Below are 112680 nucleotides of genomic sequence, written 5' to 3'. Positions count from 1 at the left end.
ACCCTGCTCGTCCACTCGCGCTACATCGACGACCACAACACCTACGGCGCGTACGCCGCGGCCACCCTGCTCATGGGGCTGGCCGTGCTCACGCTGCTCGGCATGACAGCACTCGACCGCAAGAGGAGCAAGACATGATCAGCGTCATCGGAGCCCGCAGGAGCTATGGCGACTTCGCCGCGCTCGACGACGTCACCCTCGACATCCCGGCCGGCTCGCTCACCGCCCTGCTGGGCCCGAGCGGCTCGGGCAAGTCGACCCTGCTGCGCTCCATCGCCGGGCTCGAGCAGCTCGACGGCGGCCGCATCGTCATCGCCGGCCGCGACGTGACCGGGGTGGCACCCCAGAAGCGGGGGATCGGGTTCGTCTTCCAGCACTACGCGGCGTTCAAGCACATGACGGTGCGCGACAACGTGGCGTTCGGGCTCACCATCCGCAAGCGGCCCAAGGCCGAGATCGCCCGCAAGGTCGACGACCTGCTCGAGATCGTGGGCCTCGACGGGTTCCAGCACCGCTACCCGGCGCAGCTGTCGGGTGGGCAGCGCCAGCGGATGGCGCTGGCCCGGGCGCTCGCGGTCGACCCCGAGGTGCTGCTCCTGGACGAGCCGTTCGGCGCCCTCGACGCCAAGGTGCGGGCCGACCTCCGGCAGTGGCTGAGGCGGTTGCACGACGAGGTCCACGTGACCACCGTCCTGGTCACGCACGACCAGGAGGAGGCCCTCGACGTGGCCGACCGGATCGCCGTGCTCAACAAGGGGCGGATCGAGCAGGTCGGCGACCCGGTGACCCTCTACGACCGCCCGGCCAACGACTTCGTCATGTCGTTCCTCGGCTCGGTGGCCCGGCTCGGCGGCGCCCTCGTGCGCCCGCACGACATCGCCCTCGACCGCGACCACGAGCGAGCCCGAGCCGCCGACGCGCGGGTCGGCGGGTCGCCCGGGGTCGTCGAGGCGGTGGTCGAACGCGTCGTCCGCCTGGGCTTCGAGGTGCGAATCGACCTGCGCGCCGACTCGGGCACCCGCTTCGCCGCCCAGGTCACCCGCGCGGAGGCCGACGCCCTCGGGCTCGTGGAGGGTGAGACGGTGTACGCGCGGGCCACGACCGGACCCGACGCGGCCGAGATCCACCCCGCCCTCGCCATCTGAGTCGCGGCCCACCCGGGGCCCCTGGAGCGGCGCCCGCCCACAGCCATGGGTATGCCGCGTGCCCCGGCTCCGCGGCGGTGCGACAGAATGCGCTCGTGGACATCTCGGCACGCACGGAGTACGCGGTCCGGGCCATGCTCATCCTCGCGGAGGCGGCGACGACATCGGCGGGCCCGGTGAGCGTCGAGACGCTCTCCTTCCGCCAGACCCTCCCGCGCAAGTTCCTCGAGGCGATCGTGGCCGACCTGCGCACCGCCGAGCTGGTCAAGAGCACCCGCGGCGCGCGGGGTGGCTACTCGCTGGCCCGCGAGCCCCGAGACATCTCGCTGGGCGAGGTGTTCCGGGCCGTGGACGGGCCGCTCGCGGAGGTGCGCGGCCTGCGGCCGCACGAGACGGCATACGAGGGCGTGGCCACGCACCTGCCCACCGTGTGGGTGGCGCTGCGCGCCAGCCTCCGCTCGGTGCTCGACGAGACCAGCCTCGCGGACGTGCTGTCGGGGGAGCTGCCCGACCGGGTGGTGACGCTGGCTGCGGACCCGGACGCGTGGCGCAGCCGATGAGCGAAGGCGCCCCGATCGACGAGACCTCGGCCGAGGTGGGCCCGGGCATCGACCCCGAGGACCTCGCCATCGCCCTGCGCGTCCTCGAACAGCTCGCCGAGATCGACGGCGACCACCCCGACATCCAGACGGTCAAGCGGGCGACGGGGCGGATGTACAAGCGGGTCCGCAAGGCTCGCCGCCGCGAGGCCAAGCAGCCCCAGGTCGACCACGACGAGGCGATCCTCGCGCAGACCGCCACCGGCTCACCGATGCGGATCGACGACGAGACCAAGGGCATCCCGCTCGTCTCGACGACCCGGGGAGCCCACGCGGGGGAGCTGATCAAGCCGCGGGGCTGCTACATCTGCAAGAGCGAGTACACCCTGGTCGACGCGTTCTACCACTGGCTCTGCCCCGACTGCGCGGCCCTGAGCCACACGAAGCGTGAGCAACGGACTGACCTCACCGGCAAGCGGGCCCTGCTCACGGGTGGCCGCGCCAAGATCGGGATGTACATCGCACTGCTCCTCCTGCGCGACGGCGCGCACCTCACCATCACCACGCGCTTCCCGCATGACGCAGCGAGACGCTTTGCGGCACAAGAGGATTCGGCTGACTGGATCCACCGGCTCAAGGTCGTCGGCATCGACCTGCGCGACCCCACCCAGGTCGTCGCGCTGGCCGACGAGGTCGCCGCCGCAGGTCCGCTCGACATCCTGGTCAACAACGCGGCCCAGACCGTGCGCCGCTCGCCGGGCGCCTACTCCCACCTGGTCGAGGGTGAGTCGGTGCCGCTCGAGGGCGACGTCGTCTACCCCGAGCTCGTCACCTTCGACCGGATCAGCGAGGCTCACCCGGCCAACCTCCTCGGCACGTTGCAGGAGCAGAAGGTCGCGCACCACGAGGGTGAGTCCGAGCAGGAGGCGGCGCGCGCGCTCGCGCAGCGCTCGGCCGCGTCGATGACGTCGCTCGCACTGACGGCGGGCCAGGCTAGCCTCGAGGCGCACCTGGCCGGCACGGCGGTCGACGCCGGCGGACTGCTGCCGGACACCCAGCTCAACAACTCGTGGACGCAGAAGGTCGAGGAGGTCGACCCGCTCGAGCTGCTCGAGGTGCAGCTCTGCAACTCGACCGCGCCGTTCATCCTCGTGTCGCGGCTGCGACCGTCGATGCGCGCCGCCGTCGCGGCCGGCGCCCGACGCGCGTACGTCGTCAACGTCTCGGCGATGGAGGGCCAGTTCTCCAGGCGCTACAAGGGAGCCGGGCACCCGCACACGAACATGGCCAAGGCGGCGCTCAACATGCTGACCCGCACGAGCGCCGGCGAGATGTTCGAGACGGACAAGATCCTGATGACCGCGGTCGACACCGGCTGGATCACCGACGAGCGGCCGCACCACGAGAAGCTGCGGATCGCCGCCGAGGGCTGGCACGCGCCCCTCGACCTCGTGGACGGCGCGGCCCGCGTCTACGACCCCATCGTGCGGGGCGAGGCCGGGGAGGACGTCTACGGCTGCTTCGTCAAGGACTTCGAACCCAGCCCCTGGTGAGGCCGGCGCCGTGGACGAGCTGACCGCATACCTGCTCGACGCCTTTGGGCTCGGAGGCGGCGGGGCCGCGGCCCGACTCACCTTCGTGGCCCGCGGTGCGGAGGGCCGGGTGAGCCTCCTGGAGTGCCACGGACTCCGGTATGCCGTGAAGCAACCCTTCGCGGCCGATGCCGGCTTCCCGGACCTGGCGGCTGGGGAGGAGGTGGTCCGCCGCGAGGCCGGTCACCTCACGCACTTCGCGCAGGCCGGCATACCCGTGCCCGTCCCCGTCGCCGACCGGGACGGGCGGTTCCTCGTGCCCGTGCCCGTGACGCTGGGTGGGGGTCTCGTGCGGCTCAGCACCTGGGTGGACGGCACCGCACCGCGGGCCGACTTCGTGCCCGGCCTGCACGCGACCGAGCTCGGCACGCTGCTCGGGCGGCTGCACGCTGCGGCGCCGGCGACCGACGACCCGATCGGCTGGTGGTACCGGACCGTCCCCGAGGCGCAGGTCTGGGCTGACCTGGTGGAGCGGGGGACCGACCAGCCGTGGCACGACGCCCTCGTGAGGCGGGTGGCGGACCTCGAGCGACTCTGCGACCTCGTGCGGGCCGTGCCTGCCCCGACCGGGCCGTTCGTGGTCGGCCACCGCGACCTGCACCCCGACAACCTCCTGGTGACCACCGACGGCCAGCTCGTCCCGGTGGACTGGGAGGACGTGGGCCCGGTGCTCCCCGACCGGGAGCTGGCCAAGGTGCTGGTCCAGTGGCACGTCGACGGGGAGGAGGTCGACGCCTCGGCAGTGCGCCGGACCGTCACCGCCTACCGCGCAGCGGGCGGTACCGGTGCCGTGCACGGGCTGGACTCGTTCACCATGCTGCTCAGTGGGGAGCTCAACTTCCTCGCCCGACAGGCCGCTGCGTCCCAGGCTCCCGCCACGGAGGACGCGCACCGCCGGCACGCGGTGGCCGAGGTGCAGGAGTGCCTGCTGTGGCTGCCGTCGTTAAGCACGCTCCAGCACGTGCTCGACGTCGTGCTCGACCTGATGGCCGCCGGCTGAGCCTGCATGGTCGGGGCATCCCCACGGATCTGGCAGAATGGTCGGCTGTACCCGTCCAGGCACGGGCCCGGTCACAGACTGCGGCCTCCTGGCTGGAACGCCTACACCGAGTTCCGGTACCCCGCGTGAATCCTGCGCGGTCTTGCCGTGCTCACAACCAGAAACAGGAGACACCACCACTGTGGCCGTCAAGATTCGTCTCAAGCGCATGGGCAAGATCCGTGCACCGTTCTACCGCGTCGTCGTCATGGACTCGCGCGCCAAGCGCGATGGCCGGGCCATCGAGGAGATCGGCAAGTACCACCCCACCGAGGAGCCCTCGGTCATCGACATCAACTCGGACCGCGCGCAGTACTGGCTGGGCCAGGGCGCGCAGCCGACCGAGGCCGTCGCGGCACTGCTCAAGGTGACCGGCGACTGGCAGAAGTACAAGGGTGAGCCCGGCGCCGAGGGCACGCTCAAGGTCAAGGCTGCCAAGCCGTCCAAGAAGGAGCTGTACGACGCGGCCATCGCCGCGGCGGGCAAGTCCGAGGCCGGCACCGACGGGGCGACCACCCCGAAGAAGCGCGCTGCCAAGAAGGCCGACGAGACCCCCAAGGCCGACGAGACCCCCAAGGCCGACGAGACCAAGGCTGACGACACCAAGGCTGACGTGGCCCCCAAGGCCGACGAGCCCAAGGCCGACGAGCCCAAGGCCGAGGCCACCGAGGCTGTCACCGATGCTCCCGTGGCCGACGAGGCCAAGGCTGAGACCGAGGAGGCCCCCGCGGCCGCCGAGGCCGACGCCGCGGACAAGGCCTGACCGTGCTGGAAGAGGCGCTCGAGCACCTCGTGAAGGGCATCGTCGACCACAAGGACGAGGTTGCCGTGCGACGCAAGGAGCTCCGCCGTGGTGAGGTGCTCGAGGTGCGGGTGCACCCCGAGGACCTCGGTCGCGTGATCGGTCGCTCCGGTCGCACCGCGAGCGCCCTGCGCACCGTCATGGGTGCGCTGGCCGGCGGCCAGAACGTCCGGGTCGACATCGTCGACACCGACAAGGTCCGCTGAGCGCTCACCCGCGCTGACACGCACACCGAGCTCATCGAGAAGGGCCACCGGGTTTCCCGGTGGCCCTTCTCGCTTCGCGGCATCGTCGCGGTCGATGGCTCGCCGCACCACTGGCTCCCACCGTGGAGCCAACCCCTGAGAGGATCACTCCATGCCTGCCGACTCCAGACTGCTCGTCGCCCGCATCGGCAAGCCACACGGCCTGCGCGGTGAGGTGACGGTGCAGACCCACACCGACGACCCCGAGGCGCGCTTCGCGCCGGGTGTCGCCTACGCCACGGAGGCCGCACCCGGGTCGGGCGTCCCGCGCTCCCTCACCCTGCGCACCGCGCGGCTGCACCAGAAGGTCTGGCTGCTCGGCTTCGAGGAGATCCCCGACCGCACCGGCGCCGAGTCGCTGCGGGGCACCCGCCTGTTCATCGATGCCGAGGCCGCGGCCGAGGCTGCGGCCGACGAGGACGACGCGTGGTACGAGGACGAGCTCGTCGGGCTCACCGCCGTCGACCCCGCGGGGACCACCCTCGGTGAGGTCACCGGCCTGCGCACCGGCGCGGCGCAGGACCAGCTGGTGCTGCGGCTGACCGGCGGCGCCGAGGCACTCGTCCCGTTCGTCGAGGCAATCGTCCCCGAGGTCGACGTCGACGGCGGCCGGGTCGTCGTCGACGCACCGCCCGGGCTCCTCGAGCTCAACGCCGACTGACGGCGGACCCCCGTGATCCTCGACGTCGTCTCGATCTTCCCCGAGTACCTCGCGCCGCTCGACCTCTCGCTGATCGGCAAGGCCCGCCGCGACGGGCTGCTCGACCTGCGCGTCCACGACCTGCGCGACTTCACCCACGACCGGCACCACTCGGTCGACGACACCCCCTACGGCGGTGGTGCCGGCATGGTGATGAAGCCGCAGCCGTGGGCCGAGGCCCTCACGCACGTGGTCGCCTCGGGTGCCGACGGGCCCCGCCCGCGGCTCATCGTCCCGGGTCCGGGAGGTAGGCCGTTCACGCAGGCCCTGGCGCGCGAGCTCGCCGAGGAGCCGTGGCTGGCCTTTGCCTGCGGACGCTACGAGGGGATCGACGAGCGGGTCTACGAGTACGCCGCGGACGAGCTCGGGCTCGAGGTGTCGGTGGTCTCGCTCGGCGACTACGTCCTGAACGGGGGCGAGGTGGCGGTGCTGGCGATGGTCGAGGCGGTGGCCCGCCTGCTGCCCGGCGTCATCGGCAACGCGGAGTCCCTGGTCGAGGAGTCCCACGAGGACGGCCTGCTCGAGTACCCCGTCTACACCAAGCCCGCCGCCTGGGAGTCGAGTGGCGGCGTGACCCGGGCGGTCCCGCCGGTGCTGCTCTCGGGGGACCACGGGGCGATCGCCGCGTGGCGCCACCAGCAGCGACTCGAGCGCACGGCAGCTCGCAGGCCGGACCTGCTGCACTCCTCGGCGGCGCTCACGACCGATGGCCTCACGATCACCGTCGCCCAGCCGTCCGATGCCGCAGAGCTGACCACCCTGCAACGGGCCTGCTGGGTGAGCGAGGCGAGGGCCAACGCCACCCACGACATCCCGCCCCTGCTCGAGTCCGTCGACGACGTCGCACGTGGACTGCAGGAGTGGCAGACCTGGGTGGTGCGCGTCGGCGGCCGGCTGGTGGCCTCGGTGCGGGCGCGGTCACACCCCGACGACGCGGCCACCTGGCAGATCGGCCGGCTGATGGTCGCCCCCGATCTCCAGGGCCGTGGCCTGGGGCGCGCGCTGCTGGAGCACGCGGAGGCGCAGGCGCCGTCGGGCACGGCGGCATACTGGCTGAACACCGGGACCGGCAGCGAGCGCAACCTGCGCACCTACCGCAAGGCCGGCTACCGGGTGCAGCCCGGAGCGGGCGCCTTCCCCGGCGCCGTGGACCTGCTCAAGCGGCGTCGCTGACGCGCTCGCTGGCGTAGAGCCGGTAGAGGCAGTAGGCGGCCACGGCGCACAGCAGGTGCCAGGCGGCGTGGCCCTGCAGGAGCGAGCCGGGGTGGCAGAGCGACGACCCGTCCTTGGCGAGGTTCCAGATCGCGAACGCCAGGGCGAGGGCTCCGGCCGACGCCAGCCCCCAGCCGACCTGGCGTCGCGCGGCGCCCCGCCGCCACAGCACGGCCTCACCGGTCAGGGCCACGAGCAGGAAGAGCCCGAACGCGAGGTTGGCGGCGATGTCGACCACCGGGACGTGCCCCGGGATGCGTTCGACGAGCTCGCAGACCAGCACGACGCCGACGAACGACGCCGCGAAGAAGCCGGTGCCGCGGCCCAGCACCCGGGTGACCGCGTAGGACGAGGCGAAGGCAGCGATGAGGTACATGCTGAGCAGGTCGAGGTGGCCACCGAGCGCGCTCTGGGTCGCGTGCATCGCCGCGCTCGCCGGCCCGAGCAGCACCACGACCACGCCGAGGGCCGCCGCGAGCCGCGGGTTGGCCGCGATCGTCGTCCCAGGTGCTCCGGCCCGCCACGCGATGGCCAGCCCGGCGAGGACGAACCCGGCGTTGCTGAACGTGTTGGCGGGCTGGCGGACGACGGCGTCGCGCGCCGCCTCGCAGAACCGGTCGCCGCGACCGACGTCGGGGCCCAGCCAGCCGTGCAGCACCGCGAGCCAGAGCAGGCCCACCGAGACGACCGCGACAGCGCCCGCCAGCGCCAACGGTCGCAGGTCGCGCTGCGCGTGGGTCGCCATGGTGGCGAGTATGCCGCCGCGGGTCACCCCGGGCGGGTCGGTGCGTCAGTCGACGAGGCTCGTGGCCAGGTCGTCGGGGAGCAGCCGGCGTCCGGCGAGCAGGTGCTCGGCCACGAGGACGGTGACGGTCTGCGCGGCCATGATCCCGAAGAGCACCAGCACCTGGGCCGTCGCGGCCTGCGCCGGGGTGCCGCCGCCGAGCATGACCCCGATGAACGCGCCGGGCAGCGTGACCACCCCGGTCGTCTTCACCTGGTCGAGCCCGGGGAGCAGGGCTTCGGGGGCGCGGCGGTGGACGATCTCGCGGATGGCCTGGCGGGGGAGCAGGCCCACCGACAGGCTGGCTTCGTACTGGCTGTGCTCCTCGCGCAGCGCGGCGAAGGCGCGACGGCCGACGAGGGTGTGTGCGGTCATCGCGTTGCCGACGATGATGCCGGCCACCGGGATGACCGCGATCCCCGTCGCGGGGATCGTGCCGGTGGCCAGCACGATCGCCAGCACGGGGAGCACGCCCGAAGCCATCGCCAGCGCTGCCCAGGACCAGGCCCTCGGCGCCTCGACCCGGCGTGACGTGGTGAGCACCCCCATCGCGAACATCACGCAGACCAGCGCCACCGACCACGGCAGGCTGTCGACCACGGCGGCGATGAGCACCGCGGCGAGCCCGAGCTGGGCGATCGCCCGCACCGCGGCGACGAGGACCGGGCGCTCGAGGCCGTAGCCGGCGAAACGGTGCGCGGCCAGCGCGACCGCCAGCAGCAGGGCCAGTGCGAGGCCGACAGGCCAGCCGGGGTCGATGCTCACAGCATCACGGTATGCCGCGGCGCCGCGGCGAGGACGCAGGCGGGTGCAGCGGGCGCCCCGCGAAAAAAGCCCGCGAGAGCGGGAATGTCTTCTGTATCGTTCTACTTGAACGATTTAGTACAACGATCCAGAAGCCAGTTCAGAGCGTCGAAGGAGGCCGGGAGCCATGGGAAACGTCACCCTCAGGTCCGTCGCCGAGGCCGCCGGTGTCTCCGTGTCCACCGTCTCGAACGCCTACAACAAGCCCGACCAGCTCTCCGCCGAGGTGCGCCAGCGCGTGCTCGAGACCGCCAAGACGCTCGGGTATGCCGGCCCCAACCCGGCCGCGCGCAGCCTGCGGTCCCAGCGGGCACGGGCGATCGGGCTGGTCTTCACCGAGCGGCTCAGCTACGCGTTCTCGGACCCCTACTCGGTCGGCATGCTGGCCGGGCTCGCCGAGGTCGCCGAGGAGTTCCAGACCGGGTTGCTGCTCATCCCGCTGCGCCCGTTCGACCCCGAGCGTCCCGAGGAGGTCGAGGCCAGCGCCGAGGCCATGCGAGCCGCCGTCGTCGACGGGCTGCTCGCCTACTGCCTCGACATCGACCACCCGGCCCGCGAGATCGCGGTCGACCGTGGCCTGCGGATGGTGGCCACGGACGACAAGGACCCCCGGATGGACGGGCTCGTCCTCATCGACGAGCGCGGCGCCGCCCGGCAGGTCGGCGAGCACATCCGCAGGCTCGGCCACCGCAGCGTCGGCATCGTCGTCGACAGCAAGGTCGACTCGTCCGCCGTGGTCGAGGTCGACGACGTGCAGCACCGGTCCATGTCGTTCTCCTGGGACCGCTACGACGGCTTCCGCGAGGGACTCGGCCCCGACGTCAGCGTGCAGACGGTCGCACCCCCCGGCCACAACTCGGTCGAGGCCGGTCGCTCCGCCGGGGCTCACCTGCTCGACCGACAGGACCGACCCACCGCGATCATCACGGTCAGCGACGTGCTGGCCCTCGGGGTCCTCGACGCCATGCGCCAGCGCGGCCTGACGCCGGGGCGCGACATGTCGCTCTCCGGCTTCGACGACATCCCGGCAGCGGCCGATGCCGGCCTGACGACCGTGCGCCAACCGATCGCCGAGCGCGGGCGGATCGCCGGCCGGATGCTCCTCGACCCCGACTACACCGAGCGCCGCATCGTGCTCCCCACCGAGCTCGTCGTGCGGTCCAGCACCGGACCCGCCACGACGTCACCGACGCGCTGACAGATCCGTCAGCGTCCACAGCGCTACCGCACCCTGAAGGGAGAAGGACATGAGCGACTACATCGCCCTCACCATCAACAGCAACGCAGGCGCCGCCCTGGCCCGGTCGGCCCGCCCGGACGCCCCCGTCGTCGACGACGGCTTCAGCGCCAGTCCGGCTCGCCGGCCCGTGCGTCGTTCGTTGGCGAGCACGCTGCGCACCGCCGCAGCGGGTCAGCGCCGCCTGGCCGACCGGCTCGACCCGGCCTGCCGTCCGGCGCACGCCGGCGCCTGACGCCCGAGGCGGGTGTGCCGGGTGGCCCGGCCACACGGCATACCCGGTCGTCCAAGGGTCGCGACGATTTCTGTCGCGACCCCTGTGCGTGGCAGAATGGCTCCTCGCGCCCGCGTGAACCAGCGGCCCCTGCCACAGGGGGAGTGTCCGGACAGCATCTCCGGCCACGTGGTCGGTCCACGCACACGGCGCACCATCATCAGCAGCACCACCCAACACCCTGGGCGACCTGTGGCGCCGAGAAGAAAGCGAATCTGCCATGCAGCGTTTCGACGAGATCGACAAGGCGTCCCTCCGCGACGACATCCCGGCCTTCCGCGCCGGTGACACCGTCAACGTCCACGTCAAGGTCATCGAGGGCACGCGCTCGCGTGTCCAGGTCTTCAAGGGCGTCGTGATCCGTCGCCACGGCGGTGGCCTGGGCGAGACCTTCACGGTCCGCAAGGTCTCCTTCGGCGTCGGCGTCGAGCGCACCTTCCCCCTGCACACCCCGGTGATCGACCACATCGAGGTCGTCACCCGCGGTGACGTCCGTCGCGCGAAGCTCTACTACCTGCGCGACCTGCGCGGCAAGGCCGCCAAGATCAAGGAGAAGCGCGAGACGACCCCCGCCAAGTAAGGCGGAATCATCTCCCCCTCAGCGCGTCCCGGCGCTCGTCGCCACAGCCCTGAGGGTTAGGCTCCGGAGCGATGAACCCCGGACCGGAAGCACCCCAGCAGGACCCGGCCGCCGCACCAGTCGAGACTGACGCGGCGGCCGAGTCCGAACGCCCCCGAGGCGGCCCGTCGTGGCTGCTGCTCGGCGGCGTCGCCCTGCTGGTGATGCTGCTGGTCCGGGGTTTCCTCGTGCAGTCGTTCTACGTGCCGTCGGGCTCCATGGAGCCGACCATCGAGCCGGGCGACCGGATCCTGGTCAACAAGCTGGCCGACGGCGACTCGGTCCGCCGCGGCGACGTCGTCGTCTTCGACGGCACCACGACCTTCGCCGCGGCCGACCTCACCCCGCACCAGGACGACGGCGCGATCGGCAGGGTCCTGGGCGACGCGGCGTCGTTGGTGGGCGTCCACCTCGGCGAGCAGGACTTCGTCAAGCGGGTCATCGGCCTGCCGGGCGACCACGTGGTCTGCTGTGACCGAGGCAGCCTGACGGTCAACGGCAAGGTCATCGACGAGACCTACGTCATGCCCGGCGACAAGCCGAGCGAGCTGGAGTTCGACGTCACCGTCCCCGCCGGCCGGCTCTGGGTGATGGGCGACCACCGCAGCGACAGCGCCGACTCGCGCTCGCACCTGGGTGACCCGGGTGGCGGCACGGTGCGGCTGTCCGACGTCATCGGCCGGGCCAGCGCCACCTACTGGCCCCTCTCGCGGCTCGGCCGCTTCGAGCGCCCGGACGCACTGGCCGACCTGCCCCGCGTGGGTGAGCCGTGAGCGGCACCCCGCGCGAGGGTGACAGCGGCTGGCTGAGGTACGAGGCCGACCAGCCCGACCCGACCCCCGCCGAGGCCGACTCGCACGACTCGGCCTGGCTGCGCAACGACCTGCCCGACCCCGGCGTCGCGCCGACGGTCGCGGCCCAGGCCGAGGACTCCACCCCGGCGCACCGGTCCTCGGCGACGCAGCCGCTGCCCAAGGAGGGCGAGCAGGGGGTGGCCGGCGACCAGCGCTCGGAGCGCCGAGGCGGCGACCACGAGGAGTCGGTCGGAGGGCTCGCGGTGCTCGGCGCGGCCATCAAGGAGTTCGCCATCGTCGTGGGGATGGCCCTCGTGCTCTCCTTCATCGTCAAGACCTGGCTGCTCCAGGCGTTCTACATCCCGTCGGGGTCGATGGAGGACACGCTCGTCCTCAACGACCGCGTCATCGTCAGCAAGCTGACGCCCGGCCCGGTCGACCTCAAGCGCGGCGACATCATCGTGTTCGCCGACCCGGGCCAGTGGCTCGACGAGGCCCCGAAGGCCCAGCAGGGCCCGGTCGCGACCGTGGTCACCGAGACGCTCACGTTCGTGGGCCTGCTGCCCGACAACGCCGAGAACCACCTCATCAAGCGGGTCATCGGGCTGCCCGGTGACCACGTCGTCTGCTGCGACGAGGGCGGCCGGATCACCATCAACGGCACGGCGATCAAGGAGCCCTACCTCAAGCCGGGCGACGCCGCGAGCGAGCAGGACTTCGACATCACCGTGCCGAGCGGACGGGTGTGGGTCATGGGTGACCACCGCTCGAACTCGGCCGACTCGCGCGTCCACGACGGGCCGGAGAACAACGGCAGCCAGGGTTCCGTCGACGAGCGGCTCATCGTCGGCCGTGCCGTGGCCCTCGTCTGGCCGCTCGACCACCTGACCTGGCTGTCCAACCCCACCACGACCTTCGCGAAGGTCCCGGCTCCCTCGCCCGCCACCGCCACCACCGACTCCCAGGGCACCGGCACCACTGGCGACGAGGGTGACGGTCCCGGCGGCGGCGAGGTGGGCGGCACCGACACACCGACCGGGTCGGGCTGAGCGATGGCCCAGCCCGTGCGCAGTCGCAAGCCGAACCTCAGGGTGGAGCGCCAGCTCCAGCGTGACGGTCACCGCGTCCTCGCCGGCATGGACGAGGTGGGTCGCGGTGCGCTCGCCGGACCGGTGACGGTCGGCGTGGTGCTCATCGACGAGACGTGCCGCAGCGCGCCCACCGGGGTCAAGGACTCCAAGCTGCTGACCCCGGCCGCGCGGGTGGCCATGGTCCCGCGGATCCGGCGCTGGGCCCTGGCCTACGCGGTCGGGCACGCCTCGCCCCGGGAGATCGACGAGATCGGCATCATCGCCGCCCTGCGGCTGGCCGGCTGCCGGGCCCTGGCCGCGGTCGACGTGGTCCCCGACCTGGTCATCCTCGACGGCAACCACGACTGGCTCACCGCTCCCGACGAGGTGGGGCTGTTCGCCTTCACGTCCCACGACGCTCCCGTCACCCCGCCGGTCACGACCATGATCAAGGCCGACCTCAAGTGCTCGTCCGTCGCCGCCGCGTCGGTGCTCGCGAAGGTGGAGCGGGACGGGATGATGGTCGACGTGGCGCCGGAGCACCCGGCCTACGGGTGGGAGGAGAACAAGGGGTATGCCGCGCCGGAGCACCTCGCGGCACTCGAGGCGTTCGGGGCGACGGACCTGCACCGACGGTCGTGGCGGCTGCCGGGAGTGACGATGGATGATGAGAGCGTTCGGCAGGGTGAGCAACCGGAGATGAGCACGCGATGAGTTCTGAGGACCTCGAGAAGTACGAGTCGGAGATGGAGCTCCAGCTCTACCGCGAGTACCGCGACGTGGTGGGCCTGTTCTCGCACGTGGTCGAGACCGAACGCCGGTTCTACCTGTGCAACTCCGTCGACGTGAAGGTGCGCTCCGACGGCGGTGAGGTCTACTTCGACGTCACCATGCAGGACGCCTGGGTCTGGGACATCTACCGACCTGCGCGGTTCGCCAAGCAGGTCCGCGTCGTGACGTTCAAGGACGTCAACGTCGAGGAGCTCGCGAAGGCCGACCTCGAGCTGCCCAAGGGGCAAGGCTTCTAGCTGTGCTGTCGAGGCACGGTGGTGCGGTTCTGGCGCTGCCAGCTGCCGGATCCGCGGCCGTATCCGGGTCGGCTGTCCCCGGTAGGGCGGCTTTGCCGAGCCTGTCCACAGGGGCGGTCCCCGCCCATGTCGGTCTCCGCCCACGCGGGCTTGGGTTGGGCGCATGGCAGACAGGGCGGATCCGCGCAGGGCGTTGGGGGAGTATGGCGAGCGGCTGGCCGAGCGGTACCTGACCGACCGCGGGCTGGCCGTCGTCGACCGCAACTGGCGCTGCGCTCGCGGCGAGCTCGACCTCGTGGCCAGGGACGGCGACTGCCTCGTCTTCTGCGAGGTCAAGACCCGCCGCACCGAGCGCTTCGGTTCGCCGGTGGAGGCAGTCACCGCGCGCAAGGTGGCGCGGCTGCGCCGGCTCGCGGCGGCCTGGCTGCAGGAGAACGGGGAACATCCCGCGCACATCAGGATCGACGTGATCGGCATCCTGCGACCGGCCGAGGGGCGCGCTGTGGTCCGACACCTGCAGGGGGTGGAGGGATGACGTTCGGCCGCACCCGATCGGTCACGCTGGAGGGGCTGGCCGGGTCCGTCGTGGAGGTCGAGGCGCACCTGTCCGGGGGCCTGCCCGCCTTCATGCTGGGCGGGCTGCCCGACACCGCGTGCGCGCAGTCGCCCAACCGGGTCAAGGCGGCGGCGGCCAGCATCGGGCACTCCCTGGCGCAGAGCCGGATCACGGTCAACCTGTCGCCCGCGTCGATCCCCAAGAACGGCAGTGGATTCGACCTTCCCATCGCCATCGCCGTGGCGACGGCCCTCGGCCTGGTCCCGCCCGAGCGGGTGGGTGACGTGGTGCACCTGGGGGAGCTCGGGCTCGACGGGTCGATCCGCTCGGTGCGCGGTGTCCTCCCGGCGGTCCTGTGCGCCGCCCGGGCCGGGTGCCGAGACGTGGCGGTCCCGGTCGACAACGCTGCCGAGGCGCGCATCGTGCCCGACATCCGGGTGCATCCCGTGGCCCACCTGGCTGATCTGATCGCGGCGCATGCAGCCGGGGTCGAGACCTTGGGGGTCAGCGCCCCGGAGCGGGCACCACGACTGTCGGTTGCGAAGGTCACGCCCGACCTCGCCGACGTCGTCGGCCAGGAGGAAGCCCGGACGGCGCTCGAGCTGGCGGCTGCCGGTGGACACCACCTGTTCCTGCTCGGACCACCCGGCTCCGGCAAGACGATGCTGGCCGAGCGTCTGGTGTCGATCCTCCCGCGCCTGAGTCGAGAGCAGTCGATCGACGTCCTCGCCGTGAAGTCACTCCTCGGGGTGACTGCTGCCGAGCTGTCCCTCGAAGGGCTGCCGCCGTTCGTGGCACCACACCACAGCGCCACGCAGGCGGCCATCATCGGGGGCGGGAGCTCGGCCGTGCGTCCCGGCGCGATCACGCTGGCGCACCACGGCGTGCTCTTCCTCGACGAGGTGCCTGAGTTCAAGGCGGCGGCCCTGCAGTCGCTGCGGCAGCCGCTGGAGTCCGGTCGGGTGGTCGTCTCCCGGGCCAAGGCGAGTGTGCAGTTCCCGGCCCGGTTCCAGCTGGTGATGGCCGCGAACCCGTGCCCCTGCGGTCTCGGCTTCGGCAAGGGGGTTGGCTGCTCGTGCACTCCCTTGGCCAAGCGCGGCTACCTCGGTCGGATCTCGGGGCCGCTGCTCGACCGGGTCGACCTCCAGGTGCAGGTGCCCGCCATCACGCGTTCCTCGCTCGCGGGCCACGCGGGAGAGAGCAGTGCGACCGTCGCCGAGCGGGTCCTTGCCGCGCGGAAGGCCCAGGCCGAGCGATGGGCCGGCACGCCGTGGCGACTGAACAGCGAGGTGCCCGGTTCGACGCTGCGGCGCGGCCGGTGGCGTCTGTCTCCCTCGGTCACCACCGACATCGACCGGTCCCTCGACCGGGCCCAGCTGACGTTGCGTGGGTATGACCGGGTGATGCGGGTGGCGTGGACCGTCGCTGACCTCGGCGGTCGCCTGACCCCCACCCGCGACGACGTGGGCACTGCCCTGACCCTGCGCAACCAGGGCCCGGTGGCGGCATGACGTCGGGGATCGCACCGGTGCGCGGTGACCGTGCCGCGCGGGTGGCCTGGGCCAGACTCGTCGAGCCGGGCGATGAAACCGTCGCCGCCCAGATCGCCGCAGTGGGAGCGGAGGAGGCGCTGCACGCAGTGGCTGCCGACACGATCCTGGGTGCCCGGATGGCCGAGCGCGCGGCGGAGCTCGATGTCGACCGTGACCTGGCCATCGCCCGGCGGTTGGGCGCCCGGCTCGTGGTGCCGGGCGACGAGGAGTGGCCGCTGGGCCTGCACGACCTGGCGGCTCCACCGATCTGCCTCTGGGTGCTCGGCCACGCGAGCCTGGGTGAGGTGGCGACCCGGAGCGTCGCCGTGGTGGGGGCTCGCGCGGCCACCGGCTACGGCGTCCACGTGGCGAAGGAGCTCGGCGCCGGGTTGGCGGAGCGGGACTTCGCCGTGGTGTCGGGCGCCGCCTACGGCATCGACGGTGCGGCGCACGAGGGCGCGCTGGCGGTCGACGGGGTGACCATCGCCGTGCTCGCCTGTGGCGTCGACCGGGCTTACCCAGCGGGGCATGCCGGGCTGCTGCAGCGGGTGCAGGAGGACGGCCTGGTGGTCAGCGAGGTGCCGCCCGGCTCGGCCCCGACCAAGTGGCGGTTCCTGAGCCGTAACCGGGTGATCGCGACGTTGACCCAGGGCACCGTGGTGGTCGAGGCAGGGCTGCGCAGCGGTTCGCGCAACACCGCCCGGCACGCGGACGAGCACCTCAGGGTCGTCTGTGCCGTGCCGGGGCCGGTGTCGTCGGCGGTGTCGGCGGGATGCCACGAGCTGGTCCGTGGGGGCGCGACGCTGGTCACCGATGCGGGGGAGGTCGCGGAGGCGGTCGGGCCGATCGGTGAGCTGGCCCCGCGCAAGGAGGGGGAGGCGCTGCCCGGCGACGACCTCGAGCCGAACCACCGGGTCGTCCTCGCGGCGCTGCCGGCTCGCAAGCCCGCGACGACCGAGGAGCTGGCCCGCCTGAGTGGGCTCAGCAGCACCGAGGTCCGGGGTGCCCTCGGTGCCCTGGACCTTGCCGGCCTCGCCCAGCGGCAAGGGGACGGCTGGCGCAGACCGCTAGGACGGTGAACCTGCGGAGGCTCGGCGCGCCCGTGCGTCCAAGACCTCTGCGCGGGAGCGGACGGCTGGCACAATGACGCCGTGCTCGCAGCCGAGGTCGCCTCCTCCCAACAGGCCCAGTGGGACCTGGTGCGCGACTACCTCGCCTCGTACGCCGAGAACCGGCCGGTCCGGAAGGTGACCGTGGTCGGCAACGCGCCGCTGGGCCCCAACCCCGAGCGGGTGGCGCAGATCGACAGCAGCGACTTGGTCTTCCGGATGAACTCGATGGCCCTGGACGACCCGGGCACCCCGCCGTGTGTCGGCACCAAGTGCCACGTCCTGGTGGTGTCGCGGTACGCGCCGGTGACGCCGTGGATGTTCCAGGACTACCGGCAGCGCGCCTACCTGATCCCGCAGGCCGGCTACGGGCTGCGCTACATCCTCCATCCGCAGCCGACCTTCTGGCCCTCGGACCTCGGCACCATGCCGGTCCCCAACGCCCCGGTCATCACCCGGCTGCTCGACCAGCTCGACCCCGACCACGTGCCCAACCAGCTGATCCCCACTTCCGGGACCATCTCGTGCTTCCTGGCGCACGAGATGTTTCCCGAGGCCGAGATGTTCGCGACCGGCTTCTCGTTCCTCGACGGGGTGCAGCGGGACTCGTGGCGCTACCAGAGCGGCGGAGGCAGCCCCGTCATCCCCGCCCACCAGCTGGGCCTGGAGGCACGACTGCTCCGCTCATGGATCGACGACGGCACCATGCGGATGCTGCCGTGAAAGAGGAGAACATGTCCGGAACAGATGCGCGGCCCGACGGCGCAGGAACCCCGACGCCCGGCGCCTACCGACGAGCCCGGCGTGCCTTCGGGCGGTGGCGCCGCAGCGTCGCGGACCCCAACAACCTCGCCGCGAAGGTGGACAAGCAGCGGGCCCAGCTCGACCGGCAGGCCACCCAGATCGCCGAGCTCAAGTCGTCGGTCGCGGCCCTGGGCAAGCGCCTGCACCCCGTCGAGCACGCGTCGGCCCACCGCGAGGTGGAGCACGGTGGGCTGGCCATCCAGATCGGCATCGTCGAAGAGCGCCTCGGCAAGATCGAGGAGGGCCTGCGCAGTGCCGAGTTCGTGGGCGACGACGCCGAGCGAGCCGAGGCACGCAGCCTGGTCGAGGCGGTGCGGCGCGAGCACGAACAGGTCCGCGTCCGCATGCAGGTGATCGCCCAGTACGAGGAGCGGCTCCGGCGTCTGGAGGACGCCGTCGTCAAGACGTACGACGGAGACGTGCGCCACCCCTTCTGATGCGACCCGTGGCGTGCGGGGTGGCGGCTTGTGTGCCGCTCGTGCGTTTGCGACGGTGACGGCGTGAGTGAGTCCCTGCTGCAGACGTTGGCGGCCTTCGAGCGCCACCTGCGCAGCGAGCGCGGCCGCTCGGAGCACACGACTCGGGCCTACCTCGGCGACCTCCGCGGACTCCTGCGCTTCCTCCAGGACGAGTGCGGCATGACCGACCTGGCCGACGTGGGGCTGCGCGAGCTGAGGGCGTGGCTCGCGGCGCAGGCTGAGTCGGGGGCGGCTCGGTCGACCATCGCCCGGCGTTCCGCTGCCGCCCGCACCTTCCTCGGGTGGGCGACCAGGACCGGGCGGATCGCCCAGGACCCGTCACTGCGTCTGGCTGCTCCCAAGCGCGCGGGTCACCTCCCGGAGGTGCTGCGCCAGGGCGACGCCACGGCGCTGATGGACCTCGCGGCGGTGGCCAGCGACGACCAGGACCCGATGCACCTGCGCGACCGCGCCGCCGTCGAGCTGTTGTACGCCAGTGGGATCCGGGTCGGTGAGCTGACCGCCCTCGACGTCGACGACCTCGACCTCGCGGGAGGCGTGGTGCGGGTGATGGGCAAGGGCGGCAAGGAACGCACGGTGCCCTTCGGTGCGCCGGCCCGCGAGGCCGTCGAGGCCTGGCTGGCCCTGGGTCGCCCCCAGGTGGTCGTCGCGGGCAGCGGCCCGGCCCTGCTGCTGGGCCGACGTGGACGACGAGCCGACCCCCGGCAGATCCGGGCCGCTGTCCACGAGCTGCTCTCACACCTGCCTGACGCCCCGGACCTCGGGCCGCACGGCCTGCGGCACAGTGCTGCCACCCACCTCCTCGAGGGCGGGGCGGACCTGCGCCTGGTGCAGGAGCTCCTGGGCCATGCCTCACTCGCGACGACGCAGATCTACACGCACGTCTCCGTGGACCGGCTCAAGGCCTCCTACCGACAGGCCCACCCGCGTGCGTGAGCACCGCGGTGACGCCGGGTTCGGGATCGTCGTCGGGCGTGCCGTGCCGGCGGGGGCCGCCCGAAGGGGGGAAGATGGGCGCCGAAGACGTTCATCCGACCCCCGGGGTCCGCGACCCGAGAGGAGCTGTGCAGCGCGTGCGTGAGGATCTGCCGGCAACCCGCAGGGCCCGCCGGCACCGACGTCGGCCCAGCCGTCAGGTGCGCCTGCGCCGCACCATCACGGGAGCCGTCATCCTGGTCCTCGTCGCCGTCGTCACCGTGCGGCTCACGAGCGGGGACGACACGACGCTGATCGAGGCCGCGGGCTCGTCCGGGAAGGCAACGACCTCGGCATCGAGCACGACCCAGAACCCCGACAACGAGGACGGCTCGCCCAGCACCGAGACCGCGAAGGCCGGCACCACCAAGGTCCCGCAGAACGGCAACGGCAAGATCACCGTGGTCGCCGTGCCGCAGGCCGCTGTCGCGGACACCGGCCGCACCGTCAAGTACACGGTCGAGATCGAGGGCGGCCTCGGTGTCGACCCGGCCGAGGTCGGCGCCACCGTCGAGTCCGTCCTGCTGGATCCCCGGGGCTGGCAGAAGGTCGACGGCGTCCGCTTCGTCAACGTGACCCCCGCCCAGGCGGCCAACGGCGCCCACGTCGACGTGCGGGTCACGCTCGCGAGCCCCGGCCTGACCGACAAGCTCTGCGCGCCGATGCGGACGCTCTCCCAGGTCTCCTGCTGGAACGGCGAACGCTCGGTGCTCAACTACCGCCGCTGGGCCCTGGGCGACGACAGCTACGGCTCCGACGTCGCGCGCTACCGGATCTACCAGGTGAACCACGAGGTCGGTCACGGCCTCGGCCACCAGCACCGCACCTGCCCCGGCACGGGCAAGCGCGCCCCCGTGATGGTGCAGCAGACCCTCGACCTCGGTGGCTGCAAGGCGTGGCCCTACCCGTCGGGGGCCTGAGCCAGCGGAAGCAGTCGCACCCGACGCCCGCCCGTGAGGAACACCAGCGGGTCGAGGTAGGCCCGGCCGCGGACGGCGCCGAGGTGCAGACAGGCCGGCCGGCAGTGGGAGCCGATGGCCTCCAGCTCGCCCAGGGGTGACCCTCGCGCAACCACCTCACCGACGGTGACCGACGCGTCGACCGGCTCGTAGGTCGAACGCACGCCGGACGGATGCAGGACCGTCACCGTCCCGCGACCGGCGATCCGGCCCACGTGGGCGACGGCGCCCGCCTCGACCGCCAGCACCTCCTGTCCCGTCGACCCGGCCAGGTCGATGCCACGGTGGCCGGCGCCGTACGCCGACACCGGCGGCACGAACGGCCGCACGACGGTCGGCCTCGGCGCCAGCGGCCACCCCCATCGGCCCCGGAGCGACGGGGGAGAGCGCGGCACCGCCACGGCGGCGGACCCGGTCTGCGCTTGGTGCGTTTCGGCCGGGACCCGGTGTGCTCCGGCCGAGGGGGAGCCCGGAGCGACGGACGCTCCCGCCGGCTGGCCGGCGCCGGGCTGTGCGGGCCACCTCAGTCCGGGCGGCGCAGGGAGCGACAGCCCGATCGAGGCCGCCACGACAGTCGAGACCGGGAGGAGCAGTGCGCTGCGCATCCCGCCACCCTGCTGGGTCCGCCCTCGTCCCGCGACGGAGCGCTCGCCGCCCTGTGGACGGCCATGACCTCCCTGGTCGCCTGTGGACGCAACGGGGTCCGACGCGGGCGGATCCCGGCTCCTCGAGTCAGAGTCGGCTGAGCCGGCTCACGGCCTCGTGCAGCACCTCGTCGCGCTTGCAGAACGCGAACCGCACCAAGGTCCGGGCGGCGTCCGCGTCGTCGTGGAACACCGACACCGGCACCCCGACGACCCCGGCTCGCGCGGGCAGCTCTCGGCAGAAGGCCAGGGCGTCGACGGCCCCGAGCGGTGCGGCGTCGGCGACGACGAAGTACGTGCCGGCCGGAACCGACACCTCGAGCCCGGCTGACCGCAGGCCCGCCACGAGCAGGTCGCGCTTGGCCTCCAACGAGCTGGACAGGCCGGCATACACCTCGTCGTCGAGACCGAGGGCGACGGCGACGGCGGGCTGGAACGGGCCGGAGCCGACGAAGGTGAGGAACTGCTTCACGGCCCGCACCGCCGCGACGGCGGCCGCCGGGCCGCTCACCCAGCCGACCTTCCAGCCGGTCGCGGAGAACGTCTTCCCCGCGGACGAGATCGTCAGCGTGCGTTCCCACATCCCCGACAGGGTGGCGACGGGGACGTGCGTCGCGCCACCGAAGATCAGGTGTTCGTAGACCTCGTCGGTGACGACCCAGGCGTCGAACTCCCTTGCGAGGGAACAGATCAGGTCGATCTCCGAGCGGCTGAACACCTTGCCCGTGGGGTTGTGCGGGGTGTTGAGCAGGACCATCCGCGTGTGTGGGGAGAACGCCGCGCGCAGCGACTCCTCGTCGACCGCGAAGTCCGGGAAGCGCAGCACCGAGGTGCTCCGCACTGCGCCCGCGAGGGCGATCGACGCGGCATACGAGTCGTAATAGGGCTCGAAGGTAACCACCTCGTCGCCGGGCTCGCACAGCGCGAGGATGGTGGCCGCGATGGCCTCGGTGGCGCCGACCGTGACCAGCACCTCCGAGCGCGGGTCGACGTCCAGCCCGTAGAACCGGGACTGGTGCGCGGCCACGGCAGCGAGCAGCTCCGGCACCCCGGGGCCGGGTGGGTACTGGTTGCGTCCGCCGTCGATCGCGGCCTTGGCGGCCTCGAGCATCTCGCGGGGGCCGTCGGTGTCGGGAAAGCCCTGCCCCAGGTTCACGGCGTCGTGCTCGGTGGCCAGCGCCGTCATCTCGGCGAAGATCGTGGTGCCGAACGGGGCCAGTGCGGGTTTGCCGGGTGGTCGAGCCATGCGCCCGAGCGTATGCCGCGCGGCCGGGTCCGCGGCGGACCTAGCCGCGCTCGTCCGAGTGGGCCTCGTCGGCGTGCGCGATGTGCCCGAGCTGGCGCCAGATCAGGACCAGGGTGATGCCGGACCCCACGAACGCGAACCAGAAGGGAGCGGCGAGGCCCCACTGCTCCGCGACGACCCCACCCAGCCCCTGGCCGACGACGAGCCCGAGGAACAGGCCGACGACGTAGACGCTCCCGACCCGTCCCTGGAACTCCTGCGGCACCGCGCGTTGGCGGACGGCTTGGGAGACGGTGCCCCAGACGAAGGCGTAGCCCCCGAAGACGACCATGATGGCGATCGCCAGCCAGCCCACCGTGGTCAGTGCGAGGGCGAGGTGGGTGAGCACCTCGAGCAGCAGGCAGCCCCGCATCAGGGTGGCGAGGGGGATCTTGCGCTCCAGCCAGCCGTAGGCGCTGGTGCTGACCAGCCCACCCGCAGCGGCGGCGGTGGTGAGCAGGCCGAACCCGACCTCGCCCAGGTGCAGCCGGTCGAGGGAGTAGAGGACGAGGACCGACCAGGCGGCCCCCCAGGTGATGTTGAACGCGAAGATCACCAGCGCCAGCGTGCGGACCGGGGCGTGGCCGCGGATCCAGCGCAGTCCGTCGGCGATGTCGCGGCGGACGTGCGTCTCGGGGACACCGCGGACCCCGCCGCGGGGCGTGGCGATGCGGGCCACCAGGACGACACCGAGGGCCACGCACGCCACCTGCACGACGAACGGCCAGACCATCCCCGCCGCGAAGAGGAAGGCCCCCAGCGGGGGACCGACGAGCTGGTTGGCCGTGAGGAAGCCGGCCTGGAGGCGGGCGTTCCCGATGCCGAGGTCGGCCCTGTCCACGAGCATCGGCAGCAGCGTCCCGGTGGTCGTGTCGGCGAACACCTCGGCCACGCCGTAGACGAACATCGTCGCCAGCACCAGCCCGATCGAGATCTGCCCGGTCACGATGGTCACGCACAGGACGGCGACGACGGCCGCCCGCAGGAGGTCGGCCACGATGACGACCCGGCGCCGGTCGAGCCGGTCGGCCACCGCCCCGGCCCACAGCCCGAAGAGCAGCCAGGGGAGCCGTTGGAGCACGGCGGCCAGGGCCACCAGCACGGCGTTGCGCGTCTGCGAGGCCACCAGGAGGGGACCGGCCGCCAGGGCGATCCCGTCACCGATGTTGCTGACCCACGACGACGCGAGCAGCCACCGGAAGCTGCGCCCCAGCCGTGGCGGCGCGACGACGTCCAGAACCCTGCTCACAAACGGGCGAGCCTACCCGGGTCCGCGATTTCTCGATCACCACCGTGAGCACGTACGATGGTCGGCGGTCCACGTGTGCTCGCACGCGCAGACCTATTTCGCGCGTCTTCCACCCGCTGACTCGGCTCGCCGACGAAACGGGGGCGCACCACAGCAGTCCGGAGAGTATGCCGGTGGGGTGCGTTGCAGGCGCCAGGCAGGTGGTCGCACCTACGCGGCACACCGACGCAACTGACAACGACACAAGGAGACACGGCATGGCCGTCGTTACCATGCGCCAGCTCCTCGAGAGCGGCGTCCACTTCGGGCACCAGACCCGTCGCTGGAACCCCAAGATGAAGCGCTTCATCATGACCGAGCGCAATGGCATCTACATCATCGACCTGCAGCAGTCGCTGACCTACATCAACAACGCCTTCGAGTTCGTCAAGGAGACGGTCGCCCACGGTGGGTCGATCCTCTTCGTCGGCACGAAGAAGCAGGCCCAGGAGCCCATCGCCGAGCAGGCGACGCGCGTCGGGATGCCCTACGTCAACCACCGCTGGCTCGGTGGCATGCTCACCAACTTCAACACGATCTCCAAGCGGCTCACGCGCCTCAAGGAGCTCGAGGAGCTCGACTACGACAACGTCGCGGGCTCGGGCTACACCAAGAAGGAACTCCTGATCTTCAAGCGGGAGAAGGACAAGCTCGAGAAGACCCTCGGCGGCATCCGCAACATGGCCAAGGTCCCCTCGGCCGTGTGGATCGTCGACACCAAGAAGGAGCACCTCGCCGTCGACGAGGCGCGCAAGCTCGGCCTGCCGGTCATCGCGATCCTCGACACCAACTGCGACCCCGACGAGGTCGACTACAAGATCCCGGGCAACGACGACGCGATCCGCTCCGTCACCCTGCTCACCCGCGTGATCGCCGACGCCGTCGCCGAGGGCCTCATCGCCCGCAGCTCCGGCAAGTCCGGCGAGCCGGCCGAGGGTGTCGTCGCAGGCGACGAGCCCCTGGCCGAGTGGGAGCGCGAGCTGCTCGGTGGCGACGCTGCCCAGGCCGCGGAGTCCGCAGCACCGGAGGCCGGCGAGACCGCCGCTGCCGACGCGACCGAGGCCGCCCCGGCCGAGGCCGCTGCGGTCGAGGCTCCCGTCGAGGCTGCTCCGGTCGAGGCCGCAGAGGCCCCCGCCGCGGAGGCCACCCCGGCCCCTGCCGTCGAGGAGACCGCTGTTCCCGAGGCTGCTGCCGAGACGCCGGCCGACGCCGACGCCAAGGCCTGAGCCGCACCTGCCCTCCAGTCGGACGGCTCCGGCCAGACGCGACCACGTCTGGCCGGGGCCGGTCCGGCCCAACCGTGAGAGAAGAGCTGAGAATCACCCATGGCGAACTACACCGCCGCTGACATCAAGGCCCTGCGCGAGTCCACCGGCGCGGGCATGCTCGACGTCAAGAAGGCGCTCGACGAGGCCGACGGCGACCGTGCCAAGGCCACCGAGATCCTTCGTGTGAAGGGCCTCAAGGGCGTCACCAAGCGCGAGGGCCGCACCACGTCCAACGGACTGGTCACCGCCCAGGCCGGTGACGGCGTGGGCACCCTCGTCGAGGTCCTGTGCGAGACCGACTTCGTCGCCAAGGGCGAGAAGTTCATCGCCCTGGCCGCCCAGGTCCTGGCCCAGGCCGTGGCCTCGGGTGCGGCCGACGCCGACGCGCTGCTCAAGAGCTCGCTCGAGGACGGCTCCACCGTCCAGGAGCTGCTCGACGGCGCCAACGCGACCATCGGCGAGAAGATCGAGGTCAAGCACGTGGCCCGTGTCGAGGCCCCGGTCGTCGTGTCCTACCTGCACAAGACCAGCCCCGACCTGCCTGCGCAGATCGGCGTGCTCGTCGGCGCAGAGGGCAGCGACGAGCAGGTCGCGAAGGACGTCGCGATGCACATCGCCGCGTTCAGCCCGACCGTGCTGACCCGTGACGAGGTCGACGCCGAGACGGTCGAGAACGAGCGTCGCGTCGCCGAGGCCACCGCGAAGGAGGAGGGCAAGCCCGAGGCCGCCCTCCCCAAGATCGTCGAGGGTCGCGTCAACGGGTTCTTCAAGGAGAACGTCCTGCTCGAGCAGGCCTTCGCCAAGGACGCCAAGAAGACGGTCGAGAAGGTCCTGGCCGAGGCCGGCACGAAGGTCACCTCCTTCGTCCGCTTCCGGGTAGGCGGCTGACCGCGCTCCACGCACCACACGACGAGGCCCCTCACCGGTTGGTGAGGGGCCTCGTCGTGTGTGGGGTATGCCGCGGGCCTGCCCTCGCGGCTAGCTCGCCGCCTTCTTGACCAAGGTGGCGATCTGCTTCTCGAGGGCGGGAGTCAGCTTCCTGAGTGCATAGCCGATCGGCCACATGTCGCCGTCGTCCAGCTTCGCGCTGTCGTTGAACTCGAACGTCGCGTACCGCGCCTTGAACTTGCTGGCGGGCTTGAAGAACGCCACCGCTTTGCCGTCGCGCTTGTACGCGGGCATGCCGTACCACGTCGAGGGCTCGAGCTGCGGAGCCGCCTTGGTGATGATCTCGTGCAGGCGCTCGGCCAGCTCGCGGTCCTCCGGGGGCATCTCGGCGATCTTGTCGAGGAGGTCCTGCTCGCCACTGGCGCTCTTGGCCTCCTTGGCCCGCTCCTTCATCGCGGCGCGCTCGTCGGCGGTGAACCCGCTCTTGCTCCCCGCGGTCCTGGTGGTGGTGGCCTTCGTGGCTGTCGCAGTCTTTCTGGTGTTACTGGTCGCCGTGGTCGGCATGATGGGTCCCTCCCGGGTCGTCGTGGTCTGTCCTGACCATTCTGGGAGTCCGGGGACCTCCGGCGCTTCTCGAAAACTGATCACTTGTACCGCATACTCGCTTCATGGGGAGACGAGCGAAGCAGACGCCACCGGCACCCGAGCAGACCAGGGTGCAGCCCGACTTCACCCACCTGCCCGAGCGGATCGCACCCGAGGACATGACCACGACGCACGACGTGGACCCGGGTCCCGACCCCCGCGGGGGGCGCGACACCGACACCGAGTTCATGCTCCGCAACGCGGGTTTCTGACCCTCCGCGGGCGCGCCGGGGCGCGTCGGGTCAGAAGATGCGCACCCGTTCCTGGGGGGCGAGCCACATGCCGTCACCCTCGGTGACCCCGAAGGCGTCGTGGAACTCGTCGCAGTTGCGCACCGCGTTGGCCCGGACCTCGGTGGGGGAGTGCGGGTCGATCGCGAGCAGCCGCTTGGCCTCCTCGGTCCTTGCCTTGCCGGACCAGACCTGGGCCCACCCGAGGAAGAACCGCTGGGGTCCGGTGTAGCCGTCGAGGTCGGGCACGTCCTGGCCCTCGGTGGCGATCCGGTAGGCGGAGTAGCCGATGGCCAGGCCACCGAGGTCGCCGATGTTCTCGCCGACGGTGAGCGCGCCGTTGACCTTCTCGTCGGGGGCCGCGATGGGCGAGAGCGTGCTGAACTGGGCGATGAGGGCCTGGGTGCGCTCGTCGAACCGGGCTCGGTCCTCCTCGGTCCACCAGTCGCGCAGCGCGCCGGTGGAGTCGTAGCGCGACCCCTGGTCGTCGAAGCCGTGGCCGATCTCGTGACCGATGACCGCGCCGATGCCGCCGTAGTTCACTGCGTCGTCGGCGTCCAGGTCGAAGAACGGCGGCTGCAGGATCCCCGCGGGAAAGACGATCTCGTTCATCAGCGGGTGGTAGTAGGCGTTGACCGTCTGCGGCAGCATCAGCCACTCGTCGCGGTCGATCGGACCGCCGAGCTTGGCGAGCTGGCGGCGCAGCTCGAACTCGTTGGCGCGACGGACGTTGCCCACGAGGTCGTCGTCGATGGTCAGCGAGGAGTAGTCGCGCCAACGGTCGGGGTAGCCGACCTTCGGGGTGAACGAGGCCAGCTTGGCCAGGGCCTGCTCCCGGGTCTGCGGGCCCATCCAGTCGAGGCCCTCGAAGGAGCGCCGGAACGCCTCGACGAGGTTCGCGACCAGGTCGAGCATCCGCTGCTTGGCCTCCGGCGGGAAGTACTCGGCGGCGTAGAGCTGGCCGACCGCCTCGCCGATCGAGCCCTCGACGAGCGAGACCCCGCGCTTCCAGCGCTCGCGGTTCTCGGGGAGGCCCGAGATGACCCGGCCGGTGAAGTCGAACTCGGCGTCCACGAGCTCCTTGGACAGCAGCGGAGCGGCGGAGCGGACGACGTGGAAGGCGAGCCAGTGCTTGAGGTCGTCGAGGCTCGTGTCGTCGAGGAGGGTCGACAGCCCCTCGAGGTAGGAGGGCTGGCCCACGACGACCTGCGCGAAGGCGTCACGGGCGCCGAGGGAGTCGACGAAGGTGTCCCACCCGAGGGTCGGAGCCAGACCCTGCAGCGCGGCATACCCGAAGGGGTTGTAGCTCTTGACCGCGTCGCGGGTCGCGACGTTGTCCCAGTGGTGGCCGGCCAGCCGGGTCTCGAGGGCGACCACTCGCGCCGCGGGTGAGCCCTCGTCCGTGGACCCGCCGCCGATGCCCGCGAAGTCGAGCATGCGGGCCACGTGCGGGAGGTATGCGGCGAGGATGGCCGCGTGCCGCTCCTCGCGGTAGTAGGACTCGTCGGGAAGGCCGAGCCCACCCTGGCCGAGGTAGAGGACGTACTCCTCGGGGTTCTTGGCATCCGGCGCGACCCCGAAGTCGAAGAGGCCGGGGCCCCCCTCGCGCTGGAGACGCCCGAGGACCCGGGACAGGTCGTCGAGGCTGCCGATCTGCTCGACTGCGGCGAGGTCGTCCGCGATCGGCGCGAGGCCCAGCTCGTCGGCCCTGGCCTCGTCCATGAACGACCGGTAGAGGTCGCCCACCTTGCGGGTCGGCGAGCCGGGGGGTGCGTCCGTCTCGGCCGCAGCACGCTCGATGATGGTGCGGACCCGCTCGTCGGACTGCTCCCGCAGCATGTCGAAGGTGCCGTAGCGACCCCGGTCGGACGGGATCTCGGTGTCGCGGACCCAGGTGCCGTTGGCGTGCCCGAACAGGTCGTCCTGGGGGCGGACGGAGTCGTCACGGTGACCGGGGAGGATGCCTGACCTCATGCGCGTGTCTTCCTTCACTGCGTCGATGACCTTGCGATGGGGACACCCTGCCACGCAGCACGGACAGGCGTGCAACCGGCGGCGTGTGTCCCGCGGGAGTGTGGAAGGATTCGGTGACCGCCCCACACCTCCAGGAGGATCTGTCGTGACTTCTGCCCCCGAGCAGACCGCCCCAGCCGGATCCACCACCCCCCGCCGGCGGGTGCTGCTCAAGCTCTCCGGCGAGGTCTTCGGCGGTGGTCGGGTCGGACTGGCTCCCGAGGTCGTGCGGGGGATCGCCCAGCAGATCGCGCAGTCTGTCAACGAGGGCATCCAGGTGGCCGTCGTGATCGGTGGCGGCAACTTCTTCCGGGGCGCCGAGCTGCAGCAGCAGGGCATGGACCGCACCCGCGCCGACTACATGGGCATGCTGGGCACGGTGATGAACTGCCTCGCGCTCCAGGACTTCCTCGAGAAGGAGGGCATCGAGACCCGGGTCCAGACCGCGATCACGATGGGTCAGGTCGCCGAGCCGTACATCCCGCGCCGCGCGATCCGCCACCTCGAGAAGGGCCGCGTGGTCATCTTCGGCGCCGGCGCCGGGATGCCGTTCTTCTCGACCGACACGGTGTCGGCGCAGCGCGCGCTGGAGATCAAGTGCGACGCGGTGCTGATGAGCAAGAACGGTGTCGACGGGGTCTACGACTCCGACCCGCGCACCAACCCCGACGCCAAGAAGCTCGACGAGATCAGCTACGCCGAGGCCCTCCAGCAGGGTCTGCGCGTCGTCGACGCCGCGGCCTTCAGCCTCTGCATGGAGAACAAGCTGCCCATGGTCGTCTTCGGCATGGAGGGCGAGGGCAACGTCGTCCGGGCGCTGCGCGGTGAGAGGATCGGGACGCTGGTCACCCCCGGCTGAGTCGGCGGCACGCCGACCCACCCACCAGACTGACCACACCACGACCGGCGCAGCCCCTCCGGGGAGCGCCCGAGAAGGAGCGGGACATGATTGAAGAGACTCTCCTCGAGGCCGAAGAGAAGATGGAGAAGGCCGTCGAGGTCGCCAAGGAGGACTTCGCGGGCATCCGCACGGGTCGCGCGACGCCGGGCATGTTCAACAAGCTCATGGTCGACTACTACGGCGCCCCGACGCCGCTGCAGCAGCTGGCGTCGTTCCAGACCCCTGAGGCCCGCACCATCCTGATCACGCCGTTCGACAAGTCGGCGATGGCGGAGATCGAGAAGACCCTGCGCGACTCCGACCTGGGCGTGAACCCCAGCAACGACGGCAACATGATCCGCTGCGTCCTGCCCCAGCTCACCGAGGAGCGGCGCAAGGACTACATCAAGCTCGCCCGGCACAAGGGCGAGGACGCCAAGGTGTCGATCCGCAACATCCGCCGCAAGGCCAAGGACGAGCTCGACAAGCTCGTCAAGGACGGCGAGGTCGGCGAGGACGACGGCACCCGCGGCGAGAAGGAGCTGGACGCGACGACGAAGAAGTACGTCGACAGCGTCGACGAGCTGTTGAAGGGCAAGGAGGCCGAGCTGCTCGAGGTCTGAGCCGCTCGCCCCACCACGAAGGAATGAACACGCCATACTCCCGTAGCTCACGGCGCGAGGCCGCCCACCCGGTCCCCGATGCCGGGGGCTCCGGCACGCCCGCCGGGCCGCCCACGCGTCGTGGTGCCGCAACGGCCCCGGCCCAGCGGCCGTCGAAGGCGGGCCGCAACCTGCCCGCCGCCATCGGGGTGGGTGTGGGCCTGGGCGTCCTCATCATCGGCTCGCTGATCCTGCGCAAGGAGCTGATGCTCGGCATCGTCATCGTGGCCATCGTCGTCGGCGTCTGGGAGCTGCGGCGTGCGCTCGCCCAGGTCTCGATCCACGTCCCGCTGGTGCCGAGCCTGGTCGGCAGCGTGAGCATGCTGGTGTCCGCCTACGTGGGTGGGGGAGAGGCCCTGATCATCACGGTCGGGCTGACCTGCGTCGGCATCCTGCTGTGGCGGATCGCCGACGGGGTGCTCGACGCGGTGCGCGACATCGCGGGTGGCTTCTTCGTCGCGGTCTACCCGTCGTTCCTGGCCGGGTTCGCCGCCCTCATGCTGGCTGCCGACGACGGGGCCCGACGGATCGTGGTGTTCATCCTGGTCACGGTGCTCAGCGACGTGGGTGGCTACGCGTTCGGCGTGCTGCTGGGCCGGCACCCGATGGCTCCCTCGGTGAGCCCCAAGAAGTCCTGGGAGGGTTTCGCCGGGTCGGTGCTCACCTGTGTCGTGGGCGGCGCGATCGCGGTCGTGCTGCTCCTCGACGGGCCCTGGTGGGGCGGTGCCGTGCTCGGGGCCTGCGCGGCGATCGCTGCCACGGTCGGCGACCTCACCGAGTCGACCGTCAAGCGCGATCTCGGCATCAAGGACATGAGCACGATCCTCCCCGGCCACGGCGGGGTGATGGACCGGCTCGACTCCCTGGTCGTCGTGGCTCCCGTCGCCTGGGCCCTGCTGGCCTGGGTCGTCCCCCCGGGCTGAGGTCACCGCACGTCGAGCGGGTGTGAGGTCACGGCCGACACCTGAGAGACTGGGTGCACCATGACCACCGACCTCCCTGCGCCCACCAGCGAGCGTCCCCAGCCGGGACAGCTGACCTTCTCCGCCCCGCGTCGGGGCAAGCCGCCGCGCCACCTCGCCGATCTCTCTCCGGCGGAGCGCAAGGAGGCGGTCGAGGCGTTGGGGCACAAGGGGTTCCGGGCCAAGCAGCTGTCGACCCACTACTTCGAGCGGCTGGTCGAGTCGCCGGAGGAGATGACCGACCTGCCCAAGGCGATCCGCGACGACCTCGTCGCCGACCTGCTCCCGACGCTGCTCACCCCGCTCGTGCAGCGCACCGCGGACGACGGCATGACGATCAAGTCGGCCTGGAAGCTGCACGACGGAGCCATCGTCGAGTCGGTCCTGATGCGCTACCCCAAGCGGGTCACGATCTGCATCTCCAGCCAGGCGGGCTGCGGCATGAACTGCCCGTTCTGCGCCACGGGTCAGGCCGGACTGACCCGCAACATGAGTGCCGCCGAGATCGTCGAGCAGGTCGTCAGCGGAGCCAGGCTCCTGCGCAGCGGTGACCTCGCGATCGGCGGCGCGGCTCGCGGCGCGGCCACCGGCCCGGCGGCACAGGACGACCACGTGGCCGAGCTCGGCGAGGAGGACGACACCGAGGGCGGCAGCGAGGGTGACACCGGGCCGACCGGTCCCACCCGCATCTCGAACGTCGTCTTCATGGGCATGGGCGAGGCGCTGGCCAACTACAAGGCGGCGATCGGTGCCATCCGCCGGCTGACCGATCCCGCGCCCGACGGGCTCGGCATGTCCGCGCGTGGCATCACCATGTCGACCGTGGGGCTCGTCCCGGCGATCGACAAGCTGGCGGCAGAGGGCATCCCGGTCACGCTGGCGCTGTCGCTGCACGCCCCCGACGACGAGCTGCGCAACGAGCTCGTCCCGATCAACACCCGCTGGAGCGTCGACGAGGCCCTCGACGCCGCCCACCGCTACTACGAGGTCACGGGTCGCCGGGTGAGCATCGAGTACGCGCTCATCAGGGACATCAACGACCACGCCTGGCGCGCTGACCTGCTCGGGAAGAAGCTCAACGCGCGCGGCCGTGGCTGGGTGCACGTCAACCCGATCCCGCTCAACCCCACCCCCGGGTCGAAGTGGACCGCGTCCCGGCCGGGCGTCGAGCAGCAGTTCGTCGAGCGCCTGCGCGCCCACGGCATCCCCACGACGATCCGGGACACGCGGGGCCAGGACATCGATGGGGCCTGCGGCCAACTCGCTGCCTCCACAGCGTGATGCTGCCTAGACTCGACAGGTGAGCTCACGCCGACTGGCGATGGTGGTCTCTGCCACGGCTGTCACGGCCGTCGCGGTGACCTTTGCCGTGGTGCTCACGGGCGCGTTCGCCGGTCGGGAAGGCAAGGCGGTCCCCGCTGCGCTCACCACGTCGCCGCACGGCCACAGCGTCGCCGTGACGGCGCCACCCGAGGCCCCGCTGCGCGCGGGGGAGCGCTTCGTCACGCTCCGGATGCCCACGGCATACACCCCGAAGGCACCGGCGGGGCCGGGCACCGACGACTACCGCTGCTTCCTGCTCGACCCCCGCCTCACCGCCAAGTCGGTGGTGACGGGCATCAACGTCCTGCCGGGCAACCCCGACGTCGTGCACCACGTCATCCTGTTCCGGGTGCCGGCCGAGAAGGTGGCGCGGGCCGAGGAGATGGACCGCCTCCAGGTCGGCCAGGGCTGGACCTGCTTCGGTGGCACCGGTGTGGAGAGCCAGGGCGCTGGACTGAACAGCGCCCCGTGGCTGGGTGCGTGGGCCCCCGGCGGTGGCGAGCGGGTGCTCGCCCCCGACCTCGGTATGCCGGTCGAGGCCGGTTCGCGGATCATCATGCAGGTCCACTACAACCTGCTCGCCGGCCGGACCCCTGACCAGAGCGCCGCCAAGCTGCGGGTCGCGGCCGACGACGGGAAGCGCAAGACGCTCCAGACGGTGCTGCTGCCGGCGCCGGTCGAGGTGCCCTGCCGACCCACGCACCCCGGCCCGCTCTGCGACCGGAAGGCCGCGATGGCCGACGTGCAGCAGCGCTTCGGGATCGCCGCAGGGCGCACCGGCGATGCGCTGCACCTGCTCTGCCCCGGCAACAAGGCCGGCCCGACCCAGACCTGCACGCGCCCCGTGACCCAGGCGTCGACGATCCGTGCCGTGGCCGGTCACATGCACCTGCTTGGCACGAAGATCTCGGTCACGGTCAACCAGGGCAAGGCCGACGAGCGCACCATCCTCGACATCCCGATCTGGGACTTCGACGACCAGGGCAGCCGGCCAGTGCAGCCCGCGGTGAAGGTGGGACCGGGCGACACCCTCACCGTCTCCTGCACGCATGACCAGCGGATGCGCGACCTGCTGCCGTCGTTCGAGGGGATCCCGGAGCGCTACGTCGTGTGGGGCGAGGGCACGACCGACGAGATGTGCCTCGGCATCGTCATGGTCACCCGGCCCTAGCACCACTGCTGCGCACCTAGGCTGACCCGCGTGAGAGCCAACCCCGTCGGAGCCGTCGAGCCGGGACGCGAGTTCGTCCTGACCGTCTCGTGTGCCGATCGCCGGGGCATCGTGCACGCGGTGTCGGGGGTGATGCTCGAGCTGTCGATGACGATCCTCGACAGCCAGCAGTTCGCCGACACGACGGCGGGGGAGTTCCACCTGCGGATGCACCTGGCGCGCGAGGGTTCGGCGCTCGCGGTCGAGGACCTCGACGCCGCGATGCACGAGGTCGCCACGGAGTTCGCCATGACGTATGCCGTGCACGACCTGTCCCAGCGGCGGCGGGCGCTCGTCCTGGTGAGCCAGCAAGGGCACTGCCTCAACGACCTGTTGTTCCGGGTCGAGAGCGGGTCGCTGCCGCTCGACGTGCCCGCCATCGTCTCGAACCACGAGGACTTCCGCGGCCTCGCCGAGTGGCACGGGATACCGTTCCACCACGTGCCGGTCACGCCCGAGACCAAACCGGCGGCCGAGTCGGAGCTGCGCCGGCTGGTCGAGCTCTACTCCGCCGACACCATCGCCCTGGCGCGCTACATGCAGATCCTGTCGAGTGGGCTGTGCGCCGACTTCCCGGGGCGGATCATCAACATCCACCACTCGCTGCTCCCGAGCTTCAAGGGCGCCAAGCCCTACAGCCAGGCCCACGACCGCGGGGTCAAGGTGATCGGCGCGACGGCCCACTACGTGACGGCCGACCTCGACGAGGGGCCGATCATCGAGCAGGACTTCCGCCGCGTCGACCACCGGATGAGCCCGACCGAGCTCGCCTCCGTGGGGCAGGAGCTGGAGGCGATGGCGTTCGCGAGGGCGCTGCGCTGGCATGCCGAGCACCGCGTGGTGTTGCGAGGCCGCCGGACCATCGTCTTCGACTGATCTCTCCGACTGCGCTCAGCTGTCGGCGAGGGCGTACGCCCTCGGGCCAACCATCCGCACTCCGCTTCGCTCCGCGCTCCCGCCAGGCCCTCCACGGCCCTTCGGGCGCGCCCCCTCACCTCCGCGCTGTTCAGGCGGGTGGGACGAGGGCTTCCAGGGCTGCGGTGGTCTGCGCCGACGGGATGAAGCCGGTGCGGGCTGCCCCGGTGACCCAGAGCTCATCGAGGCACCCGGTGGCGAGCATGCGCTCGTCGCCAGCGCTGGTCACACCCACGACCGTGTAGGTCCACGGACCCTCGGAACTGCAGGCGCCGTTCCCCGTGAAGAAGCCGCCCCAGTCCGAGGTGAGGTCCGAGTTGAGCGCGGCGAGCGTGTCGCTGGGCAGGGCGATGGAGCGGTAGCTGCGTGTCGTCATGGGTTGGATCGGGCGCATCGGGTCCCCGGCGACGAAGTTCGGCTTCAGGCAGAACGTCGCAGCGACCAGTGGGGAGTGCAGCAAGTGGGTGCGGGAGGACGTGTGGGTCCGCAGCCAGGTCTCGTCCGTGCGGCAGTCGAGAGCGGCGCTCGGTGTCGAGGCGGGGAGCGCGTCGACCTCCTCCCCGGCGAGGAGGTCGAGGAACGAGGCCAGCGCGTAGGCGCCACCGCACGTCATCTCGGTGCTGCGGTAGGCCTCGACGCGACCCGACTCGTCCTCGAGCGCGAGGGTGAAGGCGGGGCCGGGGCGGATCCGGCCGCAGGCCTGGCCGTTGGTGCCGGACACCGCGAGGCCGCGCAGGCGTGAACCGGTGACCTCGGTCGCGGGCAGCTGCCAGCCGTCGTCGGTGCCGACGACAGACGACGTGGTGGCCATCGAGGCTGGCTGCCGGGGCGACGGGTCGGGACACACCCAGGCGGCGACTGCGTCGGCCGTGTCAAGGAGATCGCTCCCCGGCAGGTTGGTAATGGTCGCGGGCCGCGTGCAGTCGGCCGGGGTCAGGGACGGCCCGGCTGGCACCACCCGTGCCGGCGGGTCGAACGAGGCCACGAGCACGGTGGCGAGGACGAGGGTGGCCGCGGCCGCGGTGGCGATCCCGAGCTGGCGGACCCGTCGAGCGCGGGTTGCGTAGCGGCGTGCGCCGTGGGCCAGACCTTCGGTGGTCGGGTCGTCCGGCGCGAGGTCGTGGAGCGCCTGGCGGAGCCGGGTGTCGAGGTCGCTCATCGGAGTTCTCCCTCGGTGACGGCGAGTGCGGGGCACTGGCGCAGGGTCGCCAGCGCCCTGGCGGCCTGGCTCTTGACGGTTCCCACGGTGCAGCCGAGCAGCTCGGCGGTCTGGGCCTCGGTGAGGTCCTCGAAGTAGCGGAGCACGACGACCGCGCGTTGCCCCTTGGGCAAGGCAGCCAGGGCGGTAAGGAGGTCTCGCCGCTGGTCCAGGTCGCGGTCGGTGGTCGGCTGCTCGGGCAGTGCGGCTGTGGGGTACTCGCCGTTCCAGCGCCGGCGCCACCAGGCGATGTAGGTGGTGAGCATGACCTTGCGGACGTAGGCCTCGCGGGGCCCGGCGGCGACGGAGTCCCAGCGGGGCCAGGTCTTGCCGAGCGCGGTCTGGACGAGGTCCTCGGCCCGCTGGCGGTCGCCGGTGAGGAGGAACGCGGTGCGCAGCAGGCTCGGGCCGCGTGCGGCGACGAACGAGTCGAACTCGCTCGTGTTGGCAACCGTGGCTGCGCGGGGTACTTCGCCCATGCCGTCCTCCTCTCGCTCACACAGGAAGAGCGGCGAGACCACCTCCAAGGTTGTCACCGGCGGCCTGAAATCCGGCACACGGGGTCAAGGCAGGTGAACGACGCCGAGATGGCGAGGGGTCAGCGGGGCTGGATGAGGTCCCAGGCGTTGCCGTACAGGTCCTCGAAGACCGCCACGCTGCCGTAGGTCTCGTGTCGGGGCTCCTCGCGGAAGCGCACCCCGGCGGCGAGCATCCGGGCATGGTCGGCCGCGAAGTCGTCGGTCGCGAGGAAGTGCATCACCCGGCCACCGCCGGGGTCGCCGACCCGGGCCTCCTGCTCCGGAGTGCTCGCCCGCGCCAGAAGCACCTGCGTGCCGTCGGACCCCGCTGGGCGGATGACGACCCATCGGGTGCCGTCGCCACGATCGGTGTCCTCCACCAGCTCGAAGCCGGCCCGTTCGCGGAACCACTCCAGCGCTTCGTCGTACTCGCGGACGAGCAGGGTCACGAGGCTCAGGTGCTGGGGCATTCAGCCATCCTCGCGCACGGCTCGCCGGAGGGCGCGCAGGTACCCGACGGCGACGACCCGCTGCAGCCGCCACGTCACCGGTCCGCCCAGTCGGGTGAGCCAGAGGTCGGCGCGCGCGTAGGCGCGGATCACCGCCCACACCTCGTCGCCGCGCCGTTCGACCAGGAAGCCCTCCTCGCCGCTCTCGACGTGCCCCTCGAGCGTGCCGTAGCCGAAGCCGGTGCGGTCGGCCGTCTCCAGCGTCCACACGATGCGACAGGGCACGCCGAGAAAGACCAGCCGGCTCAGCACGTCGACGCCCACCGCCGCGCGCGGAGCCGTCGCCCGCGGCCGGAGTCCGACACCGCGTTGCGGCGCATAGGCCATCAGCGCCTCGCTCGCTGCTCGGTATGCCGCGTCGCCGGCTCCCAGCCGCCGCTCGACCTCGAGGTGGTGGAACCCGGGAGGCAGGGGTCCGTCGAGGGTCAGCCCGCGCGGCTCGTAGGTCAGCTCCAGGTCGGCCAGGTCCGCCAGCCTCACGACTGGTCCCCCCGGTCGCCGGGTTCGGGGGTTGGGTGAGGAGCGTCGTCGATCGCTCGGTCGAGGATGATCGCGGCCGCCTCCTCGGGGGTGTCGACCAGGTGCACCACGGCCTCCATGCCTCGCTCCTGACCGAGGGCTCGCACCGCGGCCCAGACCGGCACGGTCTCCGACCAGTACTCCTGGCCGACCAGCACCAGTGGGGCGAGGGTCGACTCGGCGGGGGCGTAGAACAGCGGCGTGACGGCCTGGAAGATCTCCTGCACCGTGCCCGCGGCACCCTCCAGCACGACCAGCCCGGCGGCCGCGCGGGCCAGCAGCCCGTCCTCGCGGATCGCGTTGGAGAAGTACTTCCCGATCCCGTCGCAGAAGATGTTGGGCGGCTCGTGCCCGTAGAACCAGGTCGGGATGCCGAGGCTGCGCCGCTCGTCGGAGGCGGGGAGGGCGGAGCGCACCTCGAACGCCAGGCTGACCCAGTCGGCGACGGACGGGCGGAACGTCGGCACGGCGGCCAGGCGGTCGAGGGCCGTGCCGAGCGACTGTTCGTCAGCGGCCAGCGCGCCGAGGTTGGCGGCCTCCATGGCGCCGGGCCCGCCACCGGTGGCGACGACCAGTCCCGCCGCGGCGAGCGACCGACCGAGCCGTGCCGCCGCGGCATACGCCCTCGTGCCCCGCGCCAGCGCGTGCCCACCCATCACCCCGGCGACCGGGCGACCTGCCGTGAACTCGTCGAGGGCGTCGCTGATCGAGTCGTCGTGGATGGCGCGAAGGAGCGTGACGAACGCGTCGTGGTGCACCGCGCCGTCGCGCATCCACTGGTAGGCAAGGAAATCCGGGGTGGACTCATAGCCGCCGGCGTCGAGGCCGGCGTAGAGCTCGGCGGCGGTGTAGAGCGTCGCCCGGTAGGGGTCGACCGGCGCATGCGGGTCGGTGGGGAAGACCAGCGCGCGGTGCGCACCGAAGTGCGCGCTGAGCGTGGTGGACAGGTGACCGCCCAGCACCACGAGCCCCTCCACGTCCGTGCGGGCGAGCAGGCGGTCCTCGTATGCCGTGAGGTCGAGGTCCTGGAACCGCAGCCCGGTCAGGGGGCGGCCGGAGTCGAGCACCGCGTCGAGGTCGGCGAGGTCCTCGACCTCAGGGTCTGGGGTGCCGCCGTCGCCCTGCATGGTGCCGACTCTAGACAGGTCGGCCGTGCGCCTGGCGGGGTCGGGCCTCCTAGAGTCGGGCCATGGCAGACCTGTTCTCGCAGACGGTGGCGACCGACGCCTGGCGTGCCGAGGCGACGCGCTGGATCAGCGACGAGCTCTCCGGCGTCGGACGACAGGTGACCGGCGACATCGTCCAGCGGCGGATCAGGCCGTGGTCGACCCAGCTCGTCGTGCCGAGCGACCAGGGCACCGTGTGGTTCAAGGCCAACTGCCCGTCATCGGCCTACGAACCCGCCGTGCACCGGGCGCTCGCGGACCTCGAGCCGGCCGAGGTGGAGGCGCCGTTGGCGGTCGAGGCGGCCCGTGGCTGGATGATGACCGCCGACCGCGGCACGACGCTCGGCGACAGCCACGATGCGAGCCTCTCGGAGTGGCAGGCAGTCGTGACGCTCGCCGCCCGGGTGCAGCGCCAGGTCGCCGACCACGGGGATGTGCTGGTCGGCGCGGGGCTGCCCGACTGCTCCCCGGCCACTGTGCCGGCGCGCTACTCCTGGCTCGTCGACCAGCTCGCCGCGCTCCCGACTGACCACCCGTCGCACCTGCCCGCCGATGAGGCTGACACGCTCAGGGCGAAGACAGCGGTGGTCGAGGAGGCCGTGGCGGCACTGCTCGCGGCGCCGCTCCCGGCCAGCCTGCAACACGGGGACCTGCACCCGGGCAACGTCTTCGTCGTCGATGGGAGCCTGCGCTTCTTCGACTTCGGCGATGCCCAGTGGGCCCACGTGCTGGAGGTCCTCGCCGTGCCCTACGGCTACTCCACGCGCGTCACCCACCACCCGTGGCCGGACCTGTTGGACGCCTACGCGCAGGTGTGGGCGGACCTGCTCGACCGCGACGCGCTCGAGGCGCTGATGGTGCCGGCGATGGTCACCCACGCGGTGAACCGCTCGTTCACCTGGCTCGGCGCCATCGAGGGTGCCCAGCCGGAGGAGCTCGCCGAGTGGGGCGACTCGGCGCTCTATTACCTGCGGCTCACCCACGAGCCGTTTCCGCCCGAAGACCCCGAGAACGGGCCGTGACGAGCCCTACCCTGAGGCCATGACGAAGGTCCTCGGGTGGGTGGTGCTGCTGGCAGCAGGGGTCATCAGCCTTCCCCTCGCTGCCACCTTCCTCGACGACCAGGGCAACGAGAACTGGATCCTGCCCGTCGACGTGGCCGTGGTGGCGCTGCTCGGTGCACTCCTCGGCGCGAGGCTGCCCGGCTTCGTGGGCGGAGCAACGCGAAGGCGGGTCCTCGTCGGGGCGGCGTACGGCGTCGCCGCGGCCGCCGTGGGCGTGCTGCTCTTCTTCCTCCTGCTCAGCGGTTTCGAGGGTGCCTGACCCTAGAGGTTGCCGAGCACCCGGTCGACGGCGATCTCGATGACCACGCGCTCAGGGTTCTCGCGCGGCACGCGGTAGCGCGCGGCATACCGGAGCTCGGCGTCGGCCACCGACTCCCGGTCGGTGAGCACCCTGGCCGGGCCCTCGAACGACAGCCAGTGCCGCCCGTCGACCTGGCACACGACGGCGCGCCCGCCACGGGCGGCGTTGCGCGCCTTGCGGCTCGGACCGCTGGTGATCACGCGGACGACCAGGGCCTCGCGGTCCCACGTGAAGCCCACGGGCACCACGTGGGGCGACCCGTCCGGGCGCAACGTGGTCAGCGTGGCCAGGTGCCGTGCCGTCACGAAGTCGAGGGCGGCGGGGGACAGGTCTGCGGGCGCGGTCGACACGGACCGAGTCTCCCGCATCCCTTCGTGTCTCAGTGCCCGGTCACGGCGCCGAGCAGTGCCGCGAGCCGCGCCGGGTGGCCGGTGCGGGCTTCCTCACGGTCGGCGGCGTGCGCCAGCCGCAGCCCGGCATTGATCCCGGCCCAACGGGCGGGCTCGGGCTCCCACTTGCGGCTGCGGTGGCCCACCCACGGCAGCTGGGTCAGTGCCGTCGAGCGGCCGGTGACCAGGTCGGCCAACGTCCGTCCCGCCAGGTTGGTGGCCGCGACGCCGTCGCCGACGTAGCCGCCGGCCCACCCGAGCCCGGTGCTGGGGTCGTGGCCGACCGACGGGTGCCAGTCGCGCGCGATGCCGAGCGGGCCGCCCCAGGCGTGCGTGAACTCCACGTCGCCGAGCTGGGGGAGGAGGTCGGTGAGGGTCGCGCGGAGATCGGCGAAAACCGTTGCCTCGTGGTCGAACTCAGGCTTGATCCGCGATCCGAAGTGGTACGGCGCCCCCCGACCGCCGAAGGCGAGCCGGTCGTCGACGGTCCGCTGGCCGTAGATGATGACGTGCCGGTGGTCGCTGAAGACCTCACGCTCCGCGAGCCCGATCCTCGACCACTGCTCCTCGCTCAGGGGCTCCGTGGCCACCATCAGCGAGTAGACCGGGGCGACGGTGCGGCGCTCGCCGGGCAGCAGGGGGGTCCACGCCTCGGTGGCCCGGATGACGTGTGGCGCCGAGACCTGCTCGCCGCCCTCGAGCACGACGTGTCCGGGCTCGATCGCCTGCACCCGCACACCCTCGTGCACCTGGGCGCCCTGCGACCGGACCGTGGCTGCGAGACCGTCGACCAGACGCCGGGGGTGGACGCGAGCGCAGTGCGGGGTGAACGTGGCCCCCACGACCCGGCTCGCGGCCAGGCGTTCGGAGGCTTCGGACGCGTCGAGCCAGCGGGTGCCGAGGCCCCACTCCCGGGCCTCGTCGACCTCGGCCCGGGCCCTGGCTGCCTGTGCGGGTGAGCGCGCGAGGGCGATCGCCCCGCCCTTGCGGAATCCGCAGTCGATCGCCGCGGATTCCGTTGCCCTGCCCACCTCGTCGACGGTGTTCTGGAGCTCGGCAACCATCGCCCGAGCCGCCTGCGCGCCGCTGCGGCGGGCCAGCGTCCGAGGACCGACCGGCCAGAGGGCCGACACCCAGCCACCGTTGCGTCCGCTCGCACCGAAGCCGACGTGCTCCGCCTCGAGCACCACGACGTCGAGCGCAGGGTCGGCCAGGAGGAGGTAGTGCGCGGTCCACAACCCGGTGAAGCCACCACCGACGATGACCACGTCCGCCCGCGCAGGTATCGCACCCAATTGGAACGTCGTCTGCGGGCGGCGCCCACCCGCGGGCGGGACGGCCGCAGGTTTCGTTCCATCTGGGTGGGAAACCTGCGGTGCGGAGAGCCCGTCCGCCGGCGACGCGGCATACGGGCTCTCCCACCAGAGCGGGTGGCTCACGAGGTGCTGGTCTGGCTCAGAGGTGCTTCTCGGCGCCGGTCAGGACCGACCGCAGCCGCGACTCGATGTCGTCGAACTCCGGCTGGCCGATGATCAGCGGCGGCGCGAGCTGGATCACCGGGTCGCCACGGTCGTCGGCGCGGCAGTAGAGGCCGGCGTCGAAGAGCGCCTTGGACAGGTACCCACGCAGCAGCCGCTCGGACTCCGCGTCGTTGAAGGTCTCGCGGGTCTCCTTGTCCTTGACCAGCTCGATGCCGTAGAAGTAGCCCGCCCCGCGCACGTCGCCGACGATCGGCAGGTCGAGCAGCTTCTCGAGCGTCGCCCGGAACTTGGGGGCGTTGTCCTTGACGTGCTGGTTGAGCCCCTCACGCTCGAAGATGTCGAGGTTGGCCATGGCGACGGCCGCGCTGACGGGGTGTCCACCGAAGGTGTAGCCGTGCGGGAAGTACGTGGTCCCCTTCTTGAAGGGTTCGAACAGCCGGTCGCTCGCGATCATCGCGCCGATGGGGGAGTAGCCGGAGGTCATGCCCTTGGCGCAGGTGATGATGTCGGGGACGTAGCCGAAGTCGTCGCACGCGAACATCGAGCCGATCCGGCCGAACGAGCAGATCACCTCGTCGGACACCAGGAGCACGTCGTACTCGTCGCAGATCTCGCGGACCCGCTCGAAGTAGCCGGGCGGGGGCGGGAAGCAGCCGCCAGAGTTCTGCACGGGCTCGAGGAAGACTGCGGCGACCGTGTCGGGGCCCTCGAACTCGATGGCCTCGGCGATCCGGTCGGCGGCCCACCGGCCGAAGGCCTTCTCGTCGTCGCGCAGGTGGTCCGGCGCGCGGTAGAGGTTGGTGTTGGGGACCTTGAACGCGCCGGGCACGAGCGGCTCGAACATCTCCTTGGCCGCAGGGATCCCGGTGATCGACAGCGCACCCTGGGGGGTGCCGTGGTAGGCCACCGCCCGGCTGATCACCTTGTGCTTGGTGGGCTTGCCGGTCAGCTTGAAGTACTGCTTGGCGAGCTTCCAGGCCGTCTCGACGGCTTCACCGCCGCCGGTCGTGAAGAACACGCGGTTGAGGTCGCCGGGGGCGCCGTTGGCCAGTCGCTCGGCCAGCTCGATCGCGCGGGGGTGCGCGTAGGACCAGAGGGGGAAGAAGGCGAGCTCCTTGGCCTGCTTCGCCGCGGCCTCCGCCAGCTCTTCCCGGCCGTGGCCGACCTGCACGACGAACAGCCCGGCGAGGCCGTCGATGTACTCGTTGCCGCGGTCGTCCCAGATCTTGTGGCCCTCACCGCGCGTGATGATCGGCACGCTGTGCCCGAGACCGCCGTCGGAGCGGTCCTCGAAGACCGAGTGGCGGGTGAAGTGCATCCACAGGTGGTCACGCGCGGCCTCGCTGTGCAACGTGCCGAGTGGCGTGTGCGAGTCGCTGGACGGTTCGAAGATGGACAGGTCAGTGGTCATCGAGTACCCCAGTTGTAGTGCTGCTTGTTGAGTTTCAGGTAGACGAACGTCTCGGTGGTCTGCACCCCGGGAAGGGTGCGGATGCGACGGGTGAGCAGGTCGAGCAGCTCGGCGTCGTCCTCGCAGACGACCTCGGCCAGCAGGTCGAAGGACCCCGCCGTCGTGACGACGTAGGACACCTCCGACATCGCCGTGAGGGCGTCACCCACCGGCAGGAGGTCGCCGTCGACGCGGATGCCGATCATGGCCTGCCGGCGGAACCCCACCTGCAACGGGTCGGTGACTGCGACGATCTGCATGACCTCCTGGTCGAGGAGGCGCTGGACGCGCTGGCGCACCGCCGCCTCGGACAGTCCCACCCGCTTGGCGATGGTGGCGTAGGACTGCCGACCGTCCTCCTGCAGCAGCTCGATGATGGCCTTCGACACGTCGTCGAGGCGCACATCGGCGCTGGTGCTGGGGAGTCGGGTCACGCTGGTCATGGTGGTCCCCAGTTGCGGATAAAGCAAGTCCCCACACGACGGAATCAGTCGCACCCGATGGCTTTCGACAATGTTTTCCGTATCTTGACAGGCCGAACCTATTGAAATCCATCGTCAGGCGGCTACAGTGCCAGACACCGGAATCAGCACCCGATCCGCATTGGAGCACATCAGTGACTGCCACGTCCGCGGCCCCCCGCGTCCTGCGCAACTTCATCAACGGCGAGTACGTCGAGGCGCAGACCGATGCGACCACCGACCTCGTCAGCCCCGTCACCGCCCAGGTCGTCGCGAAGGCCCCGGTCTCCACGGCTGCCGACGTCGACGCCGCCTACTCCTCGGCCAGCAAGGCGTTCGCAGAGTGGGGCCAGACCACCCCGAGCGAGCGCCAGCAGGCGCTGCTCAAGTTCGCCGACGCGATCGAGAAGCGGGCCGACGAGTTCGTCAAGCTCGAGTCCGAGAACACCGGCAAGCCCTGGGCCCTCACCGCCTCCGAAGAGCTGCCGCCGATGGTGGACCAGATCCGGTTCTTCGCCGGCGCGGCCCGCGTGCTCGAGGGTCGGGCGGCGGGGGAGTACATGAAGGGCCACACCAGCTGGATCCGGCGCGAGCCGATCGGCGTCGTGGGTCAGGTGACCCCGTGGAACTACCCGATGATGATGGCGGTCTGGAAGATCGGACCCGCCCTCGCGGCAGGCAACACCATCGTCCTCAAGCCGTCGGACACCACGCCCGAGACCACCCTCCTGCTGGCGGAGATCGCCTCGGAGTTCATGCCGTCCGGCACGTTCAACGTCGTCACCGGTGACCGTGAGACCGGCCGTGCGGTCGTCGAGCACAAGACGCCGGCGCTGGTCGCCATCACCGGTTCCGTGCGGGCCGGCATGCAGGTCGCCGAGAGCGCCAGCCGCGACCTCAAGCGGGTCCACCTCGAGCTCGGCGGCAAGGCACCGGTCATCGTGTTCGACGACGCCGACATCGAGGCCGCCGTCGAAGGCATCGCCGTCGCCGGGTACTTCAACGCCGGCCAGGACTGCACCGCCGCGACGCGCGTGCTGGCGGCCCCCCACATCCACGACGACTTCGTCGCCGCCCTCGGCGAGTACGCCAAGAACTCGGCGAAGGTCGGCCTGCCGGACGACGAGGACGCCTTGCTCGGGCCGGTCAACAACCGCAACCAGCTCGAGCGGGTGCAGGGCTTCCTTTCCCGCCTGCCTGACCACGCCTCGATCGCGGCCGGTGGCCACCGGCTCGACGCCCTGGGTGACGGGTTCTTCCTCGAGCCCACCGTGCTGTCCGGTCTCAAGCAGGATGACGAGGCGATCCAGGACGAGATCTTCGGGCCGGTCATCACCGTGCAGCGGTTCACCGACGAGGCCGAGGCGATCGCCTGGGCCAACGGGGTCGACTACGGGCTGGCCTCCAGCGTGTGGACCAAGGACTTCGGCCGCGCCATGCGGGTCTCCAAGGCCCTCGACTTCGGCTGCGTCTGGATCAACACGCACATCCCGATCGTCGCCGAGATGCCCCACGGCGGCTTCAAGAAGTCCGGTTACGGCAAGGACCTGTCGATGTACGGCTTCGAGGACTACACCCGCATCAAGCACGTCATGGCCAACATCGACAGCTAGGCCCGCCCACCCAGGCCACCGACACCGTCGCCGGCGGCCACTGACCCAGGAAACCGGAACACCCCTGACCCGGACTTCTCCGAGAACGCCACCCTCACCCGCAGGAGCACCCCCATGAACGACAAGACCCCGACCCCCATGCAGGCCGCCTTCCTGCGCGGCGCCCTCAGCCGCCGGACCCTCATGACCGGCGCTGCCGGGCTGGGCGTGACGGCGCTGGCTGCCTGCGGATCGAAGGGCCGTAGCCCTTCGAACAGCGCGAGCGGCTCGGCCACGCCGACGGCCAAGGCCGCGCAGGACATGTCCGACACCGACAAGCTCATCAACTGGTCCAACTGGCAGCAGTACATCGACGTCTCGGACGACGAGAAGAGCCGCCCGACCCTCGACGCCTTCACCAAGGCGACCGGCATCAAGGTCAACTACACCGAGGACTACAACGACAACGACGAGTTCTACGCGAAGGTCCGTCCGCTGCTCGCCGGTGGACAGGACACCGGCCGCGACGTCTGGTGCTCCACCGACTGGATGGTGGCGCGGCTCATCCGCCAGGGCTACGTCCAGCCGCTGGACAAGGCCAACATCCCCAACGCCAAGAACCTCGAGGCTGCCTTCCAGGACGTGTCGTTCGACCCGGGCCGGAAGTACTCCCTGCCGTGGCAGGCGGGCTTCGCCTGTATCGGCTTCAACACCAAGGCGACGGGTGGCAAGAAGGTCACCACGATGACCCAGCTGCTCACCGACCCGGCGCTCAAGGGCAAGGTGACGCTGCTTTCCGAGATGCGCGACACGGTCGGTCTGGTGCTGCTCGACCAGGGCAAGGACCCGTCGAACTTCACCAAGGCGGACTTCGAGGCCGCCATCGCGATGATCCAGAAGGCCAAGGACGCCGGCCAGATCCAGAAGTTCACCGGCAACGACTACACCGACGGCCTGAGCGCCGGCGACATCGCCGCCTGCGTCGCCTGGTCGGGCGACGTGGCATCGCTCAGCCTCGACGCCCCGGAGCTGGAGCTCACGCTCCCGGAGGCCGGTTACACGCTGTGGTCGGACAACTTCGTGATCCCCGCCATGGCCAAGCACAAGAAGAACGCCGAGAAGCTCATCAACTACTACTACGACCCGAAGGTGATGGCCGAGGTCGAGGCCTGGGTCAACTACATCTCCCCGGTCGCCGGCACCAAGGAGGCCGTCGCGGCCATCGACAAGGACCTCGGCTCCAACCAGCTCATCTTCCCCTCCACCGAGACCCTGTCGAAGGCGAAGAAGTTCCGGGACCTCAGCGCCCAGGAGGAGTCCGAGTTCACCCGCATGTTCACCAACCTGGCGACGGGCTGATGACCACGCAGACCACGGGAGACCTGAAGCTGTCGGGTCTGACCAAGGAGTTCGACACCTTCACCGCGGTGCACCCGATGGACCTCGTCATCCCGCAGGGCTCGTTCTTCGCCCTGCTCGGGCCGTCCGGCTGCGGCAAGACGACGACGCTGCGGATGGTGGCCGGCCTCGAGCAGCCGACGGCAGGCCGGATCCACATCGGGGACACCGAGATCACCGACACCAAGGCGCACCAGCGCAACGTCAACACGGTGTTCCAGTCGTACGCCCTCTTCCCGCACATGAGCGTGCTGGAGAACGTCGAGTTCGGGCTCCGTCGGCGCGGCGACAAGAACGCCGTCGCCAAGGCCAAGGAGGCGCTGGAGCTGGTCCAGCTCGGCGAGGTCGCGAGGAAGAAGCCGGCCCAGCTGTCCGGCGGGATGCAGCAGCGGGTGGCCCTGGCGCGGGCAGTGGTCAACCGCCCGGACGTGCTCCTGCTCGACGAGCCGCTCGGCGCCCTCGACCTCAAGCTGCGACGGCAGATGCAGATCGAGCTCAAGCGCATCCAGCAGGAGGTCGGGCTGACCTTCATCCACGTGACGCACGACCAGGAGGAGGCCATGACCATGGCCGACACCATCGCCGTGATGAACGCCGGGCGGATCGAGCAGCTGGGTGACCCGGCCAGCCTGTACGAGCGGCCGGCCTCCACCTTCGTCGCCAACTTCCTCGGTCAGTCGAACCTGCTCAAGGCGACGGTGACCGGTCCCGCCCAGAACGGCGAGGTGCCGGTCACGGCATACGACACGGCGCTCACGGTCGCGGCAGACCACGTGCCGGACGGCGTCAAGGAGGTCTGGCTGGGCGTGCGGCCCGAGAAGCTGCGCATGGGCGAGCACGGTGGGCCGAACCGGCTGCACGGCACGGTGACCGACGTGTCCTTCACGGGCGTGGCCACGCAGTACCTGGTCCGTATGCCGTGGGGCCGCGAGCTCACCGTCGTCCAGCAGAACGACGGGTCCGACCGCGCGCGCCCCGGCGAGGACGTCACCGTGTCCTGGGCCGCCGAGCACGGGTTCGCACTCGACGCCTCCCAGGCGGCGGACGCGGGCGTCGAGGAGGAGGGGTAGTGGCCGAGGGGGCCGCGGTCGTCGGCACCGGCGCACCGGTCCGCAAGCCGGTCCGCCGCGGCCGCTGGGTGCCCTACGCCCTGCTCGCCCCCGGCCTGTTGTGGCTCGTCGTGTTCTTCGTGGTCCCGATGATCACCCTGGGCTCGCAGTCGCTGCAGGAAGGCAACATCGACGAGGGCTACGTCTTCACAGGCAACGTGTCCATCTACGCGGACGCCGTCCAGCGGTACTGGCCACACCTGCTCCGCTCGGTCGGCTACGCGGGGACGGCCACGGTGCTGGCGCTGCTCCTCGGATACCCGCTGGCGTACTTCATGGCGCAGAAGGCCGGACGCTGGAAGAACATCCTGCTCATCCTCGTCATCGCCCCCTTCTTCACGAGCTTCCTCATCCGCACGCTGGCCTGGCGCAACATCCTGTCCGACGACGGGCCGGTGGTGGCCTTCGCCCAGTCGATCGGGTTCACGAGCCTGCTGCAGGCGATCGGCCTGACCTCCAACGACACGTTGCTCGCGTCGAAGTTCGCGGTCATCTGCGGTCTGACGTACAACTTCCTGCCGTTCATGATCCTCCCGCTCTATGCTTCGTTGGAGCGCCTGGATCCCCGCCTGGTGGAGGCGGCTGGCGACCTGTACGCCTCACCGCGAGAGGCGTTCCGCAGGGTCACCTGGCCGCTGTCCCTGCCGGGAGTGGTCGCTGGCACCCTGCTCACCTTCATCCCTGCTGCGGGCGACTTCATCAACTCGAGGCTGCTCGGGAACACCGAGACCGTGATGATCGGCCAAGTCATCGACAGCCAGTTCCTGCGGGTGCTCGACTACCCGCTCGCGGCGGCGCTGTCGTTCATCCTGCTGACCATGATCGTCGTCCTCGTCACGTTCTACGTGCGCAAGGCCGGCACCGAGGAGCTGGTCTGAGTGGTCGTGCTGTCCTGGATCCGCCGGCACCTGCTGGCCTTCGCCGCCCTGGCCGTCCTGACGCTGCTGCTCGTGCCCAACGTCGTGGTGGCCGTGTTCTCGTTCAACGACCCGGTCGGCAAGTTCAACTACAACTGGGCCCGGTTTTCCACCGACGCGTGGACGCACCCCTGCGGCTCGCCCGGCATCTGCGAGTCGCTCGGGCTGAGCCTGCGGATCGGGGTGACCGCCTCGCTGATCGCCACCGTGCTCGGCACGATGGTGGCCCTCGCGCTGGGTCGCTACCAGTTCCGGGGGCGCGCGGCGACCAACCTCCTGATCTTCGTGCCCATGGCCACCCCCGAGGTGGTGATGGGGTCCAGCCTGCTCACGCTCTTCCTCATGCTGGGCATCCCGGCCGGGGCGCTGGCGATCCTCATCGCCCACATCATGTTCTGCGTCTCGTTCGTCGTGGTGGCGGTCAAGGCCCGGGTGGCGACGCTGGACCCACGCCTTGAGGAGGCGGCCGCTGACCTCGGGGCGACCCCAGCCCAGACGTTCCTGCGGGTGACGTTGCCGCTCGCGGCTCCGGGCATTGCGGCCGGGGCGCTGCTGGCCTTCTCCCTGAGCTTCGACGACTACATCATCACCAACTTCAACGCCTCACCCAGCTCGATCACCTTCCCCATGTTCGTGTGGGGGGCGGCCCAACGCGGGGTCCCGGTGCAGGTCAACGTCATCGGCACGGTCGTGTTCCTCGCGGCCCTGCTGTTCGTGATCGCCGGCCAGGTCCTCAGCAACCGACGACAGAGAGCAGTCTGACTCCGTGCGCATCCTCATGATCGGCGCCGGTGGCGTCGGCGACGCTGCCGCGCGCATCGCCGTCGAGCGGGACTTCTTCGACCAGCTCGTGGTGGCCGACTACGACCTGTCGCGGGCCGAGGCGACCGTGGCGGCGGCGGCCGCTCGTCGCCCCGGCGAGTCCCGGCTCGTGGCGGCGCAGGTCGACGCCTCCGACGAGGTGGCGGTGGCCGCCCTGGCCGGGCAGCACGGTGCGACCCACGTGTTCAACGCCGTCGACCCGCGGTTCGTCATGCCGATCTTCCGAGGCGCCCTCGCGGCGGGGGCGAGCTATCTCGACATGGCGATGAGCCTCTCGCGGCGCCACCCCGACGAGCCCTACGCGAAGGTGGGGGTCAAGCTCGGCGACGAGCAGTTCGCGATGGCCGACCAGTGGGAGGAGTCCGGCCAGCTGGCCCTGCTGGGCATGGGGGTCGAGCCCGGGCTCTCCGACGTGTTCGCCCGCTATGCCTCCGACCACCTGTTCTCGAGCATCGACGAGCTCGGCACCCGGGACGGTGCCAACCTCGCCGTCTACGACGAGGACGGCAACGAGACCTTCGCCCCGGGCTTCTCGATGTGGACGATCGTCGAGGAGTGCCTCAACCCGCCGGTGGTGTGGGAGAAGGCGCGCGCCAGCGCTGGGGGAGGGGTCGAGTCGGGTTTCTTCACGCTGCCCGCGTTCAGCGAGCCGGAGGTGTTCGACTTCCCGGAGGGCATCGGCCCGGTGGAGTGCGTGCACGTCGAGCACGAGGAGGTGCTGCTCATGCCCCGCTGGCTGGATGCCGAGCGGGTCACCTTCAAGTACGGCCTCGGCGACGAGCTGATCACCATCCTGCGTACCCTCCACACGCTGGGGCTCGACGGCACCGACCCGGTGCGCGTCAAGGGCGTCGAGGTGTCACCCCGGGACGTGGTCGCGGCGGTCCTTCCCGACCCGGCCACCATCGGGCCGCGGATGAAGGGCAAGACCTGTGCCGGCGTCTTCGTCACGGGCACGGGGAAGGACGGGAAACCTCGCCGCACCTACCTCTTCCACGTGTCCGACAACGAGGAGACCATGGCGGAGTACGGCGCGCAGTGCGTCGTCTGGCAGACCGCCGTCAACCCCGTCGTCGCTCTCGAGCTCGTGGCGACCGGAGTCTGGAGCGGTCGTGGTGTGCTGGGTCCGGAGGCGTTCGACGCGAAGCCGTTCCTCGACCTCCTCGCCGCCCCCAAGCCGGTCGGCTACGGTTCCCCCTGGGGCCTGGAAGACCGCTGATTCCCATGGCCCGCAACGGGACTAGGTTGGCTCCATGACGAGATACGGCCAGCAGTACGGCCCGGACTTCACCTTCCTCGGCGTGGACCGCTGCGACCTCGACGACGAGGCCACGTATGCCGGGGCCGACGTCGTGATCCTCGGTGCGCCGTTCGACGGCGGCACCTCCCACCGGCCGGGCACGCGCTTCGGTCCGCAGGCGATCCGGATGACCGACTACCTGCCCCACGACGGTTCGCGCCCGTCGCTGGCGCTGCGCACCGACGGGCTGGTCGACCTCAGGGTGGTCGACGCGGGCGACGTCGAGATGTACTCCGGCGACATCGAGCGGTCCCTGCCGAAGCTCGAAGCCGCCGTCGAGCGCGTGACCCGCGCGGGCGCCATACCGGTGGTCCTCGGAGGTGACCACTCGATCGCGTTCCCGGACGCCAAGGGAGTCGCCAACGTGCTCGGCCACGGCCGTGTGTCGATGATCCACTTCGACGCCCACGCCGACACCGGCGACATCGAGTTCGGGTCGCTGTGGGGGCACGGCCAGCCGATGCGCCGGCTCATCGAGTCCGGAGCGCTGCGGGGCGACCGGTTCCTCCAGATCGGGCTGCGCGGCTACTGGCCGCCGCCCGAGACCCTCGACTGGATGGCCGGGCAGCAGATGCGGTCGTTCGAGATGACCGAGATCGTGCACCGTGGGCTGGACGAGGTGCTCACCGAGGCCTTCACCATCGCCACCGACGAGTGCGAGGGGGTCTTCCTCTCGGTGGACATCGACGTCTGCGACCCGGGCCACGCGCCCGGCACGGGCACTCCCGAGCCGGGTGGGCTGTCGGCCCGACAGCTCCTCGACGCCGTGCGGCGGATCTGCCTGGAGCTGCCGGTGGTGGGCGTCGACGTCGTCGAGGTCAGCCCGCCCTACGACCATGCAGACATCACCGCAGCCCTTGCGAACCGCGTCGTCCTCGAGGCGCTGTCGGCGATCGCGCGCAAGCGTCAGGACGAGCGCGACGGCACCCGGTGGGACCCTTCGCAGCCGCTGCTGTCGGGGCGCAACGCCGCCATCCCGCAGGGTCACATCCCGCACCAGCACACCCACCAGACCCACGACCAGTCACCCGAACAGGCGCGCGACCACACACCGGAGGAACAGGGCTGATGGCCACCACGCAGAAGTCCCTCATCGACTCGGTCCCCAAGGGGCTGTTCATCGGCGGCGTGTGGCGTGACGCCACCGGGGGTGCCACCCTCGCGGTCGAGGACCCCTCGAGCGGGAGCACCCTGACCCACGTCGCCGACGCGACCGTGGCGGACGGAAAAGCCGCCCTGGACGCGGCCGTGGGGGCGCAGGCGGAGTGGGCGGCGACCCCGCCGCGCGACCGCGGTGAGATCTTGCGCGCGGCCTTCGAGCTGATCACCGAGCGGGCTGAGGACTTCGCCACGCTGATGACACTGGAGATGGGCAAGACCCTGGCCGAGTCGCGCGGCGAGGTGACCTATGGCGCCGAGTTCTTCCGCTGGTTCTCCGAGGAGGCCGTCCGGATCCACGGCCGGTGGTCCACCGCACCCAACGGCGCGACTCGGTTGCTCACGATGAAGAAGCCGGTCGGGCCCACGCTGATGATCACCCCGTGGAACTTCCCACTGGCCATGGGCACCCGCAAGATCGGCCCGGCCATCGCGGCCGGATGCACCATGGTCGTCAAGCCGGCCAGCCAGACCCCGCTGACCATGCTCGCCCTCGCCGAGCTGCTGCGGGAGTGCGGCCTGCCCGCCGGCGTGCTGAACGTCATCACGACGAGGCACACCGGTGACGTGATGGAGCCCCTCATCCGCGACCCGCGGTTGCGCAAGCTCACCTTCACCGGGTCCACGGGAATCGGTCGCAAGCTCGTGGAGCAGTCGGCCGAGCAGCTCCTCCGGGTCTCGATGGAGCTCGGCGGCAACGCGCCGTTCATCGTGTTCGAGGACGCCGACCTCGACCGCGCTGTCGACGGGGCCATGCTCGCCAAGATGCGCAACATCGGAGAGGCCTGCACGGCGGCCAACCGGTTCTTCGTGCACGAGAGCGTCGCCGAGGAGTTCGCCCAGAAGTTCGCCGCCCGGATGTCCGGCCTCACCATCGGCAAGGGCACCAAGAAGGGGGTCGACGTCGGCCCGCTCATCGACGCCAAGGCGCGCGACGGGGTGACCGAGCTCGTCGAGGACGCCAAGGCCAAGGGCGGCACCGTCGTCACCGGCGGCGGCCAGGTCAAGGGCCGCGGCTACTTCTTCGAGCCCACCGTGATCACCGGGGTGCCGATGAACGCGCGAATGATGAGCGAGGAGATCTTCGGGCCGGTGGCACCGATCACGACGTTCCGCACGGAGGCCGAGGCCATCGCCAAGGCCAACAGCACCGAGTTCGGGCTGGCGTCGTACGTCTTCACCAACGACCTCAGCCGGGTGATCCGGGTCAGCGAGGCGCTCGAGTACGGGATGATCGGGATCAACCAGGGCATCATCTCCAACCCGGCCGCTCCCTTCGGCGGGGTGAAGGCCTCCGGCTTCGGCCGGGAAGGCGGCTTCGAGGGGATCGACGAGTACCTCGAGACGACCTATGTCGGAATTGCCCCGTAACGGCGGAACAAAGGGTCATCCTTTTGGATGCGAACCGCGTCAAACTCCCCCACTGGGGGTCGTGGGGTTGTTGAATCGGTCACATGACCACGGACCCGGCCCCCGTCCTGTCGGTCGCGGACAGCATGCCGTCTGACCCCGCGTCCGAATCCGAGGACTTCGCCTCACACTCCCGCAACGTCGGGCGCCTGCGCTCCCTGAGCGACGTGCTCGTCGAGACCGACGAGAAGCTCCGCTTGGGGGAGACGGCCGGGGCCAGGGTCTGGCCCACCGGTTTCGAGGCACTCGACCTCGCCCTGACCGGTGGCTTCCGCTCGGGTGAGCTCGTGCTGATCGGCGGGCCGCAGGGCCTCGGCAAGACCGCCATGGCCTTGCAGATGCTGCGCAACGCCGTGGCCGCCAACCGCAGCGCCGTGCTGTTCACCTACGAGCACGACGCCCACAGCATCCTCGAGCGGCTCATCGCCATCGAGGCCGGCGCCATCAAGGGCATCGAGGGCGTCGGGCTCACCAAGATCCGGGCAGGCTTCGAGGCCCGGCACAGTCGCGCCCGCTCGATGCGCGAACGCTTCGCCGACACCGTGGGCGGGGCCGAGGCCGTCGAGGCGCTCGAGGGCTACGCGCAGCGGCTGCACGTCCACACGTCCAGCGGCATGCACACCACCATCGACGCCATCCGTGCGGCCGTCGCCGAGGTGGTCGAGTCCGACGGGCGGCCACCGCTGGTGCTCGTGGACTACCTCCAGAAGGTCCCCGTGCCGGGCGTGGTCAACGAGGAGGACCGCATCTCGGTCGTCGTCGAGCGCCTCAAGGACATGTCGCTCGAGCTCGGCGTGCCGGTGGTCGCCATCGTCGCCGCCGACAAGTCCAGCCTGGTCGCCGGCCGCCGCATGCGGGTCAACGACCTGCGCGGGTCCTCCGCCCTCGCCTACGAGGCCGACGTCGTGCTGATCCTCAACGACAAGTACGACATCGTCGCCAAGCACCACCTCGTCTACCACCTGGGCAACGCCGAACGGTTCCGCCACTGGGTCGTCATGTCGATCGAGAAGAACCGCAACGGCGCCGACCACCTCGAGCTGGAGTTCCAGAAGCGATTCGAGCAGGGCCGGTTCGAGCCCGAGGGGCGCGTCGTCGAGGAGCAGCTCATCGAGGAGCGCGTCTTCCAGCAGTAGCCCTACGGCTGTAGGACCTCTGCCGGGTGCGGGGCGGCGAACGCCCCCCTAGGGTCGAACCCATGCCCGCCGACCAGCGCCGGACCGCCAGGCTCGCCGTGGCCCTGCTCGCCGTCGCCGTGCCCGCGCCCGGTGAGGACGGCCGGGGAGGCGGCCCGTGATCCGTGTTCTGGGGCCCGAGGTGTCCATCGCCGACGTCGTGCGTGAGGCCCAGCGCCACGGGGGAGAGGTGTCGGTCGTGCCGGCCGGGTCGACCAAGGCGGAGAGCATCGACCTGTTCGCCGAGGTGCTGGACTTCCCCGACTGGTTCGGTCGCAACCTCGACGCGCTCGCCGACTGCCTGCACGACTACGCCGAGGAGCCGCACGAGGACGGACTGACCCGGCACCTCGTCTGGGACGGCGTGGCGCAGCTGCGACGCGAGCACCCCGACGGCTACGAGGACATCACCAGCGTCCTGGAGGAGGTCACTGCCGACCACGACACGTTCGTCGTGACCGTGCTCGACCGCTGACCCTCCCGCTAGCGTGACCCCGTGAAGCCCACCACCGCCCGAGCGGTCCATGGCGTCGTCGCGGTGGTCGCGGCCGTCGCCGTCGTGTGGCAGCTCGCCCTGATCGTCAACGGGGAAGCCGTCCTGAACGAGTCGTCGCGACCCGACCTCGGCGTGCGGCTCGCTCGCTTCGTGTCCTACTTCACGGTCCTGTCCAACCTGCTCGTGCTCGGCTGCTCCGTGGTGCTGGCGAGGAACCCGCTGCACGACGGGCTCCGGTGGCGCCTGGTGCGGATGGCCACGATGGTCGGCATCACCGTGACGGGCGTCGTGCACTGGTTCCTCCTGCGGCCGCTGCTCGACCTCTCCGGCAGCAGCTACGCGGTCGACAAGCTCCTGCACGTCGTCGTGCCGGTGCTGGCGCTGGTCGCCTGGGTGGTGGCTGGTCCGCGCGGGCAGGCGGCTCGGCCCCAGGTGCTGGGTGCCCTGTTGTGGCCACTGCTGTGGAGCGCCCTCACCCTGCTCCGGGGGGCGGTCACGGGGTGGTGGCCCTACCCGTTCATCGACGTCGACGAGCTCGGCTGGGCGCGGGTCCTGGCGAACCTCGTCGGCGTCGCGGTCCTCTTCGCGCTCTGTGGGTTCGCCTTCGTGGCGGCCGACCGGGCGCTGGCGCGGCGGTCACCACGCGCTGCATGAGGGACAATGGGGCAGTGACTTCCCCGCGCACCGTTGCCGTCCTCGGCTCGACCGGCTCCATCGGCACCCAGGCCCTGGACGTCATCGCGCGCAACCCCGACCGCTTCCGCGTGGTCGCCCTCTCGGCCGGCTCCAACCTCGAGCTCGTCGCCGAGCAGGCCGTCACCTTCGACGTCGACCTGGTCGCGGTCGCGCGTGGCACCCACGAGCAGGTGGCCGAGGCGATCGGTGCGTATGCCGCGCGGGCCGGCCGCGCGGCATACCGGCCGCAGGTCGTGGTCGGGGACGACGCCGCTGTCGCGGCGGCGGGCTGTGGCGCCGACGTCGTGCTCAACGGCATCACCGGAGCGATCGGCCTCCGGCCGACCCTGGCGGCGCTCGCGGAGGGCTCCACGCTCGCGCTGGCCAACAAGGAGTCGCTCATCGTCGGCGGACCGCTGGTCAAGGCGGCGGCCAGTCCCGACCAGATCGTGCCGGTCGATTCGGAGCACTCCGCCATCGCGCAGTCGCTGCGCGGCGGACGCGCGCAGGAGGTGCGCAGGCTCATCGTGACCGCGAGTGGTGGGCCGTTCCGCGGGCGCAGCCGCGAGTCGCTGCGCGACGTCACACCGGCCGACGCGCTGGCGCACCCGAACTTCTCGATGGGGCGGGTCATCACGACCAACTCCGCGACCCTGGTCAACAAGGGGCTCGAGGTGATCGAGGCGCACCTGCTCTTCGACATCCCGTTCGACCGGATCGACGTCGTCGTGCATCCCCAGCAGATGATCCACTCGATGGTCGAGTTCGTCGACGGCTCGACCATCGCGCAGGCCGGTCCGCCGCGGATGCTGGTGCCGATCGCCCTCGGCCTGTCGTGGCCGGAGCGGCTCGCGGACGTCGACGTGCCCGTCGACTGGACCCGGGCCCAGTCGTGGGACTTCGAGCCGCTCGACGACGAGGCCTTCCCCGCGGTGCGGCTGGCCCGCCAGGTGGGGGAGGCCGGCGGCACCTACCCGGCGGTCTACAACGCGGCGAACGAGGTCGCGGTGGACGCCTTCCACGAGGGTGCCCTCGGGTTCGTCGAGATCGTCGACACGGTCGCCCGAGTGGTCGAGGAACACGCATCCGGCAGCGCGGCAGGGATCGAATCAGGGACACTGTCCGTTGAGGACGTGATGCGCGCTGATCGCTGGGCGCGCGACGAGGCACGGAAGGTGCTGGCTTTGCAGACTGGACGGATGGCCGCGACACCGCTGGCGGACACCGAGGGGGCGATGCACCGATGACCGTCCTCCTCTACGTGCTCGGGGTGCTCTTCGTGGCACTCGGGGTGGGCTTGTCGATCGGCCTGCACGAGATCGGCCACCTGGTCCCCGCCAAGAAGTTCGGCGTCAAGGTGACCCAGTACATGGTCGGCTTCGGACCGACCCTCTGGTCCACGCGGCGCGGTGAGACCGAGTACGGCATCAAGGCCATCCCGCTCGGCGGCTACATCCGGATGATCGGGATGTTCCCGCCCCGGCCAGGCGACGCGGAGGGCACGATCCGGGTCTCGAGCACCGGGCGGCTCAGCCAGCTCGCCGACGAGGCGCGTCAGCTGAGCCTCGAGGAGATCGAGCCGGGCGACGAGGACCGGGTGTTCTACAAGCTCTCGGTGCCCAAGAAGGTCGTCATCATGATGGGTGGGCCCGTCATGAACCTCGTCATCGCGGTCGTCCTGCTCACCGGCCTGGTGACCCTCTACGGGCAGCAGGAGGTCAAGGACGGAGCCGTCGTCGCGTCAGTGAGCGAGTGCGTCGTCCCGGCCAGCCAGGCTGCCACCAAGACGACCTGCGCCCCCAGCGACCCCAAGACCCCAGCCTTCCTCGCCGGCATCCAGCCCGGCGACAAGATCGTCTCGGTGGCCGGCCAGCCGATCAAGCGCACCGTCGACGTGGGCAAGCTGATCCGACCTCGCGTCGGGGAGCAGGTCCCGATCGTCGTGGTGCGCGACGGCGCTGAGCAGACCCTCCAGGTCACGCCGATCCGCAACACCGTCCAGCAGGTCGGCCCCGACGGCACGCCCCTGGTCAACGCCGATGGCGAGCCCGTCGTGATGGACGCCGGTTTCGTCGGTGTCTCGTCGGCACCGGTCACGGCCCTGGAACGTCAGTCCGTCGCCGTCGTGCCGGGCATCCTGGGTGAGCAGGTGCAGCACATCGCGGGAGTCCTGCTGCACATCCCGCAGCGGATGACCGATGTCGCCCAGGCAGCCTTCGGCTCGGAGGCGCGCGATCCCAACGGGCCGGTCTCGGTCGTCGGCGTCGGACGGATGGCTGGCGAGATCTCGTCGGGGTCGATCGACGGGTTGGACACGGCCGCGAAGTTCGCGACCCTGGTCAGCCTGTTGGCCGGACTCAACGTTGCTCTGTTCGTCTTCAACCTGATCCCGTTGTTGCCGCTCGACGGCGGTCACGTCGCCGGCGCGCTGTGGGAAGGGCTCAAGCGCAACGCCGCCCGCCTGCTCAAGCGCCCCGACCCCGGTCACGTCGACGTCGCCAAGGCCCTGCCGGTGGCGTATGCCGTGTCATCGGTGCTCATCGTCATGTCCCTGCTGCTGATGTACGCAGACGTCGTCAAGCCCGTCAAGCTCGGCTGACCCGGCCCCGGCCGGCGTCCGCGCCACCATCCCCCTGGGAGATACTGCAACCATGACTGTTGGACTCGGTATGCCGGCCTTGCCCCCGCCCGTCCTCGCGCCCCGCCGCAAGACGCGCAAGATCAAGGTCGGCAAGGTCGAGGTCGGCGGTGACGCCCCCATCTCCGTGCAGTCGATGTGCACGACCCCGACCACGGACATCAATGCGACGCTCCAGCAGATCGCCGAGCTGACCGCCTCGGGCTGCGACATCGTGCGCGTCGCGTGCCCGAGCCAGGACGACGCCGACGCGCTGCCCGCGATCGCGCGCAAGTCGCAGATCCCCGTGATCGCCGACATCCACTTCCAGCCGAAGTACGTCTTCGCCGCGATCGACGCCGGCTGCGCCGCGGTGCGGGTCAACCCTGGCAACATCCGGAAGTTCGACGACCAGGTCAAGCAGATCGCCGCTGCGGCCAAGGACGCCGGCGTCTCGATCCGGATCGGCGTGAACGCCGGCTCGCTCGACCCCCGACTGCTCGAGAAGTACGGCAAGGCCACCGCCGAGGCGCTCGTCGAGTCCGCGGTCTGGGAGGCCTCCCTCTTCGAGGAGCACGACTTCCACGACTTCAAGATCTCGGTCAAGCACAACGACCCGGTCGTCATGGTCAAGGCCTACGAGATGCTGTCCGAGCGCGGCGACTGGCCCCTGCACCTCGGCGTCACCGAGGCCGGACCGGCCTTCCAGGGCACGATCAAGTCGGCGACGGCCTTCGGCGCGCTGCTCTCCAAGGGCATCGGTGACACGATCCGGGTGTCCCTGTCGGCTCCGCCGGTCGAAGAGGTCAAGGTCGGCAACCAGATCCTCCAGTCGTTGAACCTCAAGCCGCGCAAGCTCGAGATCGTCTCGTGCCCCTCGTGCGGCCGCGCCCAGGTCGACGTCTACAAGCTCGCCGACGAGGTCACCGCCGGGCTCGAGGGCATGACCGTGCCGCTCCGGGTGGCCGTGATGGGCTGCGTCGTCAACGGACCGGGGGAGGCCCGCGAGGCCGACCTCGGCGTGGCCTCCGGCAACGGCAAGGGCCAGATCTTCGTCAAGGGTGAGGTCGTCAAGACCGTCCCCGAGAGCCAGATCGTCGAGACCCTCATCGAAGAGGCGATGCGCATCGCCGAGGAGATGGGCGAGCCGATCGACGAGGCGAGTGCCGGGGCACCGTCGGTCACCGTCGGCTGACACCCACGCCCCGCAAGACGGCAGTCGCGTCCGCTTGCGCCCAGCTCCAGGCGGGCGCAAGCGGACGCAACTGCCGTTTGCGGTGATGGCTCGGGCCACGCGGCGAGCGGATCTGGGGACAATGGTGCGCAGATGGCGGTCGCACGACCTAGGCTGACGGGGTGCTGCGCACCCGTAATCCGGTCCACGCGCTGTCGCCCTCGGACCGCGACGCCGCGTTGGAGGTGTGCGCGCAAAACCTCCCCGCGAACGTCTTCGTCGCCGCGCGGCTCCTGGAGGGCGTCCTCAGCACCCAGCCCGGCACGGTCCTCGGTCACAAGGTCGGCGGCACCCTCCAGTCCCTCTGCTGGTCGAGCGCCAACCTCGTCCCGGTCGAGGCCGACGACGAGACGATCAGCTTCTTCGCCGACCGGGTGCGTCGGTGGCGTCGCCACTGCGCCTCGGTGCTCGGGCCCTCCGACCAGGTGCTCGAGCTGTGGCGCCACCTCGAGCCGGCCTGGGGCCCCGCCCGGGCCGTGCGCGCGCGGCAGCCCCTGATGAGCACCATGGACCGGCCGTCAGCGCTCGGCCTCGAGCTCGACCCCAGGGTCCGCCCGGCCACCGAGTCCGAGGTCGATCTCGTCATGCCGGCGGCCGCGCACATGTTCGAGGGTGAGATCGGCTACCCGCCCTACACCGGCTCCGGCGCGGCCTACCGTTCCGCACTCCTGTCGCTCATCGACCGCGGCCACACGTTCGTCGCGATCGAGGACGGCGCCGTGATCTTCAAGGCCGACGTGGGGTCGGTCGCCCTGGGCTGCGCCCAGCTGCAGGGAGTCTGGCTCGCGCCACACCTGCGCGGCCACGGGCTCGCAGTGCCGCTCATGGCGTCAGTGGTGGAGCAGGTCATGGAAACCCGTGCGCGCTGGGTCACGTTGTACGTCAACGACTTCAACGAGAGCGCCCGGGCGACGTACGCCAGGGTCGGGTTCGAGGACGTCGGTACGTTCTCGACCGTGCTGCTCTGACTGCCCCGTGAGGAGAGCCCGCTGATGGACCCGGCGCTGGAGTCCGAGCCTCGGCCGGACACCCCTGCGGCAGGCAACGCCCTCGTGTGGATGACGGTGTCCCTGTTCGCGTTCGGGGTGTTCCTCGTCGCCGTCCCCGGACGTGACCCGGCCGGCCGCACGTGGCTGTGGGTCGGGGTGGTGCTGCTCGTGGTGGGCGGGGTCGCGTCCGCGTTCGCGGTCCGGGCCAGGTGGGCCTACCTCCGGGAGCACGGCGCCGACTGACGGAGCCCTGGGCCGACCCACGCTCCGCACCGACTGACAGGATGGCGACATGCCCCGCACCGTCGCGCCCCTGACCAAGGACATCATCGGCCTCGCCGGGCTGTTCCTCACCTCCGGGACGACCCACCTGGTCAAGCCCGAGGTCTTCGAGCCCCTCGTGCCGAGCTCGCTGCCGCGACGTCGTGAGCTGATCTACGCGTCCGGAGTCGCCGAGCTCGTCTGCGCGGCAGGGCTCCTGCACCCCCGCACCCGTCGGTATGCCGGGTGGGCCAGTGCCGCCCTCCTCGTCGCCATCCTGCCGGGCAACGTCCAGATGAGCGCGAACTACGGCAAGCGGGCGCAGCACAAGGGCACGCCGTCGGCGCAGGCCGCCTTCGCCGGCACCGTGGCGCGGCTCCCGCTCCAGCTGCCCCTGATCCGCGCCGCGCTCAGGGCCGCCGGACGCAGCTAGCCGCACCCAGCCGGCCACACGCACCAACGGGTGCCGCCGGCAGGGCCAGCTGGCGCGACGCTGCTGGCAGGGGCTCAGTACAACCCGGTCGAGTACTGCTCGCCGTAGTAGCGCTCGAGCTCCTCGATGGAGTCCTCGGGACGCTCGAGGGCCTTGGCGATCTCGGGGCGGGACCCCACCGCCATCGGGTCCCAGGTCTCCGGGTGCCACAGCTTGCTGCGCATGAACGCCTTGGCGCAGTGCCCGAACACCTCGTCGATCTCGACCACCAGCGCCAGCACCGGCCGATGTCCCTTGACGACCATCTCGTCGAACCACGGTGCGTCCGACACCAGGTGTGCGCGGCCGTTGACCCGCAGGGTGTCGCCGCGCCCGGGGATGACGAACAGCAGCCCGACGTGCGGGTTCGCGAGGATGTTCCGGTAGCCATCGGCCCGCTTGTTGCCGAGCCGCTCGGGGATCGCGATGGTGGTGTCGTCCAGCACCCGCACGAAGCCGGCCGGGTCACCCTTCGGGGAGACGTCGCACCGGCCCTGCGCATCCGAGGTCGCGACCAGGCAGAACGGCGACGCGGCCAGCCAGTCCCGGTCGAGCTCGTGCAGCGCGGGACGGGCCTTGTCGCGGACGCGGGGGAGCGGCTCCCCGAGCAGTTCCACCAGCTGGTCGACGGTCTCGATCCGGGTCGGCTGCACCATGTCGCCCACTCTGCCACGCCCCACGCGGAGTCTTTGCAGGATCTGCCACGCCCGGACGGGGTGGATCCCCCAAAGACTCGCCCGGTGGCGGCCACGGGAGGCGGGGCGGGAAACCGTGGTGAGCACGCGGCATACCGACGGATATCCTCTGGGGGTTGTCCGCCAACCGAGGAGTGCCACGTGGCCCTGCGCATGTCGACCCTGTTCCTGCGAACCCTTCGCGAGGACCCGGCCGATGCCGAGGTGCCGAGCCACCGGTTGCTGGTCCGCGCCGGCTACATCCGGCGGGTCAGCCCGGGCATCTACACCTGGCTGCCGCTGGGTCTGCGGGTGCTGCGCAAGGTCGAGACGATCGTGCGCGAGGAGATGGACGAGATCGGCGCCCAGGAGCTGCTCTTCCCGGCCCTGCTGCCCAAGGAGCCCTTCGAGGCGAGCGGTCGCTGGACCGAGTACGGCAACAACATCTTCCGCCTCAAGGACCGCAAGGGCGCCGACTACCTGCTCGGGCCGACGCACGAGGAGATGTTCACCCTCGCGGTCAAGGACATGTTCTCGTCCTACAAGGACCTGCCCCTCGCGATCTACCAGATCCAGACGAAGTACCGCGACGAGGCGCGTCCGCGGGCCGGCGTGCTGCGCGGTCGTGAGTTCGTCATGAAGGACTCCTACTCCTTCGACCTCGACGAGGCCGGGCTGGACAAGGCCTACCAGCTGCACCGCGACGCCTACATCCGGATCTTCGACCGGCTCGGCTTCCACTACGTCATCGTCCAGGCGATGGCCGGCGCGATGGGCGGCAGCAAGTCCGAGGAGTTCCTCGCCACCGCGGAGAACGGCGAGGACACCTACGTGCACTGCCCCAACTGCGGCTACGCGGCGAACGTCGAGGCCGTGCGCGTCCCCGTCCCCGACGCCCTTCCGTATGCCGATGTGCCGGCTGCCCACGCGGAGTCCACTCCGGACACCCCCACCATCGACACCCTGGTGGCCCACCTCAACGCGCACTTCCCGCGCGAGGACCGGCCCTGGGCGGCCGGCGACACGCTCAAGAACGTGCTCGTCGTCCTGGTCCACCCCGACGGCACGCGCGAGCCGCTGGCGGTCGGCGTGCCCGGCGACCGCGAGATCGACGAGAAGCGCCTCGGCGCCCAGGTCGAGCCCGCCGCAGTGGAGGCCTTCGAGGAGAGGGACTTCGCGGCCAACCCCGCGCTGGTCAAGGGCTACATCGGACCGGAGGCGCTCGGCTCGGAGTCCGCGTCGAAGGTCCGCTACCTCCTCGACCCCCGGGTCGTCGAGGGCACCCGCTGGGTGACCGGCGCGAACGAGGCCGGCAAGCACGTGATCGACCTGGTCGCGGGTCGCGACTTCACTGCTGACGGCACCATCGAAGCGGCCGACGTGCGCCCCGGCGACGCCTGCCCGAGCTGCGGGCACGGGCTCGAGTCGGCCCGCGGGATCGAGATGGGACACATCTTCCAGCTCGGCACCAAGTACGCGGAGGCGCTCGACCTCAAGGTGCTCGACCAGAACGGCAAGCTCCAGACCGTGATCATGGGCTCCTACGGTGTCGGGGTCTCCCGGGCCGTCGCCTGTGTCGCCGAGGGCAACCACGACGAGCTCGGCCTGCGCTGGCCGCGTGAGATCAGCCCGGTCGACGTGCACGTGGTCGCCACCGGCAAGGACGTCACCCGCGACCCCGAGGTGTTCACCAAGTCCGAGGAGATCACCCGTGCCCTCGAGGCAGCCGGGTTGTCCGTCCTCTACGACGACCGCCAGAAGGTCAGCCCCGGTGTGAAGTTCAAGGACTCCGAGCTGATCGGCGTGCCGACCATCGTCGTGGTGGGCAAGTCGCTCGAGCACGGGATCGTCGAGATCAAGGACCGCGCCACCGGCGAGCGCCGCGAGGTCTCGGCTGACGACGTCGTCACCGAGGTCATCCGCGAGGTCCGCGGCAGCGCGTCCTGATGGGCGGCACCTCAACCGCGCCCCTCCGGGCGGTCATCTTCGACTGGGGCGGCACGCTCACCCCGTGGCACGACGTCGACCTCCCGCAGCAGTGGCGGGTCTTCGCCCGTGAGGTGCACGGCCTCCCGGTCGAGGACCCGGCGATGTCGCCCGAGGACCTGGCCGAGGCCGACTCGCTGGCGGTGCGGATCCACGCCGCGGAGGAGCGGGCCTGGTCGCGCGGCCGCGAGACCCACGAGAGCGCGTCGATCGAGGCGATCCTCGCGGACGCCGGGGTCGACGCAGAGCACGACCGGCACCTGCTGGCGCTCGCGGCATACCGGAGGTTCTGGGAGCCGCACACCCACACCGACCCGCAGGTGCGCCCGCTCTGGGAGGGGCTGCACGACCGCGGCCTGAAGGTCGGCGTGCTGTCCAACACGATCTGGAGCCGCGACTACCACCGCGAGGTGTTCCAGCGCGACGGCGTGCTCGACCTCGTCGACGGCGACGTCTACTCCTCCGAGATCCACGTCGTGAAGCCCCACCCGGAGGCGTTCCTCGCGGCCTGCGCTGCGGTCGGCGTCGAGCCGGCCGAGGCGGCCTACGTCGGCGACCGGCTGTACGAGGACGTGCACGGCCCCCAGCAGGTCGGCATGCGCGCGATCTGGGTGCCGCACAGCGATCTCCCGGCCTCGCAGGTGGTGCCGGTGGACGTCACCCCCGACGCGCAGGCCCACGAGCTGCTCGACATCCTCGGGATCGTCGACGGCTGGTTGGGCCGGTAGGTGCCCGACCTCGACCTCACCACGCTCCTCCTCATGGCCCTCGCGGGTTTCGGGGCGGGGTGGGTCGACGCGGTCGTCGGTGGCGGGGGACTGGTGCAGCTGCCGGCGCTCCTGCTGGGCTTCCCGGGCGCGACGCCGGCCCAGCTGTTGGCCACCAACAAGATCGCCAGCATCTTCGGCACGACGACCAGCTCGATCACCTACTGGCGCAGGGTCCGGCCCGACCTGCGGACCGCCCTGCCGATGGCGGCAGTGGCCTACCTCGGCGCGGTCGGCGGGGCGCTGCTCGGCCTGCACATCCCGAAGAGCGCCTTCAACCCGGTGATCCTCGTGATGCTCGTCGTGGTCGGCGCCTACACCGTGGCGAAGCCGTCGCTCGGCCACGAGACCGCCCTGCGGTTCGACGGCCACCGGCACACCGTGGTGGCGATGCTGACCGGCTTCGTCATCGGCGTCTACGACGGCGCCCTCGGTCCCGGCACCGGGTCGTTCCTCGTCTTCGCGCTGGTCGGGCTGATGGGCTACGCCTTCCTCGAGGCCAGCGCCAAGGCCAAGATCGCCAACTTCGCCACCAACCTCGGGGCCCTCACCGTGTTCGTGCCGGGTGGCCACGTGATGTGGAAGATCGGGCTGGTCATGGCGGTCGCCAACATCGCCGGCGGCTACGTCGGCGCGCGCACGGCGGTGGCGCGGGGGAGCCGGTTCGTGCGGGTGGTCTTCGTGGTCGTGCTGGTCGCCTTCATCGTCCGGATCGGCGGCTCGGTGCTCGGCGTCTGGAGCTGACCGGAAGGGCGGACCGAGCCCCCCGGACTCAGTAGGCCAGTCATGGCTGGTGCACAGCAAACACCCAGACTGCGACCGCACAGTCTTCCTGTGACCACGATCGACCTGCCCCCAGATGCGGTGACTGCCGCGTCCCAGCCCGCCTCGGCGCACGCGCGCCGGGTCCCCGGCGCGCGACGGGTCCCGCGCTGGTGGCGTGATGCGTCGGTAGCGGCGTTCTGGCTGGTGCTCCTGTGGGTCACTGCGCTGTGGGTCGCCCATGGCGGCGTCCAGGACCTCGGCTCGCTGTCGGGAGCGCTCACCTCCGTCGGCCGGCTCACCGGGCTGGTCTCCTCGGCGCTGCTGCTGGTCCAGGTGTTCCTCATGGCGCGCATCCCGTGGTTCGAGCAGGCCTGGGGCCAGGACGAGCTCGCCCGCACCCACCGGCTGGTCGGCTTCACCTCGTTCACCCTGCTCTGGGCGCACATCGTGCTGATCACCCTCGGGTATGCCGCTGCGTCCACGCTGGGCCTGTGGGGCACGATCGTCGACTTCGTCCTCAACTACCCCGGCATGCTGCTGGCGGTGGCGGGCACGGTGGCGCTCTGCCTCGTCGTGGTGACCTCCGTGCGCAGGGCACGTCGCCGGCTGCGCTACGAGTCGTGGCACCTCATCCACCTCTACGGCTACCTCGGCGCCGGGCTCGCGCTGCCGCACCAGCTGTGGACCGGCCAGGAGTTCCTCGCCTCCACCGCCTCGACCGTCTTCTGGTGGAGCCTGTATGCCGCGTGCGCGGCCGCCGTGCTCGTCTTCCGGGTCGGGGTGCCGCTGGTGCGCTCGCTGCGCTCGCCGCTGCGGGTCGTCGCCGTCCACGAGGAGGCTCCCGGCGTCACCTCGGTCGTCATCGGCGGGCCCGGAGTGGCATCGCTGCGACCGGCTGCCGGCCAGTTCTTCCAGTGGCGGTTCGTCGACGGGCCGGGCTGGACGCGAGCCAACCCCTACTCGCTCTCCGCGGCCCCTGACGGGAAGCACCTCAGGGTGACCGCCGCGCACGTCGGTGACGGGACCCGTCGGCTCGCCGACCTGCGACCCGGCACCCGGGTGCTCGTCGAGGGCCCCTACGGCCGGCTCCACGCAGGCGTCCGCACCCGGCGGAAGGTGCTCCTGATGGGCGCGGGGATCGGGATCACGCCGATCCGCGCCCTCCTGGAGGACCTTGACCAGGGCCCTGGCGACGTCGTGGTCGTGCACCGCGCGAGCACCCGCGACCAGCTCATCCTCGGGCAGGAGCTGTCCGACCTCGCCAGCAGCCGCGGCGCGCGCTACGTCACCGTGGAGGGGCCCCGCGTCCCCGGTCGTGACACCTGGCTGCCGGCCTCCGCCGCCCACCTCAGCGATGCCGAGGCGCTCGCGCAAGTGGTGCCCGACGTCGCCGAGCGGGACGTCTACCTCTGCGGCGCTCCCGCCTGGATGGCTGCCGCCCGGGAAGCCGCCCTCGCCTGCGGCGTCCCGCCCACCCATGTCCACCTCGAGCGGTTCGAGTACTAGGAGCCTCCATGCGACGGATCACCCTGTGGGCGCTGTCCACCCTGACCACCCTCGTGCTGTTGTTCAGCTACCACACGTCGACCGGCGGCTCCGGCACGGCATCGGCCGCCGGCACCTCGGTGCAGGCCCCCGCGGCGGCCGGCTCCGGGACCACCGACTCGGGCACCGCCGACTCGAGCAGCACTGACTCGGGGACGACGGACTCGGGGACGACGTCGGGGAGCGCCGCGAACAAGACCTATGACGGCGACACGGTGCAGACGCGGTGGGGGCCGGTGCAGGTGCGGATCACGGTGGTCGACGGCAAGATCACCGCGTCGGAGGCGATCGTCTACCCCAACGGCAACCACGAGGACGAGCAGATCAACTCGTTCGCCCTCCCGGTGCTCAACCAGGAGGCGGTCTCGGCGCAGAGCGCGTCGATCGACATGGTGTCCGGCGCGACGGTGACCTCTGAGGGCTACCTCAGCTCACTGCAGTCCGCGATCGACCAGGCCCACCTGTGAGCGCCGTGACCACTCGCGTCGACAGCGGGCCCTCGGCCCGCTCGACCGCCCAGCCGGGCTCCGACGGCGCACCGCGCCTGGCCTTCGTCGAACAGGCGATGGGGCTGCCGGTCTCGGTGCACGTCCGAGGCGACGTCGACCGGCCCGAGGTCGGGACGGCGGTCGACCAGCTGTGGGGCGTCCTGCACCGGGCCGACGCGGTGTTCAGCACCTGGCGGCCGGACAGCGAGCTGATGCGACTGCGCCGCGGCGACCTGTCCGCGGCGCAGGTCCACCCCTGGCTGGCCGAGGTCGAGCAGCTGTGCGTCGACGCGGAGCGCCGCACCGGTGGGTTGTTCAGCGCTTCCTTCGACGGCGCGCACCACGACCCCACCGGGCTGGTGAAGGGCTGGGCGGTCGAGCGGGCAGCCCTGCACCTGCGCCACGTCCCCGGCATCTCCTGGTGCGTCAACGCCGGCGGCGACCTGCTGGCCGGCGCGGGCCGGCAGGCCGCGGCCAGCACCTGGACCATCGGCGTCGAGGACCCGCGGGTGCCCGGATCGGTGGCGGCGACCATCCCGCTCCGGGTCGGTGGGCTGGCCACGTCGGGAGCCGCGGCGCGAGGTGCCCACGTGGTCGACCCCCGCATCGGCACGCCCATCGGCCGCGACGGCTCGGCCACGGTCTGGGGCCCCACCCTGCTGTGGGCCGACGTGTGGGCGACCGCCCTCTTCGTGGACCCGGCCGAAGGCGCGGTGACGCTGGAAGGTGCCGACCCGGCATACCGCTCGCTCGTGCTCTGACCTGTCTGGGACAGTGGAGGTGTGGCGCAGGTCTGGTACGCGAGCTACGGCAGCAACCTGTCGCGCGACCGCTTCCTGCACTACCTCGACGGAGGTCGGCCCCACGGGGCGAGCCGCACCTACCCGGGGGCACGCGACAGCAGCCAGCCCGAGGACGACCGGGCCCTGACGCTGCCCGGGGAGATGTTCTTCGCGTGGACGTCACCGACCTGGGGCGGGGCGATCGCGTTCTACGACGCGGACCAGCCGGGGCCGACCCTGGCACGGGCCTACCTCGTGAGCGAGCAGCAGTTCGCCGACGTGGCAGCCCAGGAGCGGCGCGAGCTGCCGGGGGAGGACCTCGACCTCACCCACGTCCTCACGCACTCGCGACACCACCTCGGCCCCGGTCACTACGAGGCGCTCCACCTGGTGGCGGAGCTCGAAGGCCTGCCGGTCCTGACCTTCACGACACCGGATCCAACTGTGCTGCAACGGAACTCGCCCACCCCCGCCTATCTCGCGACGCTGGTGACAGGGTTGCGCGAGACGTACGACCTGCCCGACGACGAGATCGCCGACTACCTCCTCGGCCGACCCGGCATCGGCCCGGAGTGGGACCGGGCCAGCATCGTTGACCTGGTCAGCGACCCAGCGCCGCGGTGAGCGCGGCGACGTCCGTCACCGGTGCGTCGCAGACGAAACCACGACACACGTACGCCGCCGCGCGGCCTCCCACCAGCGGCCGCTGGGCCAGCAGCGGGATGCCCGCCGCATCGGGTTCGCCGTGCACCAGGACCAGACCGGGGGAGACCGACTGCCGAGCAGCCGCCACGAGGGCGTCTGCCTCGCGACCGCTCCCGACCAGCGCGACCTGGAGCGGTCCGGCCAGGGCGGCCTCGGCCACGGCAAGCGCCCAGCCGCCGAACCTCGGGTCGCGTGCGGCGAGCTGTCCCGACGCGGCGAGCGCCGCCTCGGCCCGATCCCGCATCGACGGGTCGCCGGTGAGGGCCGAGCAGGTCAGCAGGGCGCCGGCCAGGGCCGACTGGCCGGACGGCTCGGCGTTGTCCGCCGCACTGCGCGGACGGGTGAACAGCGCCTCGGCGTCGTCGCTGGTGTCGTGGAAACCGCCGTCGTCCGCATCGAACCGCTCGACGGCGGTGGCGAGCAGGTCGCCCGCGGTCGCGAGCCAGCGCTGCTCCCCGGTGGCCTGGTGGAGTGCGAGGAGGCCCTCCGCGAGGTTGCCGTAGTCGTCGGCCACGGCGTTCGCGGTCCCCACCGAGCCGGCGCGCGAGGTGCGACGCAGCCGGCCGTCGACCACGTGGGTGCCGACCACGAACTCGGCGCACCGGGTGGCGGCCTCGACCAGGTCGGGGCGGCCGAGCAGCGTGCCGGTGTCGGCGAGGGCCGCGATCGCCAAGCCGTTCCACGACGTGACGACCTTGTCGTCGCACCCGGGCTGGGGTCGCAGCAGCCGCGCGGCGAGCAGCCGGTCGCGCGTTGCGGCCCACCAGCTCTCGTCGTCCGGGTCGGTGAGCAGCTGGAGGGTGGACGACCCGTGCTCGAAGGTGCCCTGGTCGGTGACCGAGAGCAGCGCCGCGGCCCTCCGGCCGTCCTCCTCGCCCAGCACCTCGGCAAGCTGGGCAGGGGTCCACGCGTAGGTCAGTCCCTCGATCCCCTCGGTGTCCGCGTCGAGCGCCGAGGCGAACCCACCTTCGGGCGTGCGGAGGTCGCGCAGGAGGAACTCCGCGGTCTCGAGCGCGACCCGCCGGGCCAGCACGTCGCCCGTCGCGCGGTGCAGGTGGGTGAACACCCGCAACAGCTGGGCGTTGTCGTAGAGCATCTTCTCGAAGTGGGGCACCACCCAGCGGGCGTCGACGGAGTAGCGCGCGAAGCCGCCACCGAGCTGGTCGTAGATGCCACCCCGCGCCATCGCCTCGCAGGTGCTGGCGGCCATGGTGAGCGCGTCCGCCGAGCCGGTGCGGGCGTGGTGGCGCAGCAGGAACTCGAGCACCATCGACGGAGGGAACTTCGGCGCGCCACCGAATCCCGCTGCGCCGTGGTCGAACTGGCTGCGCAGCTGGGACGCTGCGGCATCGAGGGCGGCCGCGTCGAGCGGGTGGCCCGTGACTGGCGCGGAGAGCTCACGCAGCCGGGAGGCGATGTGGGCCCCGCTGTCGAGGACGCGGTCCCGCTGGGTGGTCCAGGCCTCCTTCGCCCCGGCCAGGAGCTGGAGGAACTGTCCCTTGGGGAAGTAGGTGCCCGCAAAGAACGGGTCGCCGTCGGGCGTCAGCAGGCAGGTCATCGGCCAGCCGCCGTGCCCGGTGAGGGCGGTCGTCGCCGCCATGTAGACCGCGTCGATGTCGGGCCGCTCCTCGCGGTCCACCTTGACCGCGACGAAGTCCGCGTTGAGCGCTCGCGCGACGTCCTCGTCCTCGAACGACTCGTGCGCCATGACGTGGCACCAGTGGCACGCGGCATACCCGACGCTCAACAGGACGGGAACGTCACGCTCGCGCGCCTCGGCGAACGCCTCCGGTCCCCACTCCTGCCAGTCGACCGGGTTGTCGCGGTGCTGGAGCAGGTAGGGCGAGGTGGACTCGGACAGGCGGTTCGGCATGCCACCCACTCTCCCTCACCGCCCAGCGCAGCGGCGAGGGCGGGCTTGACAGGCTAACGCCGTTAGCCCATCATCGACCCCAGAGGCTAACGCCGTTAGCCTCATCGGGAGGAGAGCAGCCATGAAGCACGTCACGACCGTCATCGACATCCCAGCCACCCCGGAGCAGGTGTGGGCCACGCTCGTCGACACCGCTGCCTACCCGGCCTGGAACCCGTTCATCACCAAGCTGTCCGGCGAGCTCGCCCACGGGCAACGCCTGGACGTCCGGATTGCGCCTCCCGGCGGGCGCACCATGACGTTCAAGCCCACCGTGACCTGTGTCGAGGCCGGCCGACGCCTGGAGTGGCTCGGCAGCGTCGGAGTCAGGGGCATCTTCGACGGCCGGCACACCTTCACCCTGGAGGCCCTGGGTGACGAGGGCACGCGGTTGACCCAGTCCGAGGAGTTCAGCGGCCTGCTCGTCCCGTTCACCGGCACGGTGCTGGCCCGGACCCGAGCCGGCTTCGAGGCCATGAACGAGGGCCTGCGGCGGCGAGTGGTGGCGGGCGCGAGGGCATGAGCCGGCTGGAGGAGATCGTCGACGCCGCCCAGCGCCTGCTGGAGGACGAAGGGCCGGGAGCTGTGTCGATGCGACGCCTGGCGGCCGAGCTGGGCATCCAGGCGCCGTCGCTGTACAAGCACGTCGACGGCAAGGACCGCATCGAGGCCGAGCTCCAGGAGAGGGCGCTGACCGAGCTGGCTGCCGCACTGCAACCCGCTGCAGATCTCCGCGACCTGGCCCACGCATACCGGCAGTGGGCGCTGCTCCATCCACGGCTGTACGAGCTGACGGCGCGCCGGCCCCTGCGCCGAGACCAGCTCAGGGACGGAGTGGAGACGGCTGCGTCAGCACGTCTGGTGGCGCTGAGTGGTGGGGACGTCGACCGGGCGCGCGCCCTCTGGGCTGCGGCCCACGGGCTGGTCGACCTCGAGCTCGCGCACCGGTTCCCCGAGGGGGCGGACGTCCAGGCAGCCTGGGACGCCCTGGTGGCGGCGTTCGACCGCGTCGCCGACCGCGAGGACGGTGAGCTGGACCCCCTCAGCGGGCAGCCCTGATGGGCACGATCGCGAAGGCGCCCACGACCGCACACCCGGCTGCCACGGCATACCGGAGCGGGTGACCGCCGCCTCCGGTCGCGAGGACGGTCGGTGCGGCACGGGTGCCACGGCGAACGTCAGCTGCTGCAGAGCCAGATCATCAGGGCCAGCAGGTGCTTGCTCGGCGGGTCGGGTATGCCGCAGTGCTGGGTTCCGTACGGGATGCGTGCCGTCAGGCGGGGAAGCCTTGGTTGAAGTAGGTGACGGCCGTGCGCACGTCGTCGCCGACGAGGTCGGCGTTGATCGCGATGGCCGCCGCCGACCCTTCTCCGGCGGCGGTGATGACCTGTGCGCGCGCGTTGGTGACGTTGCCGGCAACCCACAGCCCGGGGACGCTGGTGGTGCCGCTGGCTCCGGTCACGACCCAGCCCTCCTCGTCCAGGTCGCAGCCCACACCGGCCAGCAAGGCGGCGTTGGGGACGAACCGCGGGGGGACGAACACGGCCTGCCTCGGGATGATCCGACCGTCCGCCAGCTCGACCGCGGTCACCCGGTCGTCCTGCACGACGACCCGCTCCAGCGGACCCTCGACGATGCCGATGGCCCGGGCGACGAGCTGGGTGCGGTCGGCCGCGGTGAGCGTGCCGGTCGGGGCGAAGAGGACGAGGTCGTGGGTCCACTGCCGGACGACCTGGGCGTAGCGGACGCTGTCAGGACCGTTCCACAGCACGCCGAGCTGCTGGTCGCGGACCTCCCAGCCGTGGCAGTAGGGGCAGTGCAGGACATCCTTGGCCCACCGCTCGGCGAGCCCCGGGACGTCGGGCAGCTCGTCGTGCAGGCCGGTGGTGACCAGGACCTTGCGCGCCCTCAGTCGCTGCCCGTCCTCGAGCAGCGCCTGGAACCCCGACTGACCGCAGTGGACGAGCTCCGTGACCGTGCCCCCGACGATGACGGCGCCGTAGCCCGTGGCCTCCGCCCGGCCCGCCTCCAGCAGGTCCGAGGGAGCCATTCCGTCGCGGGAGAGGAATCCCTGCAGGTGCGCAGCGGGTGCGTTGCGCGGTACTCCTGCGTCGACCACCACGACGTCCCGCCGGGCGCGACTCAGGACGAGGGCTGCGGAGAGTCCGGCCGCCCCGCCGCCGACGATGAGGATGTCGTGGGTGTTCATGAGCCGAGGATGATCCTCGGGACAGGCGAGTGGCAACATCCGTTGCTGTTTCCGGGACGGAATGGGTCAGAATGTCGGGATGGACGACACCGCCACCACCATCGCGAAGGCCTTGGACCAGGTGGGCCCCCGGCTCAAGCAGCTGCGCGCTCACCGGGGCGTGACCCTCAGCGCCCTCGCCGAGACCACGGGCATCTCCAAGAGCACCCTCTCGCGCCTGGAGACGGGACAACGCCGCGCCAGCCTCGAGCTGCTGCTGCCGTTGGCCCAGGCCTACCGGGTCCCGCTGGATGACCTCGTGGGCGCTCCCGAGGTCGGCGACCCCAGGGTGCGGCTCAAGGCGAGCACCCGGAACGGCCGCACGGTGCTGCCCCTGACGCGCCAGCCGGGTGGGGTCCAGGCGTGGAAGATCATCGTCCCCGCGAGCAACAGCACCCCGAAGCCGAAGGCGCACGAAGGGTACGAGTGGCTGTTCGTCCTGTCCGGTCGGATGCGACTCGTCCTGGGCGACCACGACCTCGTCCTGACGGCGGGTGAGGTGGCCGAGTTCGACACCCGGGTGCCGCACTGGTTCGGCAGCGACGGCAGTGGGGTGGTCGAGGTGCTGAGCCTGTTCGGTCCCCAGGGCGAGCGGGTGCACGCCAGGGCACGGTCGAGCGCTACGGGCGGCTGAGCCGGTAGAGCCGGTGCCGCCTGACCGGGCTCCCTTCCGGGATGAGGGGGTGGTCGAAGTCGGCCGCCTCGTCACGGGTCATGCCGAGCTTGCGCATGACGCCCTGTGACCGGTCGTTCGCCGGCACGACCATCGCGACGATCTCGTCGAGGCCGAGTGGGCCGAAGCCGTGACTGACGGACGCGCGGGCCGCCTCGGTCGCGTAGCCGTGGCCCCAGGCCGAGCGGGCCAGCCGCCAGCCCACCTCGACACAGGGAGTGAACGGCGCCTCGAACCGGGGGACGGACAGCCCGGTGAAGCCGATGAACTCCCGCGTCTCGGCGACCTCGACCGCCCAGAGCCCCCATCCGTGGTCGTCGAGGAAGGCCGTGATGCGGTCGACCATGGCGTCGCTGGCCGTGCGGGTCAGGTGCGAGGGGAAGTGCTCCATCACGAGCGGGTCGTCGTTGAGCGCCGCGAAGGGCTCGCGGTCCTCGTCGCGCCACTCGCGCAGCACCAAGCGCTCGGTGTGCAGCCGGGTCACCTCGGTCACGCGTCCCACCCTTCCGTCCCGCACCGGCGAACCCCCGGTCTTGTCCGGGCCCGCGTGCGCGTCCTACTGTCGGCCGTGGCACACCTTGCCGTGTTTCCAGGTCTCCGGGAAGGGCGAGAGACGGACGTCGACGACCCGGAAGATGGGTGGACAGTGACTGCAGTGCACGACGCTCGACCCGCACCACTCCAGCTGGCCGAGCCCTGGGGCGGCACCGGCTGGCTCAGCGACTTCGACGGAGACGTGCACTGGGTCGACTACGGCGGACCCGACCCGGACGACCCCACGCAAGGGGTGCCGGTGGTGATGGTGCACGGCCTCGGCGGGTCGCACCTCAACTGGGTCGGCCTCGCGCCCGAGCTCTCGAAGCGCCACCACGTGTATGCCGTGGACCAGGCCGGTTTCGGGCTGACGCCCGGCACCGCGCGGACCGCATCGGTGCACGCCAACGCCGACCTCGTCGCCCGCTTCATCAGGGAGGTCGTCGGGTCGCCCGTCGTGCTGGTTGGCAACTCGATGGGCGGGATGGTCTCGATCCTGCTGGCTGCGGCCCACCCGGAGCTGGTGGCCGGCCTCGTCCTGATCGACCCGTCGATCCCCGTCCCGCGACAGCGACCCGACCTGGCCGTCAGCGCGACGTTCCTCGTCTACGCCACGCCGTTCGTGGGGGAGCGCTACCTGGCCCTGATGACCAAGCGCACCACGGACCGCCAACGGGTCCAGGGTGTCGTGAACCTCTGCTTCGCCGACCCGCGTCGGGCCAACCCCGACGTCGTCGACGCCGGTGTCGTGCTGGCCGCGCACCGACGCGGTGTCCCCGGGCAGGAGGCGGCCTTCCTCGGTGCCGCCCGGTCGCTCATGCGGGTGCTGGCCAACCCACGGCGCTACCACTCCCTCATGCACAGCATCGACCGGCCGGTGCTCCTCGTGCACGGCGAGCGCGACCGGCTGGTGTCCGTCGCCGCGGCCCGCGCGGTGTCGGCGCAGCACCCGGACTGGGAGACGCACTTCCTGCCCGGGGTCGGCCACACCCCGCAGCTCGAGGTCCCGGACCAGGTCCGCGCCCGGGTCATCCCCTGGCTCGAGGCCCACGCCCTCGCGCCCAGGGCGAGCTCGACGCGCTCGCCATGAGCACGGCATACCTGACCTGTCCGCTGTGCGAGGCGACGTGCGGCCTGGCCGTGTCCTTCGACGGCGACACCGTCACGTCGGTGCGCGGCGACGACGACGACGCGTTCTCGCACGGGTTCATCTGCCCGAAGGGCGCCTCGCTCAAGGCGCTGCACGAGGACCCCGACCGACTGCGGACCCCCATGGTGAAGCGCGACGGGGAGTGGCGCCAGGCCACCTGGGACGAGGCCTTCGCGGAGATCGACCGCCGCCTCGTGCCCCTGGTCGCCGAGCACGGCCCGGAGTCCGTCGCGTTCTACCTCGGCAACCCCTCGTCCCACAACCTCGGCGTCACCCTCTACGGGCGGGCGTTCTACAAGGCCGTGGGGACGCCCAACATCTACACCGCCGGCAGCGTCGACCAGCTGCCGAAGCACTACTCGTCGGGCTACCTCTTCGGTGACCCGTTGAGCATCCCGGTGCCGGACCTCGACCGCACCCAGCACCTCCTCCTGCTCGGTGCCAACCCGTTGGTGTCCAACGGATCCCTCATGACGGTGCCCGACGCGCGGGGCCGCCTCAAGGCGATCCGCGAGCGGGGTGGCAAGGTCGTCGTGGTCGACCCGCGCCGCACCCGCACGGCGGAGGTGGCCGACCAGCACCACGCCATCAGGCCGGGCACCGACGCGCTGCTGCTCTTCGCGCTCGTCGAGGTGATCCTGCGCGAGGGGCTGGCCGACCTGGGTCGCCTGGCCGACCACGTGAGCGGGTTCGACGACCTCGCGGAGCTGGCCGCGCCGTTCACGCCGGAGGCGGTGGCGCCGCACACCGGGATCGCGACGACCGAGATCGAGACGATGGCGCGTGAGCTGGCCGCCGCCGGCAGCGCTGCCGTCTACGGACGGATCGGCACGACGACGCAGGAGTTCGGCACCCTGGCGAGCTGGCTGGTCGACGTCCTCAACGTCATCACCGGCAACCTGGACCGCCCGGGTGGGGCGATGTTTCCTCTGGCTGCCGCGGGACAGACGAACAGCACCGTGCCGGTGAGAAACCCTGCGCAGCAAGGCAGCTCGCCGGGAAAGGGTTGGCGGCACGGCCGGTGGCACAGTCGGGTGCGTGGGCTGCCCGAGGTGATGGGCGAGCTCCCGGTCGCCACCCTGGCCGACGAGATCCTCACCCCCGGGCCGGGTCAGGTGCGCGCGCTGGTGGTCGTGGGCGGCAACCCGTGCCTGAGCACGCCCAACGCCGACCGGCTCCGCGAGGCGGTCCAGACCCTCGACCTCATGGTGTCACTCGACGTCTACCTCAACGAGACCAGCGAGCACGCCGACGTCATCCTGCCGGGCCCGACCCCGCTCGAGCGCGACCACTACGACGTCACGTTCACCCAGCTGTCCGTGCGCAACATGGCCAACTGGAGCCCTGCCGCGCTGCCGACCGACCAGCCGCAGGAGTGGGAGACCATGCTGCGGCTCGCCGGCATCGCCGCAGGGCAGGGGCCGACCGCCGACCTGGGGGCGCTCGACGACCTGATGGCCACCCAGACCGCCGCGAGGTACGGCTTGGACGTGACGGTCGCGGGGGAGCGTCGTGGACCCGCGCGGCTGCTCGACCTCATGCTGCGGGGCGGCCCCCACGACCTCACCCTGGCCGAGCTCGAGGCTGCTCCGCACGGACTGGACCTCGGGCCGCTGACCTCCCGGGTGCCGGAGCTGCTGCGCACCGTCAGCGGGCAGATCGAGCTGACCCCGGAGCCCATCACCCGTGACGTGCCGCGCCTCGTGGCGGCCCTCGGTCGCCCGCTCGCCGGGCCCGACGAGCTGGTGCTCATCGGGCGCCGACAGCTGAGCTCGAACAACTCGTGGATGCACAACCTTGCGCCGCTGGTCCGCGGGTCGAACACCTGCACCCTCCAGGTGCACCCCGACGACGCCGACCGGCTCGGGTTGCACGACGGCGGAGTGGCAGCGGTCCGCTCGCGTGCGGGGTCGGTGACCGTGCCCGTCGAGGTCACCGACGGGGTGCGCCCCGGTGTCGTGAGCATCCCGCACGGCTGGGGCCACTCGAGCCCGGGCACCCGCACCGAGGTCGCGTCGGCGCACGCGGGGGTCAACAGCAACGTCCTCGCCGACGACCTGTTCGTCGACGCCCTCACCGGGACCGCGGTCCTCAACGGCATCCCCGTCACCGTCACCCCAGCCGAGGAGCAGTCATGGACCGGATGAGCGCGATGGACGCGATGTTCTACTACATGGAGGGCGAGAACACCCCCATGCACGTCGGCGGTGTCTCAGTGCTCGAGGGGCCCGCCCCCGCGTACGGCGACCTCGTCCGGCTCCTGGCCGCCAAGATGGACCAGGTCCCGCGCTACCGCCAGGTCATCAGGACCGTGCCGTTCCAGCTCGGTCGCCCGATCTGGGTGGACGACCCGCACTTCCAGCTGCTCTACCACGTGCGACACACGTCGCTGCCCAAGCCGGGTGGGCCGGAGCAGCTGCGCAACCTCGCCGGTCGGGTCTTCGCCCAGCGCCTCGACATGACCAAGCCGGTCTGGGAGGCCTGGCTGGTCGAGGGTCTCGCGGAGGACCGGTGGGCCCTGATCTCGAAGGCGCACCACTGCATGATCGACGGCGAGGGCAGCACCGACCTCATGCAGGTGATCTTCGACCTCGAGCCTGAGCCGGTGCGGCGCGAGCCCTCCGACTGGACGCCGTCCCCGGCGCCGTCCACGGTCGCACTGACGGCCGGGTCGGTGGTCGAGACAGTGCGGGAACCGTTGCAGGCCATCGGGATCCCGAGCCTCGACGACCTGGCCAAGCTGCCGACGGCCTTGGCAGGGGTGGCCGTGGCCGCCAAGGAGCTCGTCCCGCAGCAGATCGCCCAGCTCGTGCCCGGGCGTGGTCAGCCGACGCCGAAGAGCCTGAACGGTCCGCTGGGACCGAACCGTCGGTGGGTCTGGACCGACGCGACGATGGGTGAGGTCAAGACCATCCGCACCGCCCTGGGCGGCACCGTCAACGACGTCATCCTCGCGGCCGTGACCCGTGGCTACCGCGACCTCGTGCAGGGCCGTGGGGAGCTGGTGCCCGAGATGGTGGTGCGATCTCTGGTGCCCGTCTCCACCCGGCAGGCGTCGGGTCGAGGGCAGGTCAACAATCAGGTGACCAGCGTCGTCGTCGACCTGCCGGTCGCCGAGGACGACCCCGTGCGACGGCTCCAGCTGATCCGCGAGCAGATGGACCGCAACAAGCGGGGGATGGGCGCCGTCGACGCCGCGGCCATCGTCGGGCTCGCGGACTACGCAGCCCCCACCCTGCTGGCCCTCGGCGCGCGCTCGATGTCGCGGATGCCCAACAAGCTCACGCAGACCGGGACGACCAACGTCCCGGGCCCGCGGATCCCGCTCTACCTCCTGGGGCACCAGCTCCTGGAGTCGCACCCCTACGTGCCCGTCTTCGCCGGGGTGCGGGTCGCGACCGGGATCTTCTCGTACCTCGACACCTTCAGCTTCGGGATCACCGCCGACTTCGACAGCTTCCCCGACGTGGAGGTCATCGCCGATGGCATCCGAGCCGGCTTCAACGAGCTCGTCGCGGCTGCGGTGTCCGCGGCCGACGCACCCCGACCGTGACACCGACTCAGCCGTCCGAGCCGTCCGAGCCGACCCAGCCGACCCGGCCGACCCGGCCGACCCGGCCGACCCGGCCGACCCGCAAGGCTTCAGCGGGGCGCCCGTCGTCGTTGCTGCTGCTGAGCGAACCCTGGCGCAGCGTCCTCGAGCTCGGCGCCCTCACCGTGTCGGCACCCCAGCTCGCCCGCGCACCCAGGGGCGATGGTCATCCGGTGCTGGTCATCCCGGGCCTGCTGGCGTCGGACACCTCGACGGTCGTCCTGCGGCGCTTCCTGGACCGGCTCGGTTACCGCACCGCCGGCTGGGGCCTGGGGGTCAACACGGGCCCGACCAGCCGAGTCGTCCGGAGGCTGCCGCTGCGGCTGCGCGAGCTGTCCGACCGGCACGGCCAGCCCGTGTCGGTGATCGGCTGGTCGCTCGGGGGCATCTTCGCCCGCGCCCTCGGCGTCCGGTCGCCCGAGCTGGTCCGACAGGTCATCACGCTCGGAAGTCCCTACGCCTCATCGGTCCCCGGACAGACCCACGCCGACGCGGCATACCGGATGCTGTCCCGGCGGCACTACGCCCAGGCGACCAGCCGGGGGCCCGACGTGACCACACCACTCGGGGTGCCCACCACCTCGCTCTACTCACGGATGGACGGGATCGTCTCGTGGCGGATCTGTCGCGAGGACGTGGGGGAGCGGCGCGAGTCCATCGCGATCCCGGCCTCCCACCTGGGTTTCGGGCACAACCCGACGGCCTTGTGGGTGGTCGCGGACCGCCTGGCGCAGGACCCCGACGAGTGGCAGCCGTTCGCGCCCCCGCGGCACCTGCGTGGGCTGTTCACGGTCGACCAGCGCGCCTGACAGCCTGACGGCCCCGCCGAGGGCGGGGCCGTCAGCTCACGTTCAGTGTCCGGTGATGACCGAGTCCGGATCGCCGACGAGGTCGGGTTGGTGGTCGTCGTCGATCATGCTCGACTCGTCGAACGGCAGGTCACCCGCGAGCACCGCGTCGAGCCGTGGCCGGTCGAGCTCGCCGACCCAGTGCCCGATCAGGATGGTGGCGATCGAGTTGCCGGCGAAGTTGGTCAGGGCCCGGGCCTCGCTCATCATCCGGTCGATGCCGACGATGAACCCGACGCCGTCGACCAGGTCGGGGCGGTGCGACTGCAGCCCACCGGCCAGGGTCGCGAGCCCGGCGCCGGTCACACCCGCTGCACCCTTCGAGGCGATGATCATGAACACCAGCAACGAGATCTGCTGCCCGATGGAGAACGGCTTGTCCAGCGCGTCGGCGATGAACAGCGAGGCCATGGTCAGGTAGATCGCGGTGCCGTCGAGGTTGAACGAGTAGCCGGTCGGGACCGTGATGCCGACCACCGGTCGGGACACCCCGGCGTGCTCCATCTTGGCGATGAGGCGGGGCAGGGCCGACTCCGACGACGAGGTCGACAGGATGAGGAGGAACTCGCGGGCGAGGTAGCGGAACAACGCGAAGACGTTGACCCCGGTGACCAGCTTGAGGATCGAGCCGAGGATGACGAAGACGAACAGCGCACAGGTGATGTAGAACGCGATCATCACCTGGGCGAGGCTCTTCAGGGCATCGAGCCCGGTGGCGCCGACGACGGCGGCCATCGCGCCGAATGCACCGATCGGCGCGATGTACATGATCATCGCCATGAGGCGGAAGACGAGCCGCTCGAAGTGCTTGATGCCCACGAGGATCGGCTCACCCGCACGACCCATCTTCTGCAGCGCGAAGCCCACGAGCAGCGCGACCAGCAGGGCCTGGAGCACGGAGCCGGACGTCAGCGCCGACACCAGGGTGTCGGGGATCAGCCCGAGGATGAAGTCAACCGTCGTGGTGTGCTCCTCGCCGACCGCCTTCTGCCCACTGGCCGCGAGCTCGTCGGTGAGGTGAAGTCCGGCACCGGGCTTCACGAGGTTGCCGACCAGCAGACCGATCGCGAGGGCGAAGGTCGACATGGTGAGGAAGTAGCCGAGCGCGAGCCCGCCCACCTTGCCCACCTGGGTGGCCTTCCGGACGGAGCCAATGCCCAGCACGATCGTGCAGAAGATGATCGGCGTGATCATCATCTTGATGAGGTTGACGAAGCCGGTGCCGAGCCACTTGAGCTTGACCCCGAATTCGGGGAAGGCGAACCCGACGATGATGCCGAGGACCATCGCCACGATGACGGCGATGTAGAGGTAGTGCGTGCGGTCCCGCTTCGGTGCGGGGCGGTCGACGACGCTGTCGGCGCTGGTGCTCACGGTGCTCTCCAGGGGGATCGGGTCCCGGACGTGGCCCGGGACGGGTGAACAAGCACGAGGGTGGGCCCTGGAGTGACTAGGGTCACGATTGTGTTCATTGAGTTCTGCGTGCGACCCGCCCTCGCGCGAGGGTTCGGCGTGCAGCCTCCTCCGGTGTGCCGGTGAGCGCATCTCGGTGGCTCACCGCACCGGGGCGGTGGAGCGTGGCAGCGCAGACCTTCGCGCTGCAGGTCCTGGTCGCCCTGCTCGTGGTCGGGGTGGGCACCGCGGCTGCCTATGCGCAGGCGCAGCGGGCCGGCACCCAGGAGGCGACGGCGCGGGCCACCGCGGTCGCGGAGACGGTCGCGAGCACGCCCTCGGTGGTCGCCGGGGTACGCAGCGGCGCTCCCGGGCCGGCCCTGCAGGAGTTCGCCGAGGACGTCCGGCGGGAGACCCGCACCGACTTCGTGGTCGTCATGAGCCCGACCGGCACCCGCTACACCCACCCCGACCCGGCCCAGATCGGTGGCCAGTTCCTCGGGCACATCGCCGCCGCCCAGGCCGGCGGCACGGTGGTCGAGGACTACACCGGCACGCTCGGGGCCTCGCGGCGGGTCGTCGTGCCGGTGACCGACGAGTCGCAGTCGGTGGTCGGGCTGGTCGCGGTCGGCATCCGGAAGTCCGCGGTGAGCGAGCGCCTGCGCAGCCAGCTGCCCGCGCTGCTGCTCGCGGGCCTGGCGGCCGCTCTGCTGTCCGGTCTCGGGACGGCGCTGGTCAGCCGTCGCATCCGGCGCCAGACCCACGGCCTCGGGGAGCGCCAGCTGCGCGAGATGGTCGAGTACTACGACGCGGTGCTGCACGCCGTGACCGAGGGCCTGCTGCTGACCGACCTCGACGGCCGGCTGCGGCTGGCGAACGACGAGGCGGTGCGCCTGCTGGGCCTGCCCGACGACGCCCGCGGCCGACCCGTCGCCGAGCTCGGCCTGTCCGCACCGCTCGTGGCCGCACTGACGGACGGGTCGCCTCGCGAGGACGAGCTGCACGTGACCTCGGCCCGGGTGCTGGTGCTCAACAAGGCCCGGGCGCAGTGGGACGGACGGCCGCTGGGGTTCGTCGCGACGGTGCGCGACCGCACCGACCTCGAGCACCTCACCGGCGAGCTCGACTCGGCCCGGGGACTCACCGAGGCGCTGCGCTCGCAGGCCCACGAGTCGTCGAACCGGCTGCACGCGATCGTGTCGCTGATCGAGCTGGGCCACCCGGAGCGGGCGCTGGCCTTCGCCACCGACGAGCTCCAGGTCTCGCAGCGCCTCACCGACAGCGTGGTCGGCTCGGTGGGCGAGCCGGCGCTGACCGCACTGCTCCTCGGCAAGGCGGCGCAGGCGGCCGAGCGCGGCATCGACTTCCGGATCGCCGAGGACGCCACCTGGCCCCAGGACACGACGCCCGTGCGCGACGTCGTGACCATCGTCGGCAACCTCATCGACAACGCCTTCGACGCGGTGACCCCGGAGTCCGGCGAGCGTCGCGTCGAGGTCTCGTCACGCGTCGAGGGCGACCACGTCGTGCTCAGCGTGGTCGACTCCGGCCCCGGTCTTCCTCCCGACGCCGTCGACCAGGCGTTCCGCCGCGGGTTCTCGACCAAGGAGCAGGGGAGTGCCGGCCGTCGGGGGATCGGGCTGGCCCTGGTCGCACAGTCGGTCGCCCGGCTCGGTGGGGAGATGGAGGTCTCCGGTCCGCCCGGTGCCCGGTTCACGGTGCGGTTGCCGGTGGAGTCGAGGACACATGCCTGAGACCGCACCCCCGTCGATGGACGCGACGGCGACCACGTTCCGGGTCCTCGTGGTCGAGGACGAGCCGGTCGCGCTCGAGGCCCACGCGGCATACGTCGAACGTGTGCCCGGCTTCGCGGTGGCGGCGACGGCCGCGACGAGCCATGAGGCGCTGCGCGCGCTGCAGTCGACCGAGGTCGACGTCGTGCTCCTCGACATGAACCTGCCCGACCGGCACGGGCTCGACGTCATCCGCGCGATGCGGGCCGGCGGCCACCGGGCCGACGTCATCGCCGTGACGTCCGCCCGCGACCTCGACGTCGTCCGCGCCGCGGTGTCGCTCGGCGTCGTGCAGTACCTGCTCAAGCCGTTCGTGTTCGCCACCCTGCGCGACCGGCTGGAGGCCTACCGGGCCTACCGGGCCCAGCTCGGCGACAGCCAGCAGCTGTCCACGCAGGCCGAGGTCGACCAGGTCGTGGCCGGGGTGCGCACCAGCGCCCCTGCGGCACTGCCCAAGGGGATGGGTGCGGACCTGCTCGCGAAGGTCACCCGGGCGCTGCGCGACGCCGGTGCCGGCCTGTCCGCGAGCGAGCTCGCGGAGGCGGTCGGCGTGAGCCGGGTGACGGCGCGGCGCTACGCCGAGTACCTCTCCGACAGTCGCCTCGCCGTGCGCTCCCAGCGGTATGCCGGGGCCGGGCGCCCCGAGGTCGAGTACCGCTGGGTGAACTGACCGGACCACCACTTCTGGCCAGGGGTGGTGCACGAGCAGCCCACGTGTGGTGTCCGGTGCGGGACGGGTGGCCAGAAGTCGGTGACGTGGTCCTCAGCCGTCGAGGGCCTTGAGCAGCGCGACGTTGAAGGACACCGCGTCCCGGTCGCCGTCCCCGGCCGCCCAACCCGCCTCCATGGCGGTGTGCACGTAGGTCCAGGCCAGCGCCTCGTCCTCGTCGACTCCCGCTGCCTCGCAACAGATCTCGAGGCGTCGACGCACGAGGTAGCGGAACGTCGAGCCGGTGCCGAGCTCGTCGGTGCGGTTGCGCAGCAGGGGCTGGACCTCGAACCCGGGGTGCCCGGCCATGGCGTGCGGGTCGATGGCCAGCCAGTCCGGCCGACCCGAGCCCGGCCGGCTCGCGAGCACGTTCTCGTAGTGCAGGTCGGTGTGCACGAGCGTGGCGTCGCAGAGCTCGTCGGCGGTGAGGTCACGCACCAGCGTCGCCGTCCGCTCGAGCATGCGTCGGGGGAGCGCGCCGTCCGCCGACTCCAGCGTGGCGAGCTGCTCGCGCGCGAAGGTCGACAGGCGACGCAGCCCCGCGGGCGCCGGCACGTGCAGCTGGCCCATCAGCTCACCGGCGACGGTGCAGGCGGTGTCGACGTCCACGGCGCGCAGGTCGCGGTCCGGGTCGAGGGCCTCGAGCAGCAGCACGCTCCGGCCCGGGTCGGCCGCCACGAGCCGGACCGCACCGCGACCGTCCCAGTGCCGCAGCACCAGCGCCTCGTCGCGGGACTCCACATGGGGCCACACCAGCTTGAGGGCCAGCCGCTCGCCGTCCCGGCGCACCGGCACGACCACCGCGGTCCAGCCCGTGCGACCGGTGCCGAGCGGCTCCAGCCCCCACTCGTCGAGCACGTCGGCCAGCAGCCTGGGCAGCCGGGCCGCCCAGTCGGCGCCCGACGGGCCGCCGACCCCACCGTCCTGCGCGGAGAAGCGGTGCACGAACGCGCGGAACTCGCCGGGGACGAGCTCGACGACGTCTTCCGGTCGGGTCACGTCAGGCCGGGGAAGGCGGCCAGCGGCACACCCCAGCGCGATCCCAGCACCTCGGTGGCGGCCAGCCACTGCACGAGGGCACCGAGCGGTCCGAGGTCGCCGTTGGTGGAGCCGAGGTCGCGCGCGACCGAGGCACGCAGGTCGGTCAGCACCCGGGCCGCGAGCCGGCGCGCGGCGGCCGGGGTGGTCACGGCGAACGGCAGGGGGTAGCCCAGGGCCGGTGGCCCCGCCGAGGCGCTGGCGAGGGACTCCTGCTCGCTCGCCCGCGACTCGAGCGTGGTGAGGGTGGCCAGCGCGAGGGTCCGCTGGGCACCGGTGGGGGACTGCGCCGCCACCACCTCGAACGCGTAGACGGCGGCGCGGGTGCTCTCGAGGTACGACGCCGCGAGCGAGGGGGCCGACCAGGCCGGCTCGGGCCAGGTGGCGGGCGCGCCGAGCAGGGTCGCGGCGGCGGCGCGCTGGGCCAGCACGCTGCCGATGAGCGGGACCGCGCTCGAGGGCACCGTGGCGAGCGACGCGATCGCGGTCGGCCCCAGGTCGCTGGCCTCCTCCGCCGCGAGCGCCTTGGGTCCGGCGACGGGCGCAGTGCCAGTGCCAGTGCCGGTACCAGTGGCCGTGCCCGTGGTCGGTGCCCCCGTCGTGGGTGGGGTGGTGGTCGTGGGGGTGGCCGACGGAGCCGAGGCGTCGTCCAGCACCTTCTGCGGCACGCCGAGCCGGAGCAGCTCGGCCTGCAGGACGCTCACCTGGCGCCGGTGCAGCCCGGCCAGCCTGGCCGGCACCCCGGTGGCCGCCCCTCCGAGGCTGGTGGCACGCTCGGCGAGGTCGTCCGAGTGCCGCCACAGCGCGATGAGGAACGCCTCACCCGAGATCGGTGCCCGGGTCGGGATGAGCGGCACCCTCGGGGCGTCGTCCTCGAGCCGGATCCCGCACGCCGCCAACGACATCGCCGCGACCGACCCGAGGGCCAGGCCGACGCCCGCGGTGAGGACGCCACGCCGGGTGGGGCACGGCGGCATACCGGGGTCGACCTGTGGCATGCGCCGATCATGGCATGCCGACCGGTGCGGGCATGCGGCCCACTCGGGGCGCCGATAGAGTGGCGGTGCACCACCACCAGAACTTCAGAGAGGACGAGTCAGTGAGCGTCAAGGAACAGATTCGTCCCGCCGTCGAGGCGCCGCTGAGCGACCTCGGGCTGCTGGTCGAGGACGTCGCCGTGACCCCTGCCGGCAAGCGCCGCCTCGTCCGCATCTGGATCGACCGGGTCCTCCAGGACACCGGTGACACGACCTCCGTCACGCCACCGCTGACGCTCGACGAGGTGGCCGACGCCACCCGAGCCGTGAGTGACGCGCTCGACGAGACGGGCGCGATGGGCGAGCAGCCCTACACGCTCGAGGTCGGGTCACCCGGCATCGACCGGCCACTGACCGAGCCGCGGCACTTCCGGCGCAACGTCTCGCGGCTGGTCACGCTCACCCTCGTCGAGGGCGAACCGGTCACGGCCCGCATCACCGCCGCGGGTGACACCGGGGTCACCCTCGAGGTGCCGGCCACGAAGAAGGAGCCGGCCCGGTCGGTCCACGTCGCGTATGCCGAGGTGTCCCGAGCGGTGGTGCAGGTCGAGTTCTCGCGGCCTTCCGACCGCGCGGACGAGCACCCCGACCACCAGACCGACGACCACGACGAGAACGACGACCACGACGACGCCGCCGACGGCGTCGACCCCGCTGAGGAGCACTGACATGGACATCGACCTGGGCGCACTGAGGGCCCTCGAGAGGGAGCGCGACATCTCCCTCGACATCCTCATCCCCGCCATCGAGCAGGCCCTCCTCGTCGCCTACCACCGCACCGACGGCGCCTACCGCAACGCCCGCGTCGAGCTCGACCGCAAGTCGGGGCACGTCGTGGTGTGGGCCAAGGAGGAGCTCGAGCAGCCCGAGCCGGAGCCGGCCGACCCCGAGGACGGCGACTCCGACACCCCGCCGGCGCCGGCGGAGCGCGCACCGCGTGAGTACGGCCCGGAGTTCGACGACACCCCGACCGGCTTCGGCCGCATCGCCGCCGCCACGGCGCGACAGGTCATCGTGCAGCGGCTGCGTGACCTCGAGGACGACGCGATCATGGGTGACTTCAAGGGTCGCGAGGGTGACGTCGTGGCCGGCGTCATCCAGCAGAGCCCGGACCCGCGGGTCGTGACCGTCGATTTCGGCACCGTCGAGGGCATCCTGCCGCTGGCCGAGCAGGTGCCGGGGGAGCGCTACGTCCACGGGGAGCGGCTGCGCTGCTTCGTCGTCTCCGTGCGTCGCGGCCCCAAGGGCCCGCAGATCGGGCTGTCCCGCACCCACCCCAACCTCGTGCGCAAGCTGTTCGCCCTCGAGGTGCCCGAGATCGCCGACGGCTCGGTCGAGATCGCGGCGCTGGCCCGCGAGGCCGGCCACCGCACGAAGATCGCGGTCCACTCCAAGGTCGCCGGCCTCAACGCCAAGGGCGCCTGCATCGGGCCGATGGGTGCCCGCGTGCGCGCCGTCATGACCGAGCTGCACGGCGAGAAGATCGACATCGTCGACTACTCCGAGGACCCGCGCACGTTCGTCGCGGCCGCGCTGTCGCCCTCACGGGTCCAGTCAGTGACGATCGTCGACCAGACGCTACGGTCGGCCCGCGTGGTCGTGCCGGACTACCAGCTCTCGCTGGCCATCGGCAAGGAGGGCCAGAACGCCCGCCTGGCGGCCAAGCTCACCGGCTGGCGGATCGACATCCGACCCGACACCGCGCCCGTCGACAGCCCCCGCGAGGCGCGTGCCGAGGCCCCCGCCAGCGGTGCTGGTGACGCAGCCGAGCGGCAGTAGGGGCTAGACTGGTGGTGACCGACCGGACTGGACTCCGGCCAGCGGCATCGAGCACGACCATCCACACCTCGCACGGGCAACCGACCCGGACGTGTGTGGGGTGCCGCAGGACGGATAGCCGGTCGGCACTCCTGCGAGTGGTCGCGGAGACGGATGAGGCCGGAGTGATCCGACTGAGCCCCGACCCGCGGCGTTGCCTGCCGGGGCGCGGCGCTTGGCTGCACCCCACGGGCGACTGCCTCGAGCAGGCCCTGCGCCGCCGGGCGTTCGGTCGTGCGCTGCGTGTCGGCGCCGCCCCGGATCCGGCAGCCGTCACGGCATACGTCGAGGGCCTGGACCAGACCACGAGCTAAGCACAGCCCCTCCACCAGAGGGGACCGTCCGCTTCCATGGGCGCCGTCCAGGGAAGCAGCTATGTCCATCGAACCGAGATTGGGTTTGACGCTGATGAGCATCCGATGAGAACTCAGCAATGAGCTCCAACCAGCTTTAACGACGGTCCGCGCCTGTCACCTGACTGCGGACCAGGAACAGGAGAAACGTGGCCAAGGTCCGTGTAAGCGCGCTCGCCAAAGAGCTCGGCACCGACAGCAAGACGCTGATCGCCCACCTCAACAGCATTGGTGAGTACGTCAAGACCGCCAGCTCGACCATCGAGGCACCCGTCGTCCGCAAGGCGACGGAGACCTTCCCGGAGGACCTCAAGAAGGCCCCCGCCAAGAAGGCAGCTGCCAAGCCTGCCGGTCCGTCCGCCCCGGCGGCCCCGACCGCAGCCAAGACCGCCGAGCCGACCGCACCTGCGGCGGCCCCGGCTGCTGCCCCCGAGGCGCCTGCTGCTCCCGCAGCAGAGCCCACCCCTGCGCCGGCTCCCGCAGCCGCCGCTCCGGCTGCGCCCGCCGCAGCCGCTCCCGCCGCTCCGGCACCTGCTGCTCCGGCTGCTCCCGAGGCCCCTGCGGCCCGGGCCGACGTCCAGTCAGCGCGTGACGGTGGTCAGCAGGGTCCCGGCGTGCCGGCCTCCCCGCGGCCCGGCAACGCGCCCCGTCCCGGTGGCCCGGCCCCCCGTCCCGGCGCCCCGCGTCCGGGCAACAACCCGTTCGCGCCCAGCCAGGGCATGCGCACCGGTCGTGACGGCGGCCCGGCCGCCCGTGAGGGTGCCCCCCGCGAGGGTGCTCCCCGTGAGGGTGGCGGCCGCGAGGGTGGCGCCCGTCCGGGCAACAACCCGTTCGCGCCCAGCCAGGGCATGCCCCGCCCCCAGAGCCGTCCCGGCGCAGCCGGTCCGCGCCCGGGTGGCACGGCCGGCCCCGGTGGACCGCGCCCCGGCGCGGCCCGTCCCAGCCCCGGCATGATGCCCGACCGCAGTGCGGTCGGTCGTCCCGGTGAGCGTCCCGCCCGTGGTGGCGGCCGTGGGCCCGGTGGCCCCGGCGGTGCCGGTGGCGGTCGTGGCCCCGGTGGTCCCGGTGGCCCCGGCGCTGGCGGCGGCGGCGGCTTCGCCGGTCGCCCCGGTGGCGGTGGCTTCCGTGGTGGCGCCGGTCGCGGCTCGACCGCGGGTGCCTTCGGCCGCGGTGGTGGCCGTCCCGTGCGCGGACGCAAGTCCAAGCGCGCGAAGCGCCAGGAGTTCGAGCAGATGCAGGCCCCGTCGCTGGGTGGCGTCACCGTCCCCCGCGGCAACGGCACGACCCTCATCCGGGTCCGCCGGGGCTCTTCGCTGAGCGACTTCGCGGACAAGATCAACGCCAACCCCGGTGCCCTCGTGACGGTGCTCTTCCACCTCGGCGAGATGGCCACGGCCACCCAGTCGCTGGACGAGGACACCTTCAAGCTGCTCGGCGCCGAGCTGGGCTACGACATCCAGGTCGTCTCCCCCGAGGAGGAGGAGAAGGAGCTGTTCGACGCCTTCAACATCGATCTGGAGACGGGTATCGAGGGCGAGGACGACGAGGACCTGGAGGCGCGTCCGCCGGTCGTGACCGTCATGGGTCACGTCGACCACGGTAAGACGCGACTGCTCGACGCGATCCGCAACGAGGACGTCGCCGGTGGCGAGTCCGGTGGCATCACCCAGCACATCGGTGCCTACCAGGTGCACAAGCTGCACGAGGGCGTCGACCGTCCGATCACCTTCATCGACACCCCGGGTCACGAGGCGTTCACCGCCATGCGTGCCCGTGGTGCCAAGGTGACCGACATCGCGATCCTCGTGGTCGCGGCCGACGACGGCGTCATGCCGCAGACCATCGAGGCGCTCAACCACGCCCAGGCTGCGGACGTGCCGATCGTGGTTGCGGTCAACAAGATCGACGTCGAGGGTGCGAACCCGGCCAAGGTGCGCCAGCAGCTGACCGAGTACAACCTGGTCGCCGAGGAGTACGGCGGCGAGACGATGTTCGTCGACGTGTCGGCCAAGGCCGGCCAGAACATCGACGCGCTGCTCGAGGCCGTCCTGCTCACCGCCGACGCCGCGCTCGACCTGCGCGCCAACGCCGACCGCGACGCCCGCGGTGTCGCGATCGAGGCCAACCTCGACCGTGGCCGTGGCGCCACGGCCACGGTGCTGGTCCAGGCCGGCACGCTGCACGTCGGTGACGCCATCGTCACGGGTTCGGCCTACGGCCGCGTCCGCGCGATGCTCGACGAGCACGGCAACAACCTCACCGAGGCGGGTCCGTCCCGTCCGGTGCAGGTGCTGGGCCTGTCCTCGGTGCCGCGCGCCGGTGACACCTTCGTGGTGGCTCCGGACGACCGCACGGCCCGCCAGATCGCCGAGCGCCGCGAGTCCGCGGACCGGCAGGCGTCGCTGGCCAAGGCCCGCAAGCGCATCTCGCTCGAGGACCTCACCGAGGCCCTCGCAGCAGGCAAGGTCGAGACCCTCAACCTCATCCTCAAGGGTGACGTGTCCGGTTCCGTCGAAGCCCTCGAGGACGCGCTGCTGCAGATCGACGTCGGCGACGAGGTCGACCTGCGGATCATCGACCGTGGTGTCGGTGCGATCACGATGAACAACATCAACCTGGCCATGGCGTCCAGCGCGGTGATCATCGGGTTCAACGTCCGCGCGGAGGGCCAGAACGCCGACTACGCCGAGCGCGAGGGCGTCGAGATCCGCTACTACTCGGTGATCTACCAGGCCATCGAGGAGATCGAGGCGGCCCTCAAGGGCATGCTCAAGCCGGAGTTCGAGGAGATCGAGCTCGGCACCGCCGAGATCCGCGAGATCTTCCGCTCCAGCAAGTTCGGCAACATCGCCGGATCGATCGTCCGCAGCGGCGAGATCAAGCGCGGCACCCGGGCGCGGATCACCCGCAACGGTGTGGTCGTGGCGGAGAACATCGAGATCGCCGGTCTGCGCCGGTTCAAGGACGACGTCACCGAGGTCCGCGAGGGCTTCGAGTGCGGCATCAACCTGGGGTCGTTCAACGACCTCCAGATCGGTGACCTCATCGCGACGTCCGAGATGCGCGAGAAGCCGCGCGACTGACGGTATGCCGTGTGGGCCGGGGGCGGCGGTACGTCACCCCCGGCCCACAGGCTTCGCCTGAGTCACACCCTCACCACGAGCAGCAAGGAGTCCTCGCATGGCTGACGCCGGACGGGCCCGCAAGATCGCCGACCGCATCAAGACCCTGATCGCCGCGAACGTCGAGTCGATCGTCAAGGACCCCGACCTGGGCTTCGTCACCATCACCGACGTGCGCGTCACCGGTGACCTGCAGCACGCCTCGGTCTTCTACACCGTGTTCGGTGACGAGACCCAGCGCGCCAAGACCGCGGCCCTCCTGGAGAAGAACAAGGGTCGGCTGCGCTCGTTCGTGGGCGGGCAGATCCAGATCCGGCTGACGCCGAGCCTCGACTTCTTCGCCGACGCCATCCCCGAGACGGCCGCCCACCTCGAGGACCTGCTCCGCGAGGCCAAGGAGCGCGACGAGGCCGTCGCGGCCGCGGCCGCGGGAGCGACCTACGCCGGCGAGGCGGACCCCTACCGCAAGCCCGAGCCCGAGGACGACCTCGACGGGGTGGACGACGCCGGAGACGCGGACGACACCGGCACCGACGGCTCGCAGGACTCCGGCGCGGATGCCCGCGCCTGACGGCCTGCTCGTCGTCGACAAGCCGTCCGGCTGGACCAGCCACGACGTGGTCGGTCGGGCCCGGCGGCTCTGCGCGACCCGCAAGGTCGGCCACGCCGGCACGCTCGACCCGATGGCGACCGGGGTCCTCGTGCTGGGCATCGGCCGGGCCACCCGCCTGCTGACCTTCCTGGTCGGCTGCGACAAGGACTACACCGCCACCATCCGGCTCGGGCAGACCACCATCACCGACGACGCCGAGGGCGAGGTCACCGCGACGGTGGCCGCCGACGGCATCACCCCCGACCAGCTCGACGCCGCCGTGCGCGAGCTCACCGGTGACATCCAGCAGGTCCCGAGCTCGGTGTCGGCGATCAAGGTCAAGGGGGAGCGCTCCTACCACCGCGTCCGTGCGGGCGAGGACGTCGACCTCCCCCCGCGACCAGTCACGGTCAGCCGGTTCGAGGTCCGGTCGACCCGCGCGGGCGACGTGGACGGCATACCCGTGCTCGACGTGGACGTCGAGGTGACGGTGAGCTCCGGCACCTACGTGCGGGCGCTGGCCCGCGACCTCGGTGCCGCGCTCGGGGTGGGCGGTCACCTCACCGCCCTGCGACGCACGCGGGTCGGGGCGTTCACCCTCGACCAGGCCCACGCGCTGGAGGCCCTCGGCGCCGTGGCCGACCCGGATCTGATCCCGGTCACCCCCCTGGCCGACGCGGCCCGAGCCCAGTTCGCCGACCGCGAGCTCACCGCCGAGGAGGCCACCGCCGTGGGCTACGGCCAGCGGGTGGACTCGGCGCAGCCGGGCCGCACCGATCCGGTTGCCGCGTTCGCCCCGGACGGGCGGCTGGTCGCGATGCTCGATGAGTCGGGTCACAAAGCCAGGGCGCACGTCGTGTTCGCCCCGGCCGGTTCGTAGAGTGTCCCCCGTGCACCGCTGGACCGACCCCGCCGCGACCCCTGCTGGTCTGCGCCCGTGTGTGGCCACCTTCGGCAACTTCGACGGCGTCCACCTCGGCCACCGGGCCGTGCTCGCGCGGCTCGTCGCCGAGGCGACCGAGCGCGGCCTGCCGAGCGTGGCCGTCACCTTCGACCCCCACCCGGCCGCGATCTTCCACCCCGACACCCTCGAGCTGATCTCACCCGGGCGGCTGCGCGACGAGCTGCTGGGCACGACCGGCATCGACGGGCTGCTCGTGCTCGACTTCACCGAGGAGTTCGCCCAGCAGACCGCCGAGGAGTTCATCGTCCACACCTTCGTCGAGACCCTCGGCGTGCGGGCGATCGTGGTCGGCGAGGACGCCCGGGGGTTCGGCCGCGGCTACACCGGCGACGTCGGCACGCTCTCCGCCCTCGGCGCGGCCCACGGTTTCGACGTCATCGTGCTGGAGGACCTCGGGAACGGCGAGCGGTGGTCGTCCTCCGCCGTCCGCCGCCACCTCGCCGCCGGCGAGATCGCGGAGGCGTCGGCCATCCTCGGGCGGCCGCACCGCATGACCGGCACCGTCGTCCACGGCGCCCACCGCGGGCGCGAGCTGGGCTACCCGACCGCGAACCTGTCGCCCGACTCGCTGGGGCTGGTCCCCGCCGACGGGGTGTATGCCGGGTGGCTCACCCGCGTGGCCAAGGCCGGGGACGACCCCGAGCGGACCCTGCCGGCAGCGATCTCGGTCGGCACCAACCCGACCTTCGACGGCACCCTGCGGACCGTCGAGGCGTACGTCCTCGACCGCACCGACCTCGACCTCTACGACGAGGAGGTCACCGTCGAGTTCGTCCACCGGATCCGCCCGACGCTGCGCTTCGACACGATCGAGGAGCTGCTCGAGGCGATGGCCGGGGACATCGAGACGTGCCGACAGGTCCTGGCCTCGATCGTCCCGTCCTGACCCGGTCCCGCCACGGCGGGATGTGGGCCAGGGCGAGCGGTGGCGCTGCGCTGTGGGCGCGCAGCGACTGGGGCCTGGTCGTGGCCGCGCTGGGCCTGTCCCTGATCGGTGCCCTCCTGGTCTACTCGGCGACCCGCCACCAGAGCGGCACCGCCTACCTCGCCCGGCACCTGTTCAACACCTCCGTCGGAGTGGCCCTCGCCGCGGCGGTGACCCGCACCGGTTACCAGTGGCTGCGCGCCGCAGCGCCGTGGCTCTACCTCGTCTCCGTGGCGGGCCTGGTGCTCGTGCTCACACCGGTCGGCTCGACGATCAACGGCTCCCACTCGTGGATCCTGCTTCCCGGCGGCTTCTCCGTGCAGCCGTCGGAGCTCGCCAAGGCGGCGCTCTGCCTCGGCCTGGCGATCATCCTGGGCGAGCGGATCGACCGGCAGGCCCAGCCGGACGCGCGTGATCTGCTGCTGGCGGTCGTGGTGGCGGCCGTGCCGATCGGGCTGGTCATGCTCCAGCCCGACCTGGGCTCGGCCGTGGTCCTCGGAGCCCTCGCGTTCGGCGTGGTGGCCGTGGCCGGCACCCCCAAGCGCTGGCTGGCGGCGGCGGCGGCGCTCGTGGCCGCGGGGGTGGTCGTCGCCCTCACCACGCCGGTGCTGAGCGACTACCAGCGTGACCGCCTCACGGCGTTCGCCAACCCCCAGGCCGACCCGCAGGGGATCGGCTACCAGACCCGCCAGGTGCGGATCGCGATCGGCTCGGGCGGGTGGCAGGGGCAGGGGCTGTTCGAGGGCCGGCAGACCCAGGGCGGCTTCATCCCGTTCCAGCAGACCGACTTCGTCTTCTCGGTGGCGGGGGAGGAGCTGGGCTTCCTCGGGGCCGCCGGCCTCCTGCTCCTGCTCGGCTTCGTGGTGCTCCGCGCGGTGCTCGTGGCGGCGCGGGCGCAGGACGCCTTCGGGCGGCTGATGGCGTCCGGGGTGGCGGTCTGGTTCCTGTTCCAGGTCTTCGAGAACGTCGGCATGAACCTCGGGATCATGCCGGTCACGGGCCTGCCGCTGCCGTTCCTGTCCTACGGAGGGTCCTCGATGTTCGCCTGCTGGCTGGCCATCGGGCTGGTCAACAACGTCCACCTGACTCCGCGACGGCGCTGACCCCTCGGGGCCGGTGCAGGGACGTCCAACCTTTTGGCCACAATCGTGCTCGTTCACCCCCACTGGGTGCCGGTGCATGGCACTATCCCCGGCAACCCCTGCACCGAGCCGAGGACGGTCAATGTCGACTCACACCCCCCTGTTCACCGCCCAGGACGAGCGCGTCAACGACGCGGTCCTGGAGCAGCGCCCCGAGACGGTCGCGCACCTGTTCCGCGACCGCGTCGCGAAGTCGCCTAACGCCGAGGCGTTCCGCTTCGCCGAGGACGACTCGTGGTCGTCGGTCACGTGGACCCAGGTCCGGGAGCGTGCCTACCGCCTGGCCGCCGGACTGGTCGCCCTCGGGGTGCACCCGGAGGACCGCGTGGCGATCGCGTCCTCGACGCGGTACGAGTGGGCCCTGACCGACCTGGCGGTGATGTGTGCCGGTGGCGCGACCACGACGATCTACCCGACGACGATCGCCCCCGACGTCGCCTACATCCTCGCCAACTCCGGCAGTGTGGTCGTCTTCGCCGAGGACGACGACCAGATCGCCAAGCTCTGGGAGCGCCGGATCGACCTGCCCGAGATCACCCGGGTGGTGACCTTCGACGGCACCGCTGACGGCGAGTGGGTGATCAGCCTCGACGAGCTCGAGCAGATGGGCGTCGAGCTGCTCGCCACGAACTCCTCCGCGGTCGACGACCGGATCGACGCGCTGACCAAGGACCAGCTCGCGACCATCATCTACACGTCGGGCACCACCGGTCGTCCCAAGGGTGTCCGGCTCACCCACGACGCGTGGACCTACGAGGCGGCCGCGGTCGACTCGATCGGGATCCTCAACTCGAACGACCTGCAGTACCTCTGGCTGCCGCTGGCGCACGTCTTCGGCAAGGTGCTGCTGACCCTGCCCCTGCAGGTCGGCTTCCCGACCGCCATCGACGGTCGCGTCGACAAGATCGTCGACAACCTGGCCGTCGTGCAGCCGACCTTCATGGGCGCCGCCCCGCGCATCTTCGAGAAGGCCTACGGCCGGATCACGATGATGATGAAGGCCGAAGGTGGTCTGAAGGAGAAGCTCTTCCTGTGGTCGGTGTCCGTCGGCCGCGAGGTCGCCGGCATGCGGGCCCGGGGCGAGGAGCCGACCGGCCTGCTCGCCAAGAAGCTCGCGCTCGCCGACAAGCTGGTGCTGCACAAGGTCCGCCAGCGGTTCGGTGGCCGGATCCGCTTCTTCATCTCCGGGTCCGCGGCCCTCAACAAGGACATCGCCAACTGGTTCGACTCGATCGGCCTGACGATCCTCGAGGGCTACGGCCTGACGGAGACCAGTGCGGCGTCCTTCGTGAACCGCCCGGCCGGCAACGCGATCGGCACCGTGGGCTGGGCCCTGCCAGGCACCGAGGTGAAGATCGCCGAGGACGGCGAGGTGCTGCTGCGCGGCCCCGGGATCATGGAGGGCTACCACGACAAGCCGGAGGACACCGCCGAGACCAAGGACGCCGACGGCTGGCTGCACACCGGTGACATCGGCACGCTCGACGACCACGGCTACCTGCGGATCACCGACCGCAAGAAGGACTTCTTCAAGACGTCGGGCGGCAAGTACGTCGCCCCGTCCCTGATCGAGTCGACCTTCAAGGGGCTGTGCCCCTACGTCAGCCAGTTCATGGTCTACGGCGCGGACCACAACTTCGTCACGGCGCTGGTCACGCTCGACCCCGACGCGATCAAGGAGTGGGCCGACCTGCACGGGGTCACCGGTGACTACCGGGCCATCGTCACCTCGAAGGAGGCGCACGACATGGTGCAGGTCTACATCGACAACCTCAACGTGAACCTCAACCGGTGGGAGCAGATCAAGAAGTTCACGATCCTCGACCACGACCTCACGATCGAGGACGGCGACCTGACCCCGAGCCTCAAGCTGCGGCGCAAGGCGGTCAGCGAGAAGTACCAGGAGACGCTCGACGCCCACTACGCGGGCTAGGCGCTAGCCAGCAGGACCCGGGGCGGCACGCCCCGCCGGCGGGTCGGCGACGAGGGGCACGAAGCGGTACCACCCGTGCTCCTCGACCGTCGGCCCGCCGTCGTCTGCCCGCACGCGGAGCATCCGGCCCGCCACCGGGAGCACGAGCACCCCTCCCGCGGAGAGCTGGTCGACCAGCTCGGCCGGCAGCGCCGGCGCCTGCGCGGAGACGAGGATGCGCTGGTAGGGACCACCGCAGGGCCAGCCCAGGGTGCCCGGGACGGCACGCTCGACGTGCGCCCACGGCATACCGGCGGCGACCAGGTTCGCCGCTCCGAAGGCGACCAGGTCGGGCACCCGCTCGACGCCGGTGACGCTGCCGTCGGGGCCGGTCAGGTGCGCGAGGAGCGCGGTGGTCCAGGCCGAGCCGGAGCCCACGTCGAGGACGCGGTCGCCGGGCTGGACGTCGAGCAGCTCGAGCATCTGGCGCACCGTCGTCGGCTGGCTGTTCGTCTGCCCGTGACCGATCGACAGCGGCGCGTCACGGTCGGTGTGGGCGCGCTGGGCGGGCGGCAGGAAGCCGGTGCGGGGCACCGCCTCCATGGCCGCGGCGACGCGTTCGGCCGGGCTCGGCACGGCTCCAGTATGCGACCGCCCGGGCTGGTCAGCGTGGGGACCCGGACGAGCCGACCGGGGTGGCGACCTGAGCCGTGTGGTGGCTCGCGCTGGGGTGGCTCGTCGGAGCCGGGTCGGGCCCGCCCCCGATCCAGTGCGCGGACACCGCCAGGGTCAGCAGCAGGCCGAAGACGGCGATGATCCGGACCGAGGACGCGCGCATGGCGGCGAGGCTAGGACGCGATGCTGGGAGCCACCTGAGTCCCCTCGGGCAGCTCCCAGCCAACCCCCAGCGGAGTCGCAGGCACCGCACATCCGCGGCGCGCACGCTGGCTGCGGTGCTCCGCGGTCGGGGCAGGTCGGAGGTTGCGTGTCATGCCCCTGCTGGGTTGGCCCCTGCTGGTCACGCTGGGGGTCGCGACGGTGGGGTGCACGAGCCTGACCCTGCTGCTCTGGTCCCGCGTGCACGGGCCACGGACGGCGCAGGTCGGGCAGCGGATCGGGCTGGTCGTGGCCGGCCAGCTGGCTGCCGTGCTGTTCGTCGCGGCGGCCCTCAACGACTACGGCTACTTCTACGGGTCGTGGTCCGAGCTCCTCGGCACGTCGGTCTCCGGCAGCGCGGTCGTCCACGCCGCGGCCACCCACGTCGCGGGGCACCACACTGGACCTCCTCGCGCTGCCAGCTTCGACCCCTCGCTCGCCGGCATCGACTCGTGGTCGACGCCCGCGCAGTGGTCCACTCGTGGCCGGGTCGAGGCCCTGACCCTGGTGGGCGCCCACAGCGGCCTGTCCGAGGCGGCGGCCGTCTACCTGCCACCCCAGTACTTCCAGAAGGCCTACTCGCGGAAGCGCTTCCCCGGGGTCGAGGTGATGACCGGCTACCCGGGCGCGACGCGCGAGCTGGTCTCACGGATGCAGTACCCCCAGGTCCTCCAGTCGCAGCTCGACGCGCACCTGGCGAAACCGATGGTCCTCGTGATGCTGCGACCGACCGCTGCGCCGCCGCGTGACACCGAGTGCACCGACGTCCCGGCCGGGCCCCAGGTCCTGACCTTCCTCGGTGAGGACGTCCCGCGGGCGATCTCGCAGGACCTGCGGGTGTCGCCGGTGGGGTGGGGCGCGATGGGTGACTCGACCGGTGGCTACTGCGCCGCCAAGCTGGTCCTCACGCACTCCTCGGTCTTCACCTCCGGTGCGTCGCTCTCCGGGTACTACCACACGCTCGAGGACGACACGACCGGCGACCTCTGGGGCGGCTCGGCCGTGCTGCGCGACCTGAACGACCCGGAGTGGCTGCTCCGGCACCAGCCGGCCCCGCCGGTCTCGCTCTTCGCTTCGATCGGGACGGGCGAGGTCAGCGGCACGGGGCTGCGGGACACCCGGAGGTTCGTGGCCCTGGTGCACGCACCGATGTCCGTGACGACCGAGGTGGTCCCCGACGGCGGCCACAACTTCAGGGCGTGGTCGGCGGTGCTGCCGCGCGCCCTGGACTTCCTGTCCGCCCACCTCAGCCGCTGACCTCCCGGCCGTCAGCGCGGGGTGGCCGCCAGCAGCGCGCGGGCGATCAGGGCGTGACCAGCGGCGTCGGGGTGGTCACCGTCGGAGGACAGCAGCGGCGTGGGGTTGCGGTTGCCGTCCGCACTGAGGAACGGCGCGTAGAGGTCGACGCAGGTGTCGCCGAAGCTCCGAGTCGTCGCGCAGATCGCCCGGTTGGCAGCCACGGTCACGCTGTCGCTCCAGTCGGCGAAGCCCGCCCCGCGCTGCCGGTCGGCGACGTCGCCGTCCTCGAAGACGTTCCAGTAGGTCGTCACCTCGACCCGCTGGCCCGGGCCGCCGAGGGCCTTGACCCTGGCGAGATCGGTCGCGAGCCCGCGAGCCATGGCGGCCACGGCGGGCGCCAGGCAGGCCGGCCCGCAGCCGCCCTGCTCCCAGCGGTCCTGGAGCGGTCCGAGGTCGTTGGCCCCGATGGTCACGACGACCAGGTCGGCGGCGGCCACCGACCGGGCTGGTCCGGCCTGGGTCAGCTGGGTGGCGAGCGAGTCAGTGGTCAGGCCGGGGACGCCCAGGTTGGTGGCCGTCGCGGGCCGACCATCCCGGGCGCCGAGCAGCTCGGCGAACCGCGCCACGAAGGGCGCGCAGTCGCAGTTGGTCCCGGCGGTCACCGAGTCGCCGACTCCCACGACGGACCGTGGGCTCGGGGCGGACGAGGTCGCCGTCCGGGTGGGCGTGGCGGCGCTCTCGGCCCGTGCGGAGTGGTCCGGCCCCGGTGCCGACCCGCTGGGCGCCCGCCACCCCACCACGCCGACCACCGCCACGAGGGCGACGGCCGCGGCTGCGAGGGCAGCTCCGCTGGCCAGGACCGTGCGTGGCAACCGGTGACGAGACACCCGCACGATGCTAGGAACCGATGCTGGGAGAAGGGTGAGAGGGAGGCGGCCCGGGCGGGTGGGAGCCCTGCGCCCCGGCGGTGGTGACCGCTGGCATTCGGTGCCCAGCGGCACCCCCGTTACCCTTGTCCCACCATGGACTCCACCCCCGGCACCTCCGTCTTCCCGCTGCTCGAGCCGTTGCTCGAGCAGGTCAGCAAGCCCATCCAGTACGTCGGGGGCGAGCTGAACTCCACGGTGAAGGACTGGAACTGTGGCGGCCACGGCCCGCAGGGGCAGGAGCTCACCACCCGCTGGGCGCTGATGTACCCCGACGCCTACGAGGTCGGCGTGCCCAACCAGGGCGTGATGATCCTCTACGAAGTGCTCAACGAGCGCCCCGACGCCCTCGCCGAGCGGACCTATGCGGTCTGGCCCGACCTCGAGGCGCTGATGCGCGAGTCCGGCGTCCCTCAGTTCACCGTCGACGCGCACCGCTCGATCCGTGACTTCGACGTGCTCGGCCTGTCGTTCTCGACCGAGCTGGGCTACACCAACATGCTCACCGCCCTCGACCTCGCCGGCATCCCGCTGCACGCGGTCGACCGCTCGGACGACGACCCGATCGTCGTCGCCGGCGGCCACGCCGCGTTCAACCCCGAGCCGGTCGCCGACTTCGTCGACGCCGCGATCGTGGGCGACGGTGAGGAGGCCGTGCTGGCCGTCACCGACCAGATCGGCGCCTGGAAGGCCGAGGGTATGCCGGGTGGCCGGCGCGAGCTGCTCCTGCGCCTCGCGCGCACCGGCGGGGTCTACGTGCCGTCCCTCTACGACGTGTCCTACCTGCCCGACGGGCGGATCCAGCGGATCGCGCCGAAGCCGGATGCGCATGGCGTGCCGTGGCGGGTGTCGAAGCACACCGTGATGGACCTCGACGCGTGGCCGTACCCGAAGCAGCCGCTGGTGCCGCTGGCCGAGTCGGTGCACGAGCGGATGTCGGTCGAGATCTTCCGCGGCTGCACCCGTGGCTGCCGGTTCTGCCAGGCCGGCATGATCACCCGCCCCGTGCGCGAGCGGTCCATCACCGGGATCGGTGAGATGGTCGAGCGTGGTCTGGCCGCAACGGGTTTCGAGGAGGTCGGGCTGCTGTCGCTGTCCTCGGCCGACCACTCCGAGATCGCCGACATCGCCAAGGGGCTGGCCGACCGCTACGAGGGCACCCAGACCGGGCTGTCGCTGCCGTCCACTCGCGTCGACGCGTTCAACATCGACCTGGCCAACGAGCTGACCCGCAACGGGCGCCGCTCCGGGCTCACCTTCGCCCCGGAGGGCGGGAGCGAGCGGATCCGCAAGGTCATCAACAAGATGGTGTCGGAGGACGACCTCATCAAGACCGTCTCCGCCGCCTACGGCGCCGGCTGGCGCCAGGTCAAGCTCTACTTCATGTGCGGACTCCCGACCGAGACCGACGAGGACGTGCTCCAGATCGCCGAGCTCGCCAAGAAGGTCATCGAGACCGGTCGCCAGGTCTCGGGCCGCCGCGACATCCGGTGCACCGTGTCGATCGGCGGTTTCGTCCCCAAGCCGCACACGCCCTTCCAGTGGTGCGCGCAGCTCGGTGACGAGGAGACCGACGCGCGGCTCGCCAAGCTGCGCGAGGCGATCCGGTCCGACCGTCGCTACGGCAGCTCGATCGGCTTCCGCTACCACGACGGCAAGCCCGGCATCGTCGAAGGACTGCTGTCGCGCGGCGACCGCAGGGTCGGCCGGGTCATCGAGCAGGTCTGGCGTGACGGCGGCCGGTTCGACGGCTGGAGCGAGCACTTCTCCTACGACCGCTGGATGACGGCGGCCGAGACCGCGCTGGCCGACCTGCCGGTCGACGTCGCCTGGTACACCACGCGTGAGCGCGGTGAGACCGAGGTGCTGCCCTGGGACCACATCGACTCCGGCCTCGACAAGGAGTGGCTGTGGGCCGACTGGCAGGACGCCCTCGACGAGACCGAGGTCGACGACTGCCGCTGGACGCCCTGCTTCGACTGTGGTGTCTGCCCCCAGATGGGCACCGACATCGAGATCGGGCCGACCGGCAAGACCCTGCTGCCGCTCACCGTCGTCGGTGCCGGTCGCGAGGGCATGCTCGCGTCCACGGTGGCTTCCCACACCCACTGAGCGACCCACCGCGAGAGCTCGGGTGATCCGACGGGCCCAGGCCCGCCGGATCACTCACACTCCCTCGGGTCAGGGGACGACGACCACGTCACCGACCATGCCCATGTCGTCGTGGATGGCGCAGATGTAGTGGAACGTGCCCACGGTGGTGAAGGTGACGTCGAACGGCGCACCGGGCGCGAGCACCCCACTGTTGAGGTCCCCACCGGCGAAGTGGGTCGGGTCGCCGGACGGAGCCAGGATGGCGAGCCCTGGGGGCTCCTGACCGAAGGTCACGGTGTGCGGCGCGCCGGGTCCGGCGACGTAGAAGGACACGGTGTGGCCCACGTGCACGACGATCCGGTCACGGACGAACCGCGACACCCCGAAGCCCTCGCCGTCCACGCCGACGAGCACACGGGAGCCGGTGGTGGCGTGGGCCAGCTTGGCCTCGCGCCAGGCGTTGCGTCCGCGGTGCAGGGTGGCATTGGCCTGCTGCGTCCCCACCCGGTCGTAGTCACGCTGGGTGTAGGGGTAGGCCGTGCCCGCCGGACGCACGTGCACCGTCCCCGTCATCATCAGGCCGTGCAGCAGGCACACGTACGTGAAGTCACCCGTGGCCGTGAAGGTCAGGTCGTAGGTGGCGACCGGGTCGGTGAAGACGAAGATCGGCTGCGTGGCCATGATCCCGGAGTTGGCATAGGCGGTGCCGTCATACGTGGAGGATCCCTGGGCCGTGGTCTGGGACGGGTCGAACGGGTTGAACTCGGGCAGGGCCGTCCCCGGCGCGAGGAACGTCACGGTGTGCGGCTCTGCGCTGTTGGCTGTCCAGTGGACGGTGTCGCCCGCGTCGACCCAGACGTCCTTGGGCAGGAAGGCCATCGCGGTGACGGCCATGTCGGGGGTCTCGGCGCCGGCGCGGACGTGCCACGTGACGGGTCCGGCGACGGCCGCCGAGGCGGTCGAGCCCACGGCGACGGGGATGACGAGGACGGTGACGGAGACGACGGACAGCACGAGCCGTCGCAGCATTGACTTCCCAGACATGGGTGCTCCTCAGGGCAGAACTCACGATCGCGGTCGCGACCGCGTCGGACTGCTCGTGGGCCCCTTCAGCGCGGGCACTCCACGACAAGAGTGCCCCTCGTAACCGTTCGTGGCGTCATGCCTTAGGACGATTTCCGGAGGCGACACGGCGATGCTGCCGAGCCGTGCGGCCCGGCAGCATCGCTTTTCAGGAGGTGACGTGTGGAAGCGTCACGGGCTGGAGATCGTCCCACCGTTGGCGACGGTCAGGCTCGACGTCTCGTGGCAGCTGGCGGGGATGTCCCGCTGCCCGGAGTTGGTGCTGTCGTAGCTGACCCGCCAGGAGAACGACCCGGAGGCCGTCTGCGCCGGGGCGTTGCCCGACGTGACGGTCTGCGGCGAAGCGCCGGCGACGTTCTTCGTCGTCGAGAACGCGTTCGCACCGGTGCAGGTGCCGTTGGTGAAGAACTCGAATGACACCGTCCCGGCCATCGCGCCGCCAGCGGTGGCGGACACGGTCACCGAGTCGCTCGGCACCCAGGTCTGCGCGCTGGTCAGCGAGGACGGCACGGTCGTCACGACGACGTCCTCGTTGGTGTCGTCACAGGCCGTGTTGTGCGTCGTCGCGTTGTTGTTCGGCAGGTTGCCGCTGTAGGAGGCGACCCAGTGGTAGGTCCCTGCTGCGAGCGGGGTGAACTGCGGGTTGGGCGTGTTGTAGCTCGCGTTGCCGCTGACCGTGACCGCTGCCGAGGTGTAGGCCACGGTGGTGCAGTTGTCCGGCCCGTAGAGGGTGAACGTGATCGTGCCGCCGGCAGCCGCACCGGCGGTGCCGATCAGGTTGATGACCGGGTTGGCCGGCTGGGTGGCCAGCCCGCTCAGGGTGGCGGTGTCACTGACTGTCCCGCCGAGATTGACGTCGTCACTGGCGCTCGTGGCCAGCGTGGGTGTCACCGGGTTGACGATGAAGCACTCGCTCGCCCGCGAGTCGGTCGAGCCGGGGATGCCGTTGGCCGCGTCACCGGTCCACGTGGCCCGCCAGCAGTACCGACCTGCCGACGTGACGTAGGCCGTCGGCGAGTTCACCGTCACGGGGTAGGCCGTGCCCGTCAGGTTGGTCGAGCCGACGCTGGTGCCGCCGGTCGTGCAGAGTCCTGGCGAGTCGACCTTGCAGAGTGAGAACGCGACGGAGCCGGCCGGGGTGGCCGTACCGCCCGTCAGGCTCACGACGGCGGAGTCACGCACGGACACGACACCGGTGCCGATGGAGAGGCCACCCGCCGGGATGGACCCGCCGGCGCCGGTCTGCGGCGTGGTGACAGTGGTCGAGGTGCAGTTGGTGATCGGCGGGGCGTTCTTGAGGATGGTGTCCTTGTAGTCAGCCGTGTCGGAGTTACCGGTCACCGTGCTGGGGATCGTGTTGGCGAACACCTTGCAGGCGGTGCTGCCGCCGAAGATGGTCGCGGTCAGGTCGACCGCCGCCTCTCCGCGGAACCCGTCCGCGCTGTACGCGGCCTGCGACACCGCGGCGTTGAGTAGGCTCGGGGCGCCCAGGGTCAGGTTCGGCGCTGTGCCGGACCAGGTGCGCAGGTACAGGTCCTTGCTACCGCCCTGTTGGTCCCACAGGATCATGAAGTCGCCGGCCTTGCGGTTGGCCCAGGGGTTGCAGTTCGCGACGAGCTGGGCCTCCGTGGCCGTGTCGTACGCGCACCCGGCGGGAGCGGCGTTCTGCATGAACTCGTAGGCGATGAAGCCGCTACCGGTGTTGTTGTCCCGCTCCCACGCGAAGTAGAGCCAGTCGTGGTTGGGGGCAGCGGTGTCCCGCTCCGTGTCGAGCCAGGCGCGGCGCAGGTCGACCTGCGCATTGGGGTTCGTGGTGTCGAGCGTCGGCAGGGCGTCGCTGTGGATGACGCCGATCTTGGTGGTGTTCGAGTTGACTGGTCCGAGCTCCTTGACGTTCCCGAACTGGTCCGCCAGCTCGGTGGTGTTCGCGTCCGGGATGTTCCCGTCGATGTTGAACGGTCCGTCGGCGGCGTAGGCCACCTGCGGCACGACCACAACCCCGGCGACGACCAGTCCTGCGATCGCCAGCGCGGCCTTGAGCCGCGACCTCCGGGTCATCGAGAACCGGCCCCCTGGGGCGGTCACGCTTCGTGTCATGACTTCCTCCATATCCAGCCTGACCCGGCCCGGATGGGCGCGGGGGATCGCATCCCGCCGACGCGCTGGACCGCGGCTCCGTCGTCGGGGGAGCTCCCGCACGAAAGGGGAGTCCGAGGGCGGTGGGGTCGTCGGGCACGGTCGTCGTGTGCCGAGTCCCACGGTAGGAACGCGGGCGGTCGGGCGTGACCCCCATATGGCGCAGGATCAACGGCCCCAATGCCGCGAAGCGCTCGAAATGACGGCGCCACGGGACTTCCGCGACACATCCGCGCCGTGGAACGCATCCGAAAGCCCTGACATTTGTCATCGGGTCGGGGTGCGAAATGGTTGTCGAATGAAACCGCTCCACCCGGCTCAGCCGAGACCCGGCTGCGTCGCCACCCCGTTCCGGAGGTTTCATGTCCCGTCTCTCGAGAACCGCCTGCGCCGCCCTCGGTGCAGCCGCCCTGGTCACCGCAGCATCGGCCGGCTCCGCGCTGGCCACCACTACCGGGCTGCACGCCCTGCCCGGCAGCGTCCCGTCCTGGGCCGCCGCGAAGAACCGCACCGGCTCCACCGACGCCACCCAGCAGGTCACCTTCCGCGTGTACCTCAACTACCGGGGAGGTGACGCGGCCGCGGCATACGCGAACGCCGTCTCGACCCCTGGCAGCGCCAGCTACCAGAAGTTCCTGACCCCCGCGCAGTTCCGCGCCAAGTTCTCGCCGGCCCAGGCCGACGTCGACAGCGTCTCGTCGTGGCTCAAGGGCCAGGGCTTCACCGTCGGTGCGGTCCCGGCCAACCGCAAGTACGTCGAGGCCACCGGCACCCTCGCCCAGGCGGCCAGGGCGTTCGACACCTCGTTCGCGGAGTACCGCACCGAGGGCAAGACGGTGCGTGGCAACGCCACTGCGCTCAAGGTGCCGGCGAACCTCACCGCAGTGGAGGGCGTGGTGGGGCTCGACGAGTCGCAGACCCTGGCCCACCAGGACAAGGTGACCCCCGGTCCGGCGCTGTTCCGCAACGCCCAGCCGACCAGTGACTACTGGGGCCAGAAGACGGTGCAGAACACGCCCACGCCGGATGGCACCCCGCTGCCGTCCTCGCCGAGCGCCTTCGCGCCCAAGGGGTATGCCGGGGCGCAGCTCCAGGGCCTCTACGGCATGACCGGGGCGATCGGCTCGGGCAACGACGGACGCGGCGTGAAGGTCGGCATCATCGACGGCTACGCCTCGCCGACCATCCTGCAGGACGCCAACACCTACTCCGCGGCGCACGGGCTGCCCTCGCTCAGTGGGCACTTCAGCCAGGTCGTGGCCCCGGGCACGTACAACCGCCCGGAGAACCCGAGGCAGGACCCGCAGGGCTGGGCCGGTGAGGAGACCCTCGACGTCGAGGCCGTCCACACGATGGCCCCGGGTGCGGACATCTCCTACATCGGTGCCCCGAACAACTACCGCGACCTCGACGCGATCATGAACCGGGTGGTCGACGGACACCTGGTCGACATCGTCACCAACTCCTACGGCTACGGCGGCGAGGCGCTCCCGACGGGCACCATCAAGCCGTCGCTGGACACCCAGGTCCAGGCCGCTGCTGAGGGCATGACGCTGTTCTTCTCCTCGGGCGACGACGCCGACGAGACCGGCGGTGTCGCGGGCGCGAGCCCGACGCCGGACTGGCCGGCCTCCAGTCCCTACGTCACGGCAGTGGGAGGCACCAGCGCTGGTGTCTCGCAGTCGAACGGCCGGGTCTTCGAGCTCGGGTGGGAGACGGCCAAGGGCACGCTGAACAAGGCCACGACGACGTGGAACACTCCTGCGTTCCTCTACGGGAGCGGCGGTGGCACCTCGCGGCTGTTCGCCCAGCCCTCCTACCAGGCGGGTGTCGTGCCCGGCGCCATCGCGCAGACCTACGGTGGCGGCGCGATGCGTGCGGTGCCTGACGTCGCGGCGCTCGGTGACCCGAACACGGGCATGCTCGTCGGGGAGACCCAGACCTTCCCGGACGGCTCGCAGCAGTACTCCGAGTACCGGATCGGCGGCACCTCGCTGGCCTCTCCGCTCTACGCAGGCATGTTCGCCCTCGCCCAGCAGAAGGCTGGACACGCCTTCGGCCTGGCCAACCCGGTGCTCTACGGCGCGCGCAGCTCGAGCATCGACATCACCAAGACCGACCTCGCCGCCTACCCCGGTGACGTCCGGTCCGACTACGTGAACGGCGTGGACGCCTCCGCGGGCTACGTCTACAGCGAGCGGACCTTCGACAGCGATGCCGCCCTGACCATCCACGTCCGCCCCGGGTACGACGACGTCACCGGCGTGGGCGTCCCCGACGGACAAGCGTGGTTGGACGCGGTCGCCTCCTCCTGACCGCCGGGCACCGGCGGGCGGGTCCCTTCACCCGTCCGCCGGTGCACCACTCTCAGGGAACTCACATGAAACCGGTGACATTTGTCATCGGAGGATGACCCCGCAGCGTTGTCCAATATCAGTGGCCGCGGTCGCCTCCTCCAGACCGCCGCGCACCAGTGGTCGGGTCCCCTTCAACCCGCCCGCTGGTGCCACCCCCCAGCCGCTCGTGCGGAGAGGGCTGGGGTATGCCGCCCGCTCGCCTAGGCCTCGCGCCATGGCTGAGCGGGCGGCATACGTTTGCCTCTCGGCAACGTGTGGGTGGACGTCGAGCATCGCCGCCGCGGGGTGGGCGCGGCGCTCATGTGGTCCAGGTCCTGAGGCGCTAGCCCATCCGGCTCGCGAACCACGGCTGGTGCAGGTCGAGGTACCGCATGTCGCTGACCTGCGACATCTCGTCCTCGAACTCGCGACGACGGTCCTCGGGCATCTCCTTCTTCTCGCCGATCCGGGCCTCTTCCTCGCTCCGGAAGGCGATCGTCTCGGTGAAGAAGCCGTCCTCGTCGATGGCGATGGTGCCGCCGATGATCTCCGGGCGTTGCTCCTGCAGCATGTCCATCGGCTGGTCCATGAACCGGCGGAACCGCTCCGGGTCGCTGAGCCGGCCCTGCATGACCTGGACGAAGCCGGCGTCGTCGGACCCGCCGTTCAGGAACATCTGGGCGTTGTCGCAGTCGTGGAACGTGACGTCGCCGTCGAAGCACTCCTGCATCTTCATGAACCACTCACCCTGCTCGGGCCTCGTGGAGTTGCGGGCGGCAGCCTCCCGGCTCTCGAACCGGACCACACCCACGAACTCGTTGTCGTCGGTGATCCCGTAGGTCCCACCCAGCCAGCCCTCGGCCTTGGGGCCCTGTTCCTCGCGCCACTCGTCGGTCAGCCGGCGCATTCGGTCCGCGTCCCGACACTTTCCCTGGATGATCTGGATGAACACCTCAACCCTCCGCTTTCTCTCGCAGGGGCCGCTTCCCAGCGAAGTGGTCCACCTCCCGAAGTTACGCCGGGTGCCGGGGACCGTCACCCGGACATATCGGTCCGTGCGCCCAGCGGTCAGGCGAAGAGGGCGCCGACGACCTCGCGGAAGACCCGGGTGTGCAGGTCGACGTCGTCCCGCGAGGTCTCCGGACACATCAGGGCCATGTTGTGGAACGGCGTCATGAGGATGCCCCGGTTGGCCATCGCGAGGTGCAGGTAGGCATCGAGCGCGTCGTCGGCTGCCGCGGCGGACTCCTCACCCGAGCGCGGTGCAGGGCGGGCGAAGCGGTACTCCGCCCGCGCACCGAGCCGGCTGATCGACCACGGGACGTCGAGCTCGTCGAGGGTCTGCTGGACCCCCGTCGTGAAGGCGGTCGCGAGCTCGGTCATGTGGGCGAAGGCCTCGCGGGTCAGCACCTCGCCGAGGGTCGCTCGCATGGCAGCCGTCGAGAGGGCGTTCCCGGCGAGGGTGCCCCCGACGCCGCCCACGTCGACGATGTCGGCGTCGCCCGCCTCGGTGTGCCGGGTGACCGCCTGCGCGACCTCACGCGACAACCCGTAGGCGCCGCACGGGATCCCGCCCCCGATGGACTTGCCGATGACCAGCAGGTCCGGCTCGAGGGCCCACTCGGTCGTCGCGCCGCCCCAGCCCGCCGAGAAGGTGTGCGTCTCGTCGACCATGAGCAGCGAGCCGTACCTCGTGGCCAGCTCCCGCACGCCCTCGAGGAACCCGGGCTCGGGCAGGACGATCCCGATGTTGGTGAGGGCGGGCTCGGTGAGCACCGCCGCCACGTCGCCGTGGGCCAGGGCCGCCTCGACCGAGGCGAGGTCGTTCCACGTCGCGACGCGCGTCGTGAGGTCGAGGTCGACCGGGGGAGCGACGTTGCCGGGACGGCTCTGGGCCTTGCCGTCCGGGCCGGGCAGCGCGAACGCCTCGTCCACGGACCCGTGGTAGCAGTAGGCGAAGACGAGCACCTTGGGCCGCCCGGTCGCGAGCCGCGCCAGCCGGATCGCCCACCGGTTCGCGTCGGTGGCCGACAGCGTGAAGCTCCACAACGGCATACCGAACCGTCGCTCGAGCTCGGCGCCCACCCACTGGGCGTCAGCGGTCGGGAGCATGGTCGTGATCCCGCCGAGCTCACCGGCCCGCTGCTGCACCGCGGCCACGGTCGCGGCGGGAGAGTGCCCCGCCATGGCGCCGGTGTCGCCGAGCGCGAAGTCGACGTAGGTGTGGCCGTCGACATCGGTCACGCGGTTGCCCGAGGCGTGGTCGAGGTAGAGCGGGAAGCCGCCCGACCACATGTTCATCCACGTCATCGGCACCCGGCCGAAGAGGTTGCCGGCTTCCTCGAAGAGGGCGCGGCTGCGTGGGTGCCGTTCGGTGTATGCCGCCTGCTCGGCTTGCAGGAGGGTGGCCAGCCGGGCGCGGTCGAGGTCTGCCATGGGGACACGCTAGGACCGCGAGCCGGCCGCCCGCACGAGACTGCGGATTCCGTAGGTGGGGGGTCTCAGCCCTTGACGTAGGAGAGCTTCTCGCAGATGAGCCCGTCCCGGAACCGGATGACGTCGACCCCGCGGATGTGGCCGGGAGCGCCCTGGTCGTCGGTCCAGCTGTAGGACCACCGGACCACGGCCCGGTCGCCGGCGACGAACTGCTCCTCGGTGGAGAACAGCGGGTTCGTGGTCTCCGCGAACATCTGGGTCCACACGGAGTGGGCGGCGTCGGCTCCCTCGTGGCGGACCCCGTCGGGTGCCGGACCGGTCGCCTCGAACACGCAGTCGGCGGTCATCTCGAGCCGGGCCGCGTCCATGTCGCCGCTGCCGAAGGCGCGCAGGAAGCGGGCGGCGCAGGCGTGGTTGGGTCCCCACTCCGCGTCTCGACCGAAGGTGGCGAGCAGGTCGCCCTGCTGGCCGCCGTGCGAGATCGCGCGCGCCCCCACAGCTCCACCGTCCCGGTACAGCTCCTCGCGGTCGGCCCACCAGCGGGCCACCCCTGCCATGAGCACCGGGTCGAGGCGTCGGTCGGTCCCGGTGGCCGCCGACAGGTCCCAGGAGTGGATCAGGTGGTCGGCGGCGAGCTGCCAGACGTACTCGGACACCTCCGTGTCGCCGAACGAGAGCGGCACGGTGCCACCCCGGGGGAGCCGGTCCGCGACCGACGTCGTGGCCGCCTTCGCCGCATCGATCGACCGACCGACCGGGTCGTCACCGAGCAGGTCGCCGTCGAGGCTGGAGCCCACCTCCTCGATGGTCCGCCCCTCCAGGAGGGCGGCGGTCCACAGGTCCTCCGAGGTGATGTGGTTGACGAGGTCGCGCACGGTCCACTCGCTGCAGGGGGTGGGGGAGTCCCACTGGTCGTCACGGACGGCGACGACGACGTCGGCCCAGCGCTCGACCGTGCGATGGTACAGCGTGTTGAGGTCCATCAGATCGCTCCGCTCTCCAGTGCCGTTCGGGTGGCGTCCACCCACCAGTCGAGGTCCGTCCTCTCCCGGGCCCGGATCGCCGGATCCGGGTGCTCGACCGCGTCGAGCGCCTTGTTCCACCCCAGCCAGACCATGGCCGACAGCAGTCCGAGGTGCATGGTCCGGTCGTCGCACGCCGGGCCGGCCGCCGCGCGGTACCACCCGATCAGGTCCTCCCTGGTGGCGTCGACCACCGAGGAGCACCCCGCGACGAACCGGGCGACGTCGAGGGCTCCCGGTCCCTGCGTCGCCATCGCCCAGTCGAGGAGGACGAGGTCGTCACCGTCGAACGCCATGTTGACGGTGGCGAGGTCACCGTGGGCCAGCGTGGCCGGCGCGTGGTGCAGGGCCGTCACGAGCGGAGCGGGATCGTCGAGCAGGCCGAGCACGGCCTCGGCGACGTCGGTGGGGACGGCGTCACCGAACAGCTCCCACCCGCGCAGGGCCAGCTGCATGAGCTCGACCTCGGCGAGCTCCGCCGCCCGGATCCGGCGCGGCGTGAAGAGGGTCAGGACGAGGTCCAGCGGAGCCAGGTCGGGCGGCGCCTGGCCGAGGAAGGCGCGGTGGAGGGAGGCGACTGCCGTCATGGTCCGGGCGGCCCGGTCGGGCGAGAGCCGGTCCGCCCAGCTCAGGACGTGGTCGCCGAGGTCCCGCAGGACCAGGACGGTGCTGTCGCCCTCGACCCACCCGTCCACCACTGCGTGACCGATACCGGGGGGCAGCCGGTCGAACGCGCCGTCGCGCCACAGGAGGTACTCCCTCGACGGCCCGCCACCCGTCATCGCCAAGGTCACGTCGTGCTGGGGGTCGACCCGCTTCACCACGAGCGCACGCCCGTCCCGGAGCCGGACCCGCTCGAGCCCCGCCCCGGACTTGCCCACGTGGTCCGAGACCACCGTGCGTTCCACGACCTCGCGCAGGACGTCGCCCGCTGCCACGAGTTCACCGTGGCACCTTCCGCGACGGCCCGCCATGGCCCGTTGGAGCCACTCGCACGGAGGTGCCTAGGCTGCCCCCATGGCCCGGCAACGCGTACCCGAAGGACCCCCTCCCGCCCTGGCGGTGCAGAAGCTGCGGATCCGGTACGCCAAGCGGGGCCGGCTGCGGTTCTCCTCGACGCGGGACTTCCAGCGCGCCCTCGAGCGCGCGCTGCGTCGGGCCGGGGTGCCGATGGCGTTCTCGGCCGGGTTCCACCCGCATCCCAAGATCAGCTACGCGAACGCGGCGCCGACCGGGACCGCCAGCGAGGCGGAGTACTTCGAGATCTCGGTGACCGAGCGGGTCGACCCCGAGTCGGTGCGCCGAGCCCTCGACGAGGCGCTCCCGGAGGGCCTCGACGTGCTCGAGGTGGTCGAGGCCGCTCCGGGCGCCCTCGCCGACCGCCTCCAAGGGAGCGACTGGGTGCTGGACTTCCCGGGTGTCACGGCCGAGCAGCTGCAGGCCGCCGCCGACCAGCTCCTCGCGCTCGACCGGGTCGAGGTGACCAGGACCTTCAAGACCGGGCCCAAGACGTTCGACGTGCGGTCTGCCGTCGTGTCGATGACCACCGAGCCGTCGCAGCGGCCCGACTGTGCGATACTTCGGGTGGTTGTACGGCACACCACACCGGCCGTACGCCCCGACGACGTCCTGACCGCGCTGCGAGCAGCCACGGAGCTGGCGCCACCGGCACCACCCCTGGTGAGCCGACTGGCGCAAGGCCCGCTGCGACCCGCAACCGCTGGGGTGGCTGATCCACTGGCTGCCGACAAGGACGACGACGGCGCCTGACCTGGTGCCGCGCGACCTGCGCGAGCCTCGACAGGCGTAGCCCAACCGACTTCCGTGCCGACGGCACCCGCCGCCGACACGAGCAACACCGCGCACCACGTGGC

The 112680-nt window shown here is 71.4% G+C and carries 112 protein-coding genes (1 of these 112 only partly in view); 80 read left to right on the top strand and 32 right to left on the bottom strand.

Translation table 11 applies throughout. From position 1 onward, the window contains the following. The 9 genes from cysW to trmD all read left to right on the top strand — a co-directional run. A protein-coding gene (cysW, locus tag ASG95_RS14265; protein WP_056922540.1) for a sulfate ABC transporter permease subunit CysW crosses the window boundary here: on the top strand, positions 1-138 show its 3' end. The gene continues 669 nt to the left of window position 1, outside the view; only the last 138 of its 807 coding nucleotides appear in the window; its start codon lies off the left edge, out of view; the stop codon is at positions 136-138. Then, positions 135-1145 carry a sulfate/molybdate ABC transporter ATP-binding protein gene (locus tag ASG95_RS14260; RefSeq protein WP_057377889.1) on the top strand — a complete coding sequence of 337 codons (1011 nt, stop codon included), beginning with the start codon at positions 135-137 and terminating at the stop codon, positions 1143-1145. Before cysW ends, ASG95_RS14260 begins: the two co-directional genes overlap by 4 nt. A gap of 95 nt (positions 1146-1240) precedes the next feature. Beyond that, the gene (locus tag ASG95_RS14255; protein WP_056922542.1) at positions 1241-1705 is read left to right on the top strand and encodes an Rrf2 family transcriptional regulator; all 465 of its coding nucleotides are present in this window, start codon (positions 1241-1243) and stop codon (positions 1703-1705) included. Continuing rightward, positions 1702-3237: an SDR family NAD(P)-dependent oxidoreductase gene (locus ASG95_RS14250; protein ID WP_057378930.1), complete on the top strand. Its 1536-nt coding sequence runs from the start codon at positions 1702-1704 to the stop codon at positions 3235-3237. Before ASG95_RS14255 ends, ASG95_RS14250 begins: the two co-directional genes overlap by 4 nt. Before the next feature lie 10 nt (positions 3238-3247). Beyond that, entirely contained in the window at positions 3248-4276 is a 1029-nt protein-coding gene (locus ASG95_RS14245; protein WP_057377888.1) for a phosphotransferase enzyme family protein, read from the top strand. 208 nt (positions 4277-4484) lie between these two features. After that, positions 4485-5078: a 30S ribosomal protein S16 gene (gene rpsP / locus ASG95_RS14240; protein ID WP_369820385.1), complete on the top strand. Its 594-nt coding sequence runs from the start codon at positions 4485-4487 to the stop codon at positions 5076-5078. A gap of 2 nt (positions 5079-5080) precedes the next feature. After that, entirely contained in the window at positions 5081-5323 is a 243-nt protein-coding gene (locus tag ASG95_RS14235) for an RNA-binding protein (protein WP_056922545.1), read from the top strand. Positions 5324-5474: 151 nt separating this feature from the next. Next, positions 5475-6023 (top strand): ribosome maturation factor RimM, encoded by a 549-nt coding sequence (rimM, locus tag ASG95_RS14230; RefSeq protein ID WP_056922546.1) that lies wholly within the window; start codon positions 5475-5477, stop codon positions 6021-6023. A gap of 12 nt (positions 6024-6035) precedes the next feature. Continuing rightward, positions 6036-7235, top strand: coding sequence for a tRNA (guanosine(37)-N1)-methyltransferase TrmD (trmD, locus tag ASG95_RS14225; RefSeq protein ID WP_057377886.1), 1200 nt, complete (start codon positions 6036-6038; stop codon positions 7233-7235). Here trmD and ASG95_RS14220 read toward each other — a convergent pair. Next, on the bottom strand, positions 7219-8019 hold the full coding sequence (locus tag ASG95_RS14220; protein WP_057378929.1) for a ceramidase domain-containing protein: 801 nt from the start codon (positions 8017-8019) through the stop codon (positions 7219-7221). The genes trmD and ASG95_RS14220 overlap by 17 nt on opposite strands. 45 nt (positions 8020-8064) lie before the next feature. Continuing rightward, positions 8065-8823 carry an ABC transporter permease gene (locus ASG95_RS14215; protein ID WP_057377885.1) on the bottom strand — a complete coding sequence of 253 codons (759 nt, stop codon included), beginning with the start codon at positions 8821-8823 and terminating at the stop codon, positions 8065-8067. Positions 8824-8989: 166 nt separating this feature from the next. Between ASG95_RS14215 and ASG95_RS14210 the strand changes: the two genes are divergently transcribed. From ASG95_RS14210 to ASG95_RS14145, 14 genes are all read left to right on the top strand, one after another. Then, positions 8990-10060: a LacI family DNA-binding transcriptional regulator gene (locus ASG95_RS14210; RefSeq protein ID WP_057377884.1), complete on the top strand. Its 1071-nt coding sequence runs from the start codon at positions 8990-8992 to the stop codon at positions 10058-10060. 49 nt (positions 10061-10109) lie between these two features. After that, entirely contained in the window at positions 10110-10334 is a 225-nt protein-coding gene (locus ASG95_RS14205; protein ID WP_056922550.1) for a hypothetical protein, read from the top strand. A 259-nt stretch (positions 10335-10593) separates the two neighbouring features. Then, the gene (rplS, locus tag ASG95_RS14200) at positions 10594-10953 is read left to right on the top strand and encodes a 50S ribosomal protein L19 (RefSeq protein WP_056922551.1); all 360 of its coding nucleotides are present in this window, start codon (positions 10594-10596) and stop codon (positions 10951-10953) included. A gap of 71 nt (positions 10954-11024) precedes the next feature. Continuing rightward, positions 11025-11765 carry a signal peptidase I gene (lepB, locus tag ASG95_RS14195; protein WP_082592637.1) on the top strand — a complete coding sequence of 247 codons (741 nt, stop codon included), beginning with the start codon at positions 11025-11027 and terminating at the stop codon, positions 11763-11765. Then, positions 11762-12835, top strand: a complete 1074-nt coding sequence (gene lepB / locus ASG95_RS14190) for a signal peptidase I (protein WP_235543893.1) — start codon at positions 11762-11764, stop codon at positions 12833-12835. The genes lepB (ASG95_RS14195) and lepB (ASG95_RS14190) overlap by 4 nt, the downstream gene beginning before the upstream one ends. Positions 12836-12838: 3 nt before the next feature. Continuing rightward, entirely contained in the window at positions 12839-13570 is a 732-nt protein-coding gene (locus ASG95_RS14185; RefSeq protein WP_056922552.1) for a ribonuclease HII, read from the top strand. After that, positions 13567-13884, top strand: coding sequence for a DUF2469 domain-containing protein (locus ASG95_RS14180; protein WP_056922553.1), 318 nt, complete (start codon positions 13567-13569; stop codon positions 13882-13884). Before ASG95_RS14185 ends, ASG95_RS14180 begins: the two co-directional genes overlap by 4 nt. Before the next feature lie 163 nt (positions 13885-14047). Beyond that, complete coding sequence (locus ASG95_RS14175) at positions 14048-14419, top strand: YraN family protein (protein ID WP_056922554.1); 372 nt, start codon at positions 14048-14050, stop codon at positions 14417-14419. Continuing rightward, positions 14416-15951: a YifB family Mg chelatase-like AAA ATPase gene (locus tag ASG95_RS14170; protein WP_057377883.1), complete on the top strand. Its 1536-nt coding sequence runs from the start codon at positions 14416-14418 to the stop codon at positions 15949-15951. Before ASG95_RS14175 ends, ASG95_RS14170 begins: the two co-directional genes overlap by 4 nt. Next, entirely contained in the window at positions 15948-17051 is a 1104-nt protein-coding gene (gene dprA, locus ASG95_RS14165; RefSeq protein ID WP_057377882.1) for a DNA-processing protein DprA, read from the top strand. The genes ASG95_RS14170 and dprA overlap by 4 nt, the downstream gene beginning before the upstream one ends. Positions 17052-17123: 72 nt before the next feature. Continuing rightward, on the top strand, positions 17124-17804 hold the full coding sequence (locus tag ASG95_RS14160; protein ID WP_056922556.1) for a hypothetical protein: 681 nt from the start codon (positions 17124-17126) through the stop codon (positions 17802-17804). A gap of 11 nt (positions 17805-17815) precedes the next feature. Then, positions 17816-18322, top strand: coding sequence for a hypothetical protein (locus tag ASG95_RS14155; protein WP_056922557.1), 507 nt, complete (start codon positions 17816-17818; stop codon positions 18320-18322). A 63-nt stretch (positions 18323-18385) separates the two neighbouring features. Continuing rightward, the gene (locus tag ASG95_RS14150; RefSeq protein ID WP_057377881.1) at positions 18386-19300 is read left to right on the top strand and encodes a tyrosine recombinase XerC; all 915 of its coding nucleotides are present in this window, start codon (positions 18386-18388) and stop codon (positions 19298-19300) included. 137 nt (positions 19301-19437) lie between these two features. Continuing rightward, the gene (locus ASG95_RS14145; RefSeq protein ID WP_235543891.1) at positions 19438-20259 is read left to right on the top strand and encodes a DUF3152 domain-containing protein; all 822 of its coding nucleotides are present in this window, start codon (positions 19438-19440) and stop codon (positions 20257-20259) included. On the opposite strand, the gene ASG95_RS14140 is transcribed toward ASG95_RS14145, so the two are convergent. The 3 genes from ASG95_RS14140 to ASG95_RS14130 all read right to left on the bottom strand — a co-directional run bounded on the left by ASG95_RS14140 (position 20241) and on the right by ASG95_RS14130 (position 23476). Continuing rightward, on the bottom strand, positions 20241-20903 hold the full coding sequence (locus ASG95_RS14140; RefSeq protein WP_082592634.1) for a murein hydrolase activator EnvC: 663 nt from the start codon (positions 20901-20903) through the stop codon (positions 20241-20243). The genes ASG95_RS14145 and ASG95_RS14140 overlap by 19 nt on opposite strands. 127 nt (positions 20904-21030) lie before the next feature. After that, complete coding sequence (locus ASG95_RS14135; RefSeq protein WP_056922560.1) at positions 21031-22188, bottom strand: pyridoxal phosphate-dependent aminotransferase; 1158 nt, start codon at positions 22186-22188, stop codon at positions 21031-21033. Between the two features lie 40 nt (positions 22189-22228). Beyond that, the gene (locus ASG95_RS14130) at positions 22229-23476 is read right to left on the bottom strand and encodes an MFS transporter (protein WP_056922561.1); all 1248 of its coding nucleotides are present in this window, start codon (positions 23474-23476) and stop codon (positions 22229-22231) included. A 257-nt stretch (positions 23477-23733) separates the two neighbouring features. Between ASG95_RS14130 and rpsB the strand changes: the two genes are divergently transcribed. Together rpsB and tsf are read left to right on the top strand one after the other, a co-directional pair. After that, entirely contained in the window at positions 23734-24741 is a 1008-nt protein-coding gene (gene rpsB / locus ASG95_RS14125; RefSeq protein ID WP_056922562.1) for a 30S ribosomal protein S2, read from the top strand. 99 nt (positions 24742-24840) lie between these two features. Further along, complete coding sequence (gene tsf, locus ASG95_RS14120; protein ID WP_056922563.1) at positions 24841-25671, top strand: translation elongation factor Ts; 831 nt, start codon at positions 24841-24843, stop codon at positions 25669-25671. Positions 25672-25761: 90 nt separating this feature from the next. Here the strand turns inward: tsf and ASG95_RS14115 are convergent, their stop codons facing one another. Further along, entirely contained in the window at positions 25762-26235 is a 474-nt protein-coding gene (locus ASG95_RS14115) for an iron chaperone (RefSeq protein WP_056922564.1), read from the bottom strand. A 104-nt stretch (positions 26236-26339) separates the two neighbouring features. On the opposite strand from ASG95_RS14115, the gene ASG95_RS21410 reads away from it, so the two are divergent. Further along, on the top strand, positions 26340-26528 hold the full coding sequence (locus tag ASG95_RS21410) for a heme biosynthesis protein HemY (protein WP_157582095.1): 189 nt from the start codon (positions 26340-26342) through the stop codon (positions 26526-26528). A 30-nt stretch (positions 26529-26558) separates the two neighbouring features. Here ASG95_RS21410 and ASG95_RS14110 read toward each other — a convergent pair whose 3' ends face one another. Then, a complete protein-coding gene (locus ASG95_RS14110; protein ID WP_056922565.1) occupies positions 26559-28520 on the bottom strand; it encodes a M13 family metallopeptidase in 1962 nt (653 codons plus the stop codon). 145 nt (positions 28521-28665) lie between these two features. Between ASG95_RS14110 and pyrH the strand changes: the two genes are divergently transcribed. The 6 genes from pyrH (at position 28666) to purU (ending at position 34472) form a co-directional block, all read left to right on the top strand. Next, on the top strand, positions 28666-29418 hold the full coding sequence (pyrH, locus tag ASG95_RS14105; protein WP_056922566.1) for a UMP kinase: 753 nt from the start codon (positions 28666-28668) through the stop codon (positions 29416-29418). Positions 29419-29504: 86 nt separating this feature from the next. Then, positions 29505-30062 (top strand): ribosome recycling factor, encoded by a 558-nt coding sequence (frr, locus tag ASG95_RS14100; protein WP_056922567.1) that lies wholly within the window; start codon positions 29505-29507, stop codon positions 30060-30062. Between the two features lie 23 nt (positions 30063-30085). After that, a complete protein-coding gene (locus tag ASG95_RS14095; RefSeq protein WP_082592633.1) occupies positions 30086-31024 on the top strand; it encodes a phosphatidate cytidylyltransferase in 939 nt (312 codons plus the stop codon). Between the two features lie 60 nt (positions 31025-31084). Next, positions 31085-32344 (top strand): 23S rRNA (adenine(2503)-C(2))-methyltransferase RlmN, encoded by a 1260-nt coding sequence (gene rlmN / locus ASG95_RS14090; RefSeq protein ID WP_056922568.1) that lies wholly within the window; start codon positions 31085-31087, stop codon positions 32342-32344. 19 nt (positions 32345-32363) lie between these two features. Then, the gene (locus tag ASG95_RS14085) at positions 32364-33557 is read left to right on the top strand and encodes a hypothetical protein (protein WP_235543889.1); all 1194 of its coding nucleotides are present in this window, start codon (positions 32364-32366) and stop codon (positions 33555-33557) included. A 30-nt stretch (positions 33558-33587) separates the two neighbouring features. Further along, positions 33588-34472: a formyltetrahydrofolate deformylase gene (gene purU / locus ASG95_RS14080; RefSeq protein ID WP_056922570.1), complete on the top strand. Its 885-nt coding sequence runs from the start codon at positions 33588-33590 to the stop codon at positions 34470-34472. A 130-nt stretch (positions 34473-34602) separates the two neighbouring features. Here purU and ASG95_RS14075 read toward each other — a convergent pair whose 3' ends face one another. From ASG95_RS14075 to ASG95_RS14055, 5 genes are all read right to left on the bottom strand, one after another. After that, the gene (locus ASG95_RS14075) at positions 34603-35670 is read right to left on the bottom strand and encodes a hypothetical protein (protein WP_057377879.1); all 1068 of its coding nucleotides are present in this window, start codon (positions 35668-35670) and stop codon (positions 34603-34605) included. Next, positions 35667-36188, bottom strand: coding sequence for a SigE family RNA polymerase sigma factor (locus tag ASG95_RS14070; protein WP_057377878.1), 522 nt, complete (start codon positions 36186-36188; stop codon positions 35667-35669). The genes ASG95_RS14075 and ASG95_RS14070 overlap by 4 nt, the downstream gene beginning before the upstream one ends. A gap of 119 nt (positions 36189-36307) precedes the next feature. Then, on the bottom strand, positions 36308-36697 hold the full coding sequence (locus tag ASG95_RS14065) for a VOC family protein (RefSeq protein WP_057377877.1): 390 nt from the start codon (positions 36695-36697) through the stop codon (positions 36308-36310). Beyond that, entirely contained in the window at positions 36698-37216 is a 519-nt protein-coding gene (locus ASG95_RS14060; protein WP_057377876.1) for a DUF1990 family protein, read from the bottom strand. It lies immediately after the preceding gene. After that, complete coding sequence (locus ASG95_RS14055; RefSeq protein WP_057377875.1) at positions 37213-38382, bottom strand: LOG family protein; 1170 nt, start codon at positions 38380-38382, stop codon at positions 37213-37215. Before ASG95_RS14055 ends, ASG95_RS14060 begins: the two co-directional genes overlap by 4 nt. Before the next feature lie 62 nt (positions 38383-38444). Here ASG95_RS14055 and ASG95_RS14050 point away from each other — a divergent pair, with 62 nt between their 5' ends. Both ASG95_RS14050 and ASG95_RS14045 read left to right on the top strand, forming a co-directional pair. Continuing rightward, positions 38445-39443, top strand: coding sequence for a phosphotransferase (locus ASG95_RS14050; protein ID WP_057377874.1), 999 nt, complete (start codon positions 38445-38447; stop codon positions 39441-39443). Between the two features lie 19 nt (positions 39444-39462). After that, the gene (locus tag ASG95_RS14045) at positions 39463-39744 is read left to right on the top strand and encodes a hypothetical protein (protein WP_056922577.1); all 282 of its coding nucleotides are present in this window, start codon (positions 39463-39465) and stop codon (positions 39742-39744) included. Between the two features lie 2 nt (positions 39745-39746). Here the strand turns inward: ASG95_RS14045 and ASG95_RS14040 are convergent, their stop codons facing one another. The 4 genes from ASG95_RS14040 to ASG95_RS14025 form a co-directional block, all read right to left on the bottom strand. Further along, a complete protein-coding gene (locus tag ASG95_RS14040; protein WP_056922734.1) occupies positions 39747-40136 on the bottom strand; it encodes a pyridoxamine 5'-phosphate oxidase family protein in 390 nt (129 codons plus the stop codon). Positions 40137-40165: 29 nt separating this feature from the next. Continuing rightward, entirely contained in the window at positions 40166-41470 is a 1305-nt protein-coding gene (locus ASG95_RS14035; RefSeq protein WP_057377873.1) for an FAD-binding oxidoreductase, read from the bottom strand. A 160-nt stretch (positions 41471-41630) separates the two neighbouring features. Then, on the bottom strand, positions 41631-43067 hold the full coding sequence (locus tag ASG95_RS14030; RefSeq protein ID WP_057377872.1) for an aspartate aminotransferase family protein: 1437 nt from the start codon (positions 43065-43067) through the stop codon (positions 41631-41633). After that, on the bottom strand, positions 43064-43549 hold the full coding sequence (locus ASG95_RS14025; RefSeq protein WP_056922580.1) for an Lrp/AsnC family transcriptional regulator: 486 nt from the start codon (positions 43547-43549) through the stop codon (positions 43064-43066). Before ASG95_RS14025 ends, ASG95_RS14030 begins: the two co-directional genes overlap by 4 nt. 173 nt (positions 43550-43722) lie before the next feature. Here ASG95_RS14025 and ASG95_RS14020 point away from each other — a divergent pair, with 173 nt between their 5' ends. The 17 genes from ASG95_RS14020 to ASG95_RS13940 all read left to right on the top strand — a co-directional run bounded on the left by ASG95_RS14020 (position 43723) and on the right by ASG95_RS13940 (position 61153). Beyond that, the gene (locus tag ASG95_RS14020) at positions 43723-45180 is read left to right on the top strand and encodes a gamma-aminobutyraldehyde dehydrogenase (protein WP_057377871.1); all 1458 of its coding nucleotides are present in this window, start codon (positions 43723-43725) and stop codon (positions 45178-45180) included. Between the two features lie 114 nt (positions 45181-45294). Beyond that, positions 45295-46518, top strand: coding sequence for a spermidine/putrescine ABC transporter substrate-binding protein (locus ASG95_RS14015; protein WP_057377870.1), 1224 nt, complete (start codon positions 45295-45297; stop codon positions 46516-46518). Beyond that, entirely contained in the window at positions 46518-47627 is a 1110-nt protein-coding gene (locus tag ASG95_RS14010; RefSeq protein WP_057377869.1) for an ABC transporter ATP-binding protein, read from the top strand. Before ASG95_RS14015 ends, ASG95_RS14010 begins: the two co-directional genes overlap by 1 nt. Further along, positions 47627-48544 carry an ABC transporter permease gene (locus ASG95_RS14005; protein ID WP_056922584.1) on the top strand — a complete coding sequence of 306 codons (918 nt, stop codon included), beginning with the start codon at positions 47627-47629 and terminating at the stop codon, positions 48542-48544. The genes ASG95_RS14010 and ASG95_RS14005 overlap by 1 nt, the downstream gene beginning before the upstream one ends. A gap of 9 nt (positions 48545-48553) precedes the next feature. Continuing rightward, complete coding sequence (locus ASG95_RS14000; RefSeq protein ID WP_082593224.1) at positions 48554-49345, top strand: ABC transporter permease; 792 nt, start codon at positions 48554-48556, stop codon at positions 49343-49345. Positions 49346-49349: 4 nt separating this feature from the next. Then, positions 49350-50624 carry a saccharopine dehydrogenase family protein gene (locus ASG95_RS13995; RefSeq protein WP_057377867.1) on the top strand — a complete coding sequence of 425 codons (1275 nt, stop codon included), beginning with the start codon at positions 49350-49352 and terminating at the stop codon, positions 50622-50624. Positions 50625-50658: 34 nt separating this feature from the next. Next, a complete protein-coding gene (gene speB / locus ASG95_RS13990) occupies positions 50659-51774 on the top strand; it encodes an agmatinase (protein ID WP_082592632.1) in 1116 nt (371 codons plus the stop codon). Further along, a complete protein-coding gene (locus ASG95_RS13985; protein WP_057377866.1) occupies positions 51774-53234 on the top strand; it encodes an NAD-dependent succinate-semialdehyde dehydrogenase in 1461 nt (486 codons plus the stop codon). The genes speB and ASG95_RS13985 overlap by 1 nt, the downstream gene beginning before the upstream one ends. Before the next feature lie 83 nt (positions 53235-53317). Then, positions 53318-54409 carry a DnaB-like helicase C-terminal domain-containing protein gene (locus ASG95_RS13980; RefSeq protein WP_235543887.1) on the top strand — a complete coding sequence of 364 codons (1092 nt, stop codon included), beginning with the start codon at positions 53318-53320 and terminating at the stop codon, positions 54407-54409. Positions 54410-54566: 157 nt separating this feature from the next. Next, positions 54567-54923 (top strand): barstar family protein, encoded by a 357-nt coding sequence (locus tag ASG95_RS13975; RefSeq protein ID WP_056922588.1) that lies wholly within the window; start codon positions 54567-54569, stop codon positions 54921-54923. A gap of 21 nt (positions 54924-54944) precedes the next feature. Further along, positions 54945-55598: a Pr6Pr family membrane protein gene (locus ASG95_RS13970; protein ID WP_057377865.1), complete on the top strand. Its 654-nt coding sequence runs from the start codon at positions 54945-54947 to the stop codon at positions 55596-55598. Next, the gene (gene dxr / locus ASG95_RS13965) at positions 55595-56866 is read left to right on the top strand and encodes a 1-deoxy-D-xylulose-5-phosphate reductoisomerase (RefSeq protein ID WP_057377864.1); all 1272 of its coding nucleotides are present in this window, start codon (positions 55595-55597) and stop codon (positions 56864-56866) included. The genes ASG95_RS13970 and dxr overlap by 4 nt, the downstream gene beginning before the upstream one ends. After that, positions 56863-58218, top strand: coding sequence for an RIP metalloprotease (locus tag ASG95_RS13960; protein WP_057377863.1), 1356 nt, complete (start codon positions 56863-56865; stop codon positions 58216-58218). The genes dxr and ASG95_RS13960 overlap by 4 nt, the downstream gene beginning before the upstream one ends. Positions 58219-58270: 52 nt before the next feature. Next, positions 58271-59431: a flavodoxin-dependent (E)-4-hydroxy-3-methylbut-2-enyl-diphosphate synthase gene (gene ispG / locus ASG95_RS13955; RefSeq protein WP_056922592.1), complete on the top strand. Its 1161-nt coding sequence runs from the start codon at positions 58271-58273 to the stop codon at positions 59429-59431. A 161-nt stretch (positions 59432-59592) separates the two neighbouring features. Beyond that, positions 59593-60438 carry a DUF4081 domain-containing GNAT family N-acetyltransferase gene (locus tag ASG95_RS13950; RefSeq protein ID WP_056922593.1) on the top strand — a complete coding sequence of 282 codons (846 nt, stop codon included), beginning with the start codon at positions 59593-59595 and terminating at the stop codon, positions 60436-60438. A 24-nt stretch (positions 60439-60462) separates the two neighbouring features. Further along, a complete protein-coding gene (locus ASG95_RS13945) occupies positions 60463-60702 on the top strand; it encodes a hypothetical protein (protein WP_057377862.1) in 240 nt (79 codons plus the stop codon). Between the two features lie 49 nt (positions 60703-60751). Then, positions 60752-61153 carry a MauE/DoxX family redox-associated membrane protein gene (locus ASG95_RS13940; RefSeq protein ID WP_057377861.1) on the top strand — a complete coding sequence of 134 codons (402 nt, stop codon included), beginning with the start codon at positions 60752-60754 and terminating at the stop codon, positions 61151-61153. A 74-nt stretch (positions 61154-61227) separates the two neighbouring features. Here ASG95_RS13940 and ASG95_RS13935 read toward each other — a convergent pair whose 3' ends face one another. Next, positions 61228-61848, bottom strand: a complete 621-nt coding sequence (locus tag ASG95_RS13935) for a pyridoxamine 5'-phosphate oxidase family protein (protein ID WP_056922736.1) — start codon at positions 61846-61848, stop codon at positions 61228-61230. Positions 61849-62028: 180 nt separating this feature from the next. On the opposite strand from ASG95_RS13935, the gene ASG95_RS13930 reads away from it, so the two are divergent. From ASG95_RS13930 to ASG95_RS13900, 7 genes are all read left to right on the top strand, one after another. Further along, positions 62029-63813, top strand: coding sequence for a proline--tRNA ligase (locus ASG95_RS13930; protein WP_057377860.1), 1785 nt, complete (start codon positions 62029-62031; stop codon positions 63811-63813). Further along, on the top strand, positions 63813-64580 hold the full coding sequence (locus ASG95_RS13925) for an HAD family hydrolase (RefSeq protein ID WP_057377859.1): 768 nt from the start codon (positions 63813-63815) through the stop codon (positions 64578-64580). The genes ASG95_RS13930 and ASG95_RS13925 overlap by 1 nt, the downstream gene beginning before the upstream one ends. Continuing rightward, positions 64581-65363, top strand: a complete 783-nt coding sequence (locus ASG95_RS13920; protein WP_057377858.1) for a TSUP family transporter — start codon at positions 64581-64583, stop codon at positions 65361-65363. A 90-nt stretch (positions 65364-65453) separates the two neighbouring features. Continuing rightward, positions 65454-66890 carry a ferric reductase-like transmembrane domain-containing protein gene (locus ASG95_RS13915; RefSeq protein WP_057377857.1) on the top strand — a complete coding sequence of 479 codons (1437 nt, stop codon included), beginning with the start codon at positions 65454-65456 and terminating at the stop codon, positions 66888-66890. Positions 66891-66898: 8 nt separating this feature from the next. Further along, entirely contained in the window at positions 66899-67396 is a 498-nt protein-coding gene (locus tag ASG95_RS13910) for an FMN-binding protein (protein WP_057377856.1), read from the top strand. 5 nt (positions 67397-67401) lie between these two features. Continuing rightward, positions 67402-68178, top strand: a complete 777-nt coding sequence (locus ASG95_RS13905) for an FAD:protein FMN transferase (RefSeq protein WP_235543886.1) — start codon at positions 67402-67404, stop codon at positions 68176-68178. Between the two features lie 21 nt (positions 68179-68199). Then, entirely contained in the window at positions 68200-68823 is a 624-nt protein-coding gene (locus tag ASG95_RS13900; RefSeq protein ID WP_057377855.1) for a hypothetical protein, read from the top strand. Here the strand turns inward: ASG95_RS13900 and ASG95_RS13895 are convergent. Then, on the bottom strand, positions 68801-70777 hold the full coding sequence (locus tag ASG95_RS13895; RefSeq protein WP_057377854.1) for a thioredoxin domain-containing protein: 1977 nt from the start codon (positions 70775-70777) through the stop codon (positions 68801-68803). The genes ASG95_RS13900 and ASG95_RS13895 overlap by 23 nt on opposite strands. Before the next feature lie 121 nt (positions 70778-70898). Here ASG95_RS13895 and ASG95_RS13890 point away from each other — a divergent pair, with 121 nt between their 5' ends. Both ASG95_RS13890 and ASG95_RS13885 read left to right on the top strand, forming a co-directional pair. Then, positions 70899-71339 (top strand): SRPBCC domain-containing protein, encoded by a 441-nt coding sequence (locus ASG95_RS13890; protein ID WP_057377853.1) that lies wholly within the window; start codon positions 70899-70901, stop codon positions 71337-71339. Then, positions 71336-71875, top strand: coding sequence for a TetR/AcrR family transcriptional regulator (locus ASG95_RS13885; protein WP_057377852.1), 540 nt, complete (start codon positions 71336-71338; stop codon positions 71873-71875). The genes ASG95_RS13890 and ASG95_RS13885 overlap by 4 nt, the downstream gene beginning before the upstream one ends. Before the next feature lie 214 nt (positions 71876-72089). Here the strand turns inward: ASG95_RS13885 and ASG95_RS13880 are convergent, their stop codons facing one another. Further along, positions 72090-73025 carry an NAD(P)/FAD-dependent oxidoreductase gene (locus ASG95_RS13880; RefSeq protein ID WP_056922605.1) on the bottom strand — a complete coding sequence of 312 codons (936 nt, stop codon included), beginning with the start codon at positions 73023-73025 and terminating at the stop codon, positions 72090-72092. 79 nt (positions 73026-73104) lie between these two features. On the opposite strand from ASG95_RS13880, the gene ASG95_RS13875 reads away from it, so the two are divergent. Beyond that, positions 73105-73698, top strand: coding sequence for a helix-turn-helix domain-containing protein (locus ASG95_RS13875; RefSeq protein ID WP_082592628.1), 594 nt, complete (start codon positions 73105-73107; stop codon positions 73696-73698). Here ASG95_RS13875 and ASG95_RS13870 read toward each other — a convergent pair. Next, the gene (locus ASG95_RS13870) at positions 73685-74230 is read right to left on the bottom strand and encodes a GNAT family N-acetyltransferase (protein ID WP_200961919.1); all 546 of its coding nucleotides are present in this window, start codon (positions 74228-74230) and stop codon (positions 73685-73687) included. The two genes, ASG95_RS13875 and ASG95_RS13870, sit on opposite strands and share 14 nt — an antisense overlap. A 162-nt stretch (positions 74231-74392) precedes the next feature. Between ASG95_RS13870 and ASG95_RS13865 the strand changes: the two genes are divergently transcribed. Genes ASG95_RS13865 through ASG95_RS13850 form a run of 4 tightly spaced genes read left to right on the top strand, consistent with a single transcriptional unit; the run spans position 74393 to position 79822 of the window. Beyond that, entirely contained in the window at positions 74393-75361 is a 969-nt protein-coding gene (locus ASG95_RS13865; RefSeq protein ID WP_200961278.1) for an alpha/beta fold hydrolase, read from the top strand. Then, complete coding sequence (locus ASG95_RS13860; protein WP_057377851.1) at positions 75358-77568, top strand: molybdopterin-dependent oxidoreductase; 2211 nt, start codon at positions 75358-75360, stop codon at positions 77566-77568. The genes ASG95_RS13865 and ASG95_RS13860 overlap by 4 nt, the downstream gene beginning before the upstream one ends. Continuing rightward, the gene (locus tag ASG95_RS13855) at positions 77556-78974 is read left to right on the top strand and encodes a wax ester/triacylglycerol synthase family O-acyltransferase (protein ID WP_056922609.1); all 1419 of its coding nucleotides are present in this window, start codon (positions 77556-77558) and stop codon (positions 78972-78974) included. The genes ASG95_RS13860 and ASG95_RS13855 overlap by 13 nt, the downstream gene beginning before the upstream one ends. Continuing rightward, the gene (locus ASG95_RS13850; RefSeq protein ID WP_200961918.1) at positions 78971-79822 is read left to right on the top strand and encodes an alpha/beta fold hydrolase; all 852 of its coding nucleotides are present in this window, start codon (positions 78971-78973) and stop codon (positions 79820-79822) included. The genes ASG95_RS13855 and ASG95_RS13850 overlap by 4 nt, the downstream gene beginning before the upstream one ends. Positions 79823-79864: 42 nt before the next feature. On the opposite strand, the gene ASG95_RS13845 is transcribed toward ASG95_RS13850, so the two are convergent. Continuing rightward, the gene (locus ASG95_RS13845) at positions 79865-81235 is read right to left on the bottom strand and encodes a cation:dicarboxylate symporter family transporter (RefSeq protein ID WP_057377850.1); all 1371 of its coding nucleotides are present in this window, start codon (positions 81233-81235) and stop codon (positions 79865-79867) included. Between the two features lie 161 nt (positions 81236-81396). Here ASG95_RS13845 and ASG95_RS13840 point away from each other — a divergent pair, with 161 nt between their 5' ends. Together ASG95_RS13840 and ASG95_RS13835 are read left to right on the top strand one after the other, a co-directional pair. Next, entirely contained in the window at positions 81397-83007 is a 1611-nt protein-coding gene (locus tag ASG95_RS13840; protein WP_235543884.1) for a sensor histidine kinase, read from the top strand. Continuing rightward, on the top strand, positions 83000-83716 hold the full coding sequence (locus tag ASG95_RS13835; protein ID WP_235543882.1) for a response regulator: 717 nt from the start codon (positions 83000-83002) through the stop codon (positions 83714-83716). The genes ASG95_RS13840 and ASG95_RS13835 overlap by 8 nt, the downstream gene beginning before the upstream one ends. Positions 83717-83809: 93 nt before the next feature. Here ASG95_RS13835 and ASG95_RS13830 read toward each other — a convergent pair whose 3' ends face one another. Both ASG95_RS13830 and ASG95_RS13825 read right to left on the bottom strand, forming a co-directional pair. Continuing rightward, entirely contained in the window at positions 83810-84754 is a 945-nt protein-coding gene (locus ASG95_RS13830; RefSeq protein ID WP_057377847.1) for an aminoglycoside phosphotransferase family protein, read from the bottom strand. Continuing rightward, positions 84751-85791 carry a DUF4439 domain-containing protein gene (locus ASG95_RS13825; protein ID WP_057377846.1) on the bottom strand — a complete coding sequence of 347 codons (1041 nt, stop codon included), beginning with the start codon at positions 85789-85791 and terminating at the stop codon, positions 84751-84753. Before ASG95_RS13825 ends, ASG95_RS13830 begins: the two co-directional genes overlap by 4 nt. Before the next feature lie 101 nt (positions 85792-85892). Here ASG95_RS13825 and rimP point away from each other — a divergent pair, with 101 nt between their 5' ends. The 9 genes from rimP to ASG95_RS13780 all read left to right on the top strand — a co-directional run bounded on the left by rimP (position 85893) and on the right by ASG95_RS13780 (position 96679). After that, on the top strand, positions 85893-86498 hold the full coding sequence (gene rimP, locus ASG95_RS13820; protein WP_056922614.1) for a ribosome maturation factor RimP: 606 nt from the start codon (positions 85893-85895) through the stop codon (positions 86496-86498). Position 86499: 1 nt separating this feature from the next. After that, complete coding sequence (gene nusA / locus ASG95_RS13815) at positions 86500-87609, top strand: transcription termination factor NusA (protein ID WP_056922615.1); 1110 nt, start codon at positions 86500-86502, stop codon at positions 87607-87609. An 11-nt stretch (positions 87610-87620) separates the two neighbouring features. Beyond that, positions 87621-87962: a YlxR family protein gene (locus ASG95_RS22110; protein ID WP_369820384.1), complete on the top strand. Its 342-nt coding sequence runs from the start codon at positions 87621-87623 to the stop codon at positions 87960-87962. Positions 87963-88150: 188 nt separating this feature from the next. Further along, entirely contained in the window at positions 88151-91084 is a 2934-nt protein-coding gene (gene infB, locus ASG95_RS13805) for a translation initiation factor IF-2 (protein WP_057377845.1), read from the top strand. A 97-nt stretch (positions 91085-91181) separates the two neighbouring features. After that, entirely contained in the window at positions 91182-91694 is a 513-nt protein-coding gene (gene rbfA, locus ASG95_RS13800) for a 30S ribosome-binding factor RbfA (protein WP_057377844.1), read from the top strand. Beyond that, entirely contained in the window at positions 91681-92595 is a 915-nt protein-coding gene (gene truB / locus ASG95_RS13795) for a tRNA pseudouridine(55) synthase TruB (protein WP_057377843.1), read from the top strand. The genes rbfA and truB overlap by 14 nt, the downstream gene beginning before the upstream one ends. Positions 92596-92605: 10 nt before the next feature. Beyond that, a complete protein-coding gene (locus ASG95_RS13790; RefSeq protein ID WP_057378924.1) occupies positions 92606-93565 on the top strand; it encodes a bifunctional riboflavin kinase/FAD synthetase in 960 nt (319 codons plus the stop codon). Then, complete coding sequence (gene rodA / locus ASG95_RS13785) at positions 93529-94707, top strand: rod shape-determining protein RodA (protein WP_369820383.1); 1179 nt, start codon at positions 93529-93531, stop codon at positions 94705-94707. The genes ASG95_RS13790 and rodA overlap by 37 nt, the downstream gene beginning before the upstream one ends. 121 nt (positions 94708-94828) lie before the next feature. Then, on the top strand, positions 94829-96679 hold the full coding sequence (locus ASG95_RS13780; protein WP_057377841.1) for a long-chain fatty acid--CoA ligase: 1851 nt from the start codon (positions 94829-94831) through the stop codon (positions 96677-96679). Positions 96680-96682: 3 nt separating this feature from the next. Here the strand turns inward: ASG95_RS13780 and ASG95_RS13775 are convergent, their stop codons facing one another. Then, positions 96683-97294, bottom strand: coding sequence for a protein-L-isoaspartate O-methyltransferase (locus tag ASG95_RS13775; RefSeq protein WP_235543878.1), 612 nt, complete (start codon positions 97292-97294; stop codon positions 96683-96685). 28 nt (positions 97295-97322) lie between these two features. Continuing rightward, on the bottom strand, positions 97323-97496 hold the full coding sequence (locus ASG95_RS21405; protein ID WP_157582087.1) for a hypothetical protein: 174 nt from the start codon (positions 97494-97496) through the stop codon (positions 97323-97325). Between the two features lie 152 nt (positions 97497-97648). Between ASG95_RS21405 and ASG95_RS13770 the strand changes: the two genes are divergently transcribed. Next, positions 97649-98791, top strand: a complete 1143-nt coding sequence (locus tag ASG95_RS13770) for an esterase family protein (protein ID WP_057377840.1) — start codon at positions 97649-97651, stop codon at positions 98789-98791. 11 nt (positions 98792-98802) lie between these two features. On the opposite strand, the gene ASG95_RS13765 is transcribed toward ASG95_RS13770, so the two are convergent. Next, the gene (locus ASG95_RS13765; protein WP_162259408.1) at positions 98803-99660 is read right to left on the bottom strand and encodes an SGNH/GDSL hydrolase family protein; all 858 of its coding nucleotides are present in this window, start codon (positions 99658-99660) and stop codon (positions 98803-98805) included. Between the two features lie 135 nt (positions 99661-99795). On the opposite strand from ASG95_RS13765, the gene ASG95_RS13760 reads away from it, so the two are divergent. After that, positions 99796-101811 carry a TIGR03960 family B12-binding radical SAM protein gene (locus ASG95_RS13760; RefSeq protein WP_057377838.1) on the top strand — a complete coding sequence of 672 codons (2016 nt, stop codon included), beginning with the start codon at positions 99796-99798 and terminating at the stop codon, positions 101809-101811. 69 nt (positions 101812-101880) lie between these two features. Here the strand turns inward: ASG95_RS13760 and ASG95_RS13755 are convergent, their stop codons facing one another. Further along, positions 101881-102837, bottom strand: coding sequence for a plastocyanin/azurin family copper-binding protein (locus ASG95_RS13755; RefSeq protein ID WP_082592624.1), 957 nt, complete (start codon positions 102835-102837; stop codon positions 101881-101883). Between the two features lie 210 nt (positions 102838-103047). Next, the gene (locus ASG95_RS13750) at positions 103048-104973 is read right to left on the bottom strand and encodes a hemagglutinin (protein WP_235543876.1); all 1926 of its coding nucleotides are present in this window, start codon (positions 104971-104973) and stop codon (positions 103048-103050) included. Between the two features lie 401 nt (positions 104974-105374). On the opposite strand from ASG95_RS13750, the gene ASG95_RS13745 reads away from it, so the two are divergent. Beyond that, positions 105375-107327: a protease pro-enzyme activation domain-containing protein gene (locus tag ASG95_RS13745; RefSeq protein ID WP_057377835.1), complete on the top strand. Its 1953-nt coding sequence runs from the start codon at positions 105375-105377 to the stop codon at positions 107325-107327. Positions 107328-107691: 364 nt separating this feature from the next. On the opposite strand, the gene ASG95_RS13740 is transcribed toward ASG95_RS13745, so the two are convergent. From ASG95_RS13740 to ASG95_RS13725, 4 genes are all read right to left on the bottom strand, one after another. Continuing rightward, complete coding sequence (locus ASG95_RS13740; protein ID WP_235543874.1) at positions 107692-108255, bottom strand: hypothetical protein; 564 nt, start codon at positions 108253-108255, stop codon at positions 107692-107694. Between the two features lie 161 nt (positions 108256-108416). Then, positions 108417-109784: a transaminase gene (locus ASG95_RS13735; RefSeq protein ID WP_057377834.1), complete on the bottom strand. Its 1368-nt coding sequence runs from the start codon at positions 109782-109784 to the stop codon at positions 108417-108419. A gap of 65 nt (positions 109785-109849) precedes the next feature. Beyond that, positions 109850-110767: a TIGR03086 family metal-binding protein gene (locus tag ASG95_RS13730; protein WP_056922628.1), complete on the bottom strand. Its 918-nt coding sequence runs from the start codon at positions 110765-110767 to the stop codon at positions 109850-109852. Next, positions 110767-111744 (bottom strand): phosphotransferase, encoded by a 978-nt coding sequence (locus tag ASG95_RS13725; RefSeq protein ID WP_057377833.1) that lies wholly within the window; start codon positions 111742-111744, stop codon positions 110767-110769. Before ASG95_RS13725 ends, ASG95_RS13730 begins: the two co-directional genes overlap by 1 nt. 79 nt (positions 111745-111823) lie before the next feature. On the opposite strand from ASG95_RS13725, the gene ASG95_RS13720 reads away from it, so the two are divergent. Then, complete coding sequence (locus ASG95_RS13720) at positions 111824-112576, top strand: TIGR03936 family radical SAM-associated protein (RefSeq protein WP_057377832.1); 753 nt, start codon at positions 111824-111826, stop codon at positions 112574-112576. Positions 112577-112680: the final 104 nt, after the last annotated feature.

The sequence above is a fragment of the Phycicoccus sp. Soil803 genome, from assembly GCF_001429685.1.
Lineage (GTDB): Bacteria > Actinomycetota > Actinomycetes > Actinomycetales > Dermatophilaceae > Pedococcus.
This window is presented reverse-complemented; position numbering and strand designations above follow the sequence as displayed.

Bases quoted from the DNA above. Each gene is read 5' to 3' on its own strand.
- ASG95_RS14025 (WP_056922580.1), bottom strand. From the start codon at position 43,549: ATGACCAGCGTGACCCGACTCCCCAGCACCAGCGCCGATGTGCGCCTC.
- ASG95_RS13875 (WP_082592628.1), top strand. From the start codon at position 73,105: ATGGACGACACCGCCACCACCATCGCGAAGGCCTTGGACCAGGTGGGC.
- ASG95_RS13910 (WP_057377856.1), top strand. From the start codon at position 66,899: ATGCGACGGATCACCCTGTGGGCGCTGTCCACCCTGACCACCCTCGTG.
- ASG95_RS14110 (WP_056922565.1), bottom strand. From the start codon at position 28,520: ATGAGGTCAGGCATCCTCCCCGGTCACCGTGACGACTCCGTCCGCCCC.
- ASG95_RS14055 (WP_057377875.1), bottom strand. From the start codon at position 38,382: ATGCAGGGCGACGGCGGCACCCCAGACCCTGAGGTCGAGGACCTCGCC.
- ASG95_RS13835 (WP_235543882.1), top strand. From the start codon at position 83,000: ATGCCTGAGACCGCACCCCCGTCGATGGACGCGACGGCGACCACGTTC.
- ASG95_RS14135 (WP_056922560.1), bottom strand. From the start codon at position 22,188: ATGGCTCGACCACCCGGCAAACCCGCACTGGCCCCGTTCGGCACCACG.
- speB (WP_082592632.1), top strand. From the start codon at position 50,659: ATGACGAGATACGGCCAGCAGTACGGCCCGGACTTCACCTTCCTCGGC.
- ASG95_RS14070 (WP_057377878.1), bottom strand. From the start codon at position 36,188: ATGGGCGAAGTACCCCGCGCAGCCACGGTTGCCAACACGAGCGAGTTC.
- ASG95_RS14250 (WP_057378930.1), top strand. From the start codon at position 1,702: ATGAGCGAAGGCGCCCCGATCGACGAGACCTCGGCCGAGGTGGGCCCG.
- ASG95_RS14065 (WP_057377877.1), bottom strand. From the start codon at position 36,697: ATGCCCCAGCACCTGAGCCTCGTGACCCTGCTCGTCCGCGAGTACGAC.
- ASG95_RS14050 (WP_057377874.1), top strand. From the start codon at position 38,445: ATGGCAGACCTGTTCTCGCAGACGGTGGCGACCGACGCCTGGCGTGCC.
- ASG95_RS13985 (WP_057377866.1), top strand. From the start codon at position 51,774: ATGGCCACCACGCAGAAGTCCCTCATCGACTCGGTCCCCAAGGGGCTG.
- ASG95_RS21410 (WP_157582095.1), top strand. From the start codon at position 26,340: ATGGGGAGACGAGCGAAGCAGACGCCACCGGCACCCGAGCAGACCAGG.
- lepB (WP_082592637.1), top strand. From the start codon at position 11,025: ATGAACCCCGGACCGGAAGCACCCCAGCAGGACCCGGCCGCCGCACCA.
- dxr (WP_057377864.1), top strand. From the start codon at position 55,595: ATGAGGGACAATGGGGCAGTGACTTCCCCGCGCACCGTTGCCGTCCTC.
- ASG95_RS14115 (WP_056922564.1), bottom strand. From the start codon at position 26,235: ATGCCGACCACGGCGACCAGTAACACCAGAAAGACTGCGACAGCCACG.
- ASG95_RS13890 (WP_057377853.1), top strand. From the start codon at position 70,899: ATGAAGCACGTCACGACCGTCATCGACATCCCAGCCACCCCGGAGCAG.
- ASG95_RS13855 (WP_056922609.1), top strand. From the start codon at position 77,556: ATGGACCGGATGAGCGCGATGGACGCGATGTTCTACTACATGGAGGGC.
- ASG95_RS14260 (WP_057377889.1), top strand. From the start codon at position 135: ATGATCAGCGTCATCGGAGCCCGCAGGAGCTATGGCGACTTCGCCGCG.
- ASG95_RS21405 (WP_157582087.1), bottom strand. From the start codon at position 97,496: ATGCGCGCGTCCTCGGTCCGGATCATCGCCGTCTTCGGCCTGCTGCTG.
- ASG95_RS13825 (WP_057377846.1), bottom strand. From the start codon at position 85,791: ATGCCACAGGTCGACCCCGGTATGCCGCCGTGCCCCACCCGGCGTGGC.
- ASG95_RS14095 (WP_082592633.1), top strand. From the start codon at position 30,086: ATGAACACGCCATACTCCCGTAGCTCACGGCGCGAGGCCGCCCACCCG.
- rlmN (WP_056922568.1), top strand. From the start codon at position 31,085: ATGACCACCGACCTCCCTGCGCCCACCAGCGAGCGTCCCCAGCCGGGA.
- ASG95_RS14075 (WP_057377879.1), bottom strand. From the start codon at position 35,670: ATGAGCGACCTCGACACCCGGCTCCGCCAGGCGCTCCACGACCTCGCG.
- ASG95_RS13760 (WP_057377838.1), top strand. From the start codon at position 99,796: ATGGACTCCACCCCCGGCACCTCCGTCTTCCCGCTGCTCGAGCCGTTG.
- ASG95_RS13780 (WP_057377841.1), top strand. From the start codon at position 94,829: ATGTCGACTCACACCCCCCTGTTCACCGCCCAGGACGAGCGCGTCAAC.
- ASG95_RS14010 (WP_057377869.1), top strand. From the start codon at position 46,518: ATGACCACGCAGACCACGGGAGACCTGAAGCTGTCGGGTCTGACCAAG.
- dprA (WP_057377882.1), top strand. From the start codon at position 15,948: ATGACGTCGGGGATCGCACCGGTGCGCGGTGACCGTGCCGCGCGGGTG.
- rpsP (WP_369820385.1), top strand. From the start codon at position 4,485: ATGGGCAAGATCCGTGCACCGTTCTACCGCGTCGTCGTCATGGACTCG.
- ASG95_RS14030 (WP_057377872.1), bottom strand. From the start codon at position 43,067: ATGACCACTGACCTGTCCATCTTCGAACCGTCCAGCGACTCGCACACG.
- ASG95_RS14205 (WP_056922550.1), top strand. From the start codon at position 10,110: ATGAGCGACTACATCGCCCTCACCATCAACAGCAACGCAGGCGCCGCC.
- ASG95_RS13960 (WP_057377863.1), top strand. From the start codon at position 56,863: ATGACCGTCCTCCTCTACGTGCTCGGGGTGCTCTTCGTGGCACTCGGG.
- nusA (WP_056922615.1), top strand. From the start codon at position 86,500: ATGGACATCGACCTGGGCGCACTGAGGGCCCTCGAGAGGGAGCGCGAC.
- ASG95_RS13730 (WP_056922628.1), bottom strand. From the start codon at position 110,767: ATGGACCTCAACACGCTGTACCATCGCACGGTCGAGCGCTGGGCCGAC.
- ASG95_RS13880 (WP_056922605.1), bottom strand. From the start codon at position 73,025: ATGAACACCCACGACATCCTCATCGTCGGCGGCGGGGCGGCCGGACTC.
- rplS (WP_056922551.1), top strand. From the start codon at position 10,594: ATGCAGCGTTTCGACGAGATCGACAAGGCGTCCCTCCGCGACGACATC.
- ASG95_RS14185 (WP_056922552.1), top strand. From the start codon at position 12,839: ATGGCCCAGCCCGTGCGCAGTCGCAAGCCGAACCTCAGGGTGGAGCGC.
- ASG95_RS14140 (WP_082592634.1), bottom strand. From the start codon at position 20,903: ATGCGCAGCGCACTGCTCCTCCCGGTCTCGACTGTCGTGGCGGCCTCG.
- ASG95_RS13735 (WP_057377834.1), bottom strand. From the start codon at position 109,784: ATGGCAGACCTCGACCGCGCCCGGCTGGCCACCCTCCTGCAAGCCGAG.
- frr (WP_056922567.1), top strand. From the start codon at position 29,505: ATGATTGAAGAGACTCTCCTCGAGGCCGAAGAGAAGATGGAGAAGGCC.
- tsf (WP_056922563.1), top strand. From the start codon at position 24,841: ATGGCGAACTACACCGCCGCTGACATCAAGGCCCTGCGCGAGTCCACC.
- ASG95_RS14045 (WP_056922577.1), top strand. From the start codon at position 39,463: ATGACGAAGGTCCTCGGGTGGGTGGTGCTGCTGGCAGCAGGGGTCATC.
- ASG95_RS14180 (WP_056922553.1), top strand. From the start codon at position 13,567: ATGAGTTCTGAGGACCTCGAGAAGTACGAGTCGGAGATGGAGCTCCAG.
- ASG95_RS13895 (WP_057377854.1), bottom strand. From the start codon at position 70,777: ATGCCGAACCGCCTGTCCGAGTCCACCTCGCCCTACCTGCTCCAGCAC.
- ASG95_RS13945 (WP_057377862.1), top strand. From the start codon at position 60,463: ATGGACCCGGCGCTGGAGTCCGAGCCTCGGCCGGACACCCCTGCGGCA.
- ASG95_RS13925 (WP_057377859.1), top strand. From the start codon at position 63,813: ATGGGCGGCACCTCAACCGCGCCCCTCCGGGCGGTCATCTTCGACTGG.
- ASG95_RS13750 (WP_235543876.1), bottom strand. From the start codon at position 104,973: ATGACACGAAGCGTGACCGCCCCAGGGGGCCGGTTCTCGATGACCCGG.
- rimM (WP_056922546.1), top strand. From the start codon at position 5,475: ATGCCTGCCGACTCCAGACTGCTCGTCGCCCGCATCGGCAAGCCACAC.
- ASG95_RS13740 (WP_235543874.1), bottom strand. From the start codon at position 108,255: ATGCGCCGGCTGACCGACGAGTGGCGCGAGGAACAGGGCCCCAAGGCC.
- ASG95_RS14220 (WP_057378929.1), bottom strand. From the start codon at position 8,019: ATGGCGACCCACGCGCAGCGCGACCTGCGACCGTTGGCGCTGGCGGGC.
- ASG95_RS14210 (WP_057377884.1), top strand. From the start codon at position 8,990: ATGGGAAACGTCACCCTCAGGTCCGTCGCCGAGGCCGCCGGTGTCTCC.
- ASG95_RS13940 (WP_057377861.1), top strand. From the start codon at position 60,752: ATGCCCCGCACCGTCGCGCCCCTGACCAAGGACATCATCGGCCTCGCC.
- truB (WP_057377843.1), top strand. From the start codon at position 91,681: ATGCCCGCGCCTGACGGCCTGCTCGTCGTCGACAAGCCGTCCGGCTGG.
- ASG95_RS13770 (WP_057377840.1), top strand. From the start codon at position 97,649: ATGCCCCTGCTGGGTTGGCCCCTGCTGGTCACGCTGGGGGTCGCGACG.
- ASG95_RS13720 (WP_057377832.1), top strand. From the start codon at position 111,824: ATGGCCCGGCAACGCGTACCCGAAGGACCCCCTCCCGCCCTGGCGGTG.
- ASG95_RS14175 (WP_056922554.1), top strand. From the start codon at position 14,048: ATGGCAGACAGGGCGGATCCGCGCAGGGCGTTGGGGGAGTATGGCGAG.
- ASG95_RS14155 (WP_056922557.1), top strand. From the start codon at position 17,816: ATGTCCGGAACAGATGCGCGGCCCGACGGCGCAGGAACCCCGACGCCC.
- ASG95_RS13755 (WP_082592624.1), bottom strand. From the start codon at position 102,837: ATGTCTGGGAAGTCAATGCTGCGACGGCTCGTGCTGTCCGTCGTCTCC.
- ASG95_RS13860 (WP_057377851.1), top strand. From the start codon at position 75,358: ATGAGCACGGCATACCTGACCTGTCCGCTGTGCGAGGCGACGTGCGGC.
- ispG (WP_056922592.1), top strand. From the start codon at position 58,271: ATGACTGTTGGACTCGGTATGCCGGCCTTGCCCCCGCCCGTCCTCGCG.
- rbfA (WP_057377844.1), top strand. From the start codon at position 91,182: ATGGCTGACGCCGGACGGGCCCGCAAGATCGCCGACCGCATCAAGACC.
- ASG95_RS13885 (WP_057377852.1), top strand. From the start codon at position 71,336: ATGAGCCGGCTGGAGGAGATCGTCGACGCCGCCCAGCGCCTGCTGGAG.
- ASG95_RS14170 (WP_057377883.1), top strand. From the start codon at position 14,416: ATGACGTTCGGCCGCACCCGATCGGTCACGCTGGAGGGGCTGGCCGGG.
- ASG95_RS13935 (WP_056922736.1), bottom strand. From the start codon at position 61,848: ATGGTGCAGCCGACCCGGATCGAGACCGTCGACCAGCTGGTGGAACTG.
- ASG95_RS13745 (WP_057377835.1), top strand. From the start codon at position 105,375: ATGTCCCGTCTCTCGAGAACCGCCTGCGCCGCCCTCGGTGCAGCCGCC.
- ASG95_RS13980 (WP_235543887.1), top strand. From the start codon at position 53,318: ATGACCACGGACCCGGCCCCCGTCCTGTCGGTCGCGGACAGCATGCCG.
- ASG95_RS14015 (WP_057377870.1), top strand. From the start codon at position 45,295: ATGAACGACAAGACCCCGACCCCCATGCAGGCCGCCTTCCTGCGCGGC.
- rpsB (WP_056922562.1), top strand. From the start codon at position 23,734: ATGGCCGTCGTTACCATGCGCCAGCTCCTCGAGAGCGGCGTCCACTTC.